At 62.2% G+C, this 111,615-nt stretch carries 109 protein-coding genes, 2 tRNA genes and 1 pseudogene (2 of these 112 running past the window's edge); 66 read left to right on the forward strand and 46 right to left on the reverse strand.

Translation table 11 applies throughout. From position 1 onward, the window contains the following. Window positions 1-668 carry the 3' portion of a bifunctional 2',3'-cyclic-nucleotide 2'-phosphodiesterase/3'-nucleotidase gene (locus tag ACWTU9_RS12570; protein ID WP_455858541.1) on the forward strand. 1,312 nt of this gene lie to the left of the window's left edge, so 668 of the gene's 1,980 nt are visible here — the last part of the coding sequence; the start codon falls outside the window, past its left edge; the stop codon is at window positions 666-668. Window positions 669-701: 33 nt separating this feature from the next. On the opposite strand, the gene ACWTU9_RS12575 is transcribed toward ACWTU9_RS12570, so the two are convergent. After that, window positions 702-1,952 carry a class I SAM-dependent methyltransferase gene (locus ACWTU9_RS12575; RefSeq protein ID WP_454575182.1) on the reverse strand — a complete coding sequence of 417 codons (1,251 nt, stop codon included), beginning with the start codon at window positions 1,950-1,952 and terminating at the stop codon, window positions 702-704. A 261-nt stretch (window positions 1,953-2,213) separates the two neighbouring features. Between ACWTU9_RS12575 and ACWTU9_RS12580 the strand changes: the two genes are divergently transcribed. Continuing rightward, window positions 2,214-2,348 carry a hypothetical protein gene (locus ACWTU9_RS12580; protein WP_455858542.1) on the forward strand — a complete coding sequence of 45 codons (135 nt, stop codon included), beginning with the start codon at window positions 2,214-2,216 and terminating at the stop codon, window positions 2,346-2,348. A gap of 114 nt (window positions 2,349-2,462) precedes the next feature. Then, window positions 2,463-2,753 (forward strand): Dabb family protein, encoded by a 291-nt coding sequence (locus ACWTU9_RS12585; protein ID WP_454589987.1) that lies wholly within the window; start codon window positions 2,463-2,465, stop codon window positions 2,751-2,753. On the opposite strand, the gene ACWTU9_RS12590 is transcribed toward ACWTU9_RS12585, so the two are convergent. Next, the gene (locus ACWTU9_RS12590; protein WP_455858543.1) at window positions 2,754-3,086 is read right to left on the reverse strand and encodes a hypothetical protein; all 333 of its coding nucleotides are present in this window, start codon (window positions 3,084-3,086) and stop codon (window positions 2,754-2,756) included. Window positions 3,087-3,351: 265 nt separating this feature from the next. Here ACWTU9_RS12590 and ACWTU9_RS12595 point away from each other — a divergent pair, with 265 nt between their 5' ends. The 4 genes from ACWTU9_RS12595 to ACWTU9_RS12610 all read left to right on the forward strand — a co-directional run bounded on the left by ACWTU9_RS12595 (window position 3,352) and on the right by ACWTU9_RS12610 (window position 5,804). After that, entirely contained in the window at window positions 3,352-4,218 is an 867-nt protein-coding gene (locus ACWTU9_RS12595; RefSeq protein WP_455858716.1) for a VOC family protein, read from the forward strand. Beyond that, complete coding sequence (gene kdsA / locus ACWTU9_RS12600; RefSeq protein WP_455858544.1) at window positions 4,215-5,063, forward strand: 3-deoxy-8-phosphooctulonate synthase; 849 nt, start codon at window positions 4,215-4,217, stop codon at window positions 5,061-5,063. The genes ACWTU9_RS12595 and kdsA overlap by 4 nt, the downstream gene beginning before the upstream one ends. A gap of 86 nt (window positions 5,064-5,149) precedes the next feature. Then, window positions 5,150-5,353 (forward strand): dodecin family protein, encoded by a 204-nt coding sequence (locus ACWTU9_RS12605; protein WP_454575177.1) that lies wholly within the window; start codon window positions 5,150-5,152, stop codon window positions 5,351-5,353. An 85-nt stretch (window positions 5,354-5,438) separates the two neighbouring features. Continuing rightward, the gene (locus tag ACWTU9_RS12610) at window positions 5,439-5,804 is read left to right on the forward strand and encodes a PRC-barrel domain-containing protein (protein ID WP_454575176.1); all 366 of its coding nucleotides are present in this window, start codon (window positions 5,439-5,441) and stop codon (window positions 5,802-5,804) included. A gap of 69 nt (window positions 5,805-5,873) precedes the next feature. Here ACWTU9_RS12610 and ACWTU9_RS12615 read toward each other — a convergent pair whose 3' ends face one another. After that, window positions 5,874-5,996 carry a hypothetical protein gene (locus tag ACWTU9_RS12615; RefSeq protein WP_455858545.1) on the reverse strand — a complete coding sequence of 41 codons (123 nt, stop codon included), beginning with the start codon at window positions 5,994-5,996 and terminating at the stop codon, window positions 5,874-5,876. 198 nt (window positions 5,997-6,194) lie between these two features. Here ACWTU9_RS12615 and eno point away from each other — a divergent pair, with 198 nt between their 5' ends. Then, on the forward strand, window positions 6,195-7,469 hold the full coding sequence (gene eno / locus ACWTU9_RS12620; RefSeq protein ID WP_455858546.1) for a phosphopyruvate hydratase: 1,275 nt from the start codon (window positions 6,195-6,197) through the stop codon (window positions 7,467-7,469). Between the two features lie 93 nt (window positions 7,470-7,562). On the opposite strand, the gene ACWTU9_RS12625 is transcribed toward eno, so the two are convergent. Continuing rightward, the gene (locus ACWTU9_RS12625; RefSeq protein WP_455858547.1) at window positions 7,563-8,159 is read right to left on the reverse strand and encodes a gamma carbonic anhydrase family protein; all 597 of its coding nucleotides are present in this window, start codon (window positions 8,157-8,159) and stop codon (window positions 7,563-7,565) included. After that, window positions 8,156-8,605, reverse strand: coding sequence for a MarR family winged helix-turn-helix transcriptional regulator (locus ACWTU9_RS12630; protein WP_455858548.1), 450 nt, complete (start codon window positions 8,603-8,605; stop codon window positions 8,156-8,158). Before ACWTU9_RS12630 ends, ACWTU9_RS12625 begins: the two co-directional genes overlap by 4 nt. 271 nt (window positions 8,606-8,876) lie before the next feature. On the opposite strand from ACWTU9_RS12630, the gene ACWTU9_RS12635 reads away from it, so the two are divergent. The 10 genes from ACWTU9_RS12635 (at window position 8,877) to ACWTU9_RS12680 (ending at window position 17,842) form a co-directional block, all read left to right on the forward strand. Beyond that, entirely contained in the window at window positions 8,877-9,203 is a 327-nt protein-coding gene (locus tag ACWTU9_RS12635) for an FtsB family cell division protein (protein WP_454589994.1), read from the forward strand. A 190-nt stretch (window positions 9,204-9,393) separates the two neighbouring features. Next, entirely contained in the window at window positions 9,394-10,440 is a 1,047-nt protein-coding gene (pdhA, locus tag ACWTU9_RS12640) for a pyruvate dehydrogenase (acetyl-transferring) E1 component subunit alpha (protein WP_112561782.1), read from the forward strand. 15 nt (window positions 10,441-10,455) lie between these two features. Then, window positions 10,456-11,841, forward strand: a complete 1,386-nt coding sequence (locus ACWTU9_RS12645; protein WP_455858549.1) for a pyruvate dehydrogenase complex E1 component subunit beta — start codon at window positions 10,456-10,458, stop codon at window positions 11,839-11,841. Window positions 11,842-11,859: 18 nt separating this feature from the next. After that, window positions 11,860-13,230 (forward strand): pyruvate dehydrogenase complex dihydrolipoamide acetyltransferase, encoded by a 1,371-nt coding sequence (locus tag ACWTU9_RS12650; protein ID WP_455858550.1) that lies wholly within the window; start codon window positions 11,860-11,862, stop codon window positions 13,228-13,230. A gap of 15 nt (window positions 13,231-13,245) precedes the next feature. Then, window positions 13,246-13,671, forward strand: a complete 426-nt coding sequence (locus ACWTU9_RS12655) for a hypothetical protein (RefSeq protein ID WP_455858551.1) — start codon at window positions 13,246-13,248, stop codon at window positions 13,669-13,671. Further along, the gene (locus ACWTU9_RS12660; protein WP_455858552.1) at window positions 13,668-14,309 is read left to right on the forward strand and encodes an SGNH/GDSL hydrolase family protein; all 642 of its coding nucleotides are present in this window, start codon (window positions 13,668-13,670) and stop codon (window positions 14,307-14,309) included. Before ACWTU9_RS12655 ends, ACWTU9_RS12660 begins: the two co-directional genes overlap by 4 nt. Window positions 14,310-14,391: 82 nt before the next feature. Further along, on the forward strand, window positions 14,392-15,858 hold the full coding sequence (lpdA, locus tag ACWTU9_RS12665) for a dihydrolipoyl dehydrogenase (RefSeq protein WP_455858553.1): 1,467 nt from the start codon (window positions 14,392-14,394) through the stop codon (window positions 15,856-15,858). A gap of 102 nt (window positions 15,859-15,960) precedes the next feature. Then, a complete protein-coding gene (locus ACWTU9_RS12670; protein WP_181056890.1) occupies window positions 15,961-16,218 on the forward strand; it encodes a GlsB/YeaQ/YmgE family stress response membrane protein in 258 nt (85 codons plus the stop codon). A 126-nt stretch (window positions 16,219-16,344) separates the two neighbouring features. Beyond that, the gene (gene lipA / locus ACWTU9_RS12675) at window positions 16,345-17,310 is read left to right on the forward strand and encodes a lipoyl synthase (RefSeq protein WP_455858554.1); all 966 of its coding nucleotides are present in this window, start codon (window positions 16,345-16,347) and stop codon (window positions 17,308-17,310) included. 70 nt (window positions 17,311-17,380) lie between these two features. Next, window positions 17,381-17,842 carry a type II toxin-antitoxin system RatA family toxin gene (locus ACWTU9_RS12680; protein WP_455858555.1) on the forward strand — a complete coding sequence of 154 codons (462 nt, stop codon included), beginning with the start codon at window positions 17,381-17,383 and terminating at the stop codon, window positions 17,840-17,842. On the opposite strand, the gene ACWTU9_RS12685 is transcribed toward ACWTU9_RS12680, so the two are convergent. Both ACWTU9_RS12685 and ACWTU9_RS12690 read right to left on the reverse strand, forming a co-directional pair. Next, window positions 17,818-18,327 (reverse strand): CinA family protein, encoded by a 510-nt coding sequence (locus ACWTU9_RS12685; protein ID WP_455858556.1) that lies wholly within the window; start codon window positions 18,325-18,327, stop codon window positions 17,818-17,820. The genes ACWTU9_RS12680 and ACWTU9_RS12685 overlap by 25 nt on opposite strands. Beyond that, window positions 18,324-19,547: a bifunctional 2-C-methyl-D-erythritol 4-phosphate cytidylyltransferase/2-C-methyl-D-erythritol 2,4-cyclodiphosphate synthase gene (locus tag ACWTU9_RS12690; RefSeq protein WP_455858557.1), complete on the reverse strand. Its 1,224-nt coding sequence runs from the start codon at window positions 19,545-19,547 to the stop codon at window positions 18,324-18,326. The genes ACWTU9_RS12685 and ACWTU9_RS12690 overlap by 4 nt, the downstream gene beginning before the upstream one ends. Before the next feature lie 139 nt (window positions 19,548-19,686). Between ACWTU9_RS12690 and dusB the strand changes: the two genes are divergently transcribed. The 8 genes from dusB to hflX all read left to right on the forward strand — a co-directional run bounded on the left by dusB (window position 19,687) and on the right by hflX (window position 29,835). Further along, a complete protein-coding gene (gene dusB, locus ACWTU9_RS12695; protein ID WP_455858558.1) occupies window positions 19,687-20,709 on the forward strand; it encodes a tRNA dihydrouridine synthase DusB in 1,023 nt (340 codons plus the stop codon). Then, window positions 20,706-21,851 (forward strand): two-component system sensor histidine kinase NtrB, encoded by a 1,146-nt coding sequence (locus tag ACWTU9_RS12700; RefSeq protein ID WP_455858559.1) that lies wholly within the window; start codon window positions 20,706-20,708, stop codon window positions 21,849-21,851. Before dusB ends, ACWTU9_RS12700 begins: the two co-directional genes overlap by 4 nt. After that, entirely contained in the window at window positions 21,848-23,305 is a 1,458-nt protein-coding gene (ntrC, locus tag ACWTU9_RS12705; protein WP_455858560.1) for a nitrogen regulation protein NR(I), read from the forward strand. The genes ACWTU9_RS12700 and ntrC overlap by 4 nt, the downstream gene beginning before the upstream one ends. Window positions 23,306-23,448: 143 nt before the next feature. Then, window positions 23,449-25,737, forward strand: coding sequence for an ATP-binding protein (locus ACWTU9_RS12710; RefSeq protein WP_455858561.1), 2,289 nt, complete (start codon window positions 23,449-23,451; stop codon window positions 25,735-25,737). Then, window positions 25,727-27,088, forward strand: a complete 1,362-nt coding sequence (gene ntrX / locus ACWTU9_RS12715; protein WP_181056899.1) for a nitrogen assimilation response regulator NtrX — start codon at window positions 25,727-25,729, stop codon at window positions 27,086-27,088. The genes ACWTU9_RS12710 and ntrX overlap by 11 nt, the downstream gene beginning before the upstream one ends. A gap of 103 nt (window positions 27,089-27,191) precedes the next feature. Further along, window positions 27,192-28,052: a D-amino-acid transaminase gene (locus ACWTU9_RS12720; protein WP_455858562.1), complete on the forward strand. Its 861-nt coding sequence runs from the start codon at window positions 27,192-27,194 to the stop codon at window positions 28,050-28,052. 145 nt (window positions 28,053-28,197) lie between these two features. Next, entirely contained in the window at window positions 28,198-28,443 is a 246-nt protein-coding gene (hfq, locus tag ACWTU9_RS12725; RefSeq protein WP_006202172.1) for an RNA chaperone Hfq, read from the forward strand. Continuing rightward, window positions 28,444-29,835, forward strand: coding sequence for a GTPase HflX (hflX, locus tag ACWTU9_RS12730; protein ID WP_455858563.1), 1,392 nt, complete (start codon window positions 28,444-28,446; stop codon window positions 29,833-29,835). It abuts the gene before it with no gap. A 6-nt stretch (window positions 29,836-29,841) separates the two neighbouring features. Here the strand turns inward: hflX and mazG are convergent, their stop codons facing one another. Beyond that, the gene (mazG, locus tag ACWTU9_RS12735) at window positions 29,842-30,666 is read right to left on the reverse strand and encodes a nucleoside triphosphate pyrophosphohydrolase (RefSeq protein WP_455858717.1); all 825 of its coding nucleotides are present in this window, start codon (window positions 30,664-30,666) and stop codon (window positions 29,842-29,844) included. A gap of 141 nt (window positions 30,667-30,807) precedes the next feature. Next, on the reverse strand, window positions 30,808-32,226 hold the full coding sequence (locus ACWTU9_RS12740) for a winged helix-turn-helix domain-containing tetratricopeptide repeat protein (protein ID WP_455858564.1): 1,419 nt from the start codon (window positions 32,224-32,226) through the stop codon (window positions 30,808-30,810). A 221-nt stretch (window positions 32,227-32,447) separates the two neighbouring features. Here ACWTU9_RS12740 and ACWTU9_RS12745 point away from each other — a divergent pair, with 221 nt between their 5' ends. Next, a complete protein-coding gene (locus ACWTU9_RS12745) occupies window positions 32,448-32,666 on the forward strand; it encodes a hypothetical protein (protein ID WP_455858565.1) in 219 nt (72 codons plus the stop codon). A 36-nt stretch (window positions 32,667-32,702) separates the two neighbouring features. Here the strand turns inward: ACWTU9_RS12745 and ACWTU9_RS12750 are convergent, their stop codons facing one another. Then, a complete protein-coding gene (locus tag ACWTU9_RS12750; protein WP_455858566.1) occupies window positions 32,703-33,887 on the reverse strand; it encodes an amino acid aminotransferase in 1,185 nt (394 codons plus the stop codon). A gap of 191 nt (window positions 33,888-34,078) precedes the next feature. Here ACWTU9_RS12750 and ACWTU9_RS12755 point away from each other — a divergent pair, with 191 nt between their 5' ends. Then, window positions 34,079-35,239: a TIGR03364 family FAD-dependent oxidoreductase gene (locus ACWTU9_RS12755; RefSeq protein ID WP_455858567.1), complete on the forward strand. Its 1,161-nt coding sequence runs from the start codon at window positions 34,079-34,081 to the stop codon at window positions 35,237-35,239. Next, on the forward strand, window positions 35,239-36,051 hold the full coding sequence (gene phnX / locus ACWTU9_RS12760) for a phosphonoacetaldehyde hydrolase (protein ID WP_455858568.1): 813 nt from the start codon (window positions 35,239-35,241) through the stop codon (window positions 36,049-36,051). Before ACWTU9_RS12755 ends, phnX begins: the two co-directional genes overlap by 1 nt. Window positions 36,052-36,071: 20 nt before the next feature. Here the strand turns inward: phnX and ACWTU9_RS12765 are convergent, their stop codons facing one another. After that, the gene (locus tag ACWTU9_RS12765) at window positions 36,072-36,503 is read right to left on the reverse strand and encodes a DUF3592 domain-containing protein (protein WP_455858569.1); all 432 of its coding nucleotides are present in this window, start codon (window positions 36,501-36,503) and stop codon (window positions 36,072-36,074) included. Window positions 36,504-36,683: 180 nt separating this feature from the next. Between ACWTU9_RS12765 and ACWTU9_RS12770 the strand changes: the two genes are divergently transcribed. The 5 genes from ACWTU9_RS12770 to ACWTU9_RS12790 all read left to right on the forward strand — a co-directional run bounded on the left by ACWTU9_RS12770 (window position 36,684) and on the right by ACWTU9_RS12790 (window position 40,659). Continuing rightward, on the forward strand, window positions 36,684-37,205 hold the full coding sequence (locus tag ACWTU9_RS12770; RefSeq protein ID WP_455858570.1) for a sigma-70 family RNA polymerase sigma factor: 522 nt from the start codon (window positions 36,684-36,686) through the stop codon (window positions 37,203-37,205). Next, complete coding sequence (locus ACWTU9_RS12775) at window positions 37,202-37,978, forward strand: anti-sigma factor family protein (RefSeq protein WP_455858571.1); 777 nt, start codon at window positions 37,202-37,204, stop codon at window positions 37,976-37,978. Before ACWTU9_RS12770 ends, ACWTU9_RS12775 begins: the two co-directional genes overlap by 4 nt. Window positions 37,979-38,002: 24 nt before the next feature. Further along, complete coding sequence (locus tag ACWTU9_RS12780) at window positions 38,003-38,719, forward strand: Bax inhibitor-1/YccA family protein (protein WP_455858572.1); 717 nt, start codon at window positions 38,003-38,005, stop codon at window positions 38,717-38,719. A gap of 174 nt (window positions 38,720-38,893) precedes the next feature. Further along, window positions 38,894-39,766 carry an aldose 1-epimerase family protein gene (locus tag ACWTU9_RS12785; protein WP_455858573.1) on the forward strand — a complete coding sequence of 291 codons (873 nt, stop codon included), beginning with the start codon at window positions 38,894-38,896 and terminating at the stop codon, window positions 39,764-39,766. A 125-nt stretch (window positions 39,767-39,891) separates the two neighbouring features. Further along, window positions 39,892-40,659 carry a DUF2066 domain-containing protein gene (locus ACWTU9_RS12790; protein ID WP_455858574.1) on the forward strand — a complete coding sequence of 256 codons (768 nt, stop codon included), beginning with the start codon at window positions 39,892-39,894 and terminating at the stop codon, window positions 40,657-40,659. 306 nt (window positions 40,660-40,965) lie between these two features. Here the strand turns inward: ACWTU9_RS12790 and ACWTU9_RS12795 are convergent, their stop codons facing one another. From ACWTU9_RS12795 to ACWTU9_RS12825, 7 genes are all read right to left on the reverse strand, one after another. After that, a complete protein-coding gene (locus tag ACWTU9_RS12795) occupies window positions 40,966-41,784 on the reverse strand; it encodes an MBL fold metallo-hydrolase (RefSeq protein WP_455858575.1) in 819 nt (272 codons plus the stop codon). Between the two features lie 3 nt (window positions 41,785-41,787). After that, window positions 41,788-42,582 (reverse strand): TatD family hydrolase, encoded by a 795-nt coding sequence (locus ACWTU9_RS12800; RefSeq protein ID WP_455858576.1) that lies wholly within the window; start codon window positions 42,580-42,582, stop codon window positions 41,788-41,790. Next, the gene (gene metG / locus ACWTU9_RS12805; protein WP_455858577.1) at window positions 42,582-44,132 is read right to left on the reverse strand and encodes a methionine--tRNA ligase; all 1,551 of its coding nucleotides are present in this window, start codon (window positions 44,130-44,132) and stop codon (window positions 42,582-42,584) included. The genes ACWTU9_RS12800 and metG overlap by 1 nt, the downstream gene beginning before the upstream one ends. Before the next feature lie 92 nt (window positions 44,133-44,224). After that, entirely contained in the window at window positions 44,225-45,280 is a 1,056-nt protein-coding gene (locus ACWTU9_RS12810) for a DNA polymerase III subunit delta' (RefSeq protein WP_455858578.1), read from the reverse strand. Then, window positions 45,277-45,951 (reverse strand): dTMP kinase, encoded by a 675-nt coding sequence (tmk, locus tag ACWTU9_RS12815; RefSeq protein WP_455858579.1) that lies wholly within the window; start codon window positions 45,949-45,951, stop codon window positions 45,277-45,279. Before tmk ends, ACWTU9_RS12810 begins: the two co-directional genes overlap by 4 nt. 77 nt (window positions 45,952-46,028) lie before the next feature. Further along, complete coding sequence (locus tag ACWTU9_RS12820) at window positions 46,029-47,195, reverse strand: D-alanyl-D-alanine carboxypeptidase family protein (RefSeq protein WP_455858580.1); 1,167 nt, start codon at window positions 47,193-47,195, stop codon at window positions 46,029-46,031. A 98-nt stretch (window positions 47,196-47,293) separates the two neighbouring features. Next, window positions 47,294-48,499, reverse strand: a complete 1,206-nt coding sequence (locus ACWTU9_RS12825; RefSeq protein ID WP_455858581.1) for a septal ring lytic transglycosylase RlpA family protein — start codon at window positions 48,497-48,499, stop codon at window positions 47,294-47,296. Window positions 48,500-48,869: 370 nt separating this feature from the next. Here ACWTU9_RS12825 and ACWTU9_RS12830 point away from each other — a divergent pair. The 4 genes from ACWTU9_RS12830 to rimO all read left to right on the forward strand — a co-directional run bounded on the left by ACWTU9_RS12830 (window position 48,870) and on the right by rimO (window position 53,929). After that, a tRNA-Ser gene (locus ACWTU9_RS12830) sits at window positions 48,870-48,959 on the forward strand. Between the two features lie 2,308 nt (window positions 48,960-51,267). Then, the gene (locus tag ACWTU9_RS12835) at window positions 51,268-51,675 is read left to right on the forward strand and encodes a DUF930 domain-containing protein (protein ID WP_454590031.1); all 408 of its coding nucleotides are present in this window, start codon (window positions 51,268-51,270) and stop codon (window positions 51,673-51,675) included. A gap of 146 nt (window positions 51,676-51,821) precedes the next feature. Further along, the gene (locus ACWTU9_RS12840; RefSeq protein ID WP_454575134.1) at window positions 51,822-52,481 is read left to right on the forward strand and encodes a TerC family protein; all 660 of its coding nucleotides are present in this window, start codon (window positions 51,822-51,824) and stop codon (window positions 52,479-52,481) included. Window positions 52,482-52,615: 134 nt separating this feature from the next. Continuing rightward, window positions 52,616-53,929, forward strand: a complete 1,314-nt coding sequence (rimO, locus tag ACWTU9_RS12845) for a 30S ribosomal protein S12 methylthiotransferase RimO (RefSeq protein ID WP_455858582.1) — start codon at window positions 52,616-52,618, stop codon at window positions 53,927-53,929. 51 nt (window positions 53,930-53,980) lie between these two features. On the opposite strand, the gene ACWTU9_RS12850 is transcribed toward rimO, so the two are convergent. Next, the gene (locus ACWTU9_RS12850) at window positions 53,981-54,424 is read right to left on the reverse strand and encodes a hypothetical protein (protein ID WP_455858583.1); all 444 of its coding nucleotides are present in this window, start codon (window positions 54,422-54,424) and stop codon (window positions 53,981-53,983) included. Window positions 54,425-54,660: 236 nt separating this feature from the next. Here ACWTU9_RS12850 and ACWTU9_RS12855 point away from each other — a divergent pair, with 236 nt between their 5' ends. Beyond that, a complete protein-coding gene (locus tag ACWTU9_RS12855) occupies window positions 54,661-55,761 on the forward strand; it encodes an acyltransferase family protein (RefSeq protein WP_455858584.1) in 1,101 nt (366 codons plus the stop codon). A 45-nt stretch (window positions 55,762-55,806) separates the two neighbouring features. Here the strand turns inward: ACWTU9_RS12855 and ACWTU9_RS12860 are convergent, their stop codons facing one another. The 8 genes from ACWTU9_RS12860 to ACWTU9_RS12895 all read right to left on the reverse strand — a co-directional run bounded on the left by ACWTU9_RS12860 (window position 55,807) and on the right by ACWTU9_RS12895 (window position 64,097). After that, window positions 55,807-56,874 carry a BMP family ABC transporter substrate-binding protein gene (locus ACWTU9_RS12860; RefSeq protein WP_455858585.1) on the reverse strand — a complete coding sequence of 356 codons (1,068 nt, stop codon included), beginning with the start codon at window positions 56,872-56,874 and terminating at the stop codon, window positions 55,807-55,809. A 51-nt stretch (window positions 56,875-56,925) separates the two neighbouring features. Then, window positions 56,926-57,846, reverse strand: a complete 921-nt coding sequence (locus ACWTU9_RS12865) for an ABC transporter permease (protein WP_455858586.1) — start codon at window positions 57,844-57,846, stop codon at window positions 56,926-56,928. After that, window positions 57,846-58,961 carry an ABC transporter permease gene (locus ACWTU9_RS12870; RefSeq protein ID WP_455858587.1) on the reverse strand — a complete coding sequence of 372 codons (1,116 nt, stop codon included), beginning with the start codon at window positions 58,959-58,961 and terminating at the stop codon, window positions 57,846-57,848. Before ACWTU9_RS12870 ends, ACWTU9_RS12865 begins: the two co-directional genes overlap by 1 nt. Continuing rightward, window positions 58,958-60,535, reverse strand: coding sequence for an ABC transporter ATP-binding protein (locus ACWTU9_RS12875; RefSeq protein WP_455858588.1), 1,578 nt, complete (start codon window positions 60,533-60,535; stop codon window positions 58,958-58,960). The genes ACWTU9_RS12870 and ACWTU9_RS12875 overlap by 4 nt, the downstream gene beginning before the upstream one ends. Before the next feature lie 217 nt (window positions 60,536-60,752). Beyond that, the gene (locus ACWTU9_RS12880) at window positions 60,753-61,730 is read right to left on the reverse strand and encodes a quinone oxidoreductase family protein (RefSeq protein WP_455858589.1); all 978 of its coding nucleotides are present in this window, start codon (window positions 61,728-61,730) and stop codon (window positions 60,753-60,755) included. Window positions 61,731-61,748: 18 nt separating this feature from the next. Then, window positions 61,749-62,579, reverse strand: coding sequence for a phosphatidylcholine synthase (pcsA, locus tag ACWTU9_RS12885; RefSeq protein WP_455858590.1), 831 nt, complete (start codon window positions 62,577-62,579; stop codon window positions 61,749-61,751). After that, a complete protein-coding gene (locus ACWTU9_RS12890; RefSeq protein ID WP_455858591.1) occupies window positions 62,576-63,190 on the reverse strand; it encodes a DUF1326 domain-containing protein in 615 nt (204 codons plus the stop codon). The genes pcsA and ACWTU9_RS12890 overlap by 4 nt, the downstream gene beginning before the upstream one ends. Window positions 63,191-63,203: 13 nt before the next feature. Further along, entirely contained in the window at window positions 63,204-64,097 is an 894-nt protein-coding gene (locus ACWTU9_RS12895) for a DUF2182 domain-containing protein (RefSeq protein WP_455858592.1), read from the reverse strand. A gap of 102 nt (window positions 64,098-64,199) precedes the next feature. On the opposite strand from ACWTU9_RS12895, the gene ACWTU9_RS12900 reads away from it, so the two are divergent. Further along, window positions 64,200-65,411: a UbiH/UbiF family hydroxylase gene (locus ACWTU9_RS12900; protein WP_455858593.1), complete on the forward strand. Its 1,212-nt coding sequence runs from the start codon at window positions 64,200-64,202 to the stop codon at window positions 65,409-65,411. On the opposite strand, the pseudogene ACWTU9_RS12905 reads toward ACWTU9_RS12900, so the two are convergent. Next, window positions 65,388-65,838, reverse strand: a pseudogene (locus ACWTU9_RS12905) (AEC family transporter). The gene ACWTU9_RS12900 and the pseudogene ACWTU9_RS12905 sit on opposite strands and share 24 nt — an antisense overlap. A 224-nt stretch (window positions 65,839-66,062) precedes the next feature. On the opposite strand from ACWTU9_RS12905, the gene hspQ reads away from it, so the two are divergent. Next, window positions 66,063-66,386, forward strand: coding sequence for a heat shock protein HspQ (hspQ, locus tag ACWTU9_RS12910; protein WP_454575121.1), 324 nt, complete (start codon window positions 66,063-66,065; stop codon window positions 66,384-66,386). A gap of 69 nt (window positions 66,387-66,455) precedes the next feature. On the opposite strand, the gene ACWTU9_RS12915 is transcribed toward hspQ, so the two are convergent. Next, complete coding sequence (locus ACWTU9_RS12915) at window positions 66,456-67,082, reverse strand: invasion associated locus B family protein (RefSeq protein ID WP_454575118.1); 627 nt, start codon at window positions 67,080-67,082, stop codon at window positions 66,456-66,458. 260 nt (window positions 67,083-67,342) lie between these two features. Here ACWTU9_RS12915 and ACWTU9_RS12920 point away from each other — a divergent pair, with 260 nt between their 5' ends. Together ACWTU9_RS12920 and ACWTU9_RS12925 are read left to right on the forward strand one after the other, a co-directional pair. Next, window positions 67,343-69,163 carry an extracellular solute-binding protein gene (locus ACWTU9_RS12920; RefSeq protein WP_455858594.1) on the forward strand — a complete coding sequence of 607 codons (1,821 nt, stop codon included), beginning with the start codon at window positions 67,343-67,345 and terminating at the stop codon, window positions 69,161-69,163. Between the two features lie 99 nt (window positions 69,164-69,262). Continuing rightward, the gene (locus ACWTU9_RS12925; RefSeq protein WP_454590044.1) at window positions 69,263-69,943 is read left to right on the forward strand and encodes a DsbA family oxidoreductase; all 681 of its coding nucleotides are present in this window, start codon (window positions 69,263-69,265) and stop codon (window positions 69,941-69,943) included. On the opposite strand, the gene ACWTU9_RS12930 is transcribed toward ACWTU9_RS12925, so the two are convergent. Together ACWTU9_RS12930 and ACWTU9_RS12935 are read right to left on the reverse strand one after the other, a co-directional pair. Continuing rightward, window positions 69,944-70,378, reverse strand: coding sequence for a hypothetical protein (locus tag ACWTU9_RS12930; RefSeq protein WP_455858595.1), 435 nt, complete (start codon window positions 70,376-70,378; stop codon window positions 69,944-69,946). It abuts the gene before it with no gap. 11 nt (window positions 70,379-70,389) lie between these two features. Further along, window positions 70,390-70,695: a hypothetical protein gene (locus ACWTU9_RS12935; protein ID WP_454590046.1), complete on the reverse strand. Its 306-nt coding sequence runs from the start codon at window positions 70,693-70,695 to the stop codon at window positions 70,390-70,392. A gap of 322 nt (window positions 70,696-71,017) precedes the next feature. Between ACWTU9_RS12935 and ACWTU9_RS12940 the strand changes: the two genes are divergently transcribed. Next, entirely contained in the window at window positions 71,018-72,904 is a 1,887-nt protein-coding gene (locus ACWTU9_RS12940; RefSeq protein ID WP_455858596.1) for an ABC transporter ATP-binding protein/permease, read from the forward strand. A gap of 38 nt (window positions 72,905-72,942) precedes the next feature. On the opposite strand, the gene ACWTU9_RS12945 is transcribed toward ACWTU9_RS12940, so the two are convergent. From ACWTU9_RS12945 to rpiA, 4 genes are all read right to left on the reverse strand, one after another. After that, on the reverse strand, window positions 72,943-73,626 hold the full coding sequence (locus ACWTU9_RS12945; protein WP_455858597.1) for a hypothetical protein: 684 nt from the start codon (window positions 73,624-73,626) through the stop codon (window positions 72,943-72,945). Window positions 73,627-73,659: 33 nt separating this feature from the next. Next, window positions 73,660-75,051 (reverse strand): glutathione-disulfide reductase, encoded by a 1,392-nt coding sequence (gor, locus tag ACWTU9_RS12950; RefSeq protein WP_455858598.1) that lies wholly within the window; start codon window positions 75,049-75,051, stop codon window positions 73,660-73,662. Window positions 75,052-75,171: 120 nt separating this feature from the next. Beyond that, window positions 75,172-75,801: a DUF2059 domain-containing protein gene (locus tag ACWTU9_RS12955; RefSeq protein ID WP_455858599.1), complete on the reverse strand. Its 630-nt coding sequence runs from the start codon at window positions 75,799-75,801 to the stop codon at window positions 75,172-75,174. Beyond that, window positions 75,788-76,519 (reverse strand): ribose-5-phosphate isomerase RpiA, encoded by a 732-nt coding sequence (rpiA, locus tag ACWTU9_RS12960; protein ID WP_455858600.1) that lies wholly within the window; start codon window positions 76,517-76,519, stop codon window positions 75,788-75,790. The genes ACWTU9_RS12955 and rpiA overlap by 14 nt, the downstream gene beginning before the upstream one ends. A gap of 165 nt (window positions 76,520-76,684) precedes the next feature. On the opposite strand from rpiA, the gene ACWTU9_RS12965 reads away from it, so the two are divergent. Further along, entirely contained in the window at window positions 76,685-77,368 is a 684-nt protein-coding gene (locus tag ACWTU9_RS12965; RefSeq protein ID WP_455858601.1) for a phosphoglycolate phosphatase, read from the forward strand. A 128-nt stretch (window positions 77,369-77,496) separates the two neighbouring features. After that, window positions 77,497-77,571: transfer RNA gene (locus ACWTU9_RS12970), tRNA-Val, on the forward strand. Between the two features lie 410 nt (window positions 77,572-77,981). Here the strand turns inward: ACWTU9_RS12970 and ACWTU9_RS12975 are convergent. From ACWTU9_RS12975 to ACWTU9_RS12990, 4 genes are all read right to left on the reverse strand, one after another. Further along, window positions 77,982-80,639 carry a DNA/RNA non-specific endonuclease gene (locus tag ACWTU9_RS12975; protein WP_455858602.1) on the reverse strand — a complete coding sequence of 886 codons (2,658 nt, stop codon included), beginning with the start codon at window positions 80,637-80,639 and terminating at the stop codon, window positions 77,982-77,984. Then, on the reverse strand, window positions 80,636-81,901 hold the full coding sequence (locus ACWTU9_RS12980) for a hypothetical protein (protein WP_455858603.1): 1,266 nt from the start codon (window positions 81,899-81,901) through the stop codon (window positions 80,636-80,638). The genes ACWTU9_RS12975 and ACWTU9_RS12980 overlap by 4 nt, the downstream gene beginning before the upstream one ends. Before the next feature lie 168 nt (window positions 81,902-82,069). After that, window positions 82,070-83,053, reverse strand: coding sequence for a trypsin-like peptidase domain-containing protein (locus tag ACWTU9_RS12985; protein ID WP_455858604.1), 984 nt, complete (start codon window positions 83,051-83,053; stop codon window positions 82,070-82,072). A 9-nt stretch (window positions 83,054-83,062) separates the two neighbouring features. Beyond that, a complete protein-coding gene (locus ACWTU9_RS12990; RefSeq protein WP_455858605.1) occupies window positions 83,063-85,330 on the reverse strand; it encodes a DNA/RNA non-specific endonuclease in 2,268 nt (755 codons plus the stop codon). A 554-nt stretch (window positions 85,331-85,884) separates the two neighbouring features. Between ACWTU9_RS12990 and ACWTU9_RS12995 the strand changes: the two genes are divergently transcribed. Next, the gene (locus ACWTU9_RS12995; RefSeq protein WP_454586927.1) at window positions 85,885-86,571 is read left to right on the forward strand and encodes a Crp/Fnr family transcriptional regulator; all 687 of its coding nucleotides are present in this window, start codon (window positions 85,885-85,887) and stop codon (window positions 86,569-86,571) included. Between the two features lie 7 nt (window positions 86,572-86,578). On the opposite strand, the gene ACWTU9_RS13000 is transcribed toward ACWTU9_RS12995, so the two are convergent. After that, window positions 86,579-90,904 carry a cytochrome P450 gene (locus ACWTU9_RS13000; RefSeq protein ID WP_455858606.1) on the reverse strand — a complete coding sequence of 1,442 codons (4,326 nt, stop codon included), beginning with the start codon at window positions 90,902-90,904 and terminating at the stop codon, window positions 86,579-86,581. Window positions 90,905-91,033: 129 nt separating this feature from the next. Further along, window positions 91,034-92,806 (reverse strand): adenylate/guanylate cyclase domain-containing protein, encoded by a 1,773-nt coding sequence (locus ACWTU9_RS13005; protein ID WP_455858607.1) that lies wholly within the window; start codon window positions 92,804-92,806, stop codon window positions 91,034-91,036. Window positions 92,807-93,152: 346 nt separating this feature from the next. Here ACWTU9_RS13005 and ACWTU9_RS13010 point away from each other — a divergent pair, with 346 nt between their 5' ends. From ACWTU9_RS13010 to ACWTU9_RS13020, 3 genes are all read left to right on the forward strand, one after another. After that, window positions 93,153-93,410: a PepSY domain-containing protein gene (locus ACWTU9_RS13010; protein ID WP_454575100.1), complete on the forward strand. Its 258-nt coding sequence runs from the start codon at window positions 93,153-93,155 to the stop codon at window positions 93,408-93,410. Between the two features lie 81 nt (window positions 93,411-93,491). Beyond that, window positions 93,492-94,232, forward strand: coding sequence for a lysozyme inhibitor LprI family protein (locus ACWTU9_RS13015; RefSeq protein WP_455858608.1), 741 nt, complete (start codon window positions 93,492-93,494; stop codon window positions 94,230-94,232). Window positions 94,233-94,330: 98 nt separating this feature from the next. Beyond that, complete coding sequence (locus tag ACWTU9_RS13020; protein WP_455858609.1) at window positions 94,331-94,795, forward strand: hypothetical protein; 465 nt, start codon at window positions 94,331-94,333, stop codon at window positions 94,793-94,795. A 91-nt stretch (window positions 94,796-94,886) separates the two neighbouring features. Here the strand turns inward: ACWTU9_RS13020 and ACWTU9_RS13025 are convergent, their stop codons facing one another. Then, entirely contained in the window at window positions 94,887-96,761 is a 1,875-nt protein-coding gene (locus tag ACWTU9_RS13025; RefSeq protein ID WP_455858610.1) for a L,D-transpeptidase family protein, read from the reverse strand. Between the two features lie 373 nt (window positions 96,762-97,134). Between ACWTU9_RS13025 and ACWTU9_RS13030 the strand changes: the two genes are divergently transcribed. Continuing rightward, window positions 97,135-97,533, forward strand: coding sequence for a rhodanese-like domain-containing protein (locus tag ACWTU9_RS13030; protein ID WP_455858611.1), 399 nt, complete (start codon window positions 97,135-97,137; stop codon window positions 97,531-97,533). Between the two features lie 21 nt (window positions 97,534-97,554). Here the strand turns inward: ACWTU9_RS13030 and ACWTU9_RS13035 are convergent, their stop codons facing one another. Beyond that, on the reverse strand, window positions 97,555-98,463 hold the full coding sequence (locus tag ACWTU9_RS13035; RefSeq protein WP_455858612.1) for an alpha/beta hydrolase: 909 nt from the start codon (window positions 98,461-98,463) through the stop codon (window positions 97,555-97,557). 48 nt (window positions 98,464-98,511) lie between these two features. On the opposite strand from ACWTU9_RS13035, the gene ACWTU9_RS13040 reads away from it, so the two are divergent. Then, window positions 98,512-98,964 (forward strand): MarR family winged helix-turn-helix transcriptional regulator, encoded by a 453-nt coding sequence (locus tag ACWTU9_RS13040; protein WP_454586936.1) that lies wholly within the window; start codon window positions 98,512-98,514, stop codon window positions 98,962-98,964. A 57-nt stretch (window positions 98,965-99,021) separates the two neighbouring features. After that, window positions 99,022-100,188 carry a hypothetical protein gene (locus tag ACWTU9_RS13045; RefSeq protein ID WP_455858613.1) on the forward strand — a complete coding sequence of 389 codons (1,167 nt, stop codon included), beginning with the start codon at window positions 99,022-99,024 and terminating at the stop codon, window positions 100,186-100,188. Window positions 100,189-100,223: 35 nt separating this feature from the next. Here ACWTU9_RS13045 and ACWTU9_RS13050 read toward each other — a convergent pair whose 3' ends face one another. Together ACWTU9_RS13050 and ACWTU9_RS13055 are read right to left on the reverse strand one after the other, a co-directional pair. Beyond that, a complete protein-coding gene (locus tag ACWTU9_RS13050; RefSeq protein ID WP_455858614.1) occupies window positions 100,224-100,835 on the reverse strand; it encodes a pyridoxamine 5'-phosphate oxidase family protein in 612 nt (203 codons plus the stop codon). 67 nt (window positions 100,836-100,902) lie between these two features. Beyond that, window positions 100,903-101,256, reverse strand: coding sequence for a gamma-butyrobetaine hydroxylase-like domain-containing protein (locus ACWTU9_RS13055; RefSeq protein ID WP_455858615.1), 354 nt, complete (start codon window positions 101,254-101,256; stop codon window positions 100,903-100,905). A 200-nt stretch (window positions 101,257-101,456) separates the two neighbouring features. On the opposite strand from ACWTU9_RS13055, the gene moaA reads away from it, so the two are divergent. From moaA to ACWTU9_RS13120, 13 genes are all read left to right on the forward strand, one after another. After that, window positions 101,457-102,452 carry a GTP 3',8-cyclase MoaA gene (gene moaA / locus ACWTU9_RS13060; RefSeq protein WP_455858616.1) on the forward strand — a complete coding sequence of 332 codons (996 nt, stop codon included), beginning with the start codon at window positions 101,457-101,459 and terminating at the stop codon, window positions 102,450-102,452. 55 nt (window positions 102,453-102,507) lie between these two features. Next, on the forward strand, window positions 102,508-103,020 hold the full coding sequence (locus tag ACWTU9_RS13065; protein WP_455858617.1) for a hypothetical protein: 513 nt from the start codon (window positions 102,508-102,510) through the stop codon (window positions 103,018-103,020). A 97-nt stretch (window positions 103,021-103,117) separates the two neighbouring features. Beyond that, window positions 103,118-103,474, forward strand: a complete 357-nt coding sequence (locus ACWTU9_RS13070) for a hypothetical protein (protein WP_455858618.1) — start codon at window positions 103,118-103,120, stop codon at window positions 103,472-103,474. A 135-nt stretch (window positions 103,475-103,609) separates the two neighbouring features. Next, window positions 103,610-104,530, forward strand: a complete 921-nt coding sequence (locus ACWTU9_RS13075) for a DMT family transporter (protein WP_455858619.1) — start codon at window positions 103,610-103,612, stop codon at window positions 104,528-104,530. Window positions 104,531-104,534: 4 nt separating this feature from the next. Further along, on the forward strand, window positions 104,535-105,167 hold the full coding sequence (mobA, locus tag ACWTU9_RS13080; protein ID WP_455858620.1) for a molybdenum cofactor guanylyltransferase MobA: 633 nt from the start codon (window positions 104,535-104,537) through the stop codon (window positions 105,165-105,167). Next, window positions 105,164-105,667 (forward strand): molybdopterin-guanine dinucleotide biosynthesis protein B, encoded by a 504-nt coding sequence (gene mobB / locus ACWTU9_RS13085; RefSeq protein WP_455858621.1) that lies wholly within the window; start codon window positions 105,164-105,166, stop codon window positions 105,665-105,667. Before mobA ends, mobB begins: the two co-directional genes overlap by 4 nt. 216 nt (window positions 105,668-105,883) lie before the next feature. Then, on the forward strand, window positions 105,884-106,669 hold the full coding sequence (locus tag ACWTU9_RS13090; RefSeq protein WP_454575084.1) for an ABC transporter substrate-binding protein: 786 nt from the start codon (window positions 105,884-105,886) through the stop codon (window positions 106,667-106,669). A 74-nt stretch (window positions 106,670-106,743) separates the two neighbouring features. Next, window positions 106,744-107,463: an ABC transporter permease gene (locus ACWTU9_RS13095; protein ID WP_454575083.1), complete on the forward strand. Its 720-nt coding sequence runs from the start codon at window positions 106,744-106,746 to the stop codon at window positions 107,461-107,463. Then, the gene (locus ACWTU9_RS13100; protein WP_455858622.1) at window positions 107,460-108,281 is read left to right on the forward strand and encodes an ABC transporter permease; all 822 of its coding nucleotides are present in this window, start codon (window positions 107,460-107,462) and stop codon (window positions 108,279-108,281) included. The genes ACWTU9_RS13095 and ACWTU9_RS13100 overlap by 4 nt, the downstream gene beginning before the upstream one ends. A 104-nt stretch (window positions 108,282-108,385) precedes the next feature. Next, window positions 108,386-109,255, forward strand: a complete 870-nt coding sequence (locus ACWTU9_RS13105) for an NAD(P)-dependent oxidoreductase (RefSeq protein ID WP_455858623.1) — start codon at window positions 108,386-108,388, stop codon at window positions 109,253-109,255. Between the two features lie 7 nt (window positions 109,256-109,262). After that, entirely contained in the window at window positions 109,263-109,967 is a 705-nt protein-coding gene (locus ACWTU9_RS13110; protein WP_455858624.1) for a DNA alkylation repair protein, read from the forward strand. Window positions 109,968-109,992: 25 nt separating this feature from the next. After that, window positions 109,993-110,511 (forward strand): GNAT family N-acetyltransferase, encoded by a 519-nt coding sequence (locus ACWTU9_RS13115; protein WP_455858625.1) that lies wholly within the window; start codon window positions 109,993-109,995, stop codon window positions 110,509-110,511. A gap of 46 nt (window positions 110,512-110,557) precedes the next feature. Continuing rightward, on the forward strand, window positions 110,558-111,127 hold the full coding sequence (locus tag ACWTU9_RS13120) for a DUF3299 domain-containing protein (protein WP_455858626.1): 570 nt from the start codon (window positions 110,558-110,560) through the stop codon (window positions 111,125-111,127). A gap of 11 nt (window positions 111,128-111,138) precedes the next feature. Here ACWTU9_RS13120 and ACWTU9_RS13125 read toward each other — a convergent pair whose 3' ends face one another. Then, a protein-coding gene (locus ACWTU9_RS13125; protein WP_006333679.1) for an Lrp/AsnC family transcriptional regulator crosses the window boundary here: on the reverse strand, window positions 111,139-111,615 show its 3' portion. The gene runs 15 nt beyond the window's last position; 477 of the gene's 492 nt are visible here — the last part of the coding sequence; its start codon lies off the right edge, out of view; the stop codon is at window positions 111,139-111,141.

A 111,615-nucleotide genomic window follows, 5' to 3' on the forward strand; every position in this document is an offset into this window, starting at 1 on the left:
GGCGCAACGGCGCCGACTATTACACCGACGTGCCGGTTGGCGACATCGCCATCAAGAACGTCGCTGATCTCTATCTCTATCCCAATACGGTGCGCGCCGTCGAAATCACCGGGGCGCAGGTTAAGGAATGGCTTGAAATGTCAGCCGGCATCTTCAAGAAAATCGAACCGGGCAAGGCCGACCAGGCGCTGATCGACACCGAATTCCCGTCCTACAATTTCGATGTGATCGACGGTGTCAGCTACAGGATAGACCTGTCGCAGCCGCCGAAATACGATGCCAAGGGTGGCGTCGCCAATGCCGGCTCCAGCCGCATCGTCGACCTCAGCTTCGATGGCAAGCCTATTGATCCCTCAGCGAAATTCGTCGTCGCCACCAACAATTACCGTGCCGGCGGCGGTGGCAATTTTCCTGACATCAACGCCTCCAAGATCATCTACGAGGCGCCGGACACCAACCGCGACGTGATCGTGCGTTACGTCGTCAGCGAGGGCACGATCAATCCGTCGGCCGATGACAATTGGTCGTTCACGCCGCTGCCAGGAGCCAGCGTCGTGTTCGAAACCGGACCCAGGGCGAAGGATTTTGTCGCGGGGGTGAAGTCCCTCAAGATCGAGCCCCTTGGCGAGGGTGAAGCCGGGTTTGCGAAGTATCGCATCCTGCTTTGAAAAAGGAGCGGGCAAACGCCCGCCCAATTGCCTCTACGCCTTGTAGACCACCTGGCGCACGTCGATGTAGCTGGCGCGGAAGCCGGCTTCGCAATAGTGGAGGTAAAACTCCCAGAGCTTCTTGAAGCGGTCGTCGAAGCCGAGCGGGACGATCTTTTCCCACGACTGCCAGAAGCGGTTGCGCCATTCGGCAAGCGTGCGGGCATAGTCGTCCGGAAAGACGCGCTCGCGCAGATGGGCAAGGCCATGGTCGCTGCCCAGCGACTTGAGGATCGACGGCGTCGGCAGCATCCCGCCCGGGAAGACGTAGCGCTGGATGAAATCCGGCCGCGCGCGATAGGTGTCGTAGGCGGCCTCGTTGATGGTGATGATCTGCAGGCCGGCGGTGCCTCCGGGCCTCAGGCACGCCTTCATCTTGCCGAAGAACACCGGCCAGTATTTCTCGCCGACCGCCTCGAACATCTCGATCGACGCAATGCGGTCGTAAGTGCCTGTTTCGTCTCGGTAATCCTGGAGCTTGATGTCGACCTTGTCAGACAGTCCGGCCTTCTGGATGCGCTCCTTGGCGAAGTCGTGCTGTTCGCGGCTGATGGTCAGGCCGGTGACGCGGCAGCCGATCTCGCGCGCGGCAAATTCGGCAAAGCCGCCCCAGCCGCAGCCGATCTCCAGCACATGGTCCTTCTTGCCGATGCCGGTGTCCTTGGCGAGGGCGCGGTATTTGGCGGCCTGCGCGCTTTCCAGGTCGTTGGCGCCGGTGGCATAGAGCGCCGACGAATAGGTCATCGAGGGATCGAGCCATTGCTTGTAGAAGGCATTGCCGAGATCGTAATGCGCCGAAATGTTGCGCTTCGAGCCGGTTCGGGTGTTTTCGTTGAACCAGTGGCGGATCCGCTGGACGGTGTTGATGAGCCAGCTGGCGCCGCCGGCGACGCGTTCGCCGATGGCCGAGTTGACGACGAACAGTTCGAGGAAGCTGGTTACGTCAGGGCTTTCCCAGTCGCCGTCCATGTAGGATTCGGCAACGCCGATGGTGCCGCCGGAAAAGGCGCGGCCTGGCAAGCGCCAGTTCTTCAGCACCAGTTCGGCATCGGGGCCGGGCGCATTGCCACCGACAAGAACAGCGCGGCCATCCGGCATTCTTACCTTGAGCGAGCCGCGCGGCAGTTTCATCGCCGCCGACAGCACCATGCGCGCCTTGGCCGGCAAGCCCTTGACGATCTCGGCGAAGTTGAGCTCGTCCAGCCTGATGGCGTCGCCGACGCCCTTGTTTTCCCTAGCAGCCATCTCGCGTCCCCCTGGACGTCCGTGGGGACGGCGCAAAGATCTGCCGGCCTCCACAACCTCCACATTTCATTCGCAGGGGCGAACGCCGCTACCTGCGTGAATTTTCGCCACAATCTTCCACCGCATCGACCAGAACTTCAAGAGGCAGGCTGTGTGCGCGGCTGGACCAAAGGCAACCGGCCCGAGGCCAGAATTCGGGCGAGTATCGGCCGTCGGCGAAATCTCTATGGTTACGAACACCCACATGCGCTAGCTTCAGTCATGCGTTACGTCGTCGTCATCATGGCCATCGCCTTTTCCCTGATCTGGGATGGCCTCTACAACAATGGCCGTTATCTCGACAGCACGGTCAGGGAGATGTCGCGCGTCGTGCGCTACGTCACTGGCGGGGGCTAAGTTTTGCGCCTCTGCGAAGTCGCCCTCCGGCGTTGCCGGGCGCGACATCGTGGCGGTTGACGCGACCGTTTCGCTCACACAAAACATGCCGGCAAATCGAATTTGGAGGCAGGCGTGATCCGGCATATCGTTTTCTTCAGCGCGCGGCGCAAGGACGATGTCGAGGCCGTGCGCACGGGTTTGCTCACGCTGGGCAAGATTCCGCATTCAAGCCTCTTCGAGGTCACGCTCAACACCAAGGTCGATCCGCTATCAGACGCGATCGACGTGGTCGTCTATGCCGAGTTCGAGGACGATGCGGCCTTGGCCGCCTACAAGGCGCACCCGCTCTATGCCGAGGCGACCAGTCGGGTCAAACCCTTGCGCGAATTGCGCTATTCGGCCGATGTCGTGGCGATGGCCTGATCAGGCCGGCGAGAAACTTGGCAGTACTTCACAGGCGGAATTCGTACATCGAGGTGCGCGAGCAACCGAAGCCGGCCTTGAACGGCTCGTCGCCAATGGCAGCCACCATCCGGCACATTTGACGCGCATCCTGGGCGACAGCTGCACTTGCCGTGGGCTGCCCGGAATATAGGTGGTGAGCACAGTCTGGGAGACGCCCGCACTGTCCATGCCTTGCGCGATGATCCAGGTCTGGTTCTGCAGCCCGCCGACCGGGTCGAATGCCGCCGGCCAGATGCCGGGGCGATAAAAATGCGGCGTGATCCGCAAGATCCTGAACGTGCTGCCCGTCATCTATCGCTCAATCCAGAAGTTCAAACGGGGCAACGGTTGCCATTCGAAAACCGAATTGCACTTCAGAGCCATTTCGCCCAAAGCGAGACCCTTGGCATCTCCCGTGCGGGTGATGCCGTGGCATCAAGTTGGTTTCCGATTAGGGAAAATCGCAGGAAGCCGTCCTGGCATGACATGCTCCCTCATGAGCGGACGACGCCCCGATCAAGGCGCCATCGGCGGAAATGCTTGAATGGATTTCCGGAATGATGCACACCGCGCCGGCATGACCAGCACAATCCATCCGCTTGACCACCTGGTGCTGCCGACCGCGCGCCTCGATGTGGCGCGGGCGCGGCTGACATCGCTTGGCTTCATCGTCGCTCCAACCGGCATTCACCCCTTCGGCACCGAAAATTGCTGTGTCTTCTTCGCCGACGGCACCTATCTCGAACCGCTCGCCGTGGGAGACCGCCAAGCTGCCGCGCGGGCGATTGCCGATGGCAATGTGTTTGTCGCGCGGGATCGCCTTTATCGCGCCAATCTGGGCGATGAGGGCTTTTCCGCCGTGGTGGTGGGCACCGGCAATGCCGACGCGGATCACGCGCGCTTTGTCAAAGCCGGCCTGTCGGCGGGCGAGGTATTGAGTTTTTCGCGCGCGTTCACCGACACCGCCGGAAAGAGCGACATGGCGTCGTTCAAGCTGGCATTCGCTTCCGGCGTCGGGTCGACGGACGCTTTTCTGTTTGCCTGCGAGCGGATCAATGCGCCTGACATCGACCGCAGCGCGCTGCAAGCCCATGCCAATGGCGTGACCGGCATTGCCGAAATCGTCGCGGTCAGCGATGCGCCGTCCGAACAGGGCAAGCTGATTTCCGTGGCGACGGGTTTGGAGCAGGGCGCAACGTTCGACCTGCCGAATGCGACCTTGACCGTGCTTGACCCCCAAGCCTTTACCGCGAGCTTCAGGCTTGCGGCTGGTGAGCCGAGCGATCTGCACTTCGCTGCGGTAGTGTTCTCAGTCCGCAATGCCGATGCTACCGCAAGGCTGCTTGCAGCCAACGCCATCCAATACGATATAGCGGGCAACGAAATTGTCGTGCAGCCGGCATCCGGGCAGGGCGCGGCATTCATCTTCCGGGAGATTCAATGAGCAAGCCCCTGGCTCCGAATTCGGCGGTAACCGTCGGCAACGTGGTCTTCGACAACAACGCAGCCCTGGCACTGATTGCCGGTCCGTGCCAGTTCGAATCGCGCCAGCACGCCTTCGACATGGCCGGCGCGCTGAAGGAATTGACCGGCAAGCTCGGCATCGGCCTCGTCTACAAGACCAGCTATGACAAGGCCAACCGCACCTCGCTGTCGGCGACGCGCGGTGCCGGGATGGATGCGGCACTTCCGGTCTTCGACGAGTTGCGCAAGGAATTTTCGCTCCCCATTCTGACCGACGTCCACACCGAGGAGCAGTGCGCGATCGTCGCGCAGCATGTCGATGTGCTGCAAATTCCAGCCTTCCTGTCGCGTCAGACCGATATGCTGGTCGCCGCCGCCAAGACCGGCAAGGTGATCAACGTCAAGAAGGGGCAGTTCCTGGCGCCCTGGGACATGAAGAACGTCGTCGCCAAGATCACCGGGTCCGGCAACCCCAATGTGCTCACCACCGAGCGCGGCGCGTCGTTCGGCTACAACACGCTGGTGTCGGACATGCGGGCACTGCCCGTGATGGCCGAGATCGGCGCGCCGGTGATTTTCGACGCCACCCATTCGGTGCAGCAGCCGGGCGGGCAGGGCGGTTCTTCCGGCGGCGAGCGCCGCTTTGTCGAAACACTTGCTCGTGCTGCCGTCGCCGTCGGCGTCGCCGGTGTCTTCATCGAGACCCACCAGGATCCGGACAATTCGACCTCGTCAGACGGTCCGAACATGCTGCCGCTGAAGGACATGCCGGCTCTGCTCGAAAAGCTGATGGCGTTCGACCGCATCGCCAAGAACGCTGGCTGACCGGCCACGGTGACGGCCAGCTTGTAGTCGGCAAAGGCCGGCTGTAGGCTCCTCCTTGCAAATGAGCGTCTTGGCAGGAGGAAGCCATGTCTGTCGCCCGCGTCACCGAAATCACGTCGTCATCGAAGAAGAGCTTTCAGGACGCCATCGAGAAGGGAATTGCGCGCGCCTCAAAGACCCTGAAGAACGTCGAAGGCGCCTGGATCCAGGACCAGAAGATCGTCGTCGAGGACGGCAAGATCGCGGCCTATCGCGTCAACATGAAGGTGACTTTCATCCTCGCGGATTGAGCGCCTGCCGCTCAAAAAAATCGGGAACTTTCGCCCGCGCCCCTCATTGTCAAAGTACCATCAACGACAGTGAGGAGCATCAGACATGACCACCCAGACAGGCCACACCGAAGCCATTGCCGCTTCGCGCGTCATCGGCACGTCGGTGTACAACACCGAAGGCAGGAACATCGGCAGCATCGAGGACATCATGCTCGACAAGACGTCGAACGGCATCATGTTCGCGGTTATCGGCTTTGGCGGCTTTCTCGGCATCGGCGAGAAGTATCACGCCATTCCATGGGCGAGCCTCGACTATGATGAGAACAGAGGCGGCTATGTCGTGCCGTTCTCCAAGGACCAGCTGAAAGCGGCTCCAGCCTATTCGATCAATGAACTGGCCGGCGCCGATGGCGAGGCCGCACGTGACGCTTCCTATGACTACTACAAGGTCACGCCCTATTGGCATTGATCCGGCGCGCTGACGCCTGACGAGAAAAGGCCCCCGACGGGGGCCTTTTTCGATCCGATGGGACGGTTCCTATTGGCCGGCGTAAAGCGTCGACAACTCAGTTGCCGCCTTTGGCGCCTGCTGGGTGTCGCATGACGTCAGGAACGCCGCCGCGATCAGGAACAAACTCACGATACCGCTTAACTCGGACATGGCGAAACTCCTCCTGTTTCGCCCCGCGCGGCCGCAACTATAAACCAGAAAGGGCCACGCCATGCATGAATTATGATGACAGAAAATTGCGCTTCGTGAATCCCTGACGCGGCACTATTTGCAAGCGCCCCGATTGCCTTTTGCGGCGCTTTGGCTAAGAGGGGCGCGACGCTTAATCGATCAATCGGGGACATCGCAATGACCGCCATCATCGACATTATCGGGCGTGAAATCCTGGACAGCCGCGGAAATCCGACCGTCGAGGTCGATGTTGTTCTCGAAGACGGCTCGATGGGCCGTGCCGCGGTGCCGTCGGGCGCCTCGACCGGCGCCCATGAAGCCGTCGAGCTTCGCGACGGCGGCGCCCGCTATCTCGGAAAGGGCGTGCTGAAGGCGGTTGAGGCCGTCAATGGCGAGCTGTTCGAGGCGATTGGCGGCATGGAGGCCGAGAACCAGATCCACATCGACCAGACCATGATCGAGCTCGACGGCACGCCCAACAAGAGCCGCCTCGGCGCCAACGCCATCCTCGGCGTCTCGCTGGCGGTGGCCAAGGCGGCCGCGGAAGCCGCCGGCCTGCCGATCTATCGCTATGTCGGCGGCACCAAGGCGCATCTGCTGCCAGTGCCGATGATGAACATCATCAATGGCGGCGCGCATGCCGACAACCCGATCGACTTCCAGGAATTCATGATCCTGCCGGTCGGTGCGCCGACGCTGCGCGAAGGCGTGCGCTGGGGTTCGGAAATCTTCCACACGCTGCGCAAGAAGCTCAAGGACGCCGGCCACAACACCAATGTCGGCGACGAAGGTGGCTTTGCCCCGAACCTGAAGAGCGCGCCGGTGGCGCTCGACTTCATCATGGAATCGATCGAGAAGGCCGGCTTCAAGCCGGGCGAAGAGATCGCGCTCGGCCTAGATTGCGCGGCGACCGAATTCTTCAAGGACGGCAACTATGTCTATGAAGGCGAGAAGAAGACCCGCGATCCCAAGGCGCAGGCCAAATACCTGGCCAAGCTCGCCGCCGACTATCCGATCGTCTCGATCGAGGACGGCCTGGCCGAGGATGACTGGGAAGGCTGGAAATACCTGACCGATTTGATCGGCAAGAAGACGCAGCTGGTCGGCGACGACCTGTTCGTCACCAACACGGCGCGGCTGCGCGACGGCATTCGCATGGGCGTCGCCAACTCGATCCTGGTGAAGGTCAACCAGATCGGCTCGCTGACCGAGACGCTCGACGCCGTCGAGACCGCGCACAAGGCCGGCTACACCGCCGTCATGTCGCACCGCTCGGGCGAAACCGAGGATTCGACCATTGCCGATCTCGCCGTCGCCACCAATTGCGGGCAGATCAAGACCGGCTCGCTGTCGCGCTCCGACCGCATGGCCAAATACAATCAGCTGATCCGCATCGAGGAAGAGCTCGGCCAGCAGGCGCGCTACGCCGGCAAGTCGGTCGTCAAGGGCTGATCTGCGCCGTCCTCGGTCGGGCCCTGGGCAAACTTTGGGCGCCATGCACTAGCGAGCTTGAACTGGAACGCTTTCTGCTGAGGCGGGAAGCGCTCAAGCGCTTCCCGTGCGATGCACGCCTAGCGCCACCGAGAGATTTGCAGTGATTTTCTGCATTGCATCCGGCAAGTTTCGGTCGACACCATAGACGAAGCTTGGGAAATCGAGCGGTTTCTGGTGAGACCAGATCGCCTCATGCTGGTCCGGAGGCAGGAGTTGAGCCGGGTCGCCAACGGCAATCCAGCCGATCGGTACGATCGTACCAGGTTCGAGGCTGGTGCGTAGGTGAACGGTGCCATTGATGCGGACTTCCGATCCGCGCCCTATGTGCGCACCATGGAAAACCGCCGCACCTGTGGCGATAAAAACTTCATCGCCGACTTCTGCGCCAACCACGTGGCTGTTGGGGCCCACAACGCAATAATTCCCGATAGTACAAGGGTGACTTGCTGTGGCCCGGATCACCGCATTTTCCAACACGATACAGTTGCGGCCAATGCGGATCGATCCGCCAGCCTCGGCCACAAGGCGGGCGCCATGCATGACCCGGCTGCCAGCGCCGATGACGACATCGCCGGATACGGTGGCATCTGGGGCGGCCCAGGCATCGGTATCGATCGCAGGCGAATGCCCCGCATAAGAAATGATCATCGCTCGCTCTCCTCTATCTCGATCTCAGCCGCGCGGCAGCCGATCGGGCAAATCTCAGCTCCGCAAAGATCATGCTCACAGAGCCGACACGTTGTTTTCGCGAAAGCACGGGAAGTAGTCGCGTCGGCAAGAATCTCGTCCAGCATGGACACAAAGTGCCGCCGCTCATCCGGTTGCAGCACAGACAGCAATCCGTCGAGCGCCACGAGCCTGAGAGCTTGCATTTCCTCTACCTGTACGTGGCCAGTCTCCGTCAGCGTCAGTGGAGTGACGCGACCCTCCGGTTTGCCACGCACTATCAGCGCCTGCCGCTCCAGTCCGTCGATCAAACGCACGGCAGTCGGTTGACTGACGCCGACGACCTCGGCTAGCTCCGTCGTCGTCAACCCCGGTTTGAAGTGCAGCATCGACAGCACTGCCGCCGCGCTCGGTGAAAGCTCTCTCAAGGACCCTTCCGTCCTGTCGCGAATTATGGCGCCCAGCGCGCCGAGTTTGTTGGCGTCTAATAATTGCATAGCGTATGCATATATCACTTCGAGAGAACGTCAACCGCTTTTCGCGCATGCAAGCTGCGCGACCGCAAAGGATGGAGAAGAAAAATCGACAAGCTGGGATGCAACTTGCCGGGTTGGTCATTCTCCGCTCGCAAAATACGATGGTCCGTAACCCTCCATTAAGCACAATCGGGCGACAAAAGGCGGTCAAAGGATTGCGACCATGTGGACACGCCAGCACAAGCAGAGAAACACCGGCCGGCTGATCATCCCGTCGCTTTGCGTGGCGTTCCTGGCCTATTTCGGCTTCCACGCCTATCATGGCGAGTTCGGCATCTACTCCAAATACCAGCTCGAAGCGCAGACCGTCGAATTGCAGGCGAAATACGATGCCATCAAGGCGCGCCGGGTCGATCTGGAGCGGCGCGTGCAGCTGATGCATGAGGGCACGCTTGAGAAGGATATGCTTGACGAGCAGGCGCGCAGAGCGCTCAATCTGTCCCAGGCCGATGAAATCACCATCATGCTGCCGGCCAATCGAAATAACTGAATTCCAGTTAATCGTTGTTATCTCTAATGATTCTAACCGTTTAGACGCATGCCAGCCATGCATTTTTCTGCATGGCGAAACGCGGTCTCGCATGTTAGCCTCCTCCAAATCGGTGGGGAGGAGCTGATCTCCCCAGAGCAGGCTTGATCTGCTTTAGTGTCCGCAAAGAGACGCCAACAGGGAGTGATGCATGGCCACCGCCGCCAAAAAAGCGCCTGCCAAATCCGTTAAATCGACATCCGCCAAATCCACGGGGCTTTCCGCTCCCAAGCCAGCCGAATTCACCAAGGACGAGGAGCTTGCCGCCTACCGGCACATGCTGCTCATCCGCCGCTTCGAGGAGAAGGCCGGCCAGCTCTACGGCATGGGCTTCATTGGCGGCTTCTGTCACCTCTATATCGGCCAGGAAGCGGTCGTCACCGGCATGAAGATGGCGCTGATCGACGGCGACCAGATGATCACCGCCTATCGCGACCACGGCCACATGCTGGCGATGGAGCTTTCGCCGCGCGGCGTCATGGCCGAACTGACTGGACGCCGCGGCGGCCTGTCCCGAGGCAAGGGCGGCTCCATGCATATGTTTTCCAAGGAGAAGCATTTTTACGGCGGCCACGGCATTGTCGGCGCGCAGGTGTCGCTCGGCACAGGGCTGGCCTTCGCCAACCGCTACCGCGACAACAACAATGTGTCGCTGACCTATTTCGGCGATGGTGCTGCCAACCAGGGCCAGGTCTATGAAAGCTTCAACATGGCCTCGCTGTGGAAGCTGCCGGTGATCTACATCATCGAGAATAACCGCTACGCCATGGGCACTTCGGTGTCGCGCTCGTCGGCCGAAACCAATTTTTCGCATCGCGGCGCCTCGTTCAAGATTCCCGGCATCCAGGTCGACGGCATGGACGTTCGTGCGGTGAAGTCCGCCGGCGACCAGGCGACCGAATGGTGCCGTGCCGGCAACGGCCCGATCATCCTCGAAATGCAGACCTACCGCTATCGCGGTCACTCGATGTCGGACCCGGCGAAATACCGCTCGAAGGAAGAAGTGCAGAAGATGCGGTCCGACCATGACCCGATCGAGCAGGTCAAGGCACGGCTGACGGCCAAGAAGTGGGCCAGCGAGGACGAGCTCAAAAATATCGACAAGGAAGTCCGCGACATCGTCGCCGACGCCGCCGAATTCGCCCAGCACGACGCCGAGCCGGATCCGTCCGAGCTCTGGACCGACATCGTATTGTAACGGGAGGGCAAGGACATGCCGATCGAAATTCTCATGCCCGCTCTCTCGCCGACGATGGAAGAGGGCAATCTTTCCAAGTGGTTGAAGAACGAAGGCGACAAGGTCGTCGCCGGCGACGTGATCGCCGAGATCGAGACCGACAAGGCGACGATGGAAGTCGAAGCGGTGGATGAAGGCACGCTTGCCAAGATCGTGGTGCCTGCCGGTACCGAAGGCGTCAAGGTCAACGCGGTGATCGCCGTGCTTGCGGTCGACGGCGAAGACGTCGACAAGGCTGGCGAAGGCATCGGCGAAGAGCCTCCCAAGGCTGAAGCAGCCGCGCCTGCGCCGGCTGCCGCGAAAAGCGAGGCTGCCGCGCCCGTCGCTGCCGCACCGAAGACGGAAGTCGCCGCCGATCCCGACATCCCGGCCGGCACCGAGATGGTCTCGACCACGGTGCGCGAGGCGCTGCGTGACGCCATGGCCGAAGAGATGCGCCGCGACGGCGACGTCTTCGTCATGGGCGAGGAGGTTGCCGAGTACCAGGGCGCCTACAAGATCACGCAAGGGCTGCTGCAGGAATTCGGCCCGCGCCGCGTCGTCGATACCCCGATCACCGAGCATGGCTTTGCCGGCGTCGGCGTCGGTGCGGCGATGGCGGGGTTGAAGCCGATCGTCGAGTTCATGACCTTCAACTTCGCCATGCAGGCGATCGACCAGATCATCAACTCCGCCGCAAAGACGCTCTATATGTCAGGCGGCCAGATGGGCGCGCCGATCGTCTTCCGCGGACCGAACGGGGCGGCTGCCCGCGTCGGCGCCCAGCATTCGCAGTGCTACGCCGCCTGGTACAGCCATATCCCCGGCCTGAAGGTGGTGATGCCGTACACTGCCGCCGACGCCAAGGGCCTGCTCAAGGCGGCGATCCGCGATCCGAACCCGGTCATCTTCCTCGAGAATGAAATCCTCTACGGTCAGTCCTTCGACGTGCCGAAGCTCGACGATTTCGTGCTGCCGATCGGCAAGGCGCGTATCCACAAGCAGGGCAAGGACGTCACCATTGTCTCGTTCGGCATCGGCATGACCTATGCCATCAAGGCGGAAGCCGAATTGCGCGGCATGGGCATCGATGCCGAGATCATCGATCTTCGCTCTATCCGCCCGCTCGACCTCGACAGCATCATCGCCTCGGTGAAGAAGACCAACCGCCTGATCGTGGTGGAAGAAGGCTTCCCGCAGAGCTCGGTCGGCGACCACATCGCCAACCAGGTATCGCAGCGCGCCTTCGACTTCCTCGACGCGCCGGTCATCACCATCGCCGGCAAGGACGTGCCGATGCCCTATGCGGCGAACCTCGAAAAGCTGGCTTTGCCCAATGTCGGCGAGGTCATCGAGGCGGTCAAAGCCGTCACCTATCGCTAAGCCGGCCGGGAGGACATCATGCCAATCAACATCACCATGCCGGCGCTCTCGCCCACGATGGAAGAGGGCAATCTTTCCAAATGGCTCGTGAAAGAGGGCGACAAGGTTTCGCCGGGCGACGTGATCGCCGAGATCGAGACTGACAAGGCGACGATGGAAGTCGAAGCAGTCGATGAGGGTACGGTAGCCAAGCTCGTCGTTCCCGCAGGCACCGAAGGCGTCAAGGTCAATGCTCTGATTGCCATTCTGGCCGGCGAAGGCGAGGATGCAGGCGCCGCGGCGAAGGGTGGCGGTGATGCCGCGCCCAAGGCCGAGACTCCGAAAGTTGAAGCTCCGAAAGCTGAAGCACCAAAGACGGAAGCCTCTGCCGCGGCGCCCGTGCCGACGAAGGCCGAGGCCGCGCCGGTTGCTAACGGCCACGCCGGGGGCGAGCGTACCTTCGCATCACCGCTGGCACGTCGCATTGCCAAAGACGCAGGCGTCGACGTCTCTGCCGTGACGGGCACTGGGCCGCATGGCCGAGTCGTCAAGGCCGATGTCGAAGCGGCGATTGCCGGCGGCGGCGCCAAGGCGGCACCGGCCACAAAGGCACCTCCTGCTGCCGGCGCGCCCGCTGCTCCGGTTGCCGCGCCCAAGGCGATGTCGGACGAGCAGGTGCTGAAACTGTTCGCAGAAGGCTCCTACGAACTCGTCCCGCACGACAATATGCGCAAGACCATCGCGCGCCGCCTGGTCGAGGCCAAGTCGACCATTCCGCATTTCTACCTGACGCTCGACTGTGAGCTCGATGCGCTGCTGGCGCTGCGCACGCAGTTGAATGCCGCCGCTCCGACGAAGAAGACCGACAAGGGCGAGGTGCCTGTCTACAAGCTGTCGGTCAATGACATGGTGATCAAGGCGATGGCAATGGCGCTGATGGCGGTGCCGGATGCCAACGCGTCATGGACCGACAGCGCCATGGTCAAGCACAAGCATGCCGATGTCGGCGTTGCCGTGTCGATCCCCGGCGGCCTGATCACGCCGATCATCCGCCACGCCGACGAAAAGACGCTGTCCACCATTTCCAACGAGATGAAGGATCTGGCCAGCCGCGCCCGCAGCCGCAAGCTGAAGCCGGAGGAGTATCAGGGCGGCACCACGGCGGTGTCCAATCTCGGCATGTTCGGCATCAAGGACTTCGCCGCCGTCATCAACCCGCCGCATGCGACAATCCTGGCGGTCGGCGCCGGCGAGCAGCGCGCGGTGGTCAAGAACGGCGAGATCAAGGTCGCCAACGTCATGTCGGTGACGCTGTCGACCGATCACCGCGCCGTCGACGGCGCGCTCGGCGCGGAACTTCTGGTCGCCTTCAAGCGCATGATCGAAAACCCGATGGGCATGCTGGTCTAGCGAAGGGACAAGGCGGTGCGGACAGTCTTCACCTCCTTCATGGCCTTCTTCCTGTCTTTGCTTGCCGGCGCCATCGTTGCGGTGGGACTGGCGATAAACACAGGCGCGCACGAGGAATACATTCTCGTGTTCTTCGCGTGCGGGCTGGTCACCACTGTCGTGACGATATTGTTTTTCATTGCACAGTTTTGTCCCAATCCGCTCAAGGCCATCGATTGGGTTGGGATCGGCACATTCGCCTTGTTCGTGCTGATTGGTTTCGGCTTGATCGGCTGGACTTTTTCCCAACCGCCCGAGGGACGCGATTGGGGGGGGAACCTGCCAATCATCGCAGGGTTGGTTCTGTCGAGCCTGGCTACGATTGTGGTGCATTGGCTGTTCGTACGGTGGCGGGTTAGGCGCGGGCAGCCGGGTTTTGGCAGAGGCGAGGCAAGGGCGTGAAGACAATTCTCTGCTATGGCGACTCCCTGACCTGGGGCTACGACGCGGCAAGCCTTGGCCGGCATGCTCTGGAAGACCGCTGGTCGAGCGTTCTTAAGGCGGCGCTGGACGACGATGATATCGAAGTCATCGCCGAGGGCCTGAATGGCCGCACCACCGCCTTCGACGACCATCTGGCAGGCGCGGACCGCAACGGTGCAAGACTGCTGCCGACGATCCTGACGACGCATGCACCGATCGACCTGATCGTCATCATGCTCGGCGCCAACGACATGAAGCCGTGGATCCACGGCAATCCGGTTGCGGCCAAACAAGGCATGCAGCGCTTGATCGATATCGTCCGCGGCCACGACTATCCGTTCGACTGGCCCGCGCCGCAGATCCTGATCGTGGCGCCGCCTGCGGTCAGCCGCACCGACAATGCCGAATTCAAGGAAATGTTTGCCGGCGGCGACGAGGCCTCGAAGCGGCTGGCGCCGCAATATTCGATCCTTGCCGACGAGGCCGGCTGCGGCTTTTTCGACGCCGGGACCGTGGCTACGACCACGCCGCTCGACGGTGTTCATCTCGATGCGGAAAACACGCGCAACATAGGTGAGGCATTGGCGCCATTGGTGCGCGTGATGCTGGAACTCTAGATCATAGAAGTGAGCATGACGTCGTCCGAAAACCGCTTCACACATTTCGGCATCATGCTCTGAACAATCAGGGAGAAACCCCGTGGCAGAATCCTACGACGTCATCATCATCGGCTCCGGCCCTGGCGGCTATGTCACGGCGGTGCGCTCCGCGCAGCTCGGCTTCAAGACGGCGATCATCGAGCGCGAGCATCTCGGCGGCATCTGCCTCAACTGGGGCTGCATCCCGACCAAGGCGCTGCTGCGCTCGGCCGAGATCATGCATTATTCGGATCATCTCAAGGACTACGGCCTCAAGCTCGAAGGCGGCAAGGTCAGCGCCGATACGGCCGCCGTGGTCGACCGCTCGCGCAAGGTGTCGCTCAGGCTCAATGGCGGTGTCGCTTTCCTGATGAAGAAGAACAAGGTCGACGTCATCTGGGGCGAGGCCAAGCTGTCCAAGGCTCCTTCAGGTGAAAAATTGGGCGAGATCGTCGTTTCCAAGACCGCCAAGAAGCCGATGGAGCCGCAGCCGCCGGTGCCGAAAGGCGTCAAGGGCGAGGGCACCTACGCTGCCAAGCACATCATTCTGGCGACCGGCGCACGGCCCCGCGCGCTGCCCGGCATCGAGCCGGACGGCAAGCTCATCTGGACCTATTTCGAGGCGATGGTGCCGAAGGAAATGCCGAAGTCGCTGCTGGTGATGGGCTCCGGCGCCATCGGCATCGAGTTCGCCTCCTTCTACCGCACCATGGGCGCCGAGGTCACAGTGGTCGAGCTGTTGCCGGCGGTGATGCCGGTCGAGGACGCCGAAGTCTCGAAATTCGCGCAGAAACAGTTCGAGAAGCAAGGGATGAAGATCATCCTCGAGGCCAAGGTGACCAAGGTCGAGAAGGGTGCAAACTCGGTCACCGCGCATGTCGAGATGAAGGACGGCAAGGTCGAGAAGATATCAGCCGACCGCATGATCTCGGCCGTCGGCGTGCAGGGCAATATCGAAAACCTCGGCCTCGAGACGCTCGGCGTGAAGACGGATCGCGGCTGCGTCGTCGTCGATGGCTACGGCAAGACCAACGTGCCTGGCATCTATGCCATCGGCGATGTCGCCGGACCGCCGATGCTGGCCCACAAGGCCGAGCATGAGGGCGTGGTCTGCGTCGAGAAGATCGCCAATTTCCCCGGCGTGCATGCAACAGACAAGCTGAAGATTCCGGGCTGCACCTACTGCAACCCGCAGGTCGCTTCCGTCGGCCTGACCGAAGCCAAGGCCAAGGCCGAAGGCAAGGACATACGTGTCGGCCGCTTTCAGTTCGGCGCCAATGGCAAAGCGATCGCGCTCGGCGAGGACCAGGGTTTCATCAAGACCATCTTCGACAAGAAGACCGGCCAGTTGCTCGGCGCCCACATGGTCGGCGCCGAAGTGACCGAGCTGATCCAGGGCTTTGTCGTGGCGATGAACCTGGAGACGACGGAGGAAGAGCTGATGCACACCATCTTCCCGCATCCGACGCTGTCGGAAATGATGAAGGAAAGCGTGCTCGACGCCTATGGGCGCGCGCTCAACGCATGATAAATTGCTGCCGCGAGACTCAGACGCATGCGCCGGAGGAACCTTACGGCAAGGCAGTTCGTATCCGGATGCATTTTCACCTGATCAAGGAGGAGTTGGCATATGGACGTGAATGGCGTGGGCTGGATTGCAGCCATCATCATCGGCGGCTTGGCCGGGTGGCTGGCCGAGATGGTCATGAAGAGCAACACCGGCATCTTGATGAACATCATTATGGGCATTGTCGGTGCGGTGGTGCTCAACGCCATCCTCAGGGCTCTCAACATCGAGCCCTTCGGCGTCGGCTGGCTCGCTTACCTGATCACCGGCTTCATTGGCGCCTGCCTGCTGATCTTTGCCGGGCGGCTCATTCGCCGCTAGAGCCCGCTATGCGAAAAAGGCTGTGGCGGCATGCGCCGCCGCGGCCTTTTTCTTTGCTCCGAAAAGTCTTAAGTGACGTTTTAGAGGCTGACGCCGACGGGCGGATGCCAACAAGTCAGGTTTGAGATGGTCACTGTTCTCGACACGATCACCAACGCGCCGCGCCTGCGGCACCCCGAAAAGGCGCACAAGCCCGACCAGGAGGTGCTGCGCAAGCCCGACTGGATCCGCGTCAAGGCGCCGGTGTCCAAGGGTTATGCCGAAACGCGCGAGATCGTGAAGTCGCACAAGCTGGTGACGGTGTGCGAAGAGGCCGGCTGCCCCAATATCGGCGAATGCTGGGAAAAGAAGCACGCCACCTTCATGATCATGGGCGAGATCTGCACGCGCGCCTGCGCCTTCTGCAATGTCGCCACCGGCATCCCGACCGCGCTCGATGCCGATGAGCCGGCGCGCGTCGCGCACGCCGTCAAGCAGATGGGGCTGAGCCACGTCGTCATCACCTCCGTCGACCGCGACGATCTTGCCGATGGCGGCGCGCAGCATTTCGCCGAGGTCATCCGCGCGATTCGGGCGGCGACGCCCTTGACCACAATCGAAATCCTGACGCCCGATTTTCTGCGCAAGGAAGGCGCGCTGGAGATTGTCGTGGCGGCGAAGCCCGATGTGTTCAACCACAATCTCGAAACCGTGCCGTCGAACTATCTGACGGTGCGACCGGGCGCGCGCTATTTCCACTCGATCCGGCTGTTGCAGCGGGTGAAGGAACTCGATCCCTCGATCTTCACCAAGTCCGGCATCATGGTCGGCCTCGGCGAAGAGCGGAACGAGATCCTGCAGCTGATGGACGATCTGCGTTCGGCCAATGTCGACTTCATGACCATCGGCCAGTATCTGCAGCCGTCGAAGAAACACCACCCGTTGATCCGCTTCGTCACGCCGGAAGAGTTCAATTCCTTCGCCACCATCGGCAAGACCAAGGGGTTCCTGCTGGTGGCGTCGAGCCCGCTGACGCGCTCCTCGCATCACGCCGGCGACGATTTCGCCAGGCTGCGGGCAGCGCGCGAAGCGCAGCTCAAAAAAGCCAGCTAACCCTTTGCTTTAGATCTGTGATGCATGTCGTTTTCTCAAAACCGGGGCCACTTTTGAGCGACATGCTTTAATGCCGAAATTCGAAGCCACTCGCCGCGTCGCCCATACGCCGGAGCAGATGTTTGCGCTGGTCGCCGATATCGAAACCTATCCTGAATTCCTGCCGCTTTGCGAGGCGCTGACGGTGCGCTCGCGCAAGGAGCGTGACGGCCGCACCATTCTCGTCGCCGATATGAGCATCGGCTACAAGGCGATCCGCGAGACCTTTACGACGCAGGTGCTGTTGAAGCCGGATGAGAACACCATCGACGTCAAATACATCGATGGGCCATTCAAGTATCTCTCCAATATCTGGCGCTTCGAGCCGGCAGACGGTGGCTGCTGCAGCGTGCGCTTCTTCATTGACTACGAGTTCAAGAGCCGCATCCTCGGTGCGCTGATGGGCACCATGTTCGATCGCGCCTTCCGCATGTTTTCCGAAGCCTTCGAAAAGCGCGCCGACGTCATCTATGGAACGACGCCCATTTCGTGAGTGTCGCCGAGCGCCCGCAGGCCGATCTCCAGCGCATGCCTGACCGTCTCGCTGCGAATGAAGTCGCGGCCATTGTCGGCAAACAGATTGAGCTCGGTGGCCACCGGCCCACCCCTGAGCGCCACCCCGAACCAGACCAGGCCGACCGGCTTGTCCGGCGAGCCGCCACCGGGGCCGGCAATGCCGGTGACGGCAAGCGCCAGGCCGGCGTGCGAGTGGGCCAGTGCGCCGGCGGCCATCTCCAGAACCGTTTCGCGCGAGACGGCGCCATGCGCATGAAGCGTGGCGGCCGAGACGCCAAGCATCTCCATCTTGGCTTCGTTGGAATAGGTGATGAGGCCGCGATCGACGACGGCGGACGAGCCGGCAATGTCGGTGAGGGCAGCAATGATCATGCCGCCGGTGCAGCTTTCGGCGGTCGCCAGCATTATGCCGCGCTGCTGGCAGGCCTGGAGCAAGGCGTTGGCGAGGGCGCTGTTGCTCATGCCGGGACGTCCCCGGGAAAGACGACGCTGGCGGTGGCGATGGCGGCAATGCCTTCCTCGCGGCCGACAAAGCCGAGTTTTTCGTTGGTGGTCGCCTTGATCGAGATGCGATCGACGGAAATGCCCAGCATCGCCGACAGGGCCTTGGTCATGGCGTCGCGATGCGGGCCGACGCGCGGCGTCTCGCAGATCAGCGTGATGTCGGCATTGGCGATGCGCCCGCCGCGTTCGCGCACCAGCTTTGCCGCATGTTCGACGAAGATTTTTGAAGCCGCACCCTTCCATTGCGGATCGGAAGGCGGGAAATGCGTGCCTATGTCGCCGGCGCCGCAGGTGGCAAGCAGCGCGTCGGTGAGCGCATGCAGGCCGACATCGGCATCCGAATGTCCCGACAGCTTTTTGCCGTGGGGAATGGCAACGCCGCACAAGGTGACATGGTCGCCGGGCTCGAAGGCATGCGCGTCATAGCCATTGCCGGTGCGGATGTCGGGAAAACGTTCGCCGGTAAGCCGCTGATCGGCCATCGCAATATCCCTTGCCCAGGTGAGTTTGACATTGTCCGGCGACCCCTGGACGATTTTGACCGGAATATGCGCCCATTCGGCGATCGCGGCATCGTCGGTGAAATCCGACTTGCCAAGATGATGGGCCTTTTCGTGTGCCGCGAGCAACGGCCAGAACGGAAAGCCTTGCGGCGTCTGTGCAGCATGAAGGCCGGCCCTCGGCACCGTCTCCTTGATCATGCCGGTGACCGATTCGCGCTTCAGCGTATCGGCGACGGGCAGCGCCGGCAGCGCGCCCTGGCGTTCGCCAATGGCCGCGATGGTGCGGCCGATCAGGGCCGCGTCGACAAATGGCCGCACCGCATCGTGCACGAGGACACGGCCCGGCGCCTGGCCTCTCAGTTCGAGCAGTCCCAGCCGAACCGAAGCTTGGCGCGACTCGCCGCCAATCACGGTGGAGACCCGCTCGGCATTGGCGCCGGCTGCCTTGTCGAAAAGCGCGCGGTCATCGGCATGGATGGCGACGACGACTGGCCCAATCTCAGGGTGCGCCAGGAATGTCTCCAGCGTGCGCGCAATGACGGCACGGCCGCCGATGCGCTGATATTGTTTCGGTCCGTCGGCCTGTCCGGCGCGCGCGCCGCGGCCGGCGGCGACGATGACCACGCCGACCTTGTCGGTCGCCGGCCCGGCCAGTTTTTCGCTTGCTTGTGTCATGGCGAGAGGCTTAGTCGCGGCTCATGGCTAAGGCCAGCATTTTCCCAAATACGCCTCAATGTGACGTCATTGCGCGTTGCACAATGCCTTTCTTATGTCTAGAGAATGTGCAGCGATCCGATATGCTTGGTTTTTGTGCATGCCTGAAGTGACAAAATTGGCCTCGCCGCTCGATGTCGGCGGTGTAAGGATCCGCAATCGCGTCTTCCTCGCGCCGATGTCTGGGATAACCGACGAGCCGTTCCGGCAGCGCGCTTACGCGCATGGCGCAGGCCTGGTCGTATCGGAGATGGTGGCGAGCGGCGAGCTTGCCAAGGGCAGGGCCGGCTGCGACCTGCGCATCCGTCATTCCGGGCTGCCTGTCCACATGGTCCAGCTTGCCGGCCGCGAGGCCGTGCACATGGCCGAGGGCGCGCGCATCGCTGCCGGTGAGGGCGCCGACATCATCGACATCAATATGGGCTGCCCGGCCAAGAAGGTGACCGGCGGCTATGCCGGCTCGGCGCTGATGCGCGATCTAGACCACGCACTGTCGTTGATCGAAGCGGTGGTCGGTGCGGTCCAGGTGCCGGTCACTGTGAAGATGCGGCTCGGCTGGGACGAGAACGCGCTGAACGCGCCCGCTCTGGCGCACCGTGCTGAAGAGGCCGGTGTCAAAATGGTGACGGTGCATGGCCGAACGCGATGCCAGTTCTATCAAGGCAAGGCCGATTGGGGCGCGATCGCCCGAATCAAGGACGCCGTCTCGATCCCGGTCGTCGCCAATGGCGATGTCGGCTCGCCGGCGGAAGCTGCCGAAATCCTCGAACAGTCGGGCGCCGATGCTGTGATGATCGGCCGCGCGCATTACGGCGCGCCGTGGACGGCGGGCCGTATCGCGGCGACGGCTGCGGGCGGGGCGCCCTCCGGCGTGCCGGACAGCCCGGAAGCCATGGCCGACTATATTGCTACCCATTACGAGGACATGCTGACGCTTTACGGCGTTGAAAGCGCCCTGCGTCAGGCCCGAAAGCATCTCGGCTGGTATATCGACCGCCATGCCGCCGGCGTCACTGACGACCGGCGCAAAGTCATCCTCACCTCGTTCGAGCCCGCCCGCGTCATCGCTGTGTTGTATGAGGTGTTTTCCGGCGAAGCCGCGCCCCTGCGGAGTGCCGCATGAACGCGCCTGCCGCACCGGGCACCGAGATGGCGGATGCCGCCCATATCGTGCTCAACACCATCCGCCGTCCGGTGATCATGGTCGATTCTGATGGGTTCATCACCTTCGCCAATGCCGATGCGGAGGACTTCTTCCGCTCGAGCGCGACCATGCTGGCGCGCAACACGCTGCCCAAGCTTATCCCGTTCGGCAGCCCGCTGTTACAACTGGTCGACCAGGTGCGCGAGCGCCGCGCGCCGGTCAACGAGTACCGTGTCGACGTGTCGTCGCCGCGGCTCGGCATCGAGAAGGTCGTCGATCTCTATGTCGCGCCGGTGCCGGAATTCCCCGGCTCGGTCGTGGTAATGTTCCAGGAACGCTCGATGGCCGACAAGATCGACCGGCAGATGACGCATCGGGGTGCTGCACGTTCAGTCACCGGCCTTGCCGCCATGCTGGCGCACGAGATCAAGAACCCTCTGTCGGGCATACGCGGCGCGGCACAGCTGCTCGAACTGTCGGCGTCCGACGAAGATCGCGCTCTGACCCGGCTTATCACGGATGAGACCGATCGCATCGTCTCGCTGGTCGACCGCATGGAGGTGTTTTCCGACGAGCGGCCGATCGACCGATACCCCGTCAACATCCATGTCGTTCTGGATCACGTAAAGGCGATCGCCAAGAACGGTTTTGCCAAAAGAATCAGGATATTGGAGGACTATGATCCATCATTGCCTCCGGTTTTCGCCAATCGCGACCAGCTGATCCAGGTGTTTCTCAACCTGGTCAAGAACGCCGCCGAGGCGATCGGCGGCGACCCGCAAGGCGAGATCGTGCTGTCGACCGCGTTCAGACCGGGCATTCGAGTTTCCGTGCCGGGGACGCAAGACCGCGTATCGCTGCCGCTGGAGTTCTGCGTGCGCGACAATGGGTCCGGCGTTTCGGAAGACATCCTGCCGATCCTGTTCGACCCGTTCATAACCACCAAGCCGAACGGCTCGGGGCTCGGCCTGGCGCTGGTGGCGAAAATCGTCGGCGAGCACGGCGGCATCATCGAATGCGATTCGACGCCGCGCGGCACCACCTTCCGCATACTGATGCCGGCCTGGAAAGAAACACCGATCGACACTGCCGATGATGAAGGCGAAGGAGACCGCAAATGACGGTTCGCGGCAATATTCTCGTCGCCGACGACGATGCGGCCATCCGCACCGTGCTCAACCAGGCGCTGTCGCGCGTCGGCCATGAGGTACGCGTGACCTCCAACGCTTCGACGCTGTGGCGCTGGGTGGCGGCGGGCGAGGGCGATCTGGTCATCACCGACGTGGTGATGCCGGACGAAAATGCGTTCGACATGCTGCCGCGCATCAAGAAGGCGCGGCCTGAGCTGCCGGTCATTGTGATGAGCGCCCAAAACACCTTTATGACCGCGATTCGTGCTTCAGAAACAGGCGCTTACGAGTATCTTCCGAAGCCGTTCGACCTGACCGAACTGCTCAGCATCGTCAACCGGGCGCTGTCCGAGCCGCGGCGGCCGAAGATCGACGCCCGGCCGGAAGAACAGCCTGACGCGATGCCGCTGGTTGGCCGCTCTGCGGCCATGCAAGACATCTATCGCATGCTGGCGCGCATGATGCAGACCGATTTGACGGTGATGATCTCGGGCGAATCCGGCACCGGCAAGGAACTGGTGGCGCGCGCGTTGCACGAGTACGGCCGGCGCCGCGGCGGCCCGTTCGTCGCCATCAACATGGCGGCGATCCCGCGCGACCTCATCGAATCGGAACTGTTCGGCCACGAGAAGGGCGCGTTCACCGGGGCGCAGAACCGGTCGACCGGCCGTTTCGAGCAGGCGGAAGGCGGCACGCTGTTCCTGGACGAGATCGGCGACATGCCGATGGAGGCGCAGACGCGGCTGCTGCGCGTGCTGCAGCAGGGTGAATACACCACGGTTGGCGGGCGCACGCCGATCAAGACCGACGTGCGCATCGTCGCCGCCACCAACAAGGATCTGCGCACGCTGATCAACCAGGGGCTGTTCCGCGAGGATCTGTTCTATCGCCTGAACGTCGTGCCGCTGCGGCTGCCGGGCTTGCGTGAGAGGTCGGAAGACATTCCCGATCTGGTGCGGCATTTCTTCAAGGTCGGCGCCACCGAAGGCTTGCAGACCAAGCGCATTTCGACCGGCGGCATCGAATTGATGAAGCGCTATCCGTGGCCGGGGAATGTGCGCGAACTGGAAAACCTGGTGCGCCGGCTTGCCGCGCTCTACTCCCAGGACGAAATATCTGCCGAGATCATCGAAGCCGAACTGAAGACAGGCGAAAGGCCGGTCGTTCCCGGCGGCGGCAACCTGATCCCGGACGACCTGTCCATCGGCCAGGCGGTGGAGCACTTCCTGCAGCGCTATTTTGCCTCTTTCGCCGGCGAACTGCCGCCCGCCGGCCTCTATGAGCGCATCCTGTCCGAGGTTGAATATCCGTTGGTCCTCGCTTCCATGACGGCAACGCGCGGCAACCAGATCAAGGCGGCCGAATTGCTGGGTTTGAACCGCAACACGCTGCGCAAGAAGATTCGCGAACTCGGGGTCAACGTCTACAAATCGTCGAGATCGTGAACGCGCACCGCTCCAAGTGACGCGATGTCATCCCCTTTTCAGGGGATCGGCGGCCGAAAGTTTCCCTCGCGGCCACACTTGTTGCATAATCGCCACAATGCGTTGCATACATCCGACGCAATCACTGGCTCTTAGACGGCGACATGGCTTCGCAGGCTCTTACATCAAACGAACCGCTTTTCAGCAGGCCCGGCGGAAGGGATGGACGCCGGCTGCTTGCGCTGCCCGGCGTTGTCGCAATCGCCGGGGCGCTGGTTACGGCCGCAATCTCCTTTGCGATCCTGGTCGGCGCGACGCCGATCACGCCGGACGCAAACACGACGCTGACGCTGATTGCCGTCAACGCCGGGTTCGTGCTGGCGCTGATTGCCTTGGTCGGCCGCGAGGTGCATCGCATCGTCATGGCGCGCCGGCACGGGAAGGCGGCGTCGCGGCTGCATGTGCGCATCGTGGCGATGTTTGCGCTGGTCGCTGCCATACCCGCCATCATGGTGGCCATCATTGCCTCGATCACGCTCGATATCGGCCTCGACCGCTGGTTCGAGATCCGCACCAAGACGATCGTCAACTCGTCGCTGTCGATCGCCGATGCCTACGTGCAGGAAAATGCTCGCAATCTTCAGGGCACTACGCTGTCGATGGCTTACGATCTCGACGCTTCACGCACGCTTTACGGCCTCGATCGAACCGGTTTTCTCGACCTTATGAACAAGGAAGCCGTGGGCAGGACCCTGGCGCATGCGGCGCTGATCAAGCCGGATGGCTCTTTCGTCATGAGCGCCAAGACCGATACGAATTTCGCCATGCCGGAGCCGCCGGAAGGAGCTGTGGCGAGTGCGGCCGACGGCAAACCGGTGCTGATCGAGCCGAAGACGCGCAACATCATGGGCGCCATCGTCAAATTGCGGGAGATCGAAGGCCTCTACCTCTACACCATTCGTCTCGTCGATCCCCAGGTGATCAAGGCGCGGCAGATCGTCCAGTCCAACACCGCAGAATATCGCGGCCTGGAAGATAACAGACGGACCTCGCAGGTGGCGTTCGCGCTGCCCTATCTGTCGCTGACGCTGATCATCATCCTGTCGGCCATCTGGACCGGCATAGCGGTGGCCGACCGTCTGGTGCGGCCCATTCGCCAGCTCATCGGCGCGGCCGACGAGGTTGCCACCGGCAATCTCGATGTCGCCGTGCCGGTGCGGCCTTCCGACGGTGATGTAGCCTCGCTTGGCGATACGTTCAACAAGATGCTGCTTGAGCTGAAATCGCAGCGCAACGAGATCCTGTCGGCCAAGGATTTGATCGACGAGCGGCGGCGTTTCTCGGAAGCGGTGCTGGCCGGCGTCACCGCCGGCGTCATCGGCGTCGACCCCTACGGCATCGTCACCATCGTCAACAAGTCCGCCGAAACGATGTTGGCGATATCGGCGACGGCAGCGCTCGGGCAGAACCTGTCGGCCGTGCTGCCTCATGTCGGCCGCGTCTTTGAGATCGGCCGCAAATCCGGCAAGCCGGTCTACCGCGAACAGGTCACCTTCTACCGCGCCGGCGCCGAGCGCACCTTCAACGTGCAGATCACCATCGAGGCCGGCGACGACGGCTCGGAGGAGAAGTCCTACGTGGTGACGGTCGACGACATCACCGATCTGGTGCAGGCGCAGCGCTCCTCGGCCTGGGCGGACGTGGCACGGCGTATTGCGCATGAAATCAAGAACCCGCTGACGCCAATCCAGCTTTCGGCCGAGCGCATCAAACGCCGTTTCGGTAAGGTCATCACCGAGGACCGCGAGATTTTCGATCAGTGCACCGACACCATCATCCGGCAGGTCGAGGACATCGGCCGCATGGTCGACGAATTTTCTGCTTTCGCCCGCATGCCGAAGCCCGAGATGAAGGCCATCGATCTGCGCGAATCATTGCGCGAGGCCTCGTTCCTGGTCGAGGTGAGCCGTGCCGACATCGCTTTCGAACGCGTCTTCGGCAACGAGCCGCTCAAGGGCACTTTCGACAGCCGTCTGATGGCGCAAGCTTTCGGCAACGTCATCAAGAACGCCGCCGAAGCGATTGACGGACTGGAACAAAAGGACGGTTCGCACGGCATAATCCGGATTCAAGCAACCCGGCAGAATGGCGCGATCAGAATCGACGTCATCGATAATGGCAAAGGCCTGCCGCGCGAGAATCGCCAAAGGCTGCTCGAGCCCTATATGACGACACGCGAGAAGGGCACCGGGCTCGGCCTCGCCATCGTCAAGAAGATCGTCGAAGACCATGGCGGGCGGCTCGAACTGCACGATGCGCCTGCGGACTTCCACGGTGGACGCGGCGCGATGATCTCGATCATCCTGCCACCAGCCGCCGCAACCGCGCCGCCACGCGGTCAAGGCGAAACGGAACACGAAAGAGAAACTGAAAAGGTCGGTAATGGCGTCTGATATTCTCATCGTCGATGACGAGGAAGACATCCGTGAGCTCGTCGCGGGCATATTGAGCGACGAAGGGCATGAAACCCGCACGGCGTTCGATGCCGACAGCGCGCTCGCGGCAATAGCCGATCGTGCGCCGCGGCTGATTTTCCTCGACATCTGGTTGCAGGGCTCGCGCCTGGACGGGCTGGCGCTGCTCGACGAGATCAAGACGATGCATCCGAGCCTGCCGGTGGTGATGATCTCGGGCCACGGCAATATCGAGACGGCCGTGTCGGCCATCCGCCGCGGCGCCTATGATTTCATCGAGAAGCCGTTCAAGGCCGACCGGCTGATCCTGATCGCCGAGCGGGCGCTCGAAACCTCGAAGTTGCGGCGCGAAGTCTCCGACCTCAAGCAGCGCAGCGGCGAAACCTTCGACCTGATCGGCATGTCGTCGGCGATGAGCCAGCTGCGCCAGACCATTGAGCGCGTCGCGCCGACCAACAGCCGCGTCATGATCATCGGTCCGTCCGGTTCGGGCAAGGAGCTCGCCGCACGGGCCATCCACACGCTGTCGACGCGCAAGGGCGCGCCGTTCGTGACGCTGAGTGCGGCCAACATCACGCCCGAGCGCATGGAGATCGAGCTGTTCGGCACCGAATCGAACGGCACCGAGCGCAAGGTCGGCGCGTTGGAGGAGGCGCATCGCGGCATTCTCTACATCGACGAAGTCGCCGACATGCCGCGCGAGACGCAAAACAAGATCCTGCGCGTGCTGGTCGAGCAGCAGTTCGAGCGGGTCGGCGGCACCAAGCGGGTCAAGGTCGACGTCCGCATCATTTCCTCGACCTCGCAGAACCTCGAAGCGATGATTGCCGACGGTCGTTTCCGCGAGGACCTCTATCACCGTCTGGCGGTGGTTCCGGTCATGGTGCCGGGCCTGGCCGAGCGGCGTGAGGACATTCCGTACCTCGTCGACAATTTCATGAAGCAGATCGCACGCCAGGCCGGCATCAAGCCGCGCCGCATTGGCGACGATGCGCTGGCCGTACTGCAGGCGCACAACTGGCCGGGCAATGTCCGCCAGTTGCGCAACAATGTCGAACGGCTGATGATCCTGGCGCGCGGCGACGATGTCGATGCACCGATCACCGCCGACCTTCTGCCGTCGGAGATCGGCGATGTCATGCCGCGTACGCCGAACCAGTCGGACCAGCACATTATGGCGCTGCCGCTGCGCGAGGCCCGCGAACAGTTCGAGAAGGATTACCTGATCGCCCAGATCAACCGGTTCGGCGGCAACATCTCGAAGACGGCGGAGTTCATCGGCATGGAGCGCTCCGCGTTGCACCGCAAGCTGAAGTCGCTGGGGGTCTGATCCCCATTGTTGTTGGGCCAGCGGGCCGTGGCCCATGCAATTGCCGGTTACGGCAGCGGCGGAATCGCCTAGAAATAGCGGGACTTTTCTGAGGGATCACTGGATGCCGCGCATTGCCTATGTGAACGGGCGCTATGTCGCCCATGCCGACGCTGCCGTGCATATCGAGGATCGCGGCTATCAGTTCGCCGACGGCGTCTACGAGGTCTGCGAGGTGGCGCAGGGCTTTATCGTCGACATGCCGCGCCATCTTGCCCGGCTGAACCGCTCGCTCAGCGAACTTTCGATCGACTGGCCGGTCACCAAGGGCGTGCTGCCGCTTCTCCTGCGCGAGGTCGTGCGGCGTAATCAGGTCGTCAACGGTCTGGTCTATGTCCAGGTGACGCGCGGCGTCGCCAGCCGCGACTTCGTTTTCCCGGCCGATACGCTGTCGTCGCTGGTCATTACGGCCAGAAAAGCCGATCCGGCGGCGGCCGTAAAGCGGGCCGAGACCGGCATCAAGGTCATCACCGTGTCGGAAAACCGCTGGGACCGTGTCGACATCAAGAGTACCGGCCTGCTGCCCAATGTGCTGGCCAAGCAGAAGGCCAAGGAAGCCGACGCCCAGGAAGCATGGTTCGTCGACACCGACGGCAACGTCAAGGAAGGCGGGTCCTCGAATGCCTGGATCGTCACCCGGGACGGCATTCTGGTGACCCGGCCGGCCGAGCACGGCATCCTGCGCGGCATCACTCGTACCACCATGTTCGAGGTGGCGGCCAAGCTCGGTTTGAAGATCGAGGAACGCGGTTTTTCGGTCGCCGAGGCCAAGGCGGCGCGCGAAGCTTTCATCAGTTCGGCAACGACAATCGCCATGCCGGTGGTGGCAATCGACGGCGCTGCGGTCGCCAATGGCCATCCCGGCTCAATAACACTTTCATTGCGGCAAGCCTTTTTTGACGTTGCGGAAAAAAGTCCAGCCTGATAACCGCACAGGTGGAATGAACATCAATATATCTCGTTCTGCTTGTCGTTACTGACGGCAAGGGGGTGTTTGCAAGCTTGACATGTGCCCGCTAATTTGGCGCATTGGCCTGCAAACCGAAGGGGATCGGCGAAAGACAAAAACAATGGCGGAACGATCGCAAAACCTTCAGGACCTGTTCCTGAATTCAGTTCGCAAGAGCAAAAATCCACTCACCATCTTTCTCATCAACGGCGTCAAGCTGACCGGCGTGGTCACTTCCTTCGACAACTTCTGTGTTCTGCTGCGCCGCGACGGCCACTCCCAGCTCGTCTACAAGCATGCCATTTCCACGATCATGCCGAGCCAGCCGGTTCAGATGTTCGATGGCGAGGAAAGCCAGGGCGCCTGATTGGCACGTGAGAAAGACGCGGACCGCAGCGTCCGCGGGAAACCAGCGCATCACCCCGGGCCGGAAGCCAACGGTCCGACCCGGGCGGTTGTCATTGTGCCGGTGCTTACCCGGCATCAGCGCAGCGATGACGAGACGAACCGTCCACGGCTAACGCGATCGGCCGAGGCCCGCCACGACGAGGCGGTCGGCCTTGCCCGCGCCATCGACCTCGACCTGATTCATACGGCGGTGGTGACCGTCAACGATCCACGCCCGGCAACCTTGCTCGGCAGCGGCAAGGTCGCGGAGTTCGCGGCAATCGTCAAAGAAGGGCACGCGGAGGTGGTCATTGTCGACCATCCGCTGACGCCGGTGCAGCAGCGCAATCTCGAGAAGGAATTCAACGCCAAGGTGCTCGACCGCACCGGGCTGATCCTGGAAATCTTCGGCGAGCGCGCGCGGACCAAGGAAGGCACGCTGCAGGTCGAGCTTGCCCATCTCAACTACCAGAAGGGTCGCCTGGTGCGGAGCTGGACCCACCTTGAACGCCAGCGCGGCGGTGCCGGCTTCCTCGGCGGCCCCGGCGAAACGCAGATCGAGTCGGACCGGCGGCAGCTGCAGGAGAAGATCATCAAGCTCAAACACGAGCTGGAAACGGTGCGCCGCACCCGCGACCTGCACCGCGCCAAGCGCAAGAAGGTGCCGTTCCCGGTGGTGGCGATCGTCGGCTACACCAATGCCGGCAAGTCGACGCTGTTCAACCGGCTGACCGGGGCAGACGTGCTGGCGGAAGACATGCTGTTTGCCACGCTGGATCCGACGCTGCGCCGCGTGCGCCTGCCGCACGGCACGCCGATCATCCTGTCGGATACGGTCGGCTTCATTTCGGATTTGCCGACGCATCTGGTCGCCGCCTTCCGCGCCACGCTGGAAGAGGTGGTCGAGGCGGACCTGGTCATCCATCTTCGTGATATCTCGGATCCGGACACCGCTGCCCAGGCCGAGGATGTCGAACGCATCCTGGCCGATCTCGGCGTCGACGCGGGTGACGCCAAGCGTGTCGTCGAAGTGTGGAACAAGGTCGACCTGCTCGACGACGGCAACCGGGAGCGCCTGCTTGCCGATGGCGCCGACGGCAACAAGGCGCCGCCGATCGCCATCTCGGCCGTTACCGGCGAGGGGATCGATGCGCTGAAGGCGCTGATCGAGACCAGGATGTCGGGCGAACTCGAGGAACTGACGGTGACGATCGAGCCGGCGCAGTTTGGCCTCGTCGACTGGCTCTACCGCAATGGCGACATCGTTGCGCGCACCGACAATGACGATGGCAGCGCCACCATCGCGCTCAAGGCAACGCACAGCGCCCGGCAAGAGATCGAAAGCCGACTTCACCGTAAAAGCAAAGCGTAAGCCCGCTCACGTCTTGCCCTTGGCCTGCTGCCAGAGGGCTTCCATCTCGTCCAGCGTGGCTTTTTCCAGCGTGCTTCCCGACGCCTCAATTGCGAGCTCGACATAGTGGAAGCGCGAGCGGAACTTTTCGTTGGTGCCGCTCAGCGCCGCCTCCGAATCGAGCTTGAGGTGACGTCCCAGATTGACGACGGCAAACAGCATGTCGCCGAACTCGTCCTTGATCTCGGCCGTTTCGCCCTTGGCCAGCGCCTCGCGCAACTCGCCGATCTCTTCCTCGATCTTGTCGAGAATGGGGGCTGCCTCGCTCCAGTCGAAGCCGACCCGGGCCGCCTTCTCCTGCAGTTTCAGCGCGCGCGTCAAGGCGGGCAGGGCGACCGGCACGCTGTCCAGAAACCCTTTTCCATTGTCTTCCGAGTCGAGGCCGCGGGCCAGCCGCGCGCTTCGCTTTTCCGCCTTCTCCTCAGCCTTGATCTTTTCCCACATGCCCTTGGCCATGCCGGCACTGCGCGCCTCTTCATCGCCGAAGACATGCGGATGGCGGCGGATCATCTTGGTGGTGATGGCCTCAACCACGTCGCCGAAAGCGAAGTCGCCGGTCTCCTGCGCCATCTGCGCGTGGTAGACAACCTGCAGCAGGAGGTCGCCGAGCTCGTCGCGCAGATCGTCGAGATCGCCGCGCGCAATGGCGTCGGCAACCTCATAAGCTTCCTCGATCGTGTAGGGCGCGATGGTCGAGAAATCCTGCTCGATGTCCCAGGGACAGCCGGTCTTCGGCGCCCTGAGCGCGGCCATGATCTCGATCAGCCGGGAAATGTCTTGCGAAGGTTTCATGGCCAGGATGCTATCGTGCATGCGGCTTGCCGGCCAATGCCGTCGGCCGGCGAGGGGAGATTGTCCACAGGCGGCGGCAGACCCAGCCACTCTGCGAAGGTCGGTTGACCAAGACTTCTCGCCGCCGGGCCGTGGTGGAGGCTATGCTTCGTTATCCACACGCTGCAGGATCGCGCGATAACGGCTGCACACGGCGGGATCGGCATAGAAGTCCACTTCCGTATCAATGATCTCGTCAAGGCTTAGTTCAGGGTAATGCGCCTTGACTTTTGCCAGCACGTCTTGCGCTTGCTTGATTTCGCCGAGTTCGGAATGGCAGATGACAACACGAACGAGCGACCAGGGTGTTACAGTCGCCATTTTCGCGTAGCAGGCAGCCGCCTCGCGATATCGGCCAGCCGTCGTCAGTAAGACGCCGCGAAAGTCGTCATACCATCCCACAGCGTACGGGTCGCGGCGCTGAGCTTCGCTTATTTCACCGAGCCCTTCCTCGGGCCTGTCCGTGTGGTTGAGGAAAATAGCGCGGATACTGAGAATTAACGGGTCGTTCGGATTAAGCGCAACTGCCCGCTCAAGGCTGATTTCGGCTTGCCTGAACTGGCGCAAATACAAGTGAGCGAAGCCGGTGGCGAGATGCCCATAGGCCTCGTCGGGGTCAAGGCTCAATGCGGTTCTTGCTATCTCCAGTCCGGAATGCAAATGACCGGGATTGTTGTAGTCCCAATAGTACTTGAAGGACTCGACAAAGCTGAGCATGGCGTGGGCGGCAGCAAACCGCGGATCGAGCTTCACCGCCTGGCGCAGAAAGGGTTCTGCTTCTAGCACCGTGTCATAGACGGCTGCGAGTTGCAGCGCCCGCAAGTAATACTCATAGGCCGACATATTGTTGGTCGGCCGGGACCTGGCGCGCGACGCAATCGCTGTTCTGGTCTGTCGGGCCAGACGCGCCGCAATCATCTGGGTGATTTCGTCCTGGATGGCGAAAATGTCGTCGAGCTCCCGGTCGTAATGTTCGCCCCATATATGAGCCATCGAGACTGCGTCTGTCAGCTGCACGGCAATCCGCACCCGGTTGCCGATCTTTCGCACGCTGCCATCGACGACGTACTGCACGCCAAGTCTCTTTGCCACCTCGGCTAGGTCATTGGCCTTGCCGCGGAACTGGAAGGAGGAGTTCCGCGCAATGACCAGAAACTCCTTGAACTTGCCAAGCTCGGCGATGATGTCTTCGGTAATCCCGTCGCTGAAATAGTCCTGCTCCGGGTCGCCGCTCATATTGTCGAAGGGAAGTATGGCAATAGACGGCCTGGTCGACGCCTTAGCATCTGCCGTCGCCACGAAGGGCTTGGGACCTGCATATTTATAGCCGCGGCCATGCACGGTTACGATCATCTCGGCGGGCAGCAGTTTTCGCAGCGCCGAAATGTGCACCTGCAGCGTGTTCTCCTCCACCACCAGGCCGGGCCAGACCGCATCGAAGAGCTCGGTCTTGCCGACCACCTCATCCGGCCTCGCCAGCAATGTGGCGAGGATGTCGAAGGATCGCCCCGAAAGCTCCACCGGCCCATTGGGGCCTAGCAGCAGCCTTTCGGTGCGTTTCAGGTGATAGTTCCCGAACTCCAAGTCCATTTGCCAAGAACCTGTCCCTCGGGGGCAAGGATAACCCAAGACGGTTCTGAAGGCGAACTTCAGGGCTGTTCAGGACTGGTCAGGACTATTCAGGTCCGAACCAAGGACCTGAGTGGGGAGCGGTGTCATGCTTACCGTCACAGGAGGACACCATGACCGACATCTCCACCACCGCAGTGATCACCCTTCGCCGCCTTAGCCGGCTACGGCCAAGCCTTCCGAGGCTCGAAATCGGTGCATCGCTTGCCGCCGTATCCAGCGTGGTGGGAGATGCGCTCAAAATGGCATACGTTGGCCCCTACGCCAGTCGCCGTCGCCAGCCGGAGGTCGTCCCGGACGATGATCTTGAAGGTCGGGATCCCACCTGGTGAGAGGCGAAAGCCCGTTTCACACTTCCCGGAATTGCTCTAGTCGAGCACCGAGACGACCGCCTTGGCGAGATCATCCATGCCGTCTTCGGGCAGGCCGGCGACGTTGATGCGGCTGTCGCCGACCATGTAGACGCCGTATTCGGCCCGCAGCCGCTCGACCTGCGCTTCGGTGAGACCAAGCCTTGAAAACATGCCGCGATGGCTGGCGATGAAATCGAAGCGGTCGGAATTGGATTGCCGGCGCAGCGCATCGGCGAACTGGACGCGAAGTCTCAGCATGCGCAGCCGCATCTCCTCGAGTTCCGCCTCCCAATCGGCGCGAAGGCCATCGTCTTCCAGCACCATGCGCACTGCGGCGGCGCCATGGTCCGGCGGCATCGAATACATGGCGCGCGCCGCCGCCAGCATCTGGCTCATCGCCACATCGGCCTCAGCGCTGTTCCTAGCCATGATCATCGCCGCGCCGACGCGGTCACGGTAGACGGCAAAGTTCTTCGAACAGCTCGAGGCAACGACCATTTCGGGAACCTTTGCCGCCAGCAGGCGCAAGCCGGCGGCGTCGGCGTCGAGGCCTTCGCCAAAGCCCTGATAGGCAATGTCGACGAACGGCAACAACCCGCGCTCGGCGACGAGATCGGTGACCTTCGCCCATTGCGCGGCATCGAGATTGGCGCCGGTCGGGTTGTGGCAGCAGCCATGCAGCAGCACGATGTCGCCGGCCTCGGCTGTACCCAGCGCTGCCAGCATGTCGTCGAAGCGCACAGCGCCCGAAGTTGCGTCGAAATAGGGATAGTCGCGCACTTTGAGGCCGGCGCCGCGCATCACCGGCGGGTGGTTCGGCCATGTCGGGTCCGACAGCCACACGGTTGCGTCCGGGCGGGTCCGCTTAAGCAGCTCCGCCACCAGCCGCAGCGCGCCGGATCCGCCCGGCGCTTGCGCCGCGCGAATGCGGGTCATGTCGGCAGCGGGACCGAAGGCCAGCTTGACCATCGCCGTGTTGAAACCGGTGTCACCCGGAAGCCCGAGATAGGTCTTGGTGTCCTGACCTTGCAGCAACCGCTTCTCGGCCTCACGCAGAGCGCGCATGACCGGCGTCCTGCCGTCGCGATCCTTGTAGACGCCGACGCCGAGGTCGATCTTGCCGGGTCGCGGATCGGCACGGTAGGCGCCGATCAGAGCGATGATCTTGTCGGCGGGAGCAGGCTGCAGTGTTTCGAACATGGAGAGCGGTTTCCGGTGGCGGCGGAGTGATACGCAAATCGGCCGTGCTTCGCCAGCGCTTTCATGTGCGCCAGACGGAAAGCCCTGCCAGGACCATTATCGAGGCCGAAGCCCAGCCTACACGTTCCTGTCACATCGGCGTAGTTTGAATAGGTTTGCCGGGATACGACAAGAGCGGTGGCGAAAGGACAATGATGAGCCAGCAAGACAAGTTCGACCTCGCCATTGTCGGCGCCGGCATTGTCGGCCTTGCGCATGCGCTCGCAGCCGTCCGCCGTGGCCTTTCCGTCGTCGTCGTCGACCGCGACGCGCAGGCCAACGGCGCCTCGGTGCGCAATTTCGGCTTTGTCACGGTGAGTGGCCAGGAACGCGGCCAGGTGTGGCGACGTGCCATGCGCTCCCGCGACATCTGGCTGGAAGTGGCCGGGCCGGCCGGTATCGACGTCATCCAGCACGGCACGGTCGTTGTCGCGCGTCGCTCCGAAGCCCGCAGCGTGGTCGAGGCATTCCTGCGGACCGAGATGGGCGAGGGATGTTTGCTGCTCGAACCGGACGACCTGCGCCGCAAGTATCCGCAGCTTGCCGGGCAGGATTTCGCCGGCGCCCTTTGGAGCCCGCACGAGGTGCGCGTGGAATCGCGTGAGGCAATTCCGCGCCTTGCTGCTTTCCTCGCCGAGCGGCACGGCGTCGAATTCCGGCGCGAAACGGCGGTGCGCGGGATCGACCCGCCTGCCATCGAGACCAGCCGCGGCACAGTTCGCGCGGACAAGGTGGTTGTCTGCCCCGGCGACGATTTGGCAACGCTCTATCCCGAACGCATCGCGCTTTACGGCGTGAAGCGCTGCAAACTGCAGATGATGCGCCTTGCCGATCCCGGCTTCCGGCTTCCGGCCCCGGTGATGTCGGATCTCGGGCTTGCCCGTTACGCCGGCTACGCGGCCTTGCCGGAAGCTGTGGCCTTGCGGCGTCGGCTTGAGAGCGATCAACGCCATGCGCTGGACAATGGCGTGCATCTGATCGTGGTGCAGAGCGCCGACGGGACGCTGGTGGTCGGCGATTCGCACCATTACGCGGCGACGCCCGACCCGTTCGCCTCGGAGCGGGTCGACGAAATCATCTTGGAGGAATTCAGCGCCGTCTTTGGCCGTCCGCCGCCGCGCGTGCTGGAACGCTGGACCGGCATCTATGCCTCGGCGGCCGACCGCACGATGTTCGCCGACGCGCCGCAGGAGAATGTGCGCATGGTGATGATCACCAGCGGCACCGGCGCCTCGACCTCGTTCGCCATCGCCGAAGAGGTGATCGACGAACTCTTCGGTTCAACTACGGCAGCCGCCAGAAAGATCGCCTGATGCCCCCCCAGCACCTGCTTCGCGCCGTCGTTTTCGATTGGGCCGGCACTGTTGTCGATCACGGCTCGCTGGCGCCGATGGGCGTCTTCGTCGAAGCGTTCCAGGAATTCGGCGTTGCCATCAGCATCGAAGAGGCGCGCGGACCGATGGGCATGGCCAAGCGCCCGCACATTGCCGCGCTGATGGCGCTGCCGAGAATCTCGACCGCCTGGGCCAGACAGCATGGGCACGCACCGGCCGAAGCCGATATCGACGCCGTCTACGATGTCTTCGTGCCGAAGAACCGGGCTGTGGCCGCTCGCTTTTCCGATGTCATTCCCGGCGTTGCCGACGTGGTCGCCACGTTGCGCGCGCACGGCCTCAAGATCGGCTCGACCACCGGCTACACGCGCGACATCATGGCCGAAATCCTGCCGGGTGCGGCAGCGCATGGTTTTGCGCCGGATTGCCTGGTCTGCAGCGGCGACACGCCGGATGGCAGGCCGACGCCGTTCATGCTGTGGAAGGCGCTGACCGAGCTCGGCGTCTACCCGCCATGGCTCAGCGTCAAGGTCGACGACACCGAGGTCGGCATTTTAGAAGGCATCAATGCCGGCGCCTGGACGGTCGGGGTGTCGGTCACCGGCAATGTCTTCGGCCACTCGCTGGCCGAAACGCAGGCACTGGCGCCGGACCTGTTTCGCACCAAGCGCGCCGAGGCAACGGCCAAGCTCAGCGCTGCCGGCGCGCACTATGTCGTCAACGGCGTTGCCGATCTGTTGCCGGTCATTGCGATGATCGAGGGAAGGCTGCGGCGCGGCGAGCGGCCCTGAGCAGGGCCATTCCGAGGCGGTCAGTGTGTCGTGATGACCCGCCGCATAAGCGCCCTTCCAAGCACGGTGAGCACGATGCCAATCAGCAGGAAGAAACCGCCCAGCATGCCCGCCAACCCGGCAAGGAACCAGCGTCCGGCGAAGCTGTCGACGGAGGCATTTTGCGGATTGGTTGGATCGTAGGCGACTGGGACGCTGTCGCCATCGCCCCAGAACGAGCTGTGGACGGCATTGTTAAAGCGGATGACGGTGCCGTCGGCTGTCGAGAACTCGATGAGGGGATTGTATTCGGCGGCGACAATCTTGCCTGTCGCCGAAGCGGTGCGAGGGCCATACATCTCGACGATGGCTAGCACCCCGGAGACGATCAGTCCGACAATGCCAAGAAACATGAACACTCTGCCGACGATCGGCAGCGCCGCGGCACCCGTCACCCGATCACCGCCGACCATCTTTTGCTCCTTGGAAAGACGGAAAGGCTAAGCCATCAGCATGAAGCAAACATCTGCCGCGCGGGAGATGGGCGGTTGCGAAGTGCACTTCTGACGGCATGGATGCGCACGCCGCAGAAAGTTTGGCGTGCGAGGGATTAGAATCCCCACATGCTCCGTAAACAGGGCATGAAACGGTCGATGCCACGCTTCGATATAGTTGGACAATTGGGTTCGTTGCGGCGCTACGCTCGCTCGCTGACGCGCGACAGCACCGATGCCGAGGATCTGGTGCACGATGCGCTGGTGCGCGCCTATGAGCGGCGCGGCACGTTCCGGTCCGGCGGCAATCTTCGGGCATGGCTGCTGTCGATCGTCCACAACGCTTTCATCGACAAAATGCGCTCACGCCGTTCGGAAGCGGCGCGTGTCGAACAGGCCGGCTATCTCACTGACGCCAGCACCCCGCCGCCGCAGGAGCATTCCGTGCGTCTGGCTCAGGTGCGCGAAGCCTTTTTCAGCCTGCCGGAAGAGCAGCGTTCGGCGCTGCATCTGGTCGCCATAGAGGGCCTTTCCTACCAGGAGGCTGCCGACGCCAGCGGGGTGCCGCTGGGAACACTGATGTCGCGCATCGGCAGGGCGCGTGCCGCGCTGCGCTCGATGGAAAGTGCAGCCTCTTCTCCGGCCAAAAACCATCTGCGGATCGTAGGAGACCCGTCATGACCGATCTGTTGCGGGACCCGGTGACGGATGCCGATCTCGACGCCTATGTCGACGACCAGCTGGATGTCGCGCGCCGCATTGAGGTCGAAGCGTTTCTGTCGGCGCGTCCGGAAGCCGCGGCGCGGGTGATGTCCGACTTGAGGACGCGCGACGAGCTGCGCCTGGCGCTGGCTGCGTCCACCGGAATGGCGCGGCCGGCCACGACTGAAGTCGCACGCCGGCTGGGCAGGGGGCTGGCCAGTCGCCGTGTCTTCGCCGTGTTGCAGCGGGCGGCCGCGGTCGCCGTCTTTGTCGCCGCCGGCTGGCTGGCGAACGGCCTCTTCGGACCGCTGCTGGTGACCAGGGTGGTGGCTTCGCCGCCGCCGCCCGCCTATGTCGAAGAAGCGATCCGGGCGCACAAGACGACGCTCATGCGCGAGGCCATGCCCTCGCAGCTCGAGGCGCCGAACTACAATGCCGATGAAATTCGCGCCGCGACCGCCATCGTCATGCCGTCGCTGCCCAAAGACTGGACGATCCGCGACGTGCAGATCTACCCGTCGCGCTTCGGGCCGAGCGTCGAAGTGGCGCTGGAGACGAAGGATATGGGGCTGGTCTCGCTGTTTGCGATCCGGCCGGGAACGTTCGACGTGGTCAAGCCGGCAATAGCGCCCTCGGGCGATATTTCCTCGGCCTATTTCCAGATTGGCGAGGTCGCTTACGCGGTCGTTGCGCGCAGCGATGTCCACGACCTCGACCGCGCCGCCGAGACACTCGCCAAAACGCTTTACTGATTTAGACCCCAAAGGAGAATCCGCATGAACACCCCCGACCTCGGATACCGCATGGGCGCTGGTGCCCGCGCCGGCGCCGTCTATGACGAGGGCCTGCGCAGCCACATGCTGCGTGTCTACAACTATATGGGTATCGGCCTGGTCGTGACCGGCCTCGTCGCCATGTTTGTGGCCTCGACGCCGGCGCTTTACGTGCCAATCTTCTCCAGCCCGCTGAAATGGGTGGTGATGTTGGCGCCGCTCGGCTTCGTTCTGTTGTTCTCGTTCAAGATGCAGACGATGTCGGCGGTGAGTGCCCAGACGATGTTCTGGGCCTTCTGCGCGGTGATGGGCCTGTCTCTGGCTTCGGTGTTCCTGGTCTTCACCGGCACCAGCATAGCGCGCACCTTCTTCATCGCCGCCACCATGTTTGGTGCCACCAGCCTCTACGGCTACACGACCAGGCGCGACCTGACCCAGTTCTCGTCGTTCCTGATCATGGGCCTGATCGGCGTGGTGATTGCCAGCGTCGTCAACATCTTCCTCGGTTCGACCGCGCTGCAATTCGCCATCTCGGTAATCGGTATCGCCGTGTTTGTCGGCCTGACCGCCTGGGACACGCAGACGATCAAGGAACAGTATGCGGAGAATTTCGACGCGGAATCGCGGCAGAAGCTCGCCGTCTTCGGCGCGCTGTCGCTCTACCTGAACTTCGTCAACATCTTCCAGCTGTTGCTGAATTTCACCGGCGAGCGCGAATAGTCGAACCGTAGCAGGCAACAATCTCTATCTCCCAGTGGCCGGGGAAACCCTCCGGCCACTGTTGTTTTCGCCATGGGTCATTTCCCGCGGCTCCATGAGCGGTGTCTTGCTGCCTTTGAGTCCACGCGGGCTTTTGCTAACCTGCGGCTCGCACGCAGCTTTCCGCGAGGACGCATGGAACAAGTGACGCTTCACGGCGACGGGATTTCGGCGACCATTGTCGGGCAGGGGGCCGAGCTAGTCTCTCTGCGCAACGCCGAGGGTCTGGAGTTTTTGTGGCAGGCCGGACCGGATTGGCGGCGGCATTCGCCGGTGCTGTTTCCGATCGTCGGTCGGCTGAAGGGCGACCAGCTGCGCCACCGTGGCCAGGCCTATCCGCTGACGCAGCACGGCTTTGCTCGAGACAAGCCGTTTGTGTGGGGTGAGACGACCACCCGATCCTGCACGCTGGTGTTGACCGACGACGCCGACACCCGCGCACGCTATCCCTTCGCGTTTCGCCTGGCGGTCACCTACACGCTGGAACGCCGGCAGCTCGATATTTCCTTCGATATCACCAACACCGGCGACGAGATGCTGCCTGCATCGATCGGAGCGCATCCGGCCTTCAACTGGCCGTTGCTGCCGGGTCTCGCCAAGACCGATTACCAGTTGACCTTTGCCGCTGACGAGCCGGCGCCGATCCGTCGGCTGAAGGACGGCCTGGTGCTGGCTGCGCCGCAGCCGACGCCCATCGAAGGCAGAACGCTGGTGCTGTCGGAACGGTTGTTCGACGCGGACGCCGTGATCCTCGACCGGCCAGCCAGTGAGAGCGTTCGTTATGGCGCCACGCACGGTCCGGCGATCGAAATAGCTTGGCAGGGTTCCAAGGAACTGGGTATCTGGTCGAAACCCGGCGGCGCACCGTTCCTGTGCATCGAACCCTGGCACGGCTTTGCCAGCCCAGTCGATTTCGATGGCGAGTTCGCGGACAAGCCGGGAGCGATGCTGATCGCGCCCGGTGAAAAGCGTCTGCTGAGCTATCAGGTAAAGCTGACATCCACCTAACTGACGCTGCACTCTTCAGGTGCTTGAATTTCCCTGAAATGACCAGAATATGTGTCCAACAATATTTCCGGACGGTTGGGAGGGGTCGGCGGATGCCTGGCGGCTTGAAGATCGCTTTTGCCGCAGTGGCGCTGTCGGCGCTGGTTGCCTTTCCCATCGCGGCCGCTGACATTGACCGCGCCAGTCTCTACCGTGCGCAATCGGTGACCAGCGGCACTGGTGACGAGAATCGGGCGTGGGGCCTGGCACCGTGCCTTGAAGAAGTGCTGGTCAAGGTTTCCGGCGACCCGCGGCTGATTGGCGATCCGCGCGTTGCGGAGATGAGCCGGCATGCAGCCGACTATGCCACTGATATCAGCTACCGCGACCTGCTCAACAACCGCCCGCCGCATGACGAGCAGGGCACTCACGACCGGCCGCAATACATCACCGCCGATTTCGATCCGGACAAGATCGATGCCTTGCTGGCATCGCTGGGACGTAAGCCATGGCTGTTGCCACGACCCGCAATCGTCGCGTTGCTCGAGGTAAAGCCGATGAAGGGGAACGGCTTCACGCTGGTGCGCGATGGCGGCGACAAGCTTGAGGCGGATATGCGTGTCGCGTTGGCGGACGCCGCGCACCGGACCGGTTTGCCGCTGGAGCTCCCCAAACCGCAGGACGTCGCCGTTGCCGATGTAGCCAACACCTTGGCCGGCGATGCTCTGCTTTCCGGCACTTTGGCATGGCGCCAGGACGCGCTGGGTTGGGTCGGCGACTGGCGGCTCGGCTTCCACGGCAAGGAATATCGCTGGCAGGTGCGCGGCGTCAGCTTCGATGATGCGTTCCGCAATGCTGTGCGGGGAACGTTGCAGATCCTGTCGGGCAACGGACAGCCGGACACGCCGCACTGATCCAGGCAGAGATGAAGGGGGACGCCAGTCCGATGCGCGCAAGCTCCGTGCGGTTGCGGCGTGGAACCGCGTGATCGCCAGCCTGCCCAGAAAGTCGCATAAGATAGATTATGGAACTTATGCGTTGAGCGGTAGCCGGGAATTGCTGCTGATTTTCACAGGCTTGGCAAGATCGATCCGTGTGCTCGATGCTGTTGGCGACGCATGCCGGAGCACTGCTTTATCCCGGCATGGGCTATGAGCGGATTGGAACGCTGCTGATCTTCGGACCAAAGAGCCGAACGCCCTTATGAAAAGCCGTTCACATCACGCTGATTCATAAGGGATTTCGATCACCATGCCATCATAGGCCGGGGTGATACTGGCCGGCACCTCGGCCTTGACCGTGGCATAGTCGAGCGGCACATGCATATGCGTCAGCACGGCCTGTTTCGGGGTCAGTTTTTCAATCCAGCCAAGCGCCTGGCCGAGCGACAAATGGCTGGGGTGGGTGTTGTACTGCAAGGCATCGATGACCAGCATCTCCAGGCCGCGCAGCCGCTCGGCGGTGGCGTCGGGGAAGTCGCTGATATCAGGGCAATAGGCCAGGCCGCCGATGCGGAAACCAAGCGAAATGATGTCGCCGTGGATCTGCGGCAGCGGCTCAAGGGTGAGGGCTCCGCCCTCGCCTTCAATCGTTACCGGCCTGGCGTGATCGATGATGTGCGGTCTGACGATCGGCGGATAGGAGCTGCCCAGCGGCGTCTCGAAGCAATAGCCGAACGCTTCGCGCAGCCTAAGCATCGTCGGCTGGTCGGCATGGACATCGATCAGATGGCGTTGTTCGAGCACGTAGCCGCGCAGATCGTCGATGCCGTGGATGTGGTCGGCATGCGGATGCGTATAGACGACGGCGTCGATGCGCCGGACCGCAGCCATCAGCATCTGCTCGCGAAAATCCGGCCCGGTGTCAATGACCACCGTGGTCCTGGCACCGTCGGCCGCAATCCGCTCGACGAGCGCTGCGGAGCGCGTGCGCCGGTTTTTCGGGTTGGCCGGGTCGCAATTGCCCCAGTCGCCGGTGATGCGCGGCGTGCCGGGCGACGAGCCGCAGCCGAGGATGGTGAGGCGCAGCCGGTCGCCCATGCGTCAGGCGCTTATCACAGCTGGGCGGGGCATTTTCTTGAACAGGCGGAAGAAATTGTCCGTGGTGATGGCGGCAATCGTGGCCGCGTCGACGCCGATCGTTTCCCCCAGCACCTGCGCTGTATGCGCGACATAGGCTGGCTCGTTGCGCTTGCCGCGAAACGGCACCGGCGCCAGATACGGCGCGTCGGTCTCGACCAGCAGCCGGTCGTGCGGCACATCGGCGGCGATAGCGCGCAATTCGGCTGAATTCTTGAAGGTCAGTATGCCGGAGAAGGAGACATAGCCGCCAAGCGCCACGCCCACTTCGGCCAGCCGGCGCCCCGATGAAAAACAGTGCAGGATGAAGGGGAAGGCGCCCTTCCCTGTTTCGTCCTCGAGGATGGCCGCCATGTCGTCATCGGCGTCGCGCGAATGGATGACCAATGGCAGGCCGGTTTCGCGCGCGGCTGATATGTGGGTGCGAAAGCCTTGCGCCTGCGCGTCGCGCGGCGCCTTGTCGTAGTAATAGTCGAGCCCGGCCTCGCCGATCGCCACCACCTTTGGATGCGCGGACAGGCGAACCAGCTCCTCAGCCGTCACATCGAGCTCTTCGCCGGCATTGTGCGGATGGGTACCGACCGAGCAGTAGACGTCGTCGAAAGCCTCCGCAATCTCAAGCACTTGCGGAAACCGCTTCACGCGTGTCGAGATGGTCACCATGCGACCGATCCCGGCGGCCTTGGCGCGGGCGACGATGGCCGCCCGCTCCTCGGCGAAATCCGGAAAGTCGAGATGGCAATGGCTGTCGACGAGCATCAGGCGCTCGCCTCCGGCTTTTCGACGTAACGCGGAAAGATCCCTTCCGGCACGGGCAGTGCCGTGCCGGGCACCAGTGCATAGTCGGCGTGGACATGGGCGAAGTCACGATTGTCCGCCGGCACCGCCAGCAGGTCGAGCAGCTTCGCCGCCGACCCCGGAATGTAGGGCTGGCACAGAAGCGCCACGCGACGCACGAGCTCGGCTGTCGTCCACAACACCGTTTCCATGCGCGCCGGATCGGTCTTCTTCAGCGCCCAGGGTGCCTGCGAGGCGAAGTAGCGATCGGCTTCCGCCACCACACTGAAGATTGCCGCCAGCGCCAGATGGATGCCCTGTTCCGCCATCGCCTTGCGCGCCGCCCCAAGCGCTTCCACTGCCTGGTCGAGGATGGCGCTGTCGGCCTCGGTCAGTTCGCCGCGCTGCGGCACCGCGCCGCCGCCGTTCTTGGCGATCATCGACAGCGAGCGCTGCGCCAGATTGCCGAGGCCGTTGGCAAGGTCGGCATTGGTGCGGTTGACGATCGCGTCATGGCTGTAGCTGCCGTCCTGGCCGAACGGCACCTCGCGCAGGAAGAAATAGCGCACCTGGTCGAGGCCGTAATGCTCGACCATGGTGAAGGGGTCGACAACGTTGCCGACCGACTTCGACATTTTCTCGCCGCGGTTGAACAGGAAGCCATGTGCGAACACGCGCTTTGGCAGTTCGACGCCCGCCGACATCAGGAAAGCCGGCCAATAGACCGCATGAAAGCGGACGATGTCCTTGCCGATGATGTGCGTGGCCGGCCAGTAGCGCCATTGCTCGGCCTTGGTGTCGGGATAGCCGGCGGCGGTGATGTAGTTGGTCAAGGCATCGACCCAGACATACATCACGTGCTTGTCATCGCCGGGCACCGGCACGCCCCAATTGAAGGTCGTGCGCGAGACCGAGATATCCTTGAGGCCGGACCTGACGAAGCTCATCACCTCATTTCGGCGCTCGGCCGGACCGATGAAATCGGGCTGGTTTTGGTACAGCGCAAGCAATTTGTCCTGATAGGCGGAAAGCCGGAAGAAGTAACTTTCCTCCTCGTTCCACTCGACGGGCGAGCCAAGCGGCTCGCGCCGTACACCGTCGTCGCCGAGCGTGGTTTCGCTCTCTTCGAAATAGGCTTCCTGGCGGACCGAATACCAGCCGCTATAGCGGTCCAGATAGATGTCGCCATTGGCGGCCATCGCCTTCCAGATCGCCTGGCAGGACGCGTAGTGGCGTGGTTCCGTCGTGCGGATGTAGTCATCATTCGAGCCGCCCATCGCCTCGGTCATCGAACGGAAGATCGCTGAATTGCGGTCGGCCAGCGCCAGAGGCGTTATGCCATCCTTCTCGGCTGTCTGCTGCATCTTGAGGCCGTGTTCGTCGGTACCGGTGAGGAAAAACACATCCTTGCCGTCGAGACGCTGGAAGCGAGCCAGCGCGTCGGTCGCGATAACGGTATAGGCGTGGCCGATATGAGGCTTGCCGTTCGGATAGAAAATCGGTGTCGTGATGTAGAATGTGTCGCGTGACATGAATGAACCGTCATGAATGTCCGAATTGAATGTGAGGCGGTGGATATCGCATCGAGACGGCGATTGCCATCCCGACCCGAGGCCGGATCCGGTCACATTCGCATTGCGGAATTCAGGCGGTCGATCATGGTCAAGGCGTGCTGCTTCTTGTCGAGATTGTAGGTATCCGTCTCAGATATAGCGTTCAGCGCTTCGTGCCAAGTGTCCGACAGGGTTTTCGCCCGCTGGAGATCACCGGCCAGTGCCGCTTCGCTGGCGCCTGACGATAGCAGATCGAGTGCCCGACGGTTGAAGATGTCGAACTGGATCGCCTGGTCGCGGCCGGCGACTGCCTCGGCAAGGCGATAGGCGCCGGCGACGTCGCTCTTGCCTGATGTGACCAGGGCGTCGAGCGTCCCGGCAATCTCCAAGCCGCCATATTGGGTCAACAGGATCGCGTTGCGGGCGCTGCCCCCTGCCCGTTCCGCCAGTGCCGCGCGCGCCGCCGGATCGGCTGGCGGCGGCGGCTCGACAGTCTCCAGAACGCTCATCAGGCTGCCGGCATCGAGCGGCGCCAGCCGCACCATCTGGCAGCGCGAGCGGATCGTCGGCAACAGGCTGCCCGGCGCATGGACGATGAGGATGAACAGCGTGCGGGTCGGCGGCTCCTCAAGATTTTTCAGCAAGGCATTGGCGGCGTTGGTGTTCATGTCGTCGGCCGGATCGACGATCACCACCCGGTAGCTGCCGTCATGCGAGGTCAGCGACAGGAAGCGGTTGACCTTGCGGATCTCATCGACGGTGACGACGGTCTTGAAGCTTTTGGTCTTGTCGTTCAGCGGCCGGGTCAGATGCAGCACGCCGGGATGCGCCCCTGTGGCGATCTGGCGAAACAGCGGTGAGGCCGGATCGGGAACGGCAAACACGTCCGGCGCTTTTTCAAAGGCAGGATGCTTCAACAGATGGTGCGCCAGGTGGAAGGCAAGCGTTGCCTTGCCGATGCCGACGGGTCCGGCAAAGATCAGCGCATGCGGCAGTTTTCCCGAGCGATAGGCGGCGGCGAGCATGGCGGCCGCCTGCTCGTGGCCGACCAGGCGCAGCGTCTCGGACGGTTCCGGCACGCCGTCCAGCGTGTCGTGCTGCTCGGGGGCGATCCGTTCGAAGATCATGCGGGCGCCGCCTGCCTGTCGCGCACGGGCGCCCTCGCCTCAAGTGCTGCGAACACGGCCGCGGTGACGACGTCCTCCACCGTATCGGGAGGCGCCGACGCATCGATGACGATGCAGCGGTCCGGCTCGGCGGCTGCGATCGCCAGGAAGGCGTCGCGGCGACGCTGGTGGATATCCAGCGTCTCCTTTTCGAAGCGGTCCGGACCGTCGCTGGCGCCACGCCGCGCGGTAGCGCGCCGCAAGCCTTCGGCGGGGTCGATGTCGAGGATCAGGGTCATGTCTGGCATCATGCCGTTGATGGCGACCTCTTCCAGCGCTTCCATGAAAGCCGGGTCGAGGCCGCCGGTGACACCCTGGTAGACGCGCGAGGAATCCAGGAAACGGTCGCACAGCACGACGGAGCCTTGCTCCACCGCCGGCCGGATGACCTGCTCGACATGGTCGGAACGCGCGGCGGCGAACAGCACCGCCTCCATCTTCGGCCCGAACGGCTCGGCGGCGCCGGAAAGCAGGACATGCCTGACCGCCTCGGCGCCGGGCGACCCCCCGGGTTCGCGGGTGACGAGAACATCATACTTCTTGGCGCGCATCTTCCTGGCCAGCCGCTCGATCTGTGTCGACTTGCCGGCGCCCTCGCCGCCTTCGAAGGTGATGAAAAATCCGCGCGCCAACCGAAAGGCCTTTTGTCCTGCTTTGCGCTGACGTCATAGTCCGGACCTTGTCAAAGGTCCACGATTCTAACGCTGCTTTAACGCAGCCAGCCCACGGCCAGTTCCCTGGCGGCATCGAACGCGCGTTGTGGCAGCGTGCCGACGCCGACCGATTCGGCGGCGAAAAGCGGCGTCTCCTGGCTCAGCGTGTCGCCGATCCAGATGCGCAGCACACCGACGGGCTGGCCCTCCTCCACCGGCGCCGATACCGGTCCCAGATAGACGATCCTGGCCGTCAGCTTGTCGCGGTTGGCGATCGGCAAAAGCACGTTAATCGGCGCCTTCGCCTTCAGCGCCACGCCGGATTTGGCGCCGCCGAACACCTGGGCCTCGCCGACCACTTCATTGCTGGCGAAAATCTCGGTCTTCTCGAAGGAACGGACGCCCCATTCGAGCAGTTTTCGCGCTTCCTCGGCGCGCGCGCGGTCGTTCGCCAATCCGCTCATTGCTGCGATCACCCGCGTGCCGTCATGGCTGACCGAGCCGACAATGCCGAAACCGCCCGCTTCGCTTGAACCAACCACCAGTCCATCGGCACCGATGCCCATGGCCAGCAACGGGTTGCGGTTCCTTTGCGTAATCTTGTTCCAGGTGAAATCGGGCCCGCCATAATAGAGATAGAGATCAGGGTATTCGCGCCACATATGCAGGCCGAGCTGCGCCAGTTCATGCACCGTCGTTTGCTGGCCATCGGCCGGCAGGCCTGTCGAATTGACGAATGTCGATTTCGCCAGTCCGATCTGGCGGGCGCGATCGTTCATCTGCGCGGCGAAATTCTCTTCGGAGCCCGCCATGCCCTCGGCCAGCACCATGCAGCCGTCGTTGGCGGCCTGTATGGTGACGCCCTGGATCAGGTCCTCGACCCGGACCGCCGATTTGAGCTTGGCGAACATGGTCGACGTTCCAGACGGGGCGCCGCCCTTGCGCCAGGCGTTCTCCGAGACCACGAAGGTGTCGTCGAGGGTCATGCGCTTCGACTTGATGGCGTTGAAGACCATTTCCATGGTCATCAGCTTGGCCATCGAGGCCGGCGGAATCGGCTGGTCGGCATCCTTGGAAAACAGCACCGTGCCGGTTTCGGCATCGATCATGAAAGCCTGCGTGGCCTTGGTCTCAAAAAGCTGCGCGTTGGCCGGAACCAGCAACGCCAACAAAAGGCCAAGACCCAAAAGCCCGGCAAAAGGGTGGACAAGGCGAAATCGCATGAGAGGCTCGACCCGTTGGCCTGCAGGAAACGTGCTGCAAAGCTATCAGGCTTCTTCCCGGCGGATCAACCGCGCAATGGCAAAGCCGGCCTTGTTGATCAGTTGCGCACAGCCAGCGCGTCCGGCGCGCCGTGCGACCATGCTGCGCGCAGGAGATCGTCGACATTGCCGTGGCCATCCGGATAAAGATTGACCGCGTACCAGTCATTGCCGTCGAGTTCGGTGCTCTGGATTTCGGTCCTGCCGAAGGGCTTGAGGGCTTCAGCCACCCGCTTAGCCTCGGCCGCATCGTCGAAGGAGCCCGCCGCGACATAGTCGGAGACGGCAGGCACCGCCTGCGGGTTGGATTTCTTCCACGATTGCAGGATGTCGGCCGGCGACATGCCTTGGTCATCGAGTGCGGCAAAGACGTCGGCGCGCTGCACGCGTTCATCCGCATAGGAGAGCGAAGCCACGGCGAAGGGCGTCTCCGGCCGCTGAGGCACGATCGGCCCGAATTCAGGCAGTGTCACATCGCCGAAAGCCGGCGCCTGCACCGACATCACCGGCTGTGCTTCGGTGCCGGAATTGGTCAGCTGGCCGGGGAACGGCACGGCGGCCGCCCCAACCGGCAGGCTCGGCGAAGGTCCGTTCATCGCCACCATGACGCCGGTCGGCAAGCCGTCCGACGGGTCCGGTATCCGGTTGCCGGGATGATAGGACGCCATCAGATACTGATCGTCGTCGCCATCGAGCGGAGCGCGGCCGACATATTCGACCTTGACCTTGGCGGTGCCGACGTTTGCGTAGTCGAGCATCTGGGCGGCACGCTCCGAAACGTCGATGATGCGGCCTTCATGGTACGGGCCGCGGTCGTTCACGCGCACGATAACCGAACTGCCGGTTTCGAGGTTGGTGACACGGGCGTAGCTCGGCAGCGGCATGGTCGGATGCGCCGCCGTCAGATGCGTCATGTCATAGACTTCGCCATTGGCTGTGAGACGGCCGTGGAAGGCGTCGCCATACCAGGAGGCGAGACCCACCTTGGCGTAGCGCTTGTCTTCCTTGGGGTAATACCACTTGCCGCGCACCTGATAGGGTTTGCCCAACTGGTCGCGGCCGCCGCCGCGCCGCATATATTGGACGCGCGGGCTGGCCTTCACGCCATACTCGGTCTCGGCAAAATATTCCTTCGAGCGCGGCTTTCGGGTGTCGACCATGGCCTTGGGCTGCGGCGACGCGCACGCGGCCAGCAACACAGCCGAAAGAGCGCACAAGACCAAAGCAGGAGCGCGACGAAGACGCCGATGCGTCGTGGTCTGCATGTTTCAGATGTCCCCTACCGTCTCGACACAGGCGCCGCTTCTAGAATCTCGGCGAAGCCAGAACTGCAATGCCTGCGACGCGCCAATCCCCATCCCCTTGTGCGCAGGAATTGTTTAGCAGCGTATTAATCGATTGTGTCCGGAACCGGGCAGGATTGTGGCGGCGGTGGCAAGGCGATGGACCTGAGAAATAGGGCTGTCTGGACTCGACCGCTGTCCATTTTGCCCAGACGGACTGACCCATGCCGGTTGACACGGCTTTGCCGAGCACACTAGAGCAATGAACGCACATGATCGACCTTTCGCTGTTGCTTCCGGCAGCCGGGAGCGGCGATCAGGACGAGCGCGCAAGTGATTGAAAAATCACGACGGAGGGATGGCCGAGCGGTTTAAGGCACCGGTCTTGAAAACCGGCGTGGGTGCAAGCCCACCGTGGGTTCGAATCCCACTCCCTCCGCCACAATCAAAGTATAATCAATAACTTAGATGGTTCTTTAGAGCCTCGCCATAACCGTTGCCCACATGCTGAAAACTGCAAACTCGACAAGGGGATGTAAAGTTAGGTAACATTTGGGGCTAACTAAAGCGCGGAAAGGCTCCGTCTGAGCGCCTCGCAAATGCGACTTTTTTACCGGTGGGGAGCGGTGAAGCGGTCGGAGTCGGCAATCTGCAGCATATTAAGTGGGTCGGAATCGTACTCGGCGCCGAACCAGTCATGTTACACAATGCGGATCGGAAACATCGCCGCCAGCCACCGATTTTGGTCATCCTCACTAGCACCGGCTCCAAGCGCCGCTTTGAGCCCGCTCGGTCGTAAACGATGAGGCGGATATTTGTCTCGGGAATTGACCCGGAATTCAGCACGACGAGCTTATAGGCGATCCCATGGTTCCCCGCCGCTATGAGTTTTAACTGTAGCCGTTACCATCGGGCGAAACTGGCGCTTCCAAAAGTAGAACGACATACCGAGAGCAAGCAGAGATATGGCCAGTGCGGCAAGCGCTAATAAGGTGTCCAAGTTCGTTCTCCTTCTTGCCGCCTAACGGTGGCGGGCTTCTTCAAGGCGGAAGCACACTTGTTTCTTGCACAATCCTGGTCACCTCTTCTTCCTCGTCAACCATGGGCTTTGAGCGTTTCCCCTGAAGCGGACCGCAACCGATGGAGTCAAGGCCGAATCCGGAATGCAAGATGGTCGAATGAGGTAGGTTGCTGACCTAGTGGGGCGACGACCATTATGCGCAATCGCTAAACTACGGAACGTCCAATGGACATTGCCGGAACCGAACAGGTCAATTAGACCTTTGCGCGAGTAAGTCTGAGACCTTGGTCCTCATCAATTTGAGGTAGGAGCGCCGGGCATGGGACGCTTCCTTGATCATTTTTGGCCCGCCTGGCCGAGCGCAGCCGCAGCAGCCCCAAGCTGACGTTGGAAAGCGCCAGGCCCCGCGATCAAGCCCGACGTATGACGTCACGTCAAGAATCAGGTATCGCTGAGTTACTGCGGACCGACCGCCCTGCCGGCGCTGATCAGGCAACCTCCCAAGCAGCGCCGGCCTTTTTCCAAGCGGGCGACCCGCAAAATTTAGATCGGCCGCAGGTCGCCACTAAGCACATTGGCTGAGGCTGCAGAAGCGAACGTATGAGACGACGCCGATTGCCTTCAAAGCAGCTTGCGCTCATTCTTAAGTCAGCCAGCACCGCGCCTCGTTCAAGCCAGACTGGTCAGGCCCAGCAGCAGCCGCCGCAAGTCCCCTAGACCATGCCGCTGGGCCGCCCTGCTACAAGACGCGCTGGGCCGCGGGCGCGCTCCCGAGCGGCAAGGTCACCGTCTCTTCCGCGATCACACCATATGCAACTGCGGCCCGTCTGTTAGCCTATCTTGGCGGCGGACCATTTTCCGCCATGGCCGGCGTCCCCCACCTAAGGCACCCCAACAAGCGCCCTTTCGGCGCCGGCCATCTTCACCGGCGTTCGCTGCGGACCATCGTCCAAAAGGCTGTATTCCCACAACTCTAGCGAGAGCGGTACACTCACTACTCGGCGCGCTTCCCTCAAAGCGCCGTCGGTAAAAGGCTCGGCGCCCTCTGGTTTGTTCAGTGTCAAAAGGAGGGCGCCGGCCCCAGCCATTGCCGTTCGCCTGCGCCCTCGATGTTGAGAGCGATACGAAGGGCAATTCGTGACGCGCGTGACAAACTCGCCGAGCGAAGACCCCAACAGCCTCAAGCCCGGCGAGCCTACGACCTGATCAGAATACGCGATCAGGACCGGGGTCAGCCGGCAAAGATCTATGCAGCAAGACTGATGCCAGCAATTGTTTCCCGAAATGGGACTGCAAGTAAGGTCTGATCTGGGGAAAACGTCCGCGCCGGGTTCTATTGCAGAGTTGCTAATATTAGGGTGGCATCAGCCGGCTCGCCAGCCCCGAGTCGGTTAGGCCCGGCGGTAAGTCGAATTCACCCCAACGGACTCTGTCGGGCCGCCTGGTGGGTCACCTATTCTACGGACGGCTTTTGGCGCGGACGACCTCAGCACCACGCGCGCCGCAAATCCCGCAAGCGAAAATCGAGGGCGACCTGCTGAGCGAACTGGTTTGAGATATCAACGTCCTCGTGGAGGGCAGTGAATCGTGTGGCCGGGTAGTTATCTGCTCGGCCGGGGCCTGCCAGCGTGGATTGCGTATCCCGATACTGGGGATGTGAAAAGCTGCCATCAGCGCGCTGTCCTGAGTGGATCCCGATCGGCACTCCGGTTGATTTTTGAACCGAAATATGCTGGTTCTCCCGCCCATGAAGAAACTATTCCTTGCGGCCATGGCCTCGGTAACGCTGGCCTGGCCGGCTTATGCCATGGACGCCGCCTTGCGCGCCGGTTTGCTGAAACTCGATCCGCAGACCCGGCTGGAACAGAGATGCGACGCCGAGGTTCTCGACCGCATCAGCCATGACGATCGCAACTACAAGGCTGATCGGGTGGTCGCTTACGCCTTTGCGACGCCGCAGATGAGCGCCGACGCTATCAAGAGTTCCGGCGCTGCCTTCCGCAGCAAGGGGCAATGGTACCGGCTGAAGTTCAAATGCGAGACGGCGCCGGACCATATGGAGGTCTTGCAGTTCCGTTATCGCATCGGCGACGAGATCCCGGAAGCCGACTGGGCGAAGTACAATCTCTACGACTAAGTTCTCTCAGGCAGAACGCCTCTTCCCCATTCCTGTGGTTTTTCGGCGCTGTTTGTAGCGCTCTCTTGACGCCCGGGAACCATACACGTTAGGGCGTCGGCATATTCGACGACGAGCACGCGGCGAACAGTAAGGGCCTCCGGTCGATGGACATTTTCAGCGCTGCAAGCATGACGGCCCTCCTTCAGGTCATCGCCATCGATCTGGTGCTTGCCGGCGACAATGCCATCGTCATCGGCCTTGCCGCAGCAGGCCTGCCTGTCGAGCAACGGAAGAAAGCCATTCTCATCGGTGTGCTGGCGGCGACCGTGCTGCGTATTCTCTTCGCCGCGATCACCGTCAAATTGCTTGCCATCGTCGGCCTGCTTCTGGCCGGCGGCATCCTGCTGTTGTGGGTGTGCTGGAAGATGTGGCGCGAGTTGCGGACGTCCCATGCCGAGGAGCAGGAGGCGACCGAGGCGCTGGCCAATGCCGATCTCGACGGCGACAAGACCGTGGCAGTCGGCAAGGCGCGCAAGACGCTAGGCCAGGCAGCGCTGCAGATCGTCGTCGCCGATGTCTCGATGTCGCTCGACAATGTGCTGGCCGTCGCTGGCGCCGCGCGCGATCATTTCCCGGTTCTGGTCATCGGCCTGGTGCTCTCGATTGCCTTGATGGGCCTCGCCGCGAGCTTCATCGCCAAGCTGCTGCATCGCTATCGCTGGATCGCCTATGTCGGCTTGCTGATCATTCTCTATGTCGCGATCGACATGGTCTATCGCGGCATCGTGGAAGTCGCGCCGCATGTCACCAACGCGGTGAGTTGAAGCGCTTTCCGCAATATTGAGCCTGTTTCGACGGCAATTACCGTGCGTTTTGCCGCATGAAGGGCGTGCCCATACCATTGCCGCAATAAGTATGGTACTGCGCCGCCAATCCTGAAAATACCGGAAAACGCTTTATGTCCGCCCCACGCGTGAGTTTCGTCAGCCTTGGATGCCCGAAGGCCCTTGTGGATTCCGAGCGCATCATCACGCGTCTGCGCGCCGAAGGCTATGAGATCGCGCGCAAGCATGACGGCGCCGACCTCGTCGTCGTCAACACCTGCGGCTTCCTCGATTCAGCCCGCGACGAGTCACTCAACGCCATCGGTTCGGCGCTTTCGGAAAACGGCCGGGTCATCGTCACCGGCTGCCTCGGCGCCGAGCCGGATGTGATCCGCGAAAAGCACCCCAATGTGCTCGCCATCACCGGGCCGCAAGCCTATGAAAGTGTGATGGCTGCGGTGCATGAGGCCGCACCGCCGAGCCACGATCCCTATATCGACCTGTTACCGCCGCAGGGCGTAAAGCTGACGCCGCGCCACTACGCCTATCTCAAGATTTCGGAAGGCTGCAACAACCGCTGCACCTTCTGCATCATTCCCGCTCTGCGCGGCGATCTTGTCTCGCGGCCGGCGGCCGATGTGCTGCGCGAGGCCGAGAAACTGGCCAAGGCCGGCGTCAAGGAACTGCTGGTCATCTCGCAGGACACCAGCGCCTACGGCATCGACATCAAGTATCAGACATCGACGTTCGGCGACCGCGAGGTGCGGGCGAAATTCCTCGACCTGTCGGAGGAACTGGGCAAGCTCGGCATCTGGGTGCGTATGCACTATGTCTACCCCTACCCCCACGTCGCCGACGTCATTCCGCTGATGGCGGAGGGCAAGATCCTGCCCTATCTGGATATTCCGTTCCAGCACGCCTCGCCGCAGGTGCTGAAGAACATGCGCCGGCCCGCGCATGGCGAAAAGACGCTGGAGCGCATTCGCGGCTGGCGCGAAGTGTGTCCGGACCTCGCGATCCGCTCGACCTTCATCGTCGGCTTCCCCGGCGAGACGGAAGAGGATTTCCAGATGCTGCTCGACTGGCTTGACGAAGCCAGGATCGACCGCGCCGGTTGCTTCAAATACGAGCCGGTCCGGGGCGCCCGCTCCAACGATCTCGGCCTCGAACAGGTGCCGCAGGAGATCAAGGAAGCGCGCTGGCACCGCTTCATGCAGCGCCAGCAGAAGATCTCGGCGACGCAGCTGGCCAAGAAGGTCGGCGGGCGCCTGCCGGTGCTGATCGACGAGGCGCATGGCACCTCGGCCAAGGGCCGCACCAAATACGATGCGCCCGAGATCGACGGTTCGGTGCACATCCAGTCGCGCCGCCCGTTGCGCCAAGGCGACATCGTCACCGTCAAGATCGACCGTGCAGACGCCTACGACCTCTACGGGTCGGCGGTCTAGGAAACGCCAAAAGGGCGCCTCCCCGACGCCCTTAGGCTGAGTGGCGTTTCGTCAGAGCTTGACCGATTCCATTGCGGCCAGGGACCGATCGATCGCCTGATTGAGGGTCTTGTCCAGCCGCATGCCCGCCGCTTGGGTTGCGACGACCGAGAGGCGCGCGGCAAATCCCAAATGGAAGTCGACGAACCATTCAGGGTGCGGCTCGGGCTCCGGAATTGGCGGCCACCATGGCGGAAGTTTTGGGATCTTCGGTCGCGTCGGGCACCAGTCGTCGAGGTCGCCCAGCACCGATTTCATGTCGAGCCCGCCTCGCTCGGCGGACCACGCGCCGCGAAAGAATTCGTCGGCGATCGCGGCGCCCAGTTCGTGGGGCGGGAGCGGCTGAGGATTGAGTGCGATTTGCGCGAACCTCCACTGTGGTCCGTGCGGAATGACGTCATAAATGGCTGGAATACGCTTACCGATAATGGCTAAGAGTTTTTTGCTCAATTGCATAAGACATTCTCCTGCTCAAATTAGTAACGCCGGCCGATTTCGTCAGGCCGCGAGATGAGCATGCAAGTAAAAAGCAATTTCGTCTGTGAAGGGGATCACGGAGGCATATCGCGGACAGTATGCCCGGTTGGATGCTTGCGTCGCCATTTACCAAATTTCGTGATATTCGCTGCCGTTTACCCTGTTTGGATGCGACCTGCGTTATGGTTTCCGGGTCGTAAACGCAGAGGCCCCGCATGGACGACAGACCTGCCCGGCAGGATTACATCGCGACGCTCGACCTGCTGAGGCTGGCGGCGGCGCTGGCTGTGGTTTTCTTCCATTATTTCTTTCGGGGTGCTGCCGCCGACGGCGCGCTCGCCGAGGGCTATCCGGCCGTGGCGCCGTTCGCGCTCTACGGCTATCTCGGCGTCAATCTTTTCTTCCTGATCAGCGGTTTTGTTATTGCCTGGTCGGCGGAGGGCCGCTTCTGGCACGAGTTTGCCATCGCGCGTTTCGTGCGCCTCTATCCTGGCTACCTCCTGTGCATAACCATCACCTTCATCGTTTTCATGGCTTTCGGCGCACCGCTGTTTGCAACCTCGCTCGGTCAGTACGCCGCCAATCTGTCGATGTTTGCGCCGGCCTTGGGCCAGCCCTTCATGGACGGCGTCTACTGGTCGATCCTGCTCGAGCTGGTGTTCTATGGATGGGTGACGCTGGCGCTCATCGGCGGCGTTTTCCAGAAATGGAAGCTTGGGCTGATCTTGATCTGGCTGGCGATTGCAGCCTTGAACGAGTTCTTCATCGACAGCCGTGCGGCAAGGCTGCTGTTCATTACCGAGTTCGGTCCGTTCTTTGCCGCAGGCGTGCTGGTCCACCACATCCATGCGCATGGTCGTTCGTTGCCGGCCCTGCTGCTGCTCGGTGCCGCCTTCCTTCTGTCCTGCAGCACGTTGTCCGTGACGCAGCAGTGGATGCTGAACGAATATGGCATTGCCGTTTTGCAGCCGCATCTGCTGATCGCCAATTTCGTCATGCATTCCCTGCTGATCGGCGCGATCCTGCTGCGCAGCTATGTCGTGCCGTCCGCACTGACGCTGGCGCTGGGCGGGCTGACCTACCCGCTTTATCTCCTGCACCAGAAAATCGGCTACATCACCATCAATGCCGCAGCCCCGTTGGTCGGCAAATGGACTGCTGCTTTGGGCTGCATAGCGACGATGGCTCTGATTTCCTGGGCGATCTGGCGGTATTTTGAACGGCCGGCCCGGCGCAAGGCCAAGACATGGATCGGCCGCGTGCTCGATATCGCGCTGGCGCGGTTTCGCGGCACAAGTGCACAGCCCGCAAAATGAAAAAGGGCGCCATGCGGCGCCCTTTTTGTTTTGTATTCCCTGGGCTTACTGCGGAAGCTTGTCGTCGACGCCCTTCACGTAGAAGTTCATGCCGAGCAGCGTGCCGTCATCGGCGACTTCGCCGTCCTTGAGCCACGGCGTGCCGTCCTGCTTGGCGATCGGTCCGGTGAAGGGGTTCCATCCATCGGAGATCTTCTTGGTGGTTGCCTCGGCCATTGCCTTCACGTCGTCGGGCATGTTGGTGAAGGGCGCCAGCTTGACGGCGCCGTCCTTGATGCCGAGCCAGACGTTATCCGGCTTCCAGGTGCCGTCCAGCGCCGCCTGCACGCGGCTGATGTAGTACGGTCCCCATTCGTCGGTCAGCGATGTCAGCTGCGCGCTCGGCGCGAACTTGATCATGTCCGAGGACTGGCCGAAGCCGTGCAGCTTGCGCTCCTCCGCCACCTGCAAGGCTGCGGTGGAATCGGTGTGCTGGACGATGATGTCGGCGCCCTGGTCGAACAGCGCCTTTGCAGCATCGGCTTCCTTGCCCGGATCGAACCAGGAATTCACCCAGACGATCTTGGCTTTGAAGTTCGGGTTGATCGACTGCGCACCAAGCATGAAGGAGTTGATGCCCATCACCACCTCGGGGATCGGGAAGGACACAATGTAGCCGGCGACCCCTGCCTTCGATTCCTTGGCGGCGATCTGGCCGAGCACATAGCGGCCTTCATAGAAGCGCGCATTGTAGATGCCGAGATTGTCACCGGTCTTGTAGCCGGTGGCATGCTCGAACATCACCTTGGGAAACTTCTTGGCGACCTTCACTTCCGGATCCATGAAGCCGAAGGAGGTGCCGAAGATGATCTTGCAGCCTTCGCGCGCTAGGCGCTCGAAAGCGCGGTCGGCGTCGGGGCCTTCCGAGACGTTTTCGAGGTAAGCGGTCTCGACTTTGTCGCCGAGCGCCTTTTCCACCTCGAGCCGTCCCTGGTCGTGCTGGTAGGAATAGCCGAAATCGCCGATCGGGCCGGTGTAGACCCAGCACGCCTTCAGCTTGTCGGCAGCCTGCGCCGACGCCGCCAGTGACATGGCGGCGGTCGTGGTCATCAACGCAATAAGCAGTTTTTTCATTGTGTTACCTCTCTGAGTTTAGCCTTGGAGCTTCCCCGTTTGTTTTTGTTGTCAACGATCCGGAACGAATGGCTGCCCCAAGGAAGCCGGCGTGTTCATCATCGTCAGACGCTTGTTGCGCGAGATTAGAACGAGAACCACGACGGTTGCCAGATAGGGCAGAGAAGAAAGCAGTTGCGAAGGCACCGGAATGCCAAAAGCCTGTGCATGAAGCTGGCCGATCCACACTGCGCCGAAAATGTAGGCTCCGGCCAGCACCCGCCACGGCCGCCAGGAGGCGAACACGACCAGCGCCAGTGCGATCCAGCCACGCCCTGCGGTCATGTTCTCCACCCATTGCGGCGTGTAGACCAGCGACAGGTGGCCGCCGGCAAGTCCTGCACAGGCGCCGCCGAAGATCACGGCGAGATAGCGGTACCGGATGACCTTGATGCCGAGCGCGTGCGCCGACGTGTGGCTGTCGCCAATCGAGCGTAGTGTCAGACCGGTGCGGGTCTTGAACAGAAACCACATGACGGCGGCGGTGAGCGCAATCGAGATGTAGAAGATCGGGTCCTGGCCGAACAGCAGCCTGCCCACCACAGGAATGTCGGTAAGCCCCGGGATAGAGAGATTTGGCAGCCTTTCGCCGGGCTGGCCGACAAAGCTCGTCCCCATCATGCCGGACAGGCCGAGGCCAAGCAGCGTCAGCGACAGGCCAGTCGCCACTTGGTTGGTGGCGAGCGACAGCGTCATGACCGCAAACAGCAGCGAGAACACCGCGCCCATGGCGATCGCCGCCAGCAGGCCGATCCAGGGCGATCCCGTGACATAGCCGGCGCCGAAACCGCCGACGGCGCCCATGATCATCATGCCTTCGACGCCGAGGTTGAGCACGCCGGAGCGCTCGACCACCAGTTCGCCTATCGCCGCGATCAGCAGCGGCGTCGCCGCTGTCGCAATGGTCAAAAGGATGTTGATGGTGATGTCCATCAGCGAGCTTCCTTCAACTTCGGCGCGGCTTCGAGTTTCGGCGCCAGCGCCATGCCGACCAGGCGAATGCGATAGTGGATGAGCGTGTCGCAACCGAGCACGAAGAACAAAAGCATGCCCTGGAACACACGCGCGACCTTGTCGGAGATGCCGAGCGCGCTCTGCACGGCTTCGCCGCCGAGGTACGTCAGCGCCAGCACCAGGCCGGCAGCGACGATGCCGAGCGGATTAAGCCGGCCGAGGAAGGCGACGATGATGGCGGTGAAGCCGTAGCCGGGCGAAATCACCGGTTGCAGCTGGCCGATGGCGCCGGAGACTTCCGAGATGCCGGCAAGCCCCGCCAGCGCCCCCGACAGCAGGAAGGCGAAGAAGACCATGCGGTTGAGGCCGAAGCCGGCGAAGCGCCCTGCCCTCGGGCTGGAGCCGAGCACGCGGACCTCAAAACCCTTGAGCAGGCGGCTCATCAGGAACCAGATCAGCAAGGCGGCGATCAGCGCAAAGACAAAACCCCAATTGGCGCGACCGGCATCCGGCATCAGCTCGGGCAAAATGGCCGAGTCATTGAACTGGATCGTCTGCGGGAAGCCGTGGCCCTGCGGATCGCGCCAAGGACCGCGCACCAGCCAATCGAGGAAGAGCTGGGCGACGTAGACCAGCATCAGGCTGGTCAGGATCTCGTTGGTGCCGAAGCGCGTCTTCAGCAAGGCCGGAATGGCGGCATAAAGGGCGCCGCCAACCATGCCGGACAACAGCATCAGCGGCAGAACCAGCGGTCCCTCGAACTGCGGGAACAACACCGGGATGATCGAACCGAAAATGCCGCCGAGGATGAACTGGCCTTCGGCGCCGATGTTCCAGATGTTGGCCTTGTAGCAGACCGACAGGCCGACCGCGATCAGGATCAGCGGTGCTGCCTTGATCGCCAGCTCATGCAGCTGCCAGACCTGGCTGATCGGCTCGATGAAGTAGATCTCGAAGGCAGTCAGCGGGTTGACGCCGAGCAGCGCGAACAGAATCGCGCCGGCAATGATTGTCAGGCCGAAGGCGATGAAGGGCGACAGCGCTGAAAACAGAATCGAGCGCTGTGGGCGTTTGACGAGTTCGAGGCGCATCATGCCGTCTCCAGCGTGTGTTCGGCGTGGCCGGGCTCGGCGCCGCCCATCAACAGGCCGATCTTTTCGAAGGTGGCCTCGGCGATCGGCAGCGGTTTCGACAGTTCGCCATTGTGCATGACGGCGATCGCGTCCGAAATTTCGAACAGCTCGTCGAGGTCCTGGCTGATGACCAGGACAGCCGAACCGCTGCGCGCCAGTTCGATCAGCGCCTGGCGGATATGGGCGGCAGCGCCGGCGTCGACGCCCCATGTCGGCTGGTTGACGACCATGACGGCAGGGCTGCGGTCGAGTTCGCGACCGACGATGAATTTCTGCAGATTGCCGCCCGAAAGTGCTGCGGCTTCCGGATCGGGCGCGCTCTTGCGCACGTCCATCGCCACGATGATGCGCTGGGCGGCGGCATAGACCGCACCGCTCTTGACAGCGCCGCCGGTGCCGACAAAGACCTTGCCGTCCGTGGCGTGGCGCGACAGGAGCAGATTTTCCGAAAGCTTCATGCGTGGCGCCGCACCGTGGCCGAGGCGTTCTTCCGGCACAAAGGCGGCGCCCATCAGCCGCCGGCCGGTGATCGAGAGGCCGCCTGCATCCTTGCCACGGATGCGCACGGACGCGGCGTCCTGCTGCAGCACCTCGCCGGAGACGGATTCGAAGAACTCGCCCTGGCCGTTGCCGGCGACACCGGCAATGCCGATCACCTCGCCGGCGCGCACAGTGAGGTTGATGTTCTTCAGCGGGATCGAGAACGGCGTCGCCGGCTTTCGGCTGAGCGCACGCATCTCGAGCAGAGGCGCGGCGGTCTCGATGCCTTCGGCCGGCGCGCGCACCACGGCTTTCACCTCGTTGCCGACCATCATGCGGGCCAGCGAAGAAGCGGTTTCCTCGCGCGGGTTGCAGTGACCGACGACCTTGCCGTGACGCAGCACGGTGGCGCGGTCGCAGATGCGTTTGACCTCTTCCAGCCGGTGCGAAATGTAGAGGATGGATTTCCCCTCCGAGCGCAGGCGCTCCAGCGTCTCGAACAGCTTGTCGGCTTCCTGCGGCGTCAGCACGGAGGTCGGCTCGTCGAGGATGATGAGATGGGGCGTCTGCAAGAGGCAGCGGATGATCTCGATGCGCTGGCGTTCGCCGACCGAGAGATCGCCGACCAGCGAATCCGGGTCGAGGGGCAGGCCGTAGCTGTAGGAAAGCGCCCTCGCCTTGGCGGCGATCGAGCTGATCGGCGAGCCGTCGTCCAGCGACAAAGCGATGTTCTCGGCCGCGGTCAGCGCTTCGAATAGCGAAAAGTGCTGGAACACCATGCCGATGCCGAGCTTCTTCGCCATACCCGGGCTGGTGATGCGGACGGCGTCACCGTTCCAGAAAATCTCTCCGGAATTGGGCTCCAGCGAACCGAACAGCATCTTGACCAGCGTCGACTTGCCGGCGCCGTTTTCGCCGAGCAGCGCGTGTATCTCGCCCTTGGCGATGTTGAGGTCGATATGATCGCACGCCGTCAGCGTGCCGAATATCTTGGTCAGGCCACGAACCTCAAGCAGGTTCGCTCCATTGTGATCTGCACTCACAGTGCCTCCCATCCGGTTTCCGGATATGTTCTGTGTTCCCGCCAGCATGGTATGCGCTGGCTGCTCTCGTGCGAAAGCAGCACCCACCTTGAAAGAGCTTCAAGAATTTCAGCGGAAACTCAAGGGGTAAAGATAAGCCTGTTTCACGCAAGAAAGTATCTCGCCGGTTTCTTCGTGCAAACAGCGCCCGGCGCCGCGGCAAAGCGCTGAAAAACTGGGCAAACTCCCCTCAGGGGATCAGAATGGTGGTGCCCGTCGTTCTGCGGGCTTCGAGATCGGCCTGCGCCTTGCCAGCATCCTTCAGCGCATAGCGCTGGTTAATCTTGATTTCGACCGCGCCGCTCAGCACCACGTCGAACAAGGCCGCGGCGGAGACTTCGAGGTCCTCGCGCTTGGCATTGTAGACGAACAGCGTCGGCCTGGTGACGAACAACGAGCCCTTCTGCGCCAGGAGCGACATCGAAAATGGCGGGATCGGCCCCGAGGACTGCCCGAAAGCGACGAACATGCCGAGCGGCCTCAAACAATCGAGCGAGGCGGGAAATGTGTCGTTGCCGACCGAATCGTAGACGACGTCGCATTTCTTGCCCCCGGTGATGGCGGCGACTCCGGCGACGAAATCCTGCTCCTTGTAGTTGATGACATGATCGAAGCCATGCGCCCTGGCGAGCTCGATCTTGTCAGTCGAGCTTGCCGTGCCGATGACGGTCGCGCCGAGATGTTTTGCCCATTGTCCCAGGATCAGGCCGACACCGCCGGCTGCGGCATGAGACAGGATGGTGTCGCCCGCCTTCACCTTGAAGGTACGACGCAGCAGATATTCCGCCGTCATGCCTTTCAGCATCATGCCGGCGGCCTGCTCGTCGCTGATGCCGTCCGGCACCTTGACCACGCGGTCGGCGGCGACGACGCGCTCTTCGGCATAGGCGCCGACATTGACGGCATAGGCGATGCGATCACCGGGCTTCAGCCAGTCGACGCCAGTACCAACCGTCAGCACGACGCCGGCCGCTTCACCGCCCGGGACCAGCGGGAAGCCGCCGGGCGGCGGGTAAAGGCCGGTGCGATGATAGACATCGATGAAATTGAGGCCGATCGCCGTGTGCCTGACCAGGATCTGCCCGGCGCCGGGCTGGCCCGGATCGGCATCCTCATAGGTCAGGACTTCCGGACCGCCATGGGCGTGGATACGGATGGCTTTGGACATTTTCAGGCTTTCCTGCAGTCAGGCTTTTTTATCGGTTGGCTTGGCGCCGAGTTTGGGGAAGAACTGCATGATAGCGCCGATGCAGGCGAGGTAAAGCCCGGTGACCGTGATGCCGGCCTTGGTGAAGACGCTGACCTGTTCGCCCAGAACGCCGATCTGGTCGTAGAAGGCGGCAAGGGCCGCCTGCGCCAGCGCCAACGCACCGAAAGCACACCAGAGCAGTGTCATGCCGAGATTGATCGGCCGCAGCCGCACCACGCGCACAGGATGGATGAAGTTGATCGGCACGAAGGTGAGGATGCCCGCCGCCACGACGACGCCGAAGGACACCCATTGCCCCGGCTCGATGACGAACAGGGTGAACACCACCATGTTCCAGACCACCGGAAAGCCCTTGAAGAAGTTCTCCTTCGTCTTCATGCCGGTGTCGGCATAGTAGATGGCGCTGGAGACGACGATGATGGCCGCCGACAGAAACGATAGCCGCTCCCCCATGAAGCCGCGCTGGTAGAGCGCGAAGGCCGGGATCAGCACATAGGTGACGTAGTCGATAATGTTGTCGAGGAGTTCGCCTGACCAGGTCGGCAGGATCTCCTTGACCTCGAGCTTTCGCGCGATCGGCCCGTCGATGCCATCGACGAACAACGCCAGCCCCAGCCACCAGAACATTGCCGTCCAGCGTTCCTCGCTCGCCGCCACCAAAGACAGGAAAGCCAGGAACGAGCCCGACGCGGTCAACAGATGGACCGAAAACGCACGCGCCTGCGGCCAGGTGACCTTCTTCTTCGGACGCGGAATCCGGTCCGTGATCTTTTTGGCGGCGTTCCTGGCGGTTGTGTTCTTGCTCACGGGCCCCGCCAATCCAGCTTGCAGATTTCGGCCGAACGGCCGGCGAAATTCCAGTTACGGCCGAAAGCCCGCATCTTGCTCTTGTCGGATCTGGCCACGATGATCTCCGGCGCGATCCAGTATTCCGAGTTGCTGATCACGGTTTCCTTCTCGCGATCCTTGCCGGGAATCGGTGTCACTGCCCCGTCGATGATCTTGGGTATCTGGAAAATACGGGTCTTGTCACGCGTCTCGTAGGTGATCGGCACCTGCTCGACGCCGAGGAACTTTCCGACAAGGATGGACAGCAGCGAGGTTGTTCCGCCGGCCTTGCCGGTGAAGATCCTTGTCAGCGCCTTCACCGCATAGACCGAGGCGCGCTTGTCGATGAACAGGCCTGCGGTCCAGTTGCCGCGGCTCATATAGCCGGGGATTTCCATGACCAGCCCGAGGTTGAGGCCAGACAGGTCGACCTCGCCGAAATGGCCGGCATCGATGCGGAACCCTGCCCAGGTCTGGCAATAACCCTCAGTTGGCGGATGGCTGCCAAGCGACAGCACGCAAGGGCAAAAAACCGTGCAATTGCAAGAGAGTACGAGCTCTCCTTTCATCGCCCAGACTTGCTCTGCCATTGAATTCTCCCCCTTATGCAGAGACTACTAGCAGGGCGACTGCCCAGACAAGCAGTATCGCACCGGCCACTCGGGTTGGAACCCTGCCGCTGGTCTGCTTCTCGATCAGGGTGAACAGGCCGATCAGCGCCATCCAGAACACGTTCATCGTGCCGACAGCAAACATCACCAGCATTAGCGCCCAGCAGCAGCCCAGGCACCACAGGCCCTGCTCCAGCCCGAGCCGGAAAATCCGACCGGGCTCGGCGCTCCAGTTGGAAAACAGGGTGGCGAAGGGATTCCTGCATTTTGTCAGGCAGGCCTGCTTGAGGCTGCTGAACTGGTAGAGGCCGCCCACCAGCAAAGCGGCGGCCGCGGCGAAGCCGGCCACCGGGTCGAGCAATCGCCCCGACGCAAATGCGTGGACGGCCAGCGTCAGCGTCGCGAAACCAGCCGAGGCGACGAGCCATGTGCAGAGGTAACCCGAAACCAGAACCAGCGGGTGGGCCACCGGCTCGCCCTTGATGCGGGCGGTGTCGGCGATCTCGCAATAGGTGCGGATCATCGGCGCTGCCGACGGCAACATCGTTGCCACGGCCATCAAAAACCACATCGCGATCAGCGCCAGAAGTTTTACGCCGCTGCCGGCGTCGAGCGATGCGGGTGTCAGGCACAGGCCGAAGAAGCGGTCGAGAAGATCCGGCAACGGCAGTTGCGGCAGGTATCGCAGGACCACATCGCCTGGTGCGCCGGCGCCGGGAAGCCGGCTTTCAGCGCCGAGGATCGCCAGGGCGCCGAGAATGAACCAGGCAAGCAGAATGCTGCCGGCGATGGCGATGTTGACTGTCAGCCGGGGACTGCGGGCCAGGCTTGCCGTGGCGCGGCCTGCGCGGTTGAGATGGCTGAAATCGTCCTGCTCACCGGTCATGGCAATCGAATGAGCCTAATCGCCGCGTTGATCAAGCCGCATGGTCTGACCTATATCCATGGATAGACAGGATGGGCCTGCATCGCAAACTGGAAGTCCAATTTGGATCATCGCGAGACAGCACGGATACTGGTTGCCGGCAGCGGCCCTGCCGGGCTGATCGCGGCGCTCGGTTTTGCCGAGGCGGGTTTTCCCGTGACGCTCGTCGGACCCGAGGCGAGCGGCCCCGATGGCCGGACAACGGCGCTGATGAACCCTGCCCTCAAGATTCTCGATCGGTTCGGCGTGCTGGCCGAGATCAGGCCAAAGGCCGCGCCGCTGAAGGTCATGCGCATCGTCGATGCCTCAAGCCGGCTGATCCGCAGCCCGGTGGTCACCTTTCGTGCCACGGAAATCGGCGAGGAAGAGTTCGGGCTCAACCTACCCAACAGCGTGCTTAACCCGGCGCTGGCCAGGGCCGTCGCCGCGGATTCCGGCATCGAATGGTTGAAGGTGATGGTCGAGAGCTGGCGTCTCGATGCCGACGAGGCACATGCCGTTCTGGCGGATGGCCGCGAAGTTTCCGCATCGCTGGCGGTCGCTGCCGATGGGCGCCTGTCGCCGGCGCGTGAGGCGGCCGGTATAGCTGCGTCGGTGCGATCCTATCCGCAGGCGGCACTTGTGCTGAACTTTGGCCATCGCAGCGAACACGGCTTCACCTCGACAGAATTCCACACCGAAACCGGGCCGTTCACCCAGGTGCCACTGCCCGGCAACCGCTCCAGCCTTGTCTGGGTGGTGAGACCGGAAACGGCAAAAGACCTCGCCGCACTCGACGACGCGACACTTTCCGAGCGTGTCGAACAGCAGATGCAGTCCATGCTGGGCCGGGTGTCGGTCGAGCCTGGCCGGCAGATCTACCCGCTTTCGGCGGCATCACCGGGCCGCTTCGCGCAGAACCGCGTTGCCCTGGTCGGCGAGGCCGCGCATGTGTTTCCGCCGATCGGCGCCCAAGGTCTCAACCTCGGCATCAGGGACATCGACGATCTGATTGGAATCGCTGGTGAAAATCGCAACGATCCTGGTGCGGCCAAGGTGCTTGCGGCCTATGATTCCAGGCGCCGTCCCGACATTCTGGCGCGCAGCAGCGCGGTCAACCTGCTCAACATGTCGCTATTGTCGGACATGCTGCCGGCTCAGATGGCGCGCAGCGCCGGCCTCAGCGTGCTCGGCAGTTTTGCGCCGTTGCGCGGCTTCTTCATGCGCGAGGGACTGCGGCCCGGCAGCGGCTTTTCCGGACTCTTCGGTGGCCTAGGGAAACAGGTCCGGCGGTAGTATGCCGTGCCGGATCAGATAGAGCAGCCCAGTCACCGTCAGCACCAAGAGGCAGGTCGTGATCAGCACGCTGGCCGAGGGGCGTTGCACCCAGACGCCATATTGCTGGGCGATGACGAAGACGTTTGTGGCCGTCGGCAGCGCCGCCAAAAGCACGGCGGAAAACACCTAGATCTCGGAGAAATTGCCGACCCAGCTCAGCACGACGTAGCAGAGCAGTGATGCAGGATCAGTTTCAGTGCCGCGATCGATGCCAGAACGGCGTCCCCGCCAGGAGTTGGAAAAACAGGGCTGGAAGCGCGACATAGACGATGAAGGTGTTCATCCAGCCAAGCGCTTCCAGCGGCTGCCTGGTGATGCGTGCCACCAGAAAACCGATGAAAATCAGCCCGAAGAACGGAAGAACAAGACCGATGACGTCAGACATTTTTGCCCTGGGCCGAGAACCCTGAGCCGGGCTGGCCCGTAGCTTCCTCGGGCGTCAAGCGCTTCGGCATTGAATTGAACCACCGTCTGCGCCAGATAAGGCGAGATACCAGCCCTAAAGTCGGGCTCGATTTTTGGTGACGGCGTGTGTAAATTCAAAGCCTTAGAGCGCGTGTCGTGCATTCCAAGGGACGCCGGGCGGTTCAGGGCTTAGTGGTGAGTATGATGAAAACAGCCAAATTCTCGATCGGACAGGTGGTTCGCCACCGGCTGTTTCCATTTCGCGGCATCATTTTCGATGTCGATCCGCAATTCGCCAACACCGACGAATGGTACGAGGCGATCCCGGCCGACGTGCGGCCGCGCAAGGACCAGCCGTTCTACCACCTGCTCGCCGAGAATTCGGAAACCGAATACATCGCCTATGTGTCCGAGCAGAACCTGCTCGAGGATCAATCGGACGAGCCGGTCCGCCATCCGCAGATCGGCGAGATGTTCGACAAGCGGCCGGACGGACGCTACGAGCCGAAGCGCCAGTCGAGACATTGATCGCGTCCTGAGCGGCAACAAAAAAGCGGGGCAATGCCCCGCTTTTTGTTTTTTAGAATTTGCCCGAGATCAGTTGGCTGCCTTGGCCTTGTCCTGCTCGTCCTTGAGCTTCTTGGCAAAATCCTGGTTGTTCTTGGCAACGAAGTCCTGAAGCTTCTTCTGCCGGTCTTCGATATCGGACTGCTGCAGCGGCGGGCCGTCATAGGCGCCGCTGAAGCCGGTCAAGGCAACCTTGATCGGGTTCGGCTGGTTCTGGAAGTTGACCGAGGTGAGCGTGATCGCCTGGCCTTTCTTGAAGGAAGCGACGAGCGTGTCGCTCAACGGCACTTCGGCCACGCAACGGTCTGGGAAGCAGATGACATAGTCGAGCTTCTGCGCCTTGCCGGCATCGATCTGCAGGCCGATGCCGGGAGGCACCAGACGCCCCGTCGGGACCGTGACCTGGAACACCTTGCGGTTCACCTTGCCCTTCAGCTCGATCAGGCTGATGCCGGTGACGAGCTGGCCGTTGCCGGCGGTGACGATGTTCTGGACATTGCAGATGTCGACATCTTCCTGCTTGGTGCAGGCCTTGAACCAGCCCTGCGGAATCTGCTGCTGCTGTGCCGAAGCGGTGGGAAGTCCGGCGCCCAGAAAGCCGACCACGCCTGCGGCCATGACCGAAAGGCGGTATGCGTTGCTGTTCAGGCTCGTCATGTCGTGCACTTCCTCTCAAATGATCCCGGGACCGGCTTCTTCGCGCCGTGTGGTCCAGCTACCTGTTGCCGAAATGAGGCAACAGGATGACTTCGGAGCGCGTGTTACACCGCATGCGCAGTCGAATCCAGCCCGGCGCCTGCGATTCTTGGCCGTGCAATTTGGGTCGCGCGATTTGGGCCGACGTATCTGGCCGGGGCGCGGCGGCGCCATGCTAGGGTGCATTCCGAATCATCAAGCCGCCCAGTAAGGAGACGGTCATGGGCCGCATTCTTGTTTGGCTGATCGCCGCGATCTCGTTTCTCGCCTTTTCGCTTCAGCCCGCGATGTCGGAGCCGAAACATGCCATCGCCATGCAGGGCGATCCGGCGCTGCCCGCCGATTACCAGCATTTCGACTACGTCAATCCGGATGCGCCCAAGGCCGGCAACATCACCTATTGCGTCGTCGGCAGCTTCGACAATCTCAACCCGTTCATTCTGAAGAGCCTTCGCACCACGGCGCGCGGCATGCTCGATCTCAACTACGGCAACCTGGTTTTCGAGCCGTTGATGACGCGCAATTATGACGAGGCCTTCAGCCTCTATGGCCTGCTCGCCGACAGCGCCGACATGGACCCCGAGCGCAAGTCGATCGAATTCCACCTCAACCCTGACGCAAAATGGTCGGACGGCGAACCGGTGACGCCCGAGGACGTGCTGTTCACCTACGATGTCTTCACCGACAAGGGCCGCCCGCCTTACAGCGATCGCATGAGCCTGATCGCCAAGCTCGAAAAGACCGGCGATCACAGCGTGCGCTTTACCTTCAATGAAAAGGCCAACCGCGAGACGCCCCTGATCATCGCGCTGACGCCGATCATCCCGAAGCATGCCTTCGACAAGGACACTTTCGACAAGACGACGTTGAAGCCCTTGATCGGCAGTGGGCCCTACATCGTCGACAAAGTGCAACCGGGACAGCGCATCGTGTTCAAGCGCAACCCGAATTACTGGGGCAAGGACCTCCCCTCCAAGCGCGGCTTCGACAATTACGACCAGATCACCATCGAGTACTTCCTCAACGCCAACGCCAAGACGGAAGCGTTCAAGAAGGGCATCTGCGCCATCTACGATGAGGGCGATCCGATCAAGCGCGAGCGCGACATCGATTTTCCCGCCTTCCGCCGAGGCGAGGTAATTGCCGAAACCTTCGACATCGGCATACCGCCCGTGGTGACCGGGTTCCTGTTCAACACCAGGCTGGAGAAGTTTTCCAATCCGGTGGTGCGGCGCGCGCTCGGCATGCTCTACGACTTCGAATGGGCCAACAAGAACTTGTTCGGCGGCAAGTACTCGCGCACGATGAGCTATTGGCAGAATTCCGAACTGTCGGCGCTCGGCCATCCCGCCGACGACAGGGAGAAGGCGCTGCTGGCGCCCTACCCCGGCCGTGTGCCGGCCGATGTCATGGACGGCACCTGGCGGCCGCCGGTGAATGACGGCACGGGCCAGGACCGCAAGGTGCTGAAGGTGGCCTTCGACCTGTTGAAGAGCCAGGGTTTTGCCGTCAAGGACGGCGTGCTGCTCGACCCCAAGGGAAACCCTTTCGGTTTCGAGATCCTTACGGCATCGCAGGAAGAGGAGCGTTTTGCGACCATCTATCAGCGCACGCTGGAGAAGATCGGCATCACCATGACCATCCGCAGCCTCGAAGCCGACCAGATCCAGTCGCGCAAGCAGCGTTTCGATTTTGAGGTGCTGATCGGGTCGAGCGGTTTCAGCAACTCGCTGTCGCCCGGCATCGAACAGAGTTTTCGCTGGGGTTCTTCAGAAGCCAAAAGGGAAGGCTCCTTCAACCTGGCCGGCGTCGCCGATCCGGCCGTGGATGCGGCGATCGATGCGATGCTGAGAGCGCGGACCAAGGAGGATTACGTCGCCGCGGTGCGCGTCCTCGACCGATTGCTCATCTCCGGCAACTACATGGTGCCGATGCAGTACAACGCGCAGCAATGGCTCGCTTACTGGAATTATCTGGACCATCCGAAAAAGACGCCCATATTCGGTTATCAATGGCCGACCTGGTGGCGCAAAGCGAACTGAGCATGATCCCGAAAAGCGGTTGCCGGTTTTCTCGGACAAACGGAAGGCCGTTTTCTCCAGAGATCATGCTCTAAGAAGTGTTCGCGGCAGGAGATCGAGATGAGCGAAGACAATTCCATCACCGTCGATGTGGTTTCAGACGCGGTTTGCCCCTGGTGCTTCATCGGCCAGAAGCGGCTCGACAAGGCGATCGCCGCTGCCGGCGACGTCGAGGTGCATGTGCGCTGGCGGCCGTTCCAGCTCGATCCGACCATTCCGGAAGGGGGCAAAGACCGGCGCGCATACATGATTGCCAAGTTCGGCAGTGAGGAGCGCATCCGCCAGATGCATGCCCGCATCGAGCCGCTCGGCGAAGCCGAAGGCATCGATTTCGCCTTCGACGCCATCAAGGTTGCCGCCAACACGCTGGACGCGCATCGTGTCATCCGCTGGGCCGGAGCAGCCGGCGAAGCCGTGCAGAACCGGTTGGTGCGCCGGCTGTTCCAATTGTATTTCGAGGAAGGTGCCAATATCGGCGATCACGCGGTGCTGATCGAAGCCGCCCGCGAGGCCGGCATGGATGCTGCCGTGGTCGAAACGTTGTTGCCGACCGACGCCGACGTCGAGGCGGTGCGCACAGAAATCGCTACGGCATCACGGATGGGCATCACTGGTGTGCCGTGCTTCCTGCTCGAAGGCAAATATGCCGTCATGGGCGCGCAGGACGCCGACACGCTGGCCGACGCCATCCGCCAGGTCGCCGCCGCCAAGGCCAAGGGCGAGCTGGAAAAGACCGGTTGATTACTTGACCGTCACCTTGGCCTTGCTGACGAAAAAGCCATGGCCGTTGCTGCCCGTGCAGGCCAATCCTTTGGTTGACGACTGGCAGGTAAACGGCCCTTTGCTCCAGCTGTTGCCATAGGCCAGCTTGGTGACATCGCTGCAGCAGCCTTGTTCACCCGGATTCTTGATCAATGTCGCCGGACCGTTCGGTCCGAGGATCACAGTGACGTAGCTGGGCTTGACGCGCGAACAGCTAAGCTCGGGGCCGCCATCCTGCGGTTCGTAGGTGTTGGTGCCGCCCTTCGGTGTGTAGATGCAGCCGATGTTGCCGGATGGAGCATTGAACTCGATTTGCCCTTCGGGGCTCGCCGCAATGGTCTGGCTGCCGGCATGCGCCAGAGGCAGGAAGGCAAAGAGCGACAGGATTGCAGGAGCGGCTGCGCGTGCAAGCATTGGGGAGCTTCCTAGTTGGAGAACCGGATATGCATGGGTGCCGACAGTGCTGCGCAAGGTTCAACCGGCGGCACATGAATTGTCAATCTTGTTGAGCGGCAGCTAAAAAGCGCGCCCCGGCCGATCATGTTCGCTTTAACAGCGGCGAAGTGGTGATCGACCGCCATGACGCCGCCGCCAGGCCCCTTTCCCGGCACTTCTCGGCTTCGGGAAAGTTGATTCGGGCGGCCGGAAGCGATCACGGACAGCAAATTTTCCGGTTTTTCCATCAGTCCGCAGTAGGACTTCCGGCTGATCGGCAAGGCTGATCGGTTCACGAAACCGTGAATCCGGCTTCCCCAAGGGAAGCTTTTCGCACATCTCAGCGCTCTCACAAAACATTGAAACCAAACGAAATATTTGGCCTGGAGACCGCTGTCTCCACGCACCACCTGTTGCCTCACGGCAACGGCAGGTGGGCTACCTCACATTCGCCGCGATAAAATTAATAGAAAATGATCAATTGGTGTTACTATCCGTAACAAAACTAAAAAAGGTTTGGGCGGGATTGTGATTCGGGTCGACAGACCGCGACGTTCAGGAACGGCAAAACTACCTAGCGACGCCGCAAGGCTGCCGCCCCTAACGCCGGTTTCCTCGATGCGCAGCTTCTGGGGGTTGATGCGAGCCTACTGGTTCTCGGATCACTGGAAAGAAGCCTGGACGCTCACCGTCGTCCTCGCACTTCTCATAGCCCTTTCGAGCAAGGCCGACGTCTGGTTTACGGTGTCGGCGGGCGAACTAGCAGCCTCAATCGCTTTTTTCCATGATGCTGCGAATACTACGCCCCTTGAAACGGTCCTTACGAATGCCGGCTTGCTTGTGCTGTTGGTCGTGTTCAAGGACATGGGAATCATAGGCGCCTGCAAATTTGTGTCGGCGACATTGCATCGCAAATGGCGCGCCTGGCTGAATGCTCGCTTCAATGCGGCGCTGCTCGACATCAACCATACGCATTACCACGCCCAGAATAGCGCGTCGGGCGCGCCGGCGCCCGACAACATCGACCAGCGGGTGCAAGAATCGATCAAAGATATGGCGGGTGGCGCTCTGGGTCTTGCCCAAGGCGTGTTCGGCGTCTTCACCTCGCTCTACTTTGTCGGCGGAGCTTTGCTGGCAAATTCTGTGGAGGTAGCTGGATTGGGGTCTCTCGGCAGCTACGGCAGCGCCGTCCTTGCTCTCTTCGCTGTTGCTATATACGTGCCGGTCAATACCTGGATCGCAGTCAAACTCGGCGGAATGCTGGAGTCGCTCAATATCCGAATGCAGAAGGCCGAAGGCACCTACCGCAGCGAACTGATCACTTTATTGCGCCGCAGTTTCCATGTGGCGGCGTCGCAAGGCGAAGACGTACAGAAGACGATGCATGGCCGGCTCTATCTCGACATCGACAACACCTGGTCCAAGTTCAACATCGTCAACACCGTCTATGCGGGATTCGAATCGGTCTATAATTTTGTCGGCGCCAAAGTTGTCGCCTACGGACCTGGACTGGTGCCGTTCATCCACAATGGCGTCGACCTCAAGGGCTACATAACCGGTTCCGAGCAGGTCAATGCGCTGATCAGCAAGTGTTCGTGGTTCATCCATGTCATGCCGAGCCTCGCCACGCTTCGCGCCAACAGCCAGCGCGTCATCGAATTGGCGAACGCCATCGAAAACGTCCAGCAGCCGCAGGACTTCTACAGCCAGACCGGGCGCTCCGACTTCCACTATGCCAGCCAGAACCCGGTCTTCGGACTGACCATCCAGAAGCTCGAACTGGCGCATCAGGGCGAAGATGCCACGCCGTTCCTGAGCGCGGCCAATCTGCGCTTCCGGCGCGGCGAGTGGACCTTCCTCAAGGGTGAGTCCGGCAGTGGCAAGACTTCGCTGGTCAAGGCGATCAACGGCCTGTGGCCCTATGGTCGCGGCACCATCGTCTTCCCCGACGGCGTGAAGAGTTTCTATGCCGCTCAGGAGGTCAAGCTGCAGCAGGTGTCGCTGAAACAGCTGGTATGCCTGCCCGGCTCGGAGCAGGACTTTGGCGATGCGCAGGTGGCGTCTGCCCTGCACAAGGCTGGCCTTGGCGACTTCATCGAACACATGGCCGACGAAAGCCGCGAGGGAAAGATCTGGGATCAGATGCTTTCCGGCGGCCAGAAGCAGAAGCTGGTGGTGGCCCGCATCGTGTTGCAGCAGCCCGGGCTTCTGTTCCTCGACGAAGCCACCGGCGCGCTCGATCCGGATGGCAAGATCGCTTTCCATCAGGCGATCAAGGACAATTGTCCCGATGTCACGGTGATCAGCATCATGCATGAGGCGGTTGCGCCACGCTCGGCCTCGGGCGTGGAATTCTACCACAGCGTGGTCGCGATCGCCGACGGTGTCGCCACCAAGAAGCCGCTTGTTCCGAACCTGCCGCGCGAGCTCACCACGATCCTTACGCAGCCGCGGCCGGTCGAAGACAAATGGATGCGTTTTTCGCGCCGGCTGAAGCAGAAATAGTAACGACGCCGTGGCGCCGTCCGCGTCCTGACTTGCTCTCAGCGCCTCACATAAACGTTGGAGAACGAAATGTTGGCGCCGCCGCAATTCCTGTTGTCGCTGACGAAAAGGTAACGGCCGAGCTGTTTCATCATGACGGCGCAGTCGTATTTGCCGGCCTCCCGGTAAGCCACCTGCTTGCCGTCCTGCAAAGCAAATCCCTGCACTGCCTGCTTGAGATCGATGACGGCCTCGAAGCTGCCTTCGGTCGCCGCGCCACCCTGGCCGTGGACGGCCGATCCGCTGACCGCTGCGCTGTCGGCCGATTTGCGGGCGATGTCTATGCGAGATGCCGAGTACCATCTCCAATGGCCCACCCAGCGCGGCTGCACCGTAACGGGATTGACATCCGCCACCGGCAGCCAGCCGCTGGTCTCGTTGCCGCGACGATCGACGAAGGCGGCACAGACATACCCGCCCGCGACGACATCGGTGTCGAAAACCACTTTGTCTTTGGCCCGGACGAAAGCCGCCTTTGCGCAGGACGGGTCGGCGGACGGACATCCGGGCTTTTCGGATTCATTGGCGAGGAAGTTGAGCTTGCGGGCGGTGATGGCGCCAAGGGAAATGTCCGACAGCTCCTTGTCGGACGAAACGCTGTTGCAGTTGGCCCTGTCCTTAGCCGCCGCTGCGCCCGCTGCAAGTAGAGTCGATACCACAAGGATGAAGGCTGCCGATTTCATTGACGCGCCCCCGAAATCCGGTTGATCAGCGCCCTATCCTAGCCGTTCGCCGTTCTTCACGCGATAGGTCGGCTTGTACATGGTGACCAGTTCCTCCGCCGCCGTCGGATGGACGGCCATGGTGCGGTCGAAATCGTCCTTGGTGACGCCGGCCTTCAGCGGAATGCCGAGAAGCTGCGCCATCTCGCCCGCGTCCGGCCCGAGAATGTGCGCGCCAAGCACTTTTCGCGTGGCGCCGTCGACCACCAGCTTCATTAGCATCTTTTCGTCGCGGCCCGACAGCGTGTGCCGCACCGGCCGGAACGTGGCGCGGTAGATCTCGATGTCGGCGTAGCGCTTGACGGCTTCGTCCTCGGACAGGCCGACGGTGCCGATCTCCGGCTGTGAGAAGACGGCGGTCGGGATGGTGTCGTGGTCGGGCGCGGTTGGGTTTCCCTTGAAGGCGGTCTCGATGAAGCACATGGCTTCGTGGATCGCCACCGGCGTCAACTGCACACGGTTGGTGACGTCGCCGATCGCCCAGATGTTGTCGATGTTGGTGCGGGAGTACTCATCGACAACGATGGCGCCGGTCTTGCCGAGCTCGATGCCGACGCCTTCCAGTCCCATATTCTCAGTATTAGGGATGCGGCCGATGGCGAGCATGACCTGGTCGACCGTCAACACCTTGCCGCCGGTGACCAGCGCGTCCAGCCGCCCGTCCGGCCGCTTGCGGACCCATTCCGACACGGCGTGGCAGAGAATCTTGATCCCCTTCTTTTCCATGGTCTCGTGCAGCATGCGCCGCAGATCCATGTCGAAACGCGACAGGATCTCCTTGCCGCGGTAGACCAGCGTGGTGTCGACGCCCAAGCCATGGAAGATATTGGCGAATTCGACGGCGATGTAGCCGCCGCCCTCGATCATGATTGACTTGGGCAATTGCTTGAGATCGAAGGCTTCATTGGAAAAGATACAAAGTTCGTGGCCGACGAGAGCCGGATGCGGCGCCGGCCGCCCGCCGGTGGCGATCAGGATCTGGTCGGCGGTGACGGTGCGATCGTCGCCCAGGAGATGCACGACGTGAGGGTCGACCAGCATGGCGCGTGAATGGAATGTCTCGCCGCCGGCACCCTTCACGTTCTTCTCGTAAATACCCTCCAGCCGGGTGATCTCGCGATCCTTGTTGGCGACCAGCGTCGGCCAGTCGAAACGCGCCTCGGGCACCGACCAGCCATAGCCGGCGGCATCGGCGAAATGCTCGGGAAATTGCGAGGCGTAGACGTAGAGCTTCTTCGGCACGCAGCCTCGGATGACGCAAGTGCCGCCATAGCGGTATTCCTCGGCGATGCCGACGCGCTTGCCAAGCGCCGCCGCCACTCGCGCCGCTCTCACCCCGCCGGAGCCGCCGCCGATGACGAAGAGATCGTAGTCGTATCCGGCCATGCCGCTGCTCCTGCCTCAGAAATGCTTGAGACAGGTAGGCTGCGTGGCGGCAAAAGAAAAGCCCGGTTGGCACCAGGCTTTCTTGGTCCAGCGAATACGCCGGTGGCGAAATCGGACGACTTAGTTCTTCGGCGCTTCTGGCTGGTCACCGTCAGCGGGCGCCGCGCCGTCGGCAGGCGCAGCGCCATCGGCGGGGGCCGCGCCATCAGCTGGGGCAGCGCCGTCGGCCGGCGCCGCGGGAGCCTTGGCCTTGGCGGCCGCTGCCAGCGTCTCGCCGACCTGCTGGGCCAGGTCGCGCGCCAGGCCGTTCTGCCAGATGTCGGCAGCCTTGACCAGTTCGCGCGTCACCGCTGGGCCGCTGTCGAGCAGCTTCTTGCCGGCATCGGAATTGTAGAAGGCAGCGATGTCGTTGAGGTCCTTTTCGGAGAACACCTTGGCATAGGCAAGTGCCGCTTCCTTCTCCAGGTCGGCACGGCGTGAGGCTAGCGCCAGCGCCTTCTCGCTGATGGTCTTGCCGATCAGCTCCTGCATGTCGGGGTTCTTCTGGATAAGCTGCTGCTCGAGCGAGGCAGCCGCCTGCGGCAGGATGTTGTCGAACGGGTCGGTCGCGTGGATGGCGGCAACCGCGGCGCGCGCCGCCTTCAGATGCGATTCGGTGACATCCTGCGCAAACGCCGGCGCGGAAAACGCCAAGACAGCCGAAGCCGCCAAGATGGCGGAGAATTGGCGAACCCGTTTATGCAACATCATGATCGGTAGAACTCCCTGGTTTTCGGGCGGCATGGACGGTTTGGATGCCGTCGCCGCCGGCGATGATGGCCGCTGACGCCAGCCCGATGAAAAGACCATGCTCGACCACGCCGGGAATGGCATGGAGAGCATTCGAAAGCGCTCTTGTATCCGGAATGCGGCCAAAAGATGCATCGAGGATAAAATGGCCGCCGTCTGTAACAAAAGGCTGGCTTCCCGTCATCCTCAATGTAACCGGGCCGGAAAGGCCGAGGCTTTTGGCCGCTGCGGCAACCGCAATTTCGGTCGCGCGCAGGCCGAATTGATTGACTTCGATGGGCAGCGGAAAGCGGCCGAGGGTCTCGACCATCTTCGACCGATCGGCGATGACGATCATGCGCCCGGATGCCGCGGCGACGATCTTCTCGCGCAGCAGCGCGCCGCCACCGCCCTTGATCAGGGTCAGCGCCGGATCGACCTCGTCGGCGCCGTCGACGGTGAGATCGAGCTCGGGTGTTTCCTCCAGCGTCGACAGCGGCACGCCGAGCTCGCGGCAAAGGGCGGCAGTGCGCTCCGATGTCGGCACGCCGATGATGGTCATGCCCGTGGCGACCTTCTCGGCCAGCAGCCGCACGAATTCTTCCGCTGTGGTGCCGGTGCCGATGCCGAGGCGCATGCCATCGCTGACATGGCCAAGCGCTGCCCGCGCGGCCTCGACCTTCAACTGCCTCGCATCCATGCTTGCCCCGGAGGTTTTTGGCCCTGATTGTGACTTTTCTGATTGCGCGCTCCTAGCACTTTTGCCCGCCCGGTCAAAGACTTTGACCGCGCCTGCTTGCCTGAAGGAAGCGCAGCCGCTATCGCCTGCCGGCAATACCGCAGGGCAATCACCATAGGACAGGCCATGACCAGACCGATCATCGTGTTCGACCTCGACGGGACGCTGATCGACACAGCGCCGGACCTGCTCGAAAGCCTCAACCACAGCCTCGCCGCCAGCGCGCTTGCCGCTGTCGACGAGGCTGGCTTCCGGCGCTTTGTCGGCCAGGGCGGCCGGGTGATGATCGAGCGCGCGCATACCGCGCAGCAGAAATCGCTCGGCGTCGAGGAACACGACCGGCTGCTAAAACTGTTTCTCGATCACTATACGCTCAACATCCCCGGCAAGTCGCGCCCCTATCCCGGCGTGATCGAGGCGATCGCCCGCTTCGAGAAAGCGGGCTACTTGCTTGCCATCTGCACCAACAAATATGAGGCCAATTCGGTGGCGCTGATCGCGGCGCTCGGCCTGACAGAGCATTTCGCCGCGATCGCCGGCCAGGACACGTTCGCCTTCCGCAAGCCCGATCCGCGCCATCTCACCGAAACCATCAAGCTGGCTGGCGGCGATCCGCATCGCGCGCTGATGGTCGGCGATTCGCAGACCGACATCGACACTGCCAAGGCCGCCGGCATTCCGGTGGTCGCCGTCGATTTCGGCTACACCGACCGCCATGTCAGAGAATTCGAGCCGTCGGCAGTGATTTCGCATTTCGATGCGCTGACGCTCGACCTGGCGGAACGGCTGATTGCAGCCGCGGCCGGCTGAGCGGAGCGGGCGATTGCGCGGCGGCGCCCGCCCTCGCCTATTTCGGGCGCGGAACGCACGCGCATCGCCTTGACTTCATAACCCTGCCTCCCTTATATCGCGGCTCGCTTGGCCTTCGGGCAACGAGCGGGCGATTAGCTCAGCGGGAGAGCACACCCTTCACACGGGTGGGGTCGCAGGTTCAATCCCTGCATCGCCCACCATTTTTCTTTCCCTTGGACGTCGCACTCCAGCCGCGCTAACAGCTACAGCTCGCTCCCTCGCCGCCAAAATTCTTCTGGGCAAAGTTCAGGGCGCTCGAGTAGCTCGTATAGCTCTGGAACTGGCAGACATCGGAGCCGTTCCGCACCTTCATCTGCTCGAGATCCCAGAACGAGACCTCGATGTGGTCATTAGCGTGCTTGCACTTTCCGCGCTTTCCATTCTTGCCGTCTCCATCCCGCTGCAGAAGGCGAGCGCATTGGAGCCTGAAAAATACACAGTCTATTGCGTGACGGCGTGACGCGTGCGCATGGAAACCCCCCAGAAGTGAACCAACGCATGGTGCGACCGTCACAGTCAGCAGCGGCATCGCGGCTTTTTTGCGCACCATCGTCGTTCGGCTTTCGGTGCCCTATGGCCCGATAAGGATCATCAGCATCCTGCCGCCAATCAAGGGCGATGCCCGGACGGTCACTGGTTGGCCGGCCGCGGCGAGGTCGGCGGCCAAAAGTTCGGCAGCGTCGTGTGCGACGTCGACGTTGGGGCTGTAGAGAACCTGGTTCTTGCCTGCCGCGCTTTTCACCTGTTCTTCGCCGGACATGACCCAGCCTAATGCGCGCAACTTGGCGGAGAGCGCCTGGACGTCCTCCTGCGCCATGCCGAAGAACTCGACGTAGACGTTCTGCGTGCTCTGCTGGATGTGAAGCCGGTCCTTCAACGTGTCGAGCGCGTCGCGATCCTCGGCGCCGATGATCGTCTGACCGTCGGCTGCCGATGTGAGGAGGTCGGAAACCGCCCTGCGTGCATCGGCGAACACAAGCAGCGAGTCAGGATCGGTGTGGCTCCACAAGTCGGTCGAAACCCCGAGCAAGGCGTCAAGCACGTTGAGGCGCCCCGTCGGCGTCAGTCCGGTCATGCTTTCCAGACCCGCCATCTTGACGAGAGCCGCTACGATCTTGCGCCGTTCGGGCACCGGAAGATCCGGATTGCCGAGGACGGCAATCAGTTCGCCGCGCAGGGTATCGTTCGTACCGTCGAGCAGCTTGACGCGCCCCGCCAGTTCGTCTGCCATGGTCCCATTCGGGCCGGGATTATTTACAGAGTCCGTCCATTCGATGAGAGTGCCAAAATTGAGGTTCGTGCGTTTTTCAAGCTCGGCAACCGGGAGCCGGTATTGATCGGCGTCAAACGCGCCCGTAGCATCGCGCGGAATGAAGAACGCATCGACGACGAATTTGGGTTCCTTCACTTCCTGCTGCTGTACAGCATCCGACACCGAAGAGACGGCGAGCTTCCAATAGGCATAGGGGGTAGGCACGCCGTTGACCGGCTGGTCGGCGGGCCGGAAGACGGGACCGGTGAAGATGGTCACCTTGTTGGCCAGCGGATTGTGCTGCGAGCGCACCCAGTTTTCGAGTGGCGCCCACATAGTGGAGTAGAATGTGCGCGGCTGCGGCATCGTGTTGGGCAGGACATAGGCATACTGCGCCAGTTTGAGCGCCGCGGTTGCTGGATCGCCGGCGAATTCAGGACCCCAGGCGATGTCACTGGCGTTTGCCAATCGCGCCGGCTGCCAGTCCCGGCTGTGGTACCAGCTGCGATCCGGCTGTGCATTGTCCGGCAGGCGGATATCATATCTCAATCCGCCGCCGGTGACCTGCAGGGTCATCCTTTGCGACCGGTCCAGGTTGACGGCGGAATAGATGGCCATGCGGTGACTTCGACCCATAACCAGCGAGTAGTTGATGTAGTCCAGCGGTGTCGCCATGGCGTCGCTTGCCAGATCGCCGGTTAACCTGGGCAAGCCGATCGTGGTTTGGATAAAATCGACCTTGTACCCCGTAAGACTATTGGGCTGCTTGTCGGTATCCTTGCCGAGCAGCGGCTGAAGCGCGCTCCGCAGCGCTTCCGGCAACTCACTGAGCTTGACCTCACCGCTCCTGACCCGGTCGGCCAGTTCGAGAAGGACCGCCGGCCGCAGATCGGATGACATTTCGCCAAGGGAAATGCCGCCACCTTTGAGCTGATCGGCCAAAAATACGATCGCCGACCGCAAGGTAGCCTGCGTGGTTTGCTGGTCCGTGAGCGCCTTGGCGGCGTCGTCCGCTTTCTTCTGGGCAACATCAAGCGCTGCTTCGGCCTGTTTGCGTGCGTTTTTTGCGTCCGCGAGGGCAGCACTAATGTGTTTGTTCAGCTCCGCGACCTCGCTCGCCGCCGTCTCGGCATTGGAGCGCTCTACAACGGCTTCATTCCTCTGATAAAGAGCGAATATGGTCGTTGCCGCGAGGAATGCGGCAGCAAAGGCAAACAGCACGATCAGCCGATTTTTGCTGCGATCGCGCTGCTTCTGGCTGTCCGTCTCCGCCTTGGCGCTCGTTTCGACGAACTCGGCGATGTCGGGCCCTTGCGGCAGTTCCGCTGCCTCCTTCAGCGCTTCGCCGCGCAAGAGATAGCCGGGATAGCCGGTGTTCTTCCATTGCCGCGCCTGGGCGGCCACGCGGATGCGAAAGCGCTCGGTCAGCTCGTCCGAACTCAGTTCGTCGTCCGATGCGAAGCCGTCGCCGGACACGGCACCGTCTTTGGTCGCAACAGCCACCGATTCAGGAACGGCAATGGCGACCGCTCCGGGATCATCGATTTCACGCGATGCGGGCTCGAAGTCGACTGCGACTGGTCCGGCCGTTTCGAGGCCGCCTACGAAGGGCGCGAGTCGCGCCGGGCTGACATCGGCTGAGGTGATGCCGGGCCGGGTAACCAGTTCGGCGGACCAGTAGTCGAGTATGCGCTGAGCCGCGCGGCGGTCGGATTCGCGCTCGATGGTGCTGCCCGCGCGCCGCGCCTGTGCCAGGAAGGCGCGGATGGTTTGCGCGTCGGGAACCGTGTTGTCGGCATTGGCGTCCGCCACCTCGGCGCCAGCCTGATCGCTGCGCTTCATCGAGGGATCGACAGCTTCGTTGGCGCTGGCGATGCGCATCAGCTCGAGATGCGCGACCCGGATGTCGCTCAGCGAGTCAAAATCTCCATCGGCGGAGGTTACGGCTTCGGTGCCTATCACTGTTTGATCGCTCATGACCCGAGGTCCTCAATGATCTTGTGCAAAGGCGTGCTGACGCGGACGATCGAGGCGCATTCCGTTTTCAGCGCCAGATCGACCTGGACGAAGCGTTGCTGGGCCTCGTCCCTATAGGCTTCGAAGGCAAGGATGAAGGCGGTGTCGACGGTCTCGCGCGACAGCTGGTCGTTGACGTCGGTTGAGTAGCCGGCAAGCATTGTCCGCCACTGTCCGTTCGGGTCGAGATCGGCAAGAACCTTGACCTTCACTTCCAGGTTTCGCCACAGCGGCGAGAACTGGAACGGCAACGACTTGTCCGCCGCGGCACCCCCTTCTATCGGCTCGATCATATCGGTGAGGCTGGCCAGCTTGTTATCGATGTCCTGCCAGAGCTTGTGCTCGACGACCCGCGCATAGATGGTCGAGGACAGTACCTTGATTGCGTCATGCGCGGCTTTGATCGCCGGTACCGACGGCTCGTCGGCCGGAAGTTTGCCGGCTATTATTTCGAGCCCCGTGGCCAGGATGCCGAAAGGCAAGTTCTTGGCGGTGACGAAGATCTGCTGGTTCAGCCGCGAGGGTACGACGCGCAGCACGGTGCGCACATCCAGCAAGGCGTCGTAAGCGTCAGCCGATGTGTCGGGAATAGCGCCCTGCAGTTTCGTCGCGGCCTGCCCGAGGTCGTCAAGCCATGCCTGCTCGATGTCGCGAAGCGCCGGCCCGGGGGGCAATACCGTGACCTTGTCACCGGCGGATGCGCAGAAGAGTCTCAACTGGTTCAGGAATTTGCGCAGGACGCGGACTTGATTCAGATCCGCGCCCATGTCCCGCCCGGCGATCATGAGGCTCTGGAAGCTGCCGATGCCATATTGAAAGCTCTGCAGGCCATCATGCAGGTTCTTGTAAGTCGCAAGAACATCGATCTGGCTGGTAACTGCGGTGAGCCCATCGCCGGCGGCGAGCACCGCCTGGATGTCCTTGGGCTGCTGGTTGACCGCGTCGAAGCCGGCAACCGCGGTATTGACCCGATCGTCGGTGGTCAGGCCGGGCAGTTCAGGCGTCGGTTTCTCGCCCGCTGCGAGTTCATCCAGATACGCTTTGCATATTGCGGCGCATTGCGGATTTTGCTGAACGACAATGTTCACCAGCGGCTGCGACAGCTTCTTTGCTTGCGCATAGTCGAGGATGTTGAACCAAACTGTAAGAGCCGCCCCTTGCAGGTTGATGGCGCCTGCGACGATCCCAGCCTGCTTGGTTACCTGCAACCAATCGGGAGGCAATGGGTAGAGATCAGCCAGTTGAAGCCTGAGGTCGAAGTAGGCGCTAATTTCAAGAACTCCCCTGGCGTTCGGCGTGGCCTTATATGCAGTGGCATCCGAAAGGATTTACATGCCATCGTCCCAAATCGTCGAGCATCTTGTTGCGCCATCGGTCTGCGCACATCACCATTACACAGGGTTGGCCGCGAGGTCCTGGATGATGCTGTCGATCGCTATACCCTCGTTGCGATAGTAGGTGCTCTTGGTCGCTGCGTTGGGCTCGGTCAGCCAGCCGCCGCTGTGATGCAGCGCAATCAGGTTCCAATCGGTGTCGAAGACCGGCGAGCCTGACGAGCCCGGCAGCGTGTCGGTCAGATACTGGACGCGGCCGCCGCCGACGAAGGCCACGACATTGGCGACGAATGAAATCTGCTTTTGCGCGCCGCCGGGATGCTGGATGATATTGACATGGTCCCCGACCTTGACGGTCATGGGTTTCAATTCCAACTCGCCCCATTTGGAAGCATCGCCCTTGATGCGGACAGCTGACCAATCATTGTCCTTGGAGGTACGAAGAGGCACGGCAGTGTCGATGTCGAACTGGTCGAGCGGCGCGTCGAGCCCGGTAACCGTGCGCTGATAGTTGAATTGGGCCACGGTACCTACCAATGAAGCGTCGTCGGGCAACACGTGGTTGTTGGTGATCAGGATTCCGCCGGTGGTCATGAACCCGGTGCCGGAACTGCCATCTGCGCGCTTGATCCGCACCACCGATCTTGCCCTGACAAGGCCGAGCTCGAGATAGCTGATCGGCACCAGCGTGCTCTTGTCGCCGAGGATTTTTTCAAGCTGTGCCGGCGCCGTCGCACCGCTCCAATTGGCGGTGGGAGGTCCTTCGACCGGCGGTGGCGGAGCATGCTGCTTTGCCTGAAGCAATGCCTGGTCGCCGGGATTCTCATCAAGGGCAAAGGCGACGAGATCGTCGGCTTTTGTCTCCTGTTTTGCGCGTTGGACAATGGCGAACCAGTTGTTGATCGCCTTGTTGTCGAAGGCGATCTGGGCCGTCGACAGCCCGACGCCCTTGGCCACGCGCACGCCGTCGCCGATCATCGGGTAGAGATTGGCGAGGATGCGGTTGAGGCTGTTGAGCTCTGATTGCGTCCATTCGGTCATTGGACGGCCCTAGTTCTTCTTCTTTCGTTTCCGCGACCCTGCCCGCAGGGCGATCTCGGCGCCGCGGACCGTTTCGTACTGGTCGGCGTCGATCAGCGATTGGTCGAAGCTGACGCCGGTCATTTCGGAGATTTCGGTCAGCGGGTACATGGCGCCGATGAATTCTTCGGCGACCGTGAACTCCAGTTCCGTGTCGGTGAGATCCTGTTCGAGCACGAAACCATAGCTGGCGAGGCCGTCATTGACGCGGGCGACGACCACTTTCCAAAAGCGGCGCGGCACGAGCGCGCGAAGACTGCTGCCCTTGGGGCCTTTGCCGGCAAAGGTCCGGTCGTCTTTGGCCAGGATCGGCCCGGCGAAAACGCAAAGCCGCTCGCTGGCCGCCTCGGACAGGACATGGTTCTCGAGATCGCCCCAGTTCTTCTCGCCACTGTCGGAGCGGTTGTAGCCCTCGACCTGGGGCGAGCAGTTGGTGACATGGAAGGAGCAGACATTGCCCCGGAGCAGAAGCTCGAAGGTGCTGCCCCACGCCACGTCATCACGCCTGACGATATGGCCCTTGTCGAAAGCGCCCTGATCCTTGACATAGAAGACGTCGGGGATCTGGTACTTGTCGTCAAGCCGCAGATCCGGGAACCAGCGCTCGCTGAACAGGCCCCCGCGCGAATAGTTGCGCCCCTTTTCCGGCTCGCGCAGGTTGCTCTCCTCGGTGACGTTGGAAGCGGTGAAGAGGGCCAACCGCCGCTTGGCGTGCATCTTGAGCGAGAAGTTCTGGTAGTCGAGCCGCGTGCCGCCGGCCTTGAGCGGCGCCAGCACGGACGGGTCGGTGGCCTCAGGCATCGGCACCACGACCGGCGCGAGCTTGGTGCCGCCAGAGAGGAATTTTTCGTCGTAGCCCTCGTAGCGGTCATAGTCGGCGACCGATTTGGGAACGAACGCTCCGCCTGGAGGGGTCGGCTTGGCCGCTTCGAGTTCGACCGATTCCGTTATCGCCTCATGGGCAGGCGTTGCGCCGAGCGAGACGGTGATGCGCAACGGCACTTCGAAGGTGACACTGCCGCCGGGCGAAACGACGACGCCTCCACCGGTGGGCGGCGGCGTCTGGGTGGCGACGCCCGGGATCTGCTTTACGCCGCCGACCTCGACCAGGTTTACCCCCTCGGCCGGCGACGCGCTGTCGGCCTTGTTCCACCAGGCGCCCCAATCGTTGGTGCCGCCGGTGGCGCCGGCGAAATTGAGGCCGAGGTCGACGACCCGCTGGTCCCTGGCCAGCACGCCAGTGGGTACGGCGTAGTTGCGTTCGAGATAGCGGCCGGCGAAATGGAGCCCGACGACCTCGCCGGTGGCGAGATTGATCATGGCGGTACCGGAGTTGCCGCCAGTCGTCGAACAGTCATGTGTGGCCGCGCTGACGATCTTGCCGAAACTCTCGGTGTCGAAACTGCCTTGCAGCATGCCCGGCTGCAGGCGCTTGACCTGGAAGCGGTTGCGCATCAGTTCGGTCTGGACATCGACCGCGTTGCGATTGTCAAACGCCGGATAGCCGATGGCGACGACCTCCTGGCGCGACAGATCGCGCGCGTCGGCGACGGCGAGCGACAGCGGCGTGATGTTGTCGGGCAGGCCCTCGACTTCGAGGATCGCCATGTCCCAATAGGGATGGATCATCCGGACATCTCGGATCTTGAAGACGTTTCCTACTGCCGAATCGCGCTTGAAGTCGATGCCGGCGGCGCGGCCGTTGATGAACTGCAGATTGCGGTCGCCGAGGCCTGCGGCGAAGATCTGCGCGACATGGCGGTTGGTCATCAGGAGGTTGCGCCCGACGACAAAGCCGGTGCCGCCATAGGGGATGTTGGTGTTCCACAACAGCTCGATGCGCCCGATCGCCGGCAGGGCGGATTCGATGCGCTGTCTCAATGCGGCCTCGCTGGTAAGCTTCTTCCACAGCGAATGCCCAGGTGTCGGAGCGCCGTCGAAAGTCAGCGTCGTGAAGGTGCCATCCTTGATGTCATAGACCGGCCGCAACTCCGGGATGATTATGGCTTCCAGATCCGAAAGCTGCTCGGGCGCGACTTCGGCCCCTCGCGCGAGGTTCTCCGCACCGGCGCGCGCCGATTCAAACGCCGCTTCCGTCCTGCCGCCGTCCGTAGGCGCAAGGGACTCCAGAGCGTCACCGGCCATCGTGTCCATGTTGGCGAGGACCGATTCAGTCCCCTCGCCCCCGGTGACGAGATCAAGATATTGACGGATACGCTGCTCTCTGCTGACCGGCATGGTCGCCCCTCCCCCAAAGGTTCTGCCAAAGTAAAGAACTGTATTGCCCCATTTTAGACTGGCGCAATTCTGGCTGGCACGCAAGGAAACAAATCTACGCGCGTCTAATATGACTGAGGTGTGACGTTTGCATGTGTCTTCGCCCGCAGTCGCTCGCGCGATGTGTCACGGTCGCATTATTTTAGCGCCGCCGTATGTGATCTCGATCACAGACGCTCGCGCTGTTTGCGCCCAGCAATCGCAGCGGCGGGAAACGGGCATTGCGGGTCATGCCGCCTTTTCGCGATTTCGACAGCTCTGCAAGGGTTAGCAGGCACCAGGAATTTTCATCACCTAACCATTTTCATAAGTTGTCGTCTGCACGCCTCCGGCTCCTCCCGCCGCGCGTGCAGACGGCTTTCCGCCTGGCGCTAGCCAACACTGGGCGCAACCACTGCTCCACGCCGTTAGAAGGCGTAATGGCAAAGGGATCAACACCGGGCTTTGATGCGGTGCACTCTTGCCTTAAACTTTGGCCGTGAAACTTGGCAATTGCGGCGATTGGGACGTTCAACATGGCTTTTGGCGGCGCGAACGACAGAAACGATCTGCCGCGCCTGGCACGTATCGATCCAAAGCTGTTCGATATCCTGTTCAGCGGCTGCAAGGTCGAGCGCTGCGCCGCGGGCCAGCATCTGTTCGTCCAGGAAGATGCCGCCGACCGCATCTATGGGGTTATGAGCGGCACGGTCGAAATCTCGATCTATTCGCCCGGCGGCCAGAAGCTGGTGGCCAATATCGAGCTTTCGCGCAGCCTGGTCGGCGAGATCGGCGCGCTTGACGGACGGCCCCGCACCGCCACCGCCATCTGCCTTACCGCGTGCGAGCTGGTCTCGCTCAGCAGAACACAACTCTTTGATCGCATTGAAAAAAATCCGCCCCTGGCGCGCGCGATGATCGAGCTCCTGTGCGCCCGGCTGCGCTGGGTCAGCGGCGAGCTCGGCGACCAGGCCTTTTTCGGCATCGAGGCGAGGCTGGCCAAGCGCCTGGTCTTCCTGGCCGAGGTGATGGCCGACGCCGCCGGCTGGATACCGATCTCGCAATCGGAGCTCGGAGAGTTCCTCGGAGCCACGCGCGAGTCCGTCAACAAGACGCTCAACGACTGGCGCAGCCGCTCGTTCATTGCCATCAAACGCGGCGGCCTGCGCATTACCGACACCGGCGCGCTGCGCCACATCGCCGAGTCGCAGGACGACGATTGACGCCGAATCAGAGCCGCGAAATCAGGTAGCGCAGCGCCGAGCGGCTGGGCATGAAAAAATATCCGCCCCCCTTGGTGGTGACGAATTGCGGCATGTCACGGAGCGTCGTGACCTTTTCCCATGACGGAATGGTGAACCTGCCATCGCGGTCGCGCGAACCGATCGTCGGGTCCTTTTCAGCGACGAGGCCTTGGAAAGTGGCCGACGAAACCCAGGTCTGCTGGATGAATTCATACTGGCGCTCGATGTCGGCGTTAAGGCACATGAAGAGCAGCCCCTTTTCGACCTTCCCATTCTTGCCATCCTGCTTCTCATAGGTGCGGCCGACCCGCAGGATACGATGGCGCTTGCCGATATTGATCTGCGTATCGCGGTCCTCGCCCAGCGAATCGCGCGGGTTGGACCGGCGTATGTGGGCACCAAGCGGGCAGCGATGGCCTTGCGGATCCTCGGCGCCAGTGGCGAAGTTGTTGTCGATGACGCGTCCCGGATGATCGGGATTGCGCACCAGCGAGCTACCGTTCTGCCAGCGGCCGAGCATCTTGGCGGCAATCCAATCTTGCGTGATGGTTTGGTTGCCGAGTTCGCTCGCGACCAAGGCTGCAGCCTTTTTGCAGTAGTCGTTGAAGACGTCGACATGCTGCTCGAACTGGCGAATAACGAGGAATGAGCCGTTGCGGCCGAAATCGCGCGGCGGTGTCGGCAGGCCCGGAATCGGCCGGCTACGGCGCACCTGCGAAAGGATTCCGGTCCGATCGCGCGCTGCGCTTACCGAGGGCGAGGCTGGATAGAACCCATGCTCGTCACGATAACCGAACAGGAACTCGCCGGGCGCGACCAGATGCATGGGCGCGGCGCCCCTGCTGGCGCGGGTCGTGCCCCGGACAATCGGCTGTGAAATCCCGTCCGCGAAACCGAAATGCTCGTAGGCTGGCCCACGTTCCGACTTATCGTCACGCTTTGCCCCGTCGGACGATTTTGTATTCGTGTCGGTCGGACCCCGATTTACGGCGAGCGGCAGTTCGGCGACGACCTTCATGCCCGCACCGGTCGTCTTTCGTCTCACGGTGGCAATCTCGGTCTTCAACCGTCCCGGTTCTTCAGCATAGCAGACGATGACCGCGTCCACAGGGTTCTCCAACGACCCCCACTCCCATTCGTCCGGGCCGTCGCGGCCTCGGTCGTCCAGTATGCGGCCACGCTCCGGATTGCCCATGCCGTGGCGAAAGGCGATCGGAAATGTTTCCAGTGGATCGTCCCCCACGCTCTCGTCGAGCCCAAGCTGCCGCAGGCCACCGGGACCAAAGGCTACTATCATGGCTCGCCCGGCCGGCCTGCCTTCGCCGAAACTCGTCTGCTCGACAACGAAATCGAGCCAGGCCCTGCGCTTGGGCGCCGGCAATTTGTCCGGCACGCGGATCGCAAGCATATGCGAATAACCGAGCGGGCCGAGCGGGCCGAAGAAGATGGACTGGATCTCGCCGGTTTCCAGCTGCTGCTCGAGAGGCGCCGGAAAGGCAGAGCTGATATTGGCAAGCAGCGAGGTGGTCTTTTGAACGGTGGTTGTTTCGCTCGCCGGGCGCCGTAGCGAACCGAACAAGCTCAGCCAGTCGCGCGCCTCGTTGCCGACGGCGGAAGCAATGCCGCGCCTGACCCGGGAATTGATCCGGATGCGCGTTGTGTTGATTTGGGGATAGGCGGAGTACCAGAACAGTGTCGGCACCTGCTGGCGCCGCGCCCAGCGCTTGAACCGATCGCCGTCGCGCGCGCCGTCAAGGAACAGCCATCGTGTGCGTGGATAGCCCACGGTGTTGCTCCACACGCCGGTCAGGCCAGCGGATGCCTTGGCGATGAAGTCTTCAAGATAGCTTTCCCAGCTGCCACCGTAGTTGGAGAAGAACATCAGGCGGTTGGAGCCGGGCAGCAGTATCCAGCGGGCGAAATGGATGGTGTTGATGGTGTTGAGGAAGCCTGGCTTGAACACCTTCTGGGCAGCTATCGAGATCAGGTAGAAGGCAAACCTGAGCGCCAGCCGCCGCAAGATGCCAGCCTTCATCGTCGAAATCGCGGTCAGATGGTTCTGCGCCGCGTGGTCTTCCTTGACGAGTATCGCGTTCAATTCAGATATGCTGATCGATGTGCTTTCCGGCTTGTCCCGGTCCTCGCGGCGCCGCAGCGCCAGCAAGCACGAAAACACCAGCAGCGCCGCTGCCACCAACACTCCAAGTCCCGACAACAGAAGTGAAGTGATTGCTACGGCTATGGCGGTGAAGGAGATCTCCTGGGAACTGATGTCGATAGATCTGCCGAACACCACGCTGTAGGTCATGTACCAGCAAGCAGCCCAGATGATCGCCACTGTGACGAAGACCGGCGGTACCAGCAAGGTTGTCATCAGAGCACGACCCCAATGGCCCGGCGGCTTTTCCAGCAGGCTTTCGGCCGGCTCGAACGCCCAGGCAAAGGTCCCCAATGACTGAAGATGCTGGCGAGCTTCAGCGAGCACGGCGGAAGCGTTGCCGGCGCCTTTGCGTGGCCGCTCCACGATGCCGCGCACAGCTTCGAAAAGCTCTGCCTCGGCCCTGATGCGCTGGACCGAGTGACCGGGCGTGCCGGAAAACACCAGCCCGGCGTTGCTGCCGAAGGACGGCGATATGTCGACATTGTGCTTGCGCAGAAAGTCGCTCAAGGCGCCACCGTCGCGCAGGTCGCAGACATCCTTGAAGATCGGCCGCAGCCGGTGCCCGATGGCGTGCGTCACGGCATTGATGACGTCATCGATGCTGCCGTCACCGGAAATCTCGAGCACCAGAGCTCCTTTTTCCTGACGGGAATCAGCATCGATCTCGCCAGTGCCGACAACGGCCAGGCTGGTGAAATGGATGGTGCCGACAATGTCGAGCGCGGTGCGAACCTCTTCGCCGGCCGGATTGCCGAGGCTGGCGACCTTCCCGCGGACAGCGTCCAGCGATCCGGATCGAGTGACTGGACAGACAACCGTCACCATAGACTGCGTGACGGTGCGGCAGAGTGCTGCCGGTTCGAAATCGACCTTGAGGGTTTCCGGATAGGCGCCGATGCGCGTCATCCGCCCGGCCTTGCCAGGCAGACGGCGCAGGCCCTGCTTCTGGAACAGAGCGCGCAGGCTTTCGCCGATCTGGATCCTGGCGATCTCGGCGCCGATGCATTGATGGATGCCGTGGCCGAAGACCATGTAGTCGCGATGCGGCCGCGATGTATCGAACCGGTCCGGATTCTGCACGGCGTCCGTGTCGAACATCGCCGACAAGGTGGCCGGCATCACCACGGTGCCTGCCTTCACCAGGCGCTCGCGGCGCGTGCCCTTGCCGATGATCGCATCGCGGGCGGTGTAGCGCCACGGACCGATCCAGATCGGCTTGAAGCGCATGGCTTCAAGGACGGCCTTGTCGAGCTTGGCGGTGTCGTTTTCGGCAAGTGCCGCGTCAATCGCTTGCCGAGCGTCGGGGCGCGACAGGATCACGTCGAGGCAATTGCCGGCGGCCAGCACATTGGTCGGGACAAAGCCGGCGATCATGCCGAGCATGATCGAATTGAGGTCGTCCCGCGACAAGCGGCCCTGGTCCATCTGGGCAACCAGCCTCGCCAGCGGCTGCTCGGTCTTCAAGCCCCGGTCCCGGACCGACTGGATGGAGCGGTCGATGACTTTGAGAAGCCTATCGCCCGCCACCACCGCGAGTTCGCGCATCACGGGGCTCGCCCCCGGATCCGAAAAGAACAGCGCACTCAGCGCGATCGCCCAGTCGGCAAATTCGGATTCGTCGTCGATCTCGACGCCGAAATAATCGCGGCAGATGTGCACCGGGACGATTTTCATCAACCTGGAGATCGCATCGAAGCCGGGGCTGGCGCGCATCATGATCTCTTGCGAATGACGCGCCGCGATCGGCCTGACGGCGGCTTCGACTTCGGCTGGTGGAAAGGCGCTCAGCACCGACGATTTCATGCGCCGATAGTCGGCGCCGTCCTGCATGCCGAGGATGAAATTAGAGCCTCGCGCGAACTCGGTCATTTCCGGGCCGTACGGGGTTTGGAATTCGTCGCCGCGCTCCAGTATGTCGCGGACATCGGCGTTCTTGGTGACCAGGAGAACGCCGAAGAGTTTTCCGGTCGGGCGGAAGCGCCGCAAGAACGCCAACCACACGCGCGGATGATCTTCGACGATAAATTCGGCGATGCGCGCCAACAGGCCCGTTTTGCGAATCCGGCCGAGATCGAAAGGCGGCATTTCCGACAGCGGTCGCTGGTTTTTCTGGGCCTCTCGAATGCCGTCGAAATACTTCAGTTTGGTCATGCGCGTTCAAGCCCCCCGGCTGTCCACGTCATTGCGATGCCGGCCGTTCAACGCCTAGGTTTGCATCGGTTGTACGTATGTGAATTTTTTCACAGTTAATCCGTGTTCGGCCAGCATTGAGCCTCATGCTCATTTGGCCAGTTGGAAATTGGCGACGAGGAACTCGTTCGCGGCCTTGTCGGTGAAGGGTATCCAGCGCACGCGCTGTTCTGAAAAATCGGGATGCCGGGTGGCGAAAATGGCCATCTCGCGCCGCGCCTGTTCCGGCCGGCCGCTGCGCATCAGCGCGCCGATTTTCAGGAACCTGGCATAGAAATATCCGGGAGACAGGTTGAGCGAGCGGTCGGCGGCGGCGATCGCCGCCGGCCAGTCCTCGACGAAACTGTAAGCGGCCGTCAGTTCCCCCAGATTGTGGAAGCGGTAGAGATCGAACGGGCTCAATCGCTCGGTGTCGAGAAAGAACGGTATCGCTGACGCGGCATTGCCGAGCAGCAGCTGGGCGCTGCCCATGGCCGAACGCGCGAAGGCAAAGCTCGGGTTAATGTGGATCGCTTCCTCGAGATGGTCGACCGCCGATCGCGGCTCGCCCCGCATGATGTCGACGGCGCCGAGATGAGCGTGCGGGCGCGCATCCAGGCTGTCCATCAGCAAGGCCTTGCGGGCAAACTGCTCGACCTTGTTCAAATCGTCGCTATCGCCGAAACGCAGCCATGCCCGCCAGAAATACCACCACGCCATTTCGTTCAGCACAGCGCTTGAATTGGGATCCTCGCGGTAGGCCTTCTGGAAGAATTCCAGCGCGGTTTCGGTGTCGCCGCGGGTGCGGCGATTCATGTGCCAGCGACCGCGCCGCACCAGCTGCCAGGTCTCCAGGCTTTCCCACGGCACCTGGAAGGTGCGCGCCTGCTCCGCCCGATCGACCTCCTTGTCGAGGATCGAAACGATCTCGGCGCCGATCTGATCACGCAGGTTGAAGATGTCGACCAGCTCGCGATCGAAGCGCTGTGACCAGACCAGCCGCCCGTTGGACGCGTCCGCCAGTGAAGTGTTGAGGCGGATCTGGCTGCCATTGCGCATCAGCGTGCCGCTGACGATGTAGCGCGCGCCAAGCGCGTTGCCGATCACCCGCGTGCCCAGCGTATCGTCGCGAAACTGGAAGCTGGAACCCTTGGCGATGACCGAGAGCCACTTGGTGTTGGAAAGACCGTAGATGATGTCCTCGGCGATGCCGTCGGCCATATAGCCGATGTCGTGCTCGCCGCCATCGCCATGGAAGGGCAGCACGGCGATAGCCGGCGGCCCCTTGGACGAAAGCTTCTGCTGGGCGTTCACCTGAGGAATGGCTGCGAACGATGCCGCAGGCGAGGATCCGTTGCCGCCGCGGCCGGCGATAAGCACGCGCACCGGCAGCGCAATGTTCTTCAGCATGAATTCGCCAAGATCGGTGAATTCGGCTGCCGTCTTGTCCTTCACATGGTGCCACGTCGTCTCCGAAACGGCGAGACCGTCGCCCGGCGCGAACTCCTGGATGCGGGCGGCGATGTTGACGTCGTCGCCGTAAAGGCGGCCGCCACGCACGATGACGTCGCCGGTGTTGATGCCAGCGCGAAACGGCATACGCATATCGTCGGCAGCGGATGCGTTAAGGGCGACGATGCGGCCCTGAAAATCGAAGGCCGCGCGCAGGGCCTCGATCGGATTGCCGAATTCGGCCATGATGCTGTCGCCGGCGTCGCCGAACGTGCGGCCGCCAAACGTGCCACAGCTGTCGGCGATGATGTCTCGCCGCTCCTCAAATGCCGCGACAGCAGACTCATCGTCGATGCCCATCAGCCGTGAAAACCCGACGGCATCGATAGAAATGATTGTCGCCAGCTGACGGGTGTAGTTCCGTACAGCCATGTTGGAGCCCCGGTCCCTTCTGGTTCTGATCCAGCACAGGCGACGACCCGTTCCTGAAACATTCCGCCGCGCACTGAGAGAAGAAATCCCGGCGGGTTTGGCGCGCCATGCCACCCCGCCAGGACCAGAACTTTAGCAGGGTCTTGGCGAAAGCTCTACCACCATCGATCTGCCAGGCGCAGGTCGTGGTAACGCACATGGTTAGCCAGCAGTTAGCACAAATATCACGAGCATGGTCGTTCCAACCAAAGCCTGGCGTACCTTCCCGACCAGAGCCTTGGCGGAACAAACTGGCCTGCGAGCGAGTTTCCCGTGCGATCCATGCCAACATGAAATGAGGGCAATCATGCGAAATCTTGTTTTGGCGACCGGCGCTGCTGTTCTTCTAGCCGGCTCAACAGCCTTTGCCGAGGATGACAGGCCGCTGCCGCCGACGAACGCCCAGAAACTGTCGGCAATCATCGCCAAGGTCGAACAGCGTGATGGCTTTCGCTATGTGAAGGAGGTCGACTGGGACAAGGACGGTTACACCGTCACCTACTACACGGCCGACAAGGCGAAAGTCGAGATCACCTTCGATCCGGTGACCGCCGAACCGAAATAGCGCTGCTCGCACAGCTTCGGCAATTCCGTCCGCCGCGCTTTTTGCCTAGAATGGCGGCAGTTGTCGGACAACGGGGCGGCTATGCTTTCTTCCCATCGAATTGCCAATTGGCTCGTGTTCGTCATGGCGCTGGCAGGCGGAGCGATCTGCCTTGATCCAGCACGTGCCGAGGGGCCTTCCTTCGATTGCCGCAAAGCCAATCTGCCGGTGGAAAAGGCGATCTGTGCCGACCCGCAACTGTCGGCCATCGATGCGCTGGTGGCCAAGGCCTTCGTAGGCTTCGAGCCCGCCTTTGGCGGCGACAAGCGCAAGATCGCCCGCGCGCTGATCGCCGACAGGAATGCCTGCGGGCAGGACGCCGCCTGCATCGTCAGTGCCCAGAACAACGCCCTGCAGACCTATGGCAATGCGCCATCCTGGGTGCAGGACTACAATGTCGCCCTGATCGGCAAGAAGGCGCTCGACACCGCCGCGCGCCATCCGGGCAGCCCCGACCAGCCCCTGCCCTCGTCGATCGGAAAATGTGCCTTTACCCACATCACGGCGCTGACGACGCGGCTCGGCGACGACCCGCTGGAAACCGCAAGTCCGGAAGCCGGCAGTCTGGCGCGATTCAGCAATGATGGTGCCGGGGTTTCCTATGAGCGCGAGCCGGGCCTGGCCAGCTCGAAAGTCGGCGACCCCGTCGTGATGTGCCTGATATCAATCCCGCGGGACTGCCCGGAGGGCGATGAACGCGGCCGCGTCTACTATGGCGTCGACCTCACGATAAAGGGCACATGGGTGCTGCCCGATTCGCAGCATATGTGCGGCGGCGCCTGAAGAATTGCCGCAAAACACTGTTGGGTGCACTCTTGCGCCGATACGCCTTTGATGGCTCATTGCGCGCAACAGTTGCAGGGCACGGGGGTGCATTGGCGATGGTAAAGCATGTTTTGAAGCGCATCCTGATGATGCTTGCCGGGTTTTTCGTTTCGGTGCTGATCGGGTTGATCGCCGTGGTGGTGATCTACAGCGCGCTCGCCGCGCTGCCCAACGCGCCGGACTATTTTGGCGCCATGGGGGTGACGCCCGTCGTGGTGCTTTTGTGGCCGCCGCTCGGCATGTTCGTCTATTTCCTGACCATCATATTGACCGGCCTGCAGACGCTGATCTTCGCGCTGATCGCCGAGTTCTTCGCGCTGCGCAATTTCCTGGTCCACATGCTATTTGGCGCGGCTGCCGCAGCAGCGGGCTTCTTCCTGATCTGGCCGGGTGCGGAAGAAGACACACAACGCTGGGCCGATATCGGCATCATCGCCGCCGCCGGCCTGGTCGCCGGCCTGGTCTATTGGCTGATCGCCGGCCGCGACGCCGGCTTCCGGCGTCCGCTCATCCAGCGCTGATCGCACGAAACGCGCGGCCGTCTGATAGTTTAAAGAAACCAAAGGGATGGGACAGGTTCCTCGTTTCGATGAACGAGGAACCCTGGTGGGGTCAGCTCGACGGCGAACGCACCGCCTCGGTTGCGTCCAGTGCCTGCATCAGCCGCGTGTCGCGGTCGTAGACGTCGTTGAAATATTCGACGTTGCCGGACAGGTCCGGCCAGGCGGTGAAGTATGCGACGTAGACGGGAATCTTGCGCGCAACGTCTTCGGTCGCATGGCCGTGCTTCAGCTTTTCGGCGATGTCGTCGACCGAGGTGCCGAGCACCGCCGCCGCCATGCCGCGCGGATCCTGCAGGCGAATACAGCCATGGCTCAGTGCGCGCATGTCACGCTGGAAAAACGACTTCTGCGGCGTGTCGTGCATGTAGATGGCGTGCTTGTTGGGGAACAGGATCTTCAACTCACCCAGCGCATTGGCTTCGCTCGGCTGCTGGCGCACGCTGTAGGGAATGTTGGCACCGTAGGCGCCCCAATCGACGGACGACGAGGGAACCTGCCTGCCGCGCGAATCGGTCACCTCGTAGCCGGCGCGATCGAGATAGCCCGGATCGCCACGCAGCCTGGGCAGCATCTCATTGACGATGATCGACTGCGGCACACCCCAATAGGGATGGAAATCGACCTGCTTGATCTCCTTGAAGAAGAAGGCGGTCTGATTGGTGGTCTTGCCGATGACGACGCGGGTCTTCAGCTTCTCCTCGCCATTGTCGATATAGCTGGCGGTGAAGGCGGGCTGGTTGATGAAGACGCGCGGGCTGCCGAGATCGGACGGCATCCAGCGCAGTTCTTCAAGTGCTACCTGCACTTTCTGCAGCCGGTCGGCCTTGGAGGCGCCGGCGAGCGAAGCGACGGTGCGCGGGCCGATGACGCCATCGCCCTTCATGCCGGCCTTCACCTGCACGGCCTTGATGACCGGCACCAGTTCGGGAACATAGACGTCGCTGGCGCCGAGCCGGGCCAGGATTTCGCCAAAGGCGCCGCCCATCTCGTCATCGAGATTGCGCGCAATCAGCGTCAGCAGCTTCGGGAGTTCAGCACTGGTCTCGCCGGGCTTCAGCAACAGCTTGGGATCGACGACGATTTCGTTTTCGGCGCTGGCCTGCAGCGATTCCAGTTCGACGCGCAGCGCCTGATATTCCGCATTCTGCGGATGCCGCGATTCGAGATAGGTGCGCACTTGCTGGGTGTGGGCGAGCGTCCTCAGCACGCCTTCCATGTCGACCGGCTTCGGCGGAAATTCATAGTAGCCGGTGATGCGGTTGGGATCGACGCGGCCGCTCTGGGCGTCATGGGCATAGCGCAGCACGCGCGCCGACAGCGCCATCTCGAAGCGCACGAGCTCCTTCAGATGCGCGTCGGCATCGACCGCCGATGCGTTGGCTGCCGGCACCTCGACCGAGTAGTCGGCCGGCGTGAGACCGTAGCTTGCCGCTTCGCCAAGCACCCGCACCGCATCCTGGGCGCGGGCATTGGGGTTGCCTTCGTTCACCCAGATGAAGTCCGGATTGGCCGAGTAATAGGCAATCAGCGCCTTGGCGATATCGGGCTCGGCATAGAGTTCGTAGTCGCTTAGGCCTGCAACGGCTTCGCGGAAGGCGGTGCTTGTCGCCGATGGTACAAAGGCAGCGTCCTCGGCAGTTGCCACCTGAGGCGGCGCGGCCACCAATGTCGTGAAGTCGACGCGAACCAGACGGTCGGCTTTGTAGGTGTAGTAGGACGGGCTGCTAATCCTGCTGCCACCTGATACGGCCGGCTTCGGCTTGCGCTTGGGTGGCGGCGGGAATTCGCCTTGCGGGTCGTGCCTGACGCCGCCGCCAAACAGCATGTCGAACAGCCCCTGCGCGCCAGCCTGCGGTACCCCGAAGGCCAGCGTTGCCGCAACCGCAAGCGGCATCACAGTGGCTTTACTTCCCAGAAATTTCATGGATCACCCGCTCCGGCCGCAAGCCGGCTCCCGTTCCGCGCCGCTAGACGATCTTGCCAACCGCATGGCGGATGTAAGGCGCTACTATACTGATTCATACCGATTTCGTTAAGCTTCCATAAATTTCGACGGGTCTGTTGCAGAACGGTTTCACAACATCGTGACGGCTGGGGCGGCGTTGCCGCCGCCCTCCCCCATATGAACGGCTGCCGCCTTCGAGGCAACGAACGGCGCCTCGCGTGCGTCACTTCTGGCGATCGTGGCCGGGGCAATGGCGGCATGGCAGGGGCTGGCCGGAACGGCGTGACAAAGTACCGATGTTGTGCTGGAAATCGGGTCAGCGGCGAAACCGCGCGACCGGGAGGGATTGTTCGTGAAAAAAGGGTATCGCGAGTTGCTCGACGAGGCCAATGCCGAGATCGAGGTCGTGTCGCCGGAGGAAGCAGCCGGGCTGCTCGACGACGAGGACACCATCTTTGTCGACCTGCGCGACCCTCGCGAGGTGGAGCGGGATGGCCAAATTCCCGGCGCCAAGCATGTCACCCGCGGCATGCTGGAATTCTGGATCGATCCCGAAAGCCCCTACCACAAGCCGTTCTTCGCCTCTGGCAAGAGCTTTGTCTTCTTCTGCGCGGGCGGCTGGCGCTCGGCGCTCGCCACCAAGACGGCGCAGGATATGGGGCTGGAGCCGGTCAAGCACATACTCGGCGGCTACACCGCCTGGAAGGCGGCCGGATTGCCGGTCGAGCCGGGCGGCAGGAAGAGGGGCTAGCTCATTTCGCCGGCGTCTCGATCAATGCAGCATCGGCTCGCGTTCACTTCTAACAAAGGTCACGGCGCGTTCGACGACGCCTTTGTCGGCGAGAATGCGGCGGTGGCCGAGCCCGTCGGCCCAATGCAGCCGCACATGGCTGCCCGCGCCGGCGTAGCGTTTGGCATGGTCGGCAGAAACCTCGCGGTCATCGGGCGCGTGGATAACCAGCGTCGGCACCGGCGCTTCGGCCAATTGGCGGTCGCCGGTGAATTCGTTGAGCGGCCTGCCGGATAGCCGCTTCACCTGATCGGCCATGGAGACCTGCGAACGCGGGCCGACATTGAGCATGTGGCTGAAGTCGGCGAAGATTGCCGGCAAGGAGCTGGGTGCGGCGATCAGCACGAGTTGTTCGGCCGCCACCGGCTGGATCCCTCTGATCGAACCGGCAATGGCATTGGCGGCAACAGCGCCGCCGAAGGAATGGCCGACGATCGCCTTGAACGGCCCGAACCATTCACCAGCCACCTTTGCCGCTTCGACCGCGTTGACCATGTTGAGATGGCGGCCCAGTGACTGGCCGTGGCCCGGCAGGTCGAGCGAGGCGACCCTGTAACCGGCTCCGCGAAAGCCTTCGATCAGCGCGCGCATATATTCGGTGCGCGAGCGCCAGCCATGGATCACCAGCACTGTGCCGGCGGACGCCCTGCCCGGCTCGGGCCGGAATTCGTGCACCATGACGCAGCCGTTCCTGGTCTTCAGCCGATGGTGGCGCGCCTCGGCCATGAAGCCCGCCGCACGGTCGACCGCGCGCCGCTCGCCGTCGCTGAGCGCCTTCACGCTCGGCGTGCGGCAGAACAGTTCGAAGGCGGCGCGGCCGCTCAGGCGTGGCGCCACATGCTCGGCGGCGCCGAACACGCCCCGGATGACCTTCAGTCCAAATGATGCCATAGTGGCGATCCATCCATTCCGTTCAAGCATGAACATAATAGTTCAAACATGAACATTAAACAAGACCTGCCCTGGGACAACCCGCGCTTCCGCAACTGGGTCGCGGTGGCGCGCGCCTGCCATGTGCTGGAGCGCGCGTTGGTGATGAAGCTGGCGCCGCTGGACTTGAAGCCGGCGCAGCTCGACGTTCTGATGAACCTCTATCGCCATCCCGGCATGTCGCAGCACGATCTCGCCCGCAAACTGCTGGTCGGCCGCTCCAACATCACCATGCTGTTGCCGCAGCTCGAGGCGCGCGGGCTGCTGCGCCGCGAAGGCGACGAGAAGGACAAGCGCGTGCTGCGGCTGACGCTGACCGAGGCCGGCACGGACCTTTTGATGAAGGCGCTGAAGGTGCATATGGCGCTGATCGAGAAGGCGATGAGCCAATCGACGCCGGAACAATGCGACATGATCGGCGATCAGATGCGCAAGATCTACGATGTTCTGAAGGATACCTGAGCAGCCGGGGCATGATCCAGGATCATGCTCTTGCGTTTCGTCTGAGGGCGGATCGATATGCATCTCACTCTGCGCAGTTTTTCCATGCTTGTCGCTGGCATCGTTGCGGCTCTGTGCGGGCCTGCGGCCGCACAGGATTACGCGGGATATCGTGTCCTCGACACCAGGGTCATCGAAAACATGTGGACCAGTGCGGGCCAGAAGGCGGCACTGCTTTCACCCGACGGCAGCCGGGTGCTTCACCTCAACGACCCCGAGTTCTGCCTGCTGGCTCCGTCTCAGGTCGGGCCCTGGGCAAAAATCGGCTGCGCGCAATCCACACCCGAAAACCGACCGGGCGAAGCGGCCGACATGTTCTGGTCGCTATCCGGCAGCCAGTTGCTGATGCCGACATACACCAATGCATTGCTAGCTTTCCGCGACACCGACATTCGGCTTTTCGATCCGGCGACATTTGCCGTCAGGAATTTGACCGAGGATAATTTTGACGGCAGCATCCTGAAAGGCAAGGGGCCGGCGAACCTGGACCTCCTCGCCCATTGGATCGACAACGACACCATCGCCTTCATCCGCTACGCGATCCCAGGCGGGGGCTTCCAGCAAGGTGCTTCGACGAGCCTGATGACGATCGAAGCTGGAGGCGGCGACCCCAAACATGCGTTTGAAATTGCCGCCAAGGGCGGGCTCCAGGTCTGGGCGATGACGGTGTCGGGGGATGGCAAGCAAGTCGCCTACAGCGTGGCGGACAAGGACAATCCCGACAAAGCCGGCATCTATCTCCTGGTCCTCGGCGAATCGACGCCGAAGCGCGTCGCATCGATGACCGACGCCGGCCAGCCGGGCGGGCTCGCTTTTTCAGCCGACGGAAAATTCCTGCTGCTGCTTGCGCGAACGCTCAGCGGCGTTGACGCCAAGGTACTGGACCTTGCCAGCGGCAAGATCGTGCCTGTCGATCATGCCCAGAACGTCGTCGGGGTGGCATGGTCGCCAAACGGGTCGGCGCTCGCCTATATCACCTACGACCGAACCAACGCCGATATGCCCGGCGGCCTGTTTCTCGCAGAGGCGCCCGGCAAGCCGGCCCGGTTGCTTATCGGCGGAGGATTGTTCCCCACAGTCTGTTGCGGCCAGCGGCCGTTCATTTGGGCCTCGAACGACACGATGATCCTTGCGCAACTGGGCGACAAAATAGGGTCGGTGCTGTTCGTCAAGTTGGGAAAATAGCGCTTCGGGACAGTCTCGCCCAAGGATAAAACCGCTCACCACATCGTCTTCTTCGCCCGTTCCGGCCATTCCTTGTCGTAGGTTTCGCCGTCAATGTTCTTGCGGCTGGTGACTTCCAGGATTTTTCCGGGTGTCGGCAGCGATTTCGGGTCGACATGCTTTGCCGGGTTCCACAACTCCGAGCGGACGATGGCGCGGGCGCACTGGAAATAGACCGAATCGACATCGACCACGGTGACCGAGCGCGCCGGCTTGCCTTCGACGGTGAAGGAGGCGCAAAGCGCGGCGTCAGTGGTGATGCGCGCCCGGCCGTTGACACGCAGCGTCGTGCCCGAGCCCGGCACCAGGAACAGCAGCCCGACGCGCGAATCCCTGATGATGTTCTTCAGCGAATCGGCGCGGTTGTTGCCGCGCCTGTCCGGCATCATCAGCGTCTTCGGATCATGGATGCGCACGAAGCCGGCGAGATCGCCGCGGGGCGAACAGTCGAGGCCTTCCGGCCCGCTCGTCGCCAGCGCGACAAAGGGCGAGGCTTCGATGAAGGCGGCATATTCGGGGATGACATGGTCGAGTTCCTTGACCGTCGACGCTTCGCCGGGCAGACCGTAGAGCGCTTCGAGTTGTTCAACCGATGTGATCTCAGACAATTTTTTCCATCTCCGAACCTTTGCCGGCGCTACTCCCAATCAATGACGTTTTGACGACAGCGACGAACTAGCGGTCGCGGCTCAGCCCCTTCTCCTGGAGTTCGGCGAGATAGGCATTCCAGCGCTCGTCCTTTTCGCGGCCGAGCGTATGCAGATAGTTCCAGGTGAAGATGCCGGTGTCGTGGAAATCGTCGAAGGTGATGCGCACGGCATAATTGCCGACCGGTTCGATCTTCAGGATGGTGACGTTGCGCTTGCCGGGCACCGTCACCCGCTGGTCCGGCGAGTGGCCCTGCACTTCGGCCGAGGGCGATGCGACGCGCAGCAATTCGGCCGGCAGTTCGAACGGGCGATGATCGGGAAAGGTGACCGACAGCAGCTTTCTGTCCTTCGAGACCCGGAGTTCCTTCGGCGCCGTCATCGTTTTCAATCCTGCCTCAATCCGCCCTTCCCTACGCTGCTTCGCGCGGCCGGAAAAGGCCATTTGGACGCGGCCGACATCGGATGTCGGCCAGGGAATGTTACCAAAGATCAAGAGCCGCTATCTTGAATGGCGGGTTGGTTCGTATCACATAGCTGTATATAACGGCGCCACTCGCAGCCATTGGAAACGCTTGACGCATGAACATGATCGATCCTTTCGGGCGCACGATCAGCTACTTGCGCGTGTCGGTCACCGACCGCTGCGATTTCCGCTGCACCTATTGCATGGCCGAGGACATGGCGTTCCTGCCCAAGAAGGATCTATTGTCGCTCGAGGAACTCGACCGGCTCTGCACCGTCTTCATCGAAAAGGGCGTGCGCAAACTGCGCCTCACCGGCGGCGAGCCACTGGTGCGCAAGAACATCATGCATCTGGTACGCCAGCTCTCGCGGCACCTGAAAAGCGGCGCGCTGGAAGAGCTGACGCTGACCACCAACGGTTCGCAGCTGTCGCGTTTTGCCGCCGAGCTCGCCGATTGCGGCGTCAAGCGCATTAATGTCTCGCTGGATACGCTGGATGCCGACAAATTCAACGCCATCACCCGCTGGGGCCATCTCGGCAAGGTCATGGCGGGCATCGACGCCGCGCAGGCGGCCGGGCTGAAGGTCAAGCTCAACGCCGTTGCGCTGAAGGATTTCAACGACGCCGAACTGCCGGAAATGATGCGCTGGGCGCATGGCCGCGGCATGGATCTGACCGTCATCGAAACCATGCCGATGGGCGAGATCGACGCCGACCGCACTGACCAGTATCTGCCGCTGTCCCTGCTGCGCGCTTCATTGGAGCGCCAGTTCACGCTGAGCGACATTCCCTACAAGACCGGTGGCCCGGCCCGCTATGTCCACGTCGCCGAGACCGGCGGCCGGCTCGGCTTCATCACGCCGATGACGCATAATTTCTGCGAAAGCTGCAACCGCGTGCGGCTGACCTGCACCGGCACGCTCTATATGTGCCTGGGCCAGGAAGATGCCGCCGACCTGCGCGCGCCGCTGCGCGCGTCAGAAGGCAACGAACTGGTCGCTGCGGCAATTGACGAAGCGATCGGCCGCAAGCCGAAGGGCCATGATTTCATCATCGACCGCCGCACCAGCCGCCCCTCGGTGTCCAGGCATATGAGCGTCACCGGCGGCTGATTTCCTCCGCGATTTGGTGCAAGGAGTGTCTTTGGTCGCAGGCCAAGGAGGTCCCATGCTGCGTGTTTGTCGTACCGGTTTGTCGTCGCTGGCTGCGGTTCTGTCGTTGGTCACGGTCATCACAACAACAGCGACCGCGAAGCCTTTCACCTACATCAATGCGCGCTTCGGTACCGTGTGCGCCGTCCCGGAAAACATTTTCAGCAAACGCATGCCCGAGCCAGATAATGGCGACGGGCAACAATGGCTTAGCGCCGACGGCGCCAGCCTTGCCTGTTGCGGCAGCTACAATGCCTTGGACAATACGCCCGATAGTATCGTGGACGAGGAAAAAGCCAGCACCGAGCCAGGCTACACGGTCACCTACAGCAAGACCGGCAAGAACTGGGTGGTTGTCTCCGGTACCAAGGGCGACAAGATCTTCTATGCGAGAAGCGTATTCGGAAAAAAGGATGTCATCCATACCGTCCGGATCGAATATCCAGCGTCGCTCAAGGCGAAATATGATCCACTGATCGGCGCCATCGCCCGCAGCCTGCACGAGGCATCCGGGTCACACTGGGAATAAACCTTTCTCCAATCTGCAAACCTGATTTACCGCCATCGCGTTCCGCCCTAAATTTCGGCCTATAGCGGCTCTTCGCTCGTCTTTGGGGGAATACGACATGCGCACCGTTCTGATTTCACTTGCAATGCTTGGATTTTTAGTCGCGCCGGCTGCGGCCCAGTCGATCGGCGGCACCTACACCGTCGCGGGCACCAATTTCGACGGCTCGAAATATGGCGGCGAGGCTACCATCACGCTGACCAGCGAGACCACCTGCACCATCCACTGGGAGACGGGCGGGTCGTCCTCGGACGGCATCTGCATGCGCAACGACAATGCCTTCTCCGCCGGCTATGTCATGGGCAAGGAAATCGGCCTCGTCGTCTACAAGGTAGAGGATGACGGCTCGCTGCACGGCCTGTGGACCATCGCCGGCAAGAACGGCAGCGGCACCGAGGTGCTGACGCCGAAATGAGGCTGCGGGTCCACCTGACCGGCCCTCTCGAGGATTTTGCAGGCCACGGATGAAAGTCCGTGGCCTATTTCTTTGACGTTGCTGTCTTGCCGCCGGCTGCTACAGGCTTGATCCCGTGCAAAATCGGTAACGCCCTTGCCTCTTTCCCCAAATCTTCGCGGTGCGCTGTTCATGATGGTGGCCATGATCGGCTTCACCCTTAACGACGCCATCACCAAGTTCTCGTCGGAATCGATGAACATGGCGCAGGTCATGCTGGTGCGCGGCGCCTTTGCGTCGGTGCTCGTCGGCCTGCTCGCCTGGCAGCAAGGCGCGCTCAAACGACCGGGCTCGATGCTGCAGCCGCTGGTGGCGCTGCGCGTCGTCGGCGAGGCCGGCGCCACCGTCGCCTTCCTCGTTGCGCTGGCGCATTTGCCGATCGCCAATGTCTCGGCAGTGCTGCAGGCGCTGCCGCTGGCGGTGACAATGGGGGCAGCCCTTGTGTTCGGTGAAGGAGTCGGCTGGCGGCGATGGCTGGCGATCGCCGTGGGCTTCGTCGGCGTGATGATCATCGTGCGGCCAGGCTTCGAAGGGTTCAGCGTCTATTCGCTATACGCACTCGTCAGCGTCGCCTGTTGTGCTGTGCGCGATCTCGCAACCAAGCGCATCCCGCAGGCTATCCCCACATTGCTGGTGTCGACGGCGACCGCGATCGCCATGACCATCGTCGGCGCACTCCTGCTGTCGCCGATGGGCGGCTGGACGCCGATGTCCGGCAAAGGCACGGCACTGTTGGCATTAGCGGCGGTGCTGGTGCTGATCGGCTACCAGTTCATCATCATGGCGATGCGCGCCGGTGACATCTCCTTCGTCGCGCCATTCCGCTACACCGCGCTGTTGTGGTCGATCCTGCTCGGCCTCGGAATCTTCGGTGATATCCCCGACGTGCCGATGATCGTCGGCTCCGCCATCATCATCGGCTCCGGTCTCTACGCGCTCTATCGCGAGCGGGTCGTCGGCCGGCAAAAGCCCGCCGCCGAAAGCGCTGGACCCGACATGGCGCCGGACGGCATATAGGGCCATGAGCCGAGACATTGCAGGGATCATCCTGGCCGGAGGCCTGTCACGGCGCATGGGCGGCGGCGACAAGACCTTGCTCGCCCTTGGTGGGCGTCCGCTGCTCGACCATGTCGTTGCCCGCCTGGCGCCGCAGGTCGGATCGCTGGTGCTGAGCGCCAATGGCGATCCGGCACGCTTTGCGGCGTCCGGGCTTTCGGTTCTCGCCGATACGGTCGAAGGCCATGCCGGACCGCTGGCCGGGATCCTTACCGGCCTCGAATGGGCGGCAGCAAACAATGCCTCCGAGGCATTGGTGACGGCCGCCGGCGACACGCCGTTCCTGCCGGTCGATCTGGTCACGAGGCTGGCCGCCGCCGCAGCCGGTCGGTCGGGCTCGATCGCGGTTGCCAGTTCCAGCGGCAGGCGGCATCCGACCTTCGCACTGTGGCCGCTCCGGCTGCGTCAGGCCTTGCGCCATTTCCTGGTCGACGAGGACAACAGGCGGGTCTCCGCCTTCATCGAGCGCCATGATTTTGTCGAGGTGGAGTTTCCGCTGCTGGCGGTTGACGGCGGTCAGTTCGACCCGTTCTTCAACATCAATGCACCGGACGATCTTGCGGTGGCCGAGCGTCTGTTGCAGAGCATCGCGCCATGAACATATTCGGCATCACCGGCTGGAAGAATTCCGGCAAGACCACATTGACCGAGAAGCTGGTCTCCGAACTGGTCGCTCGGGGCTGGACGGTGTCGACTGTAAAACACGCCCATCACGAGTTCGACATCGACAAGCCGGGCGCCGACTCTTTTCGCCACCGCCAGGCGGGCGCCACCGAAGTCGCGGTGGTGTCTGGCACACGCTGGGCGCTGATGCACGAACTGCGCGGCGAAGACGAGCCGAGGCTGGAGACGATCCTGTCGCGGCTTGCACCGTGCGACATCGTGCTGGTCGAAGGCTACAAGCGCGAGGCGCACAGCAAGATCGAGACCCGGCGGCTCGACGCCAAGGACCGGTCGCCACTCTCGGCGAACGACGCGCATATCGTGGCAATTGCCGCCGACTTCGCGGTCGCCGGCGAAAGCCTGCCGGTGTTCGATCTCAACGACACGGGATCGATAGCCGACTTCATCGAGCGCACCACCGGCCTCAAAACCTGACGCCCCTGCCCGAGCCCGGTTCAGCCGGTCTCCTGAGCGGTTGCATTGGCTAACCCGGCGTCAGCATTTGTTGGACCTGCAAATCCCGCAAGCAACGGTTTTACTGTTGCTTTTGTCCCGAAAACAGTGGGAGTATCGCGGCAGCGGGCGGTCAAAAGCACCGCCCCACAGAGCCGTTTCGGAACGACGGCCGGGAGCCATAAAGAGAGGACTATCATGCGTATTGCACTGCGTATCGCGCTCGCCGCATCGGCTGCGCTGCTGACGCTCGGCGTCGCCCAGGCTCAGGAAAAGACCCTGAGGATCGGCACCGAAGGCGCCTACCCGCCATTCAACAATCTGACCTCCGACGGCCAGCTCGTCGGCTTCGACATCGACATCGCCAAGGCGCTCTGCGACGAGATGAAGGTCAAGTGCACCTTCGTCGCCCAGGATTGGGACGGCATCATCCCGGCACTGCAGGCCGGCAAGTTCGACGCCATCGTCGCCTCGATGTCGATCACGCCGGAACGTCAGGAAAAGGTCGACTTCACCAACAAATACTACAACACCCCTTCGGCGCTGGCTGTGCCGAAGGACTCGACGCTTAAGGGCGTTACCAAGGAAGACCTCGCCGGCAAGACGATCGGCGTCGCCACCACGACGACGCATTTCAACTACGCCTCGAAGACCTATACGGACAGCACTGTCAAGGGCTATCCGAGCAGCCCCGAGGAGCAGGCCGATCTCGCCAATGGGCGTCTCGACGCGATCCAGGACGATATCGTCGTGTTGCAGCAGTTCCTGGATTCGCCCGACGGCGCCTGCTGCAAGATTCTAGGCCAGCCTTCGCCGCAGCCGGTCGAGATTTTTGGGCCGGGCGCCGGCATCGCCGTGCGCAAGGGCGAGACCGATCTCGTCAAGCAGTTCAACGACGCGATCGCTGCCATCCGCAAGAACGGAAAATACAAGGAAATCAACGACAAGTATTTCAAGTTCGACGTTTACGGCGCCGAGTCCTGATAGTTCGAAATCAAGACGGCGGGGGAAATTTCCCCGCCGCCTTGGCCTGACAGAAGTGGAGACAAGACCCGTCAATGCCAAGCCAGAACATATGGATACTTCTGAGTTGGGGACCCGATGGCTGGATTGACGATATTGCCTATGGCGCGCTGGTCACCATCGCGCTTGCACTGGCGACACTGCCCATCGGCCTGACGATCGGCTTTTTCGTCGCCTGGGCCAAACAGTCCGAAGAACCGTCGCTGCGGCTTGCCGCCAATATCTACACCACCGTCTTCCGCGGCTTGCCGGAACTGGTGACGCTGTTCCTGTTCTTCTTTGGCGTGCCAATTCTGCTGCAGCATCTCGTGCGATATTTCCGGCCCGACGCGACCGTCGACGTCAACAGCTTCGTCGCCGGCATGATCGTGCTGTCGCTGATCTTTTCATCCTATGCCAGCGAGGTGTTTCTTTCAGCCTTTCGTGCCATACCGAAAGGCCAGTATGAGGGCGGCTATGCCATCGGCCTGTCGAACTGGCTGACCATGCGCAAGGTGATCTTGCCGCAACTCCTTCGCATTGCATTTCCCGGACTTGAGAACTGCTGGCTCAGCCTGCTCAAGGATACGTCGCTCGTGTCGGTCGTCGGCCTCGCCGAGACGCTGCGCAATGCCTACACTGCTGCCCGCGTTACCAAGCACGCTTTCCTGTTCTATGGCGTTGCGGCCCTGGTCTTCCTCGGTCTGGCCATCGTTTCATCCTTTGCCACCAGCGCGATCCTGCGCTCGCTCGGCCGGCGAGAGGCACAACGATGAGCGTCACCGCCACCATGGTCGAACGGCCGCCACCACGGGCGCGTGGGTGGCCGCGCAGCCGTGTCATCGGCTATGCGATGGTCGGCTTCTGGATCCTGTTCGGCCTCGGCATCGTCAGTTACCTCATCTTTGCCTGGAACACCGACTTCTTCGCCAAATATGCCCCGGCCTATCTGAAGGGCCTTCAAACCACGTTGTTGCTGGTCTGCATATCGATGGTGCTCGGAGCGATCCTGTCGATGCCGGTCGCCTATGGACGTATGTCCAGCAACCGGCTCCTCTCCGGCCTCGCCTATTGCTATGTCTATTTCTTCCGCGGCACGCCGCTGCTGGTCCAGACATATCTAGTCTACTACGGCCTGGGATCGTTCAGGGCTGAACTTCAAACGATTGGCCTCTGGGATTTTTTCAAAGACGCTTTCAATTGCGGTGTGTTTGCCTTCGCACTCAACACCGCCGCCTATCAGGCCGAAATCCTGCGCGGCGCAATCGAAAGCGTGCCAAGAGGCCAATGGGAAGGCGCCGCCTCGCTCGGCCTCCACAAATTGCAGACGCTGCGAAAGATCATCCTGCCGCAGGCGTTGATCGTGGCCTTGCGTCCCTATGGCAACGAGTTGATCCTGATGGTCAAAGCCTCGGCTATCGTCGCCATCATCACCGTCTACGATTTGATGGGTCAGGCCAAGCTTGCCTTTGCCAACTCGTTCGACATCCAGGCCTATATCTGGGTCGCCCTTGTCTATCTGGTGATGGTCGAGATCTTACGCCATGGCGTCGAATGGATCGAACGCCGGATCACGATACATTTGAAGCGTTGATTGGTCGGCTGCACCAGTCGATCGGCCCATGCGCGTCTTGACGAATTGCGCGCAGAGCATAGAGCTTGCGCGGACAATTTCCGTTCCGTCTGAAGGGCAAACCTATGGCATCTGTGGCATTTCTCGGTCTTGGCGTTATGGGCTATCCCATGGCCGGGCACCTCAGGAACAAGGGCGGACACGACGTCACGGTCTACAACCGCACGGCCGCGAAAGCCGAGCAATGGGTGGCCCAGCATGGCGGCAAGCTTGCCTTGACGCCGGCCGAGGCGGCAGAGGGCCAGGATTTCGTCTTCTCGTGCGTCGGCAATGACGACGACCTGCGCTCGGTAGCGACCGGGGCCAAGGGTGCGTTCGCCGCTATGAAGAAAGGCTCCGTTTTCATCGACAACACCACGGCGTCGGCCGAGGTCGCGCGCGAATTGGCCGAAGCCGCTGAAAGGGCCGGCTTTTCCTTCCTCGACGCGCCGGTCTCAGGCGGCCAGGCAGGGGCCGAAAACGGCGTGCTGACGGTGATGGTCGGCGGCGAGCAGAGCGCTTTCGACAAGGCCAAACCGGTCATCGACGCCTTTGCCCGCATGGTCGGGCTGATGGGCCCGTCGGGCGCGGGCCAGCTCACCAAGATGATCAACCAGATCACCATTGCCGGGCTGGTGCAGGGACTGGCCGAAGGCATCCATTTCGGCAAGAAGGCCGGGCTAGACATCGAAAAGGTGATCGAGGTGATCTCCAAGGGCGCTGCCGGGTCCTGGCAAATGGAGAACCGCCACAAGACGATGAATGCCGGCAAGTATGACTTCGGTTTTGCCGTCGACTGGATGCGCAAGGATCTCGGCATCTGCCTCGATGAAGCCGACCGCAATGGCGCGAAACTGCCGGTGACCGCCCTTGTCGACCAGTTCTACAAGGATGTGCAGGCGATGGGCGGCAAACGCTGGGACACGTCGTCGTTGCTGGCGCGGCTGGAAAAATAGGCTGGGGATGACCGAGCTTTCGCCCCAATCCAGCGCCGCCGAGATTGTCGCGCATTTGCGGTCGATCGGCTCGGAAGAAAATCGCCGCGGCATGCTGCGCTATGGCATCAGGATCGAGCGGGCGCTCGGCATTTCGCATGGCATGCAGCGGCAGATCGCCAGGAAGATCAAGCGCAACCACGAGCGAGCCTTCGATCTTTGGCAGACCGGCATCATGGAGGCGCAGTTCATCGCATCCGTCACGGCCGACCCGAAGCGCTTTTCCGCAGCGGATGCAAGGCAATGGGCGGCGTCCTTCGATTCCTGGGATATCGTTGACGGCGTCTCCGATCTCTTCGTCGACACGGACGCCTGGAAGGAACTGATCGAAGAGTTCGCGGCGGACGAACGGGAGTTCGTTCGACGCACGGCCTTTGCCATGATGGCCTGGTCTGTCGTTCACCGGAAGCAAGAGCCGGTAGCGACTTTCCTCGGCTTCCTGCCGATCATTGAAGCGCACGCCACCGATAGCCGCAATTTCGTGAAGAAGGCGGCAAACTGGGCGCTTCGTTCGATCGGCAAGCGCTCGATGGAGATCCACGGCGCTGCCCTTTCCGTGGCGCAGAAGCTCGCTATGTCACCGGACAAGACAGCGCGCTGGATCGGCAAGGACGCGGTGCGGGAACTGAGCAATGCCAAGACGCTCGAGCGGATCGCCGCCAGAAAAGCCTGACCTGGACAAAGTCCGGTTCAGCGCGGTGACCCGAAAGACCCGAACCGATTTCGAGGCCCTCTTCGAAGCGCAGGGCGGGCCGAAATATTGCTGGTGCATGGCCTGGCGGCCCCTGCCCGGCCGCCGCGAGCATGTCCAGCACGCTGAGTTGAAACGGGCCATGATGGCGCTTGTCGAGGCAGGCACGCCGGTCGGCATTCTCGCCGAGCTCGATGGCAAGACGGTCGGCTGGTGCTCGGTCGCGCCACGCCAGACCTACCGCAAGCTGTCGCCGCAACAGCACGATGGCGAGACGGGCATCTGGTCGATCGTCTGCTTCTATGTTCCAAGAGCGCTGCGCGGCGGCGGGCTGGCGGCAGCGCTGCTTGACGCCGCCATCGACCACGCCTTTGCCAAGGGCGCCAGCACGATCGAGGCCTACCCCGTCGACCCGGCATCGCCGAGCTACCGTTTCATGGGATTTCGCGACATGTTCGCCGCTCGCGGGTTTCATGAGATCGGCATGGCCGGTTCTCGCAGACATGTGATGCGGCTCGAGCGTTGACGCGATCGGCCACGGCGTCTTTACTTCTGCCCAAAGGAAGCAACGGATGAGCAGTCCTGTCAAATCGACCCCGGCGCTTGCAGCCGCGTTGTTGGTGTTCATCGCTACCAACGCGTCGGGCCAAACCGCGCACATCTTCTGGAAGGATCTGCGTCCGGCCACACAAGCGGTGGCCGAGGATGCCGGCCTGCCGATGATCGCGGCAAAACTGCCCGATCATGGCGAGACGCTGTCTACAAATCTGCAGGACAAGACGATACAATTAGCCGGCTATGCATTGCCGGTCGACCGCGACGGCGACCTCGTCTACCAATTCCTTCTGGTGCCGTGGACGGGCGCCTGCAGCCACATGCCGACGCCGCCGCCGAACCAGATCGTGCTGGTGACGCCGACCCATCCCTACAAGATGTCGGAAGCCTATGAAGCAGTTGCCGTGACCGGCGCCTTGCATCCCGGCATGGAGAAGAGCCAACTGTTCATTCTCGACGGCGTCAGCATCATCCAGTCCGGCTATACCGTGCACAAGGCCGAGGTGGCGGCTGTCGACACCGTGCCGGACACGATAACGCTGCCGGTCAACTCGCCTTGGACTTTTCTCAACAAAAAGAAGAACTAGCGGGTTGAGCCTCAAGCCGCGTTGGCGCCCGATTCCTTGTCCAGCACCATGTAGTCGAGCGGCATTTCAGTCGTGTATTTGATCTGCTCCATGGCGAAGGACGACGACACGTCGCGGATCTCGATCTTGGCGATCAGCCGCTTGTAGAAGGCGTCGTAGGCGGCGATGTCGGGCACCACCACGCGCAGGAGATAATCGACGTCGCCGCTCATGCGGTAGAACTCGACCACTTCGGGAAATTCCTGGATCACTTCGGAGAAGCGCCGCAGCCATTCATGGCTGTGCGAATTGGTGCGGATCGACACGAAGACGGTGACGCGTACATTGACCTTCTCATGGTCGAGAATGGCGACGCGCCGCTTGATGACGCCCTCTTCCTCGAGCTTTTGAATGCGGCGCCAGCAGGGCGTCGTCGACAGGCCGACTTTCTTGGCGACATCGGCAACCGCGAGCGTCGCGTCCTCCTGCAGGAGGCGGAGAATTTTTCT

This window comes from Mesorhizobium sp. 128a, assembly GCF_053848025.1.

What these genes read in the sequence shown, in the direction of transcription:
- ACWTU9_RS12575 (WP_454575182.1), bottom strand. Translation starts at nt 1,952, where the DNA reads ATGGCTGCTAGGGAAAACAAGGGCGTCGGCGACGCCATCAGGCTGGAC.
- ACWTU9_RS12580 (WP_455858542.1), top strand. Translation starts at nt 2,214, where the DNA reads ATGCGTTACGTCGTCGTCATCATGGCCATCGCCTTTTCCCTGATCTGG.
- ACWTU9_RS12590 (WP_455858543.1), bottom strand. Translation starts at nt 3,086, where the DNA reads ATGACGGGCAGCACGTTCAGGATCTTGCGGATCACGCCGCATTTTTAT.
- ACWTU9_RS12595 (WP_455858716.1), top strand. Translation starts at nt 3,352, where the DNA reads ATGACCAGCACAATCCATCCGCTTGACCACCTGGTGCTGCCGACCGCG.
- kdsA (WP_455858544.1), top strand. Translation starts at nt 4,215, where the DNA reads ATGAGCAAGCCCCTGGCTCCGAATTCGGCGGTAACCGTCGGCAACGTG.
- ACWTU9_RS12605 (WP_454575177.1), top strand. Translation starts at nt 5,150, where the DNA reads ATGTCTGTCGCCCGCGTCACCGAAATCACGTCGTCATCGAAGAAGAGC.
- ACWTU9_RS12610 (WP_454575176.1), top strand. Translation starts at nt 5,439, where the DNA reads ATGACCACCCAGACAGGCCACACCGAAGCCATTGCCGCTTCGCGCGTC.
- ACWTU9_RS12615 (WP_455858545.1), bottom strand. Translation starts at nt 5,996, where the DNA reads ATGTCCGAGTTAAGCGGTATCGTGAGTTTGTTCCTGATCGCGGCGGCG.
- eno (WP_455858546.1), top strand. Translation starts at nt 6,195, where the DNA reads ATGACCGCCATCATCGACATTATCGGGCGTGAAATCCTGGACAGCCGC.
- ACWTU9_RS12625 (WP_455858547.1), bottom strand. Translation starts at nt 8,159, where the DNA reads ATGATCATTTCTTATGCGGGGCATTCGCCTGCGATCGATACCGATGCC.
- ACWTU9_RS12635 (WP_454589994.1), top strand. Translation starts at nt 8,877, where the DNA reads ATGTGGACACGCCAGCACAAGCAGAGAAACACCGGCCGGCTGATCATC.
- pdhA (WP_112561782.1), top strand. Translation starts at nt 9,394, where the DNA reads ATGGCCACCGCCGCCAAAAAAGCGCCTGCCAAATCCGTTAAATCGACA.
- ACWTU9_RS12645 (WP_455858549.1), top strand. Translation starts at nt 10,456, where the DNA reads ATGCCGATCGAAATTCTCATGCCCGCTCTCTCGCCGACGATGGAAGAG.
- ACWTU9_RS12650 (WP_455858550.1), top strand. Translation starts at nt 11,860, where the DNA reads ATGCCAATCAACATCACCATGCCGGCGCTCTCGCCCACGATGGAAGAG.
- ACWTU9_RS12670 (WP_181056890.1), top strand. Translation starts at nt 15,961, where the DNA reads ATGGACGTGAATGGCGTGGGCTGGATTGCAGCCATCATCATCGGCGGC.
- lipA (WP_455858554.1), top strand. Translation starts at nt 16,345, where the DNA reads ATGGTCACTGTTCTCGACACGATCACCAACGCGCCGCGCCTGCGGCAC.
- ACWTU9_RS12680 (WP_455858555.1), top strand. Translation starts at nt 17,381, where the DNA reads ATGCCGAAATTCGAAGCCACTCGCCGCGTCGCCCATACGCCGGAGCAG.
- ACWTU9_RS12685 (WP_455858556.1), bottom strand. Translation starts at nt 18,327, where the DNA reads ATGAGCAACAGCGCCCTCGCCAACGCCTTGCTCCAGGCCTGCCAGCAG.
- ACWTU9_RS12690 (WP_455858557.1), bottom strand. Translation starts at nt 19,547, where the DNA reads ATGACACAAGCAAGCGAAAAACTGGCCGGGCCGGCGACCGACAAGGTC.
- dusB (WP_455858558.1), top strand. Translation starts at nt 19,687, where the DNA reads ATGCCTGAAGTGACAAAATTGGCCTCGCCGCTCGATGTCGGCGGTGTA.
- ACWTU9_RS12700 (WP_455858559.1), top strand. Translation starts at nt 20,706, where the DNA reads ATGAACGCGCCTGCCGCACCGGGCACCGAGATGGCGGATGCCGCCCAT.
- ntrC (WP_455858560.1), top strand. Translation starts at nt 21,848, where the DNA reads ATGACGGTTCGCGGCAATATTCTCGTCGCCGACGACGATGCGGCCATC.
- ACWTU9_RS12710 (WP_455858561.1), top strand. Translation starts at nt 23,449, where the DNA reads ATGGCTTCGCAGGCTCTTACATCAAACGAACCGCTTTTCAGCAGGCCC.
- ntrX (WP_181056899.1), top strand. Translation starts at nt 25,727, where the DNA reads ATGGCGTCTGATATTCTCATCGTCGATGACGAGGAAGACATCCGTGAG.
- ACWTU9_RS12720 (WP_455858562.1), top strand. Translation starts at nt 27,192, where the DNA reads ATGCCGCGCATTGCCTATGTGAACGGGCGCTATGTCGCCCATGCCGAC.
- hfq (WP_006202172.1), top strand. Translation starts at nt 28,198, where the DNA reads ATGGCGGAACGATCGCAAAACCTTCAGGACCTGTTCCTGAATTCAGTT.
- mazG (WP_455858717.1), bottom strand. Translation starts at nt 30,666, where the DNA reads ATGAAACCTTCGCAAGACATTTCCCGGCTGATCGAGATCATGGCCGCG.
- ACWTU9_RS12745 (WP_455858565.1), top strand. Translation starts at nt 32,448, where the DNA reads ATGACCGACATCTCCACCACCGCAGTGATCACCCTTCGCCGCCTTAGC.
- ACWTU9_RS12750 (WP_455858566.1), bottom strand. Translation starts at nt 33,887, where the DNA reads ATGTTCGAAACACTGCAGCCTGCTCCCGCCGACAAGATCATCGCTCTG.
- ACWTU9_RS12755 (WP_455858567.1), top strand. Translation starts at nt 34,079, where the DNA reads ATGATGAGCCAGCAAGACAAGTTCGACCTCGCCATTGTCGGCGCCGGC.
- phnX (WP_455858568.1), top strand. Translation starts at nt 35,239, where the DNA reads ATGCCCCCCCAGCACCTGCTTCGCGCCGTCGTTTTCGATTGGGCCGGC.
- ACWTU9_RS12765 (WP_455858569.1), bottom strand. Translation starts at nt 36,503, where the DNA reads ATGGTCGGCGGTGATCGGGTGACGGGTGCCGCGGCGCTGCCGATCGTC.
- ACWTU9_RS12770 (WP_455858570.1), top strand. Translation starts at nt 36,684, where the DNA reads ATGCCACGCTTCGATATAGTTGGACAATTGGGTTCGTTGCGGCGCTAC.
- ACWTU9_RS12775 (WP_455858571.1), top strand. Translation starts at nt 37,202, where the DNA reads ATGACCGATCTGTTGCGGGACCCGGTGACGGATGCCGATCTCGACGCC.
- ACWTU9_RS12780 (WP_455858572.1), top strand. Translation starts at nt 38,003, where the DNA reads ATGAACACCCCCGACCTCGGATACCGCATGGGCGCTGGTGCCCGCGCC.
- ACWTU9_RS12785 (WP_455858573.1), top strand. Translation starts at nt 38,894, where the DNA reads ATGGAACAAGTGACGCTTCACGGCGACGGGATTTCGGCGACCATTGTC.
- ACWTU9_RS12795 (WP_455858575.1), bottom strand. Translation starts at nt 41,784, where the DNA reads ATGGGCGACCGGCTGCGCCTCACCATCCTCGGCTGCGGCTCGTCGCCC.
- ACWTU9_RS12800 (WP_455858576.1), bottom strand. Translation starts at nt 42,582, where the DNA reads ATGCTCGTCGACAGCCATTGCCATCTCGACTTTCCGGATTTCGCCGAG.
- metG (WP_455858577.1), bottom strand. Translation starts at nt 44,132, where the DNA reads ATGTCACGCGACACATTCTACATCACGACACCGATTTTCTATCCGAAC.
- ACWTU9_RS12810 (WP_455858578.1), bottom strand. Translation starts at nt 45,280, where the DNA reads ATGATCTTCGAACGGATCGCCCCCGAGCAGCACGACACGCTGGACGGC.
- ACWTU9_RS12820 (WP_455858580.1), bottom strand. Translation starts at nt 47,195, where the DNA reads ATGCGATTTCGCCTTGTCCACCCTTTTGCCGGGCTTTTGGGTCTTGGC.
- ACWTU9_RS12825 (WP_455858581.1), bottom strand. Translation starts at nt 48,499, where the DNA reads ATGCAGACCACGACGCATCGGCGTCTTCGTCGCGCTCCTGCTTTGGTC.
- ACWTU9_RS12835 (WP_454590031.1), top strand. Translation starts at nt 51,268, where the DNA reads ATGCTGGTTCTCCCGCCCATGAAGAAACTATTCCTTGCGGCCATGGCC.
- ACWTU9_RS12840 (WP_454575134.1), top strand. Translation starts at nt 51,822, where the DNA reads ATGGACATTTTCAGCGCTGCAAGCATGACGGCCCTCCTTCAGGTCATC.
- rimO (WP_455858582.1), top strand. Translation starts at nt 52,616, where the DNA reads ATGTCCGCCCCACGCGTGAGTTTCGTCAGCCTTGGATGCCCGAAGGCC.
- ACWTU9_RS12850 (WP_455858583.1), bottom strand. Translation starts at nt 54,424, where the DNA reads ATGCAATTGAGCAAAAAACTCTTAGCCATTATCGGTAAGCGTATTCCA.
- ACWTU9_RS12855 (WP_455858584.1), top strand. Translation starts at nt 54,661, where the DNA reads ATGGACGACAGACCTGCCCGGCAGGATTACATCGCGACGCTCGACCTG.
- ACWTU9_RS12860 (WP_455858585.1), bottom strand. Translation starts at nt 56,874, where the DNA reads ATGAAAAAACTGCTTATTGCGTTGATGACCACGACCGCCGCCATGTCA.
- ACWTU9_RS12865 (WP_455858586.1), bottom strand. Translation starts at nt 57,846, where the DNA reads ATGGACATCACCATCAACATCCTTTTGACCATTGCGACAGCGGCGACG.
- ACWTU9_RS12870 (WP_455858587.1), bottom strand. Translation starts at nt 58,961, where the DNA reads ATGATGCGCCTCGAACTCGTCAAACGCCCACAGCGCTCGATTCTGTTT.
- ACWTU9_RS12875 (WP_455858588.1), bottom strand. Translation starts at nt 60,535, where the DNA reads ATGGGAGGCACTGTGAGTGCAGATCACAATGGAGCGAACCTGCTTGAG.
- ACWTU9_RS12880 (WP_455858589.1), bottom strand. Translation starts at nt 61,730, where the DNA reads ATGTCCAAAGCCATCCGTATCCACGCCCATGGCGGTCCGGAAGTCCTG.
- ACWTU9_RS12890 (WP_455858591.1), bottom strand. Translation starts at nt 63,190, where the DNA reads ATGGCAGAGCAAGTCTGGGCGATGAAAGGAGAGCTCGTACTCTCTTGC.
- ACWTU9_RS12895 (WP_455858592.1), bottom strand. Translation starts at nt 64,097, where the DNA reads ATGACCGGTGAGCAGGACGATTTCAGCCATCTCAACCGCGCAGGCCGC.
- hspQ (WP_454575121.1), top strand. Translation starts at nt 66,063, where the DNA reads ATGAAAACAGCCAAATTCTCGATCGGACAGGTGGTTCGCCACCGGCTG.
- ACWTU9_RS12915 (WP_454575118.1), bottom strand. Translation starts at nt 67,082, where the DNA reads ATGACGAGCCTGAACAGCAACGCATACCGCCTTTCGGTCATGGCCGCA.
- ACWTU9_RS12920 (WP_455858594.1), top strand. Translation starts at nt 67,343, where the DNA reads ATGGGCCGCATTCTTGTTTGGCTGATCGCCGCGATCTCGTTTCTCGCC.
- ACWTU9_RS12925 (WP_454590044.1), top strand. Translation starts at nt 69,263, where the DNA reads ATGAGCGAAGACAATTCCATCACCGTCGATGTGGTTTCAGACGCGGTT.
- ACWTU9_RS12930 (WP_455858595.1), bottom strand. Translation starts at nt 70,378, where the DNA reads ATGCTTGCACGCGCAGCCGCTCCTGCAATCCTGTCGCTCTTTGCCTTC.
- ACWTU9_RS12940 (WP_455858596.1), top strand. Translation starts at nt 71,018, where the DNA reads ATGCGCAGCTTCTGGGGGTTGATGCGAGCCTACTGGTTCTCGGATCAC.
- ACWTU9_RS12945 (WP_455858597.1), bottom strand. Translation starts at nt 73,626, where the DNA reads ATGAAATCGGCAGCCTTCATCCTTGTGGTATCGACTCTACTTGCAGCG.
- gor (WP_455858598.1), bottom strand. Translation starts at nt 75,051, where the DNA reads ATGGCCGGATACGACTACGATCTCTTCGTCATCGGCGGCGGCTCCGGC.
- ACWTU9_RS12955 (WP_455858599.1), bottom strand. Translation starts at nt 75,801, where the DNA reads ATGATGTTGCATAAACGGGTTCGCCAATTCTCCGCCATCTTGGCGGCT.
- rpiA (WP_455858600.1), bottom strand. Translation starts at nt 76,519, where the DNA reads ATGGATGCGAGGCAGTTGAAGGTCGAGGCCGCGCGGGCAGCGCTTGGC.
- ACWTU9_RS12965 (WP_455858601.1), top strand. Translation starts at nt 76,685, where the DNA reads ATGACCAGACCGATCATCGTGTTCGACCTCGACGGGACGCTGATCGAC.
- ACWTU9_RS12975 (WP_455858602.1), bottom strand. Translation starts at nt 80,639, where the DNA reads ATGAGCGATCAAACAGTGATAGGCACCGAAGCCGTAACCTCCGCCGAT.
- ACWTU9_RS12985 (WP_455858604.1), bottom strand. Translation starts at nt 83,053, where the DNA reads ATGACCGAATGGACGCAATCAGAGCTCAACAGCCTCAACCGCATCCTC.
- ACWTU9_RS12990 (WP_455858605.1), bottom strand. Translation starts at nt 85,330, where the DNA reads ATGCCGGTCAGCAGAGAGCAGCGTATCCGTCAATATCTTGATCTCGTC.
- ACWTU9_RS12995 (WP_454586927.1), top strand. Translation starts at nt 85,885, where the DNA reads ATGGCTTTTGGCGGCGCGAACGACAGAAACGATCTGCCGCGCCTGGCA.
- ACWTU9_RS13000 (WP_455858606.1), bottom strand. Translation starts at nt 90,904, where the DNA reads ATGACCAAACTGAAGTATTTCGACGGCATTCGAGAGGCCCAGAAAAAC.
- ACWTU9_RS13005 (WP_455858607.1), bottom strand. Translation starts at nt 92,806, where the DNA reads ATGGCTGTACGGAACTACACCCGTCAGCTGGCGACAATCATTTCTATC.
- ACWTU9_RS13010 (WP_454575100.1), top strand. Translation starts at nt 93,153, where the DNA reads ATGCGAAATCTTGTTTTGGCGACCGGCGCTGCTGTTCTTCTAGCCGGC.
- ACWTU9_RS13015 (WP_455858608.1), top strand. Translation starts at nt 93,492, where the DNA reads ATGCTTTCTTCCCATCGAATTGCCAATTGGCTCGTGTTCGTCATGGCG.
- ACWTU9_RS13020 (WP_455858609.1), top strand. Translation starts at nt 94,331, where the DNA reads ATGGTAAAGCATGTTTTGAAGCGCATCCTGATGATGCTTGCCGGGTTT.
- ACWTU9_RS13025 (WP_455858610.1), bottom strand. Translation starts at nt 96,761, where the DNA reads ATGAAATTTCTGGGAAGTAAAGCCACTGTGATGCCGCTTGCGGTTGCG.
- ACWTU9_RS13035 (WP_455858612.1), bottom strand. Translation starts at nt 98,463, where the DNA reads ATGGCATCATTTGGACTGAAGGTCATCCGGGGCGTGTTCGGCGCCGCC.
- ACWTU9_RS13040 (WP_454586936.1), top strand. Translation starts at nt 98,512, where the DNA reads ATGAACATTAAACAAGACCTGCCCTGGGACAACCCGCGCTTCCGCAAC.
- ACWTU9_RS13045 (WP_455858613.1), top strand. Translation starts at nt 99,022, where the DNA reads ATGCATCTCACTCTGCGCAGTTTTTCCATGCTTGTCGCTGGCATCGTT.
- ACWTU9_RS13055 (WP_455858615.1), bottom strand. Translation starts at nt 101,256, where the DNA reads ATGACGGCGCCGAAGGAACTCCGGGTCTCGAAGGACAGAAAGCTGCTG.
- moaA (WP_455858616.1), top strand. Translation starts at nt 101,457, where the DNA reads ATGAACATGATCGATCCTTTCGGGCGCACGATCAGCTACTTGCGCGTG.
- ACWTU9_RS13065 (WP_455858617.1), top strand. Translation starts at nt 102,508, where the DNA reads ATGCTGCGTGTTTGTCGTACCGGTTTGTCGTCGCTGGCTGCGGTTCTG.
- ACWTU9_RS13070 (WP_455858618.1), top strand. Translation starts at nt 103,118, where the DNA reads ATGCGCACCGTTCTGATTTCACTTGCAATGCTTGGATTTTTAGTCGCG.
- mobA (WP_455858620.1), top strand. Translation starts at nt 104,535, where the DNA reads ATGAGCCGAGACATTGCAGGGATCATCCTGGCCGGAGGCCTGTCACGG.
- mobB (WP_455858621.1), top strand. Translation starts at nt 105,164, where the DNA reads ATGAACATATTCGGCATCACCGGCTGGAAGAATTCCGGCAAGACCACA.
- ACWTU9_RS13090 (WP_454575084.1), top strand. Translation starts at nt 105,884, where the DNA reads ATGCGTATTGCACTGCGTATCGCGCTCGCCGCATCGGCTGCGCTGCTG.
- ACWTU9_RS13095 (WP_454575083.1), top strand. Translation starts at nt 106,744, where the DNA reads ATGCCAAGCCAGAACATATGGATACTTCTGAGTTGGGGACCCGATGGC.
- ACWTU9_RS13100 (WP_455858622.1), top strand. Translation starts at nt 107,460, where the DNA reads ATGAGCGTCACCGCCACCATGGTCGAACGGCCGCCACCACGGGCGCGT.
- ACWTU9_RS13105 (WP_455858623.1), top strand. Translation starts at nt 108,386, where the DNA reads ATGGCATCTGTGGCATTTCTCGGTCTTGGCGTTATGGGCTATCCCATG.
- ACWTU9_RS13110 (WP_455858624.1), top strand. Translation starts at nt 109,263, where the DNA reads ATGACCGAGCTTTCGCCCCAATCCAGCGCCGCCGAGATTGTCGCGCAT.
- ACWTU9_RS13120 (WP_455858626.1), top strand. Translation starts at nt 110,558, where the DNA reads ATGAGCAGTCCTGTCAAATCGACCCCGGCGCTTGCAGCCGCGTTGTTG.